The organism is Desulfobacula sp., from assembly GCF_030145145.1.
In the GTDB taxonomy this organism is placed as follows: Bacteria; Desulfobacterota; Desulfobacteria; order Desulfobacterales; family Desulfobacteraceae; genus Desulfobacula.
Genome location: NZ_JAQYWD010000005.1, coordinates 1 through 115,343 on the forward strand (window position 1 = coordinate 1; position 115,343 = coordinate 115,343).

Sequence of the window (115,343 nt, forward strand, 5' to 3'; positions counted from 1 at the left end):
GAGTCTTTGGGGGAGCTTTGTGACATAGTAAACAAGGAAAATTTTTTATACCCCGGGACAGAGCTGAAACTGATATTTAAGGCTGCATAAGCTGCATTTAAATTTGGCTAATGTCAGGAGCTCTGAATTTAACAACACGATGGTTGCCCGTATCCGCCACATAGACGTTTCCCAGATCATCCACCGCCACCCCTTGCGGCCGGATCAGTCGGTGGTCTTCCCGCCCATAGCCCCCGATCTCTTTCAAAAAGACTCCTTCCGGGTCAAAAACGCAGATCCGGTGATTGCCTGTGTCGGCCACGTAAAGGATTTCCTGGTCGTCTATACTAAGACCGCGCGGGGCCAGCAATTGGCCCGTGGAATTCCCGGGCGCTCCTATGACAGACAGGAGACTCCCCATCGCGTCAAAGACCTGAATTCTGTGATTGCCTGTGTCTGCCACATACACTTTTCCAGATGAGGAAACCGCAATGCCGTGTGGATTTTTGAAGGCCTTTTTTTGGGTGCCGGAGCCGCCGAATCTAAAGTCGATTTGCCGCACAAAAAAATCAGAATCGGTTGAAACCCCAATCGCTTCGTGGTAGGAATCGATCACATAGATCGCATTGCTGTTGCTGGCAGCAACACCCGCGGTGTGATAAAAATCGTAACCTTTGCTAGTGAGCTGGCGCGCGTTATACACAATCCAATCCGATGAAGGATCCTCAAGCGCCAAAGGATACTTCAGGGCAACCCACTCAGCAAACACCTCGTCAATGGTTTCTTGCCAGTTCTTGAGCTGATTGATCCCTGTATAGCCCATGTCCTTGCAGGCGCGTGCGACAAACTCATTGAAAAATTCCGTTCCCTCTGCAAATCCCTCAAGGTATTGCAGCAAGTCAAGCAAACTCTGAAGATCGACGAAGCTCACACCAAGTTTCAGCAATTGCTCATCGCTCAGAAGGGGACGCAGGGTGTAGAAGACTTCAAAGCCGTAAAAGTGTTGGAGCGTTGCCAGGAAACGGCCGAATAACTCGGGGTCATTTACCACGGCCTGGACGAGAGAATCTCTCATGGATTTCAACTGATGTATATCCGGTCTGCCGAATCCGGACACCTCGTGGACGAGCATTCGCATTTGAATCTCCATCAACTCCCCGATGGCGGTCTGGTCGATCAGGTATAGCAACCGATTCTTATCAGCTTCATCCATATTCAAGGCTGCTCTGCCAGGTATTTGAATCGAGTCTTGTGCATTTCGAAGGGCATTGGTAGCCGCTTTGACCCATTTAAGCATATCGCGGATATACGATGAAAATGTAAGGGCCAAATCCGCGGCGATAATAATCCCTCCGAGTAAGGGAGAATTTACAAAAACAAAAGCTCCGATGATAGCAAGGGCGCTGAAGCCCATAGTTGACAACAACAGGTTGATTAGCGCACCTCGCTGAGCATCGAATACCGATTTACCTCCCCCGAGCAGATGGGTGATCAAAAAATCGGACTTCCCGGTTTTCGGATCGATGATTGCAAATCCCGTTGCCCATTGAAGGTCGCCGATTGTAATGTCGGATTGCGGAATCACGACGATCTTGCCCTGGCTGACGGCCTCGGTGATCTGGTCTATATCAGAGGGGTGATGATTCAGACGCATTAGCTTATCAGTGAGGTTCGTGACGTCTACCACGTGTATTTTCATACCGGATTGGTTGGCTTGCTGAAAATAGTGAATGGTGGAAACCGCTGGAAGGCCGAAGAACTGCTCTATAATGTTGCCCTCCATAAAGGAGCTCACCACACCACAAAACATGTTGTAACTCCATTCTCCCTGGGGATCTCCGACGGCAGAGACGGCATAACTCTTATGGACTTTTAGATCGATAGACGGGCCGCCGAATCCCTCTACATCCCAAACTTCGCCAAACAGGTAAAAGGGCTTTATCTGCCAGGAAAACAGACCCTGTTGAAATTCATTGAACCGGATAATGCCCGCGGTTGCTGCCTGGTGTGAAGATAACATGGATGTTTCCAGGAAATACCCGTCGGCCAACAACGCCATGGCAGTTCCCAGTATCCGTGGCGAATAGATATCCCGGTAATACGGACCTATGCTTACAGCGCCAATCCCACTTGACTGCTGAAGCTTTTTTTGATTTTCCATCAAGGATCGGGACGGCTCAACCGAATTACTTTTATTCTCGGAAATCTGAATACCATAGAGCCATTTTTGGAGATCGTTGATGCGATTCTGCATCCGGTTCACAGGAATCTGTCCGAAGCTGAACCCGAAGACGTATATGCTGCCGGCATTTATCTCGTACTTGTTGCTTGACTGGGTACCGTCAGCAAAATCATAAGTGACCCCCAGTCTTTCTTTGGACCCCATTTCATTTCCGGCGACACCGGTACCGGGAAAATCAAAATCCCGGTATCCAAGACGCAGACGCGGGACAGTCTCTATATGGCCATAATTGGTGCCGTCCCAACGGCTCAGCTTTTCTTCGTGGGATTCGTCTAAACCCAAATAGTAGAGGCACAATATGTCTCCTCCGATCTGGTCGAGGTAAAGGGAATAGCTTGCAGCGGGAGAGTCGTCTGCAGCGCTCTTGTACCAGTCGATATTCATCCTGTCCCGGTAGGCGGCCGGAATGCTGTTTTCACGCCAGAGTACCGAGACGACCTCGTAGGGAAGAGCTGCCGGGAGAACCTGGGAATTGTCCTGGATAATCTCTCGATACCCGAGCAAATCTCTCATGGTGGGGTCAGTCTTGACCTGAGTCTGAAGATAGGACTCCAGCGCTTCGGCGTGTCTCTTGATTTCCGCGGCAAAGATCGTGGTATTCAGTCTTGATCCATAGTCCTCCAGAAGATTCAAATCCATGGCTTCCGGAATGACGAAAGCATCCATGGGATGTGCCTGATTGAAATTCCCCCAATTGATCCCGGAGTGATCTTCATAAAGCTTGAAGCCCGGATCCAGCGGATGCCACTCACATTCGAAGACTTCATTTCTAATGCATACCTCCAGCCACAGGTGCTCCATACGGATGTGGGTGTAGGGTCCGCCTTCGGGAAGCCCCTCTGCAGGTATACCGCTCTTTTCCAGGATGGAAATAGCAATTTCAGGGGTATCCGCCCCGCCCACCCAATTCATGACCGCTTCGACCGGGATTAGTACGGTTCCGTATACATACCGGGTGGGAATATTGGGGTCGCTTAGAGTTTCGCCCTTCAAACGCTGGGCAAGCGCCGAGGCGATGTCGAAGTCATTGCCTCCGCCTTCAGCCAGTGTCTCCTCGCCCCCCTTGCGTGATCCGTAATAGGGCTCGTAGCGCAGGCTGTTGCGAACCTCCTGGTATAAAGATAGTACGTACTGGCGGTCATCCCCCATATCGGATGGAACCCTTTGATCCGATGGAAAACGACTGCCGGGAGAAGCCCTGTGGGCATCCTCTACTCCCGGAACGGTATCATCCGGAATGATATTCATTCTCGGTTTCCGCGGAGTCGGCAGGGTTTCTTTGGTTGTGGGAGGCAGGGGGGCTGGGGAATCCACTGTGGATGTCAGCTCATTGCGTAAATCGTTCAGAAGCTGGGAGGCCATTGCAGGATTCTGCTCTTTGAGAATCTTTGAGATCAAACTTTGCACGGTGGCATACCAACGTAAAGCCTTCTGCTGAATGTCCCTTTTTAAAGCTGTTTTATCGAGGCCACCTGCCTCTTGCCACGTCCAGTTGTTCAAGAAAGCCTGCATCTGGGCATATAGGGCCGCGATCTCCTGCTGCAGGCCGCTCAATTGAGGCATTACAGGGGCAGGCATGGAGGATACGCCATTACTGACTCTCGAAAGAGCGTCCCTGTATTCGGTTACCTTCTTGGCTATCCTATACACGGATGATTTAAGACGGCTAAAGGGTAACGCCGTTGAGGCACTCGGTTTGGCCGTCTCTTGAGCATATGCTATTTTCGGTTTCGGATAACCCAAAAAAGAAGGAAGTCCTGAAAAGCAAAAGGTATAGGAAAAAAGGGTAATTAGAGCAACCAACCGAAAGCGAAAAGTGATCATGACCTGCCTCCCTCTCGGGTACATAGACTCGATTTACTTGTTCACATTCCGGTTCTGGAATAAGTACTTATAATTATTCCACGGAAAACTACTATTTAATCTAAACCATACTATTTTTTAAGAAGAAAAGTCAAGAAAAGTCGTGTCAGAATTCATGTCAGAGTCATAGATATCAGTTGTGAATTTTAATGGCAATGCTCAGGTATCCTGAAAAACCATGGTGACCAAGAACAGGGATGAGAACAGTCCGTCCAAGGAGCATACTCAACTTTGATGATCGGAATGATTTGTTTGAAAAAGGAGATAATACTTGGCCCTTGTTTGTTGGGCACATAGTTCTTGAAACGTTGTTAAAAGCATGGTTCGTCAAAGTCAACTCAAACACCCCGCCTTTTATCCATGATCTTGTTCGTTTGGCCGAAAATGGATCCTCCGATATAGGTTGAAATAAGCGGATCAATAATTATTTTTTTTGTATGGCCCTGAATCAAATGATATACCAGTTCACCATTTTTTGTAACTTTCCCACATGTCTGCCAGGGCCTTAATGGAAACAGCAAGATTGGATTTGTATAAGCGTTCAAATTGTTATGCGGTCACCGGCCGCGTAAATAACCAGGGTCCCTTTTCAGGGACGTCCGTCGCTGGAGTCCACCCCAGTGCATTAAATTCCAGCAGGTCCCGGGGCGTTCGAGCCTTATGCACCAGGGCGTATCGCACCAGTTCACCCCGGGCCTTCTTTGCATGCACGGCAACAGTCTTGAGCGTGCCGTCAGTGGCTCGTTCTTTGAAAACAGGTGAAATGACCGGACCGTTCAGTTTTTTAAGATCCAGTGCCTTCATATATTCCTGGGCAGCCAGGCTGATAATCGGTTCGCCGACGGTTAACCCCGCATTCAGTGTGGCGGTTAACCGGTCTTTCCAAAATACGGTACAGTTTTTTGCCTTGCCCATCACCAATTTATGGCCCATTTCCAGGCGATAGGCTTCAATTTGGTCGAAGGGGCGCAAGAGACCGTAAAGTCCGGATAAAATGCGAATCCTTTTTTGGGCATCACCGCACTGGGTTGCATCAAGGTTGGGCGCATCAAGGCTTTTATAGACAAGGCCTGTGAAACCGAACAAGGCGGGGATTTTCGGTCGGCCTTCCCGTCCCCAGCGCACGGCATTGGCCCTGGTTTCGTCAGCCAGTTTTTCGCTCAAAGACATCAGGTGCATCAGCTGGGCGCGGCTCATTTTGGCCAGTTTGTCGGCCAGGCGGCAGGCCTGGTCCATCAGAAGCGGTTCTGTCACCTCCAGGCGGTGTGGCACTGGCGCGCTCAAGTTCATGGTCTTGGTTGTATTCAACAGCAGAAGCATGACCCCTCTTTAATTTCTTCCCGTCAGATGATGGGGAAAAACAGACAAGGCAACGGGTTTCCTTGAAAATTATGTTTCGATATGGTTTAGTCTTATAATGAATTAACAAAAAATGGAATTTATTTTATGAAAACATATCGAAAAGAACTATGGTTTGAGGTTGCGACCAGACGGGCGTTCATCAATATTACGCCTGATGTTCAGGTCTGCATTGATGAAAGTGGCATAAGGGAAGGGCTTGTCCTTATAAACGCCATGCACATCACGGCCTCTGTATTTATCAATGATGACGAATCAGGGTTGCACCGGGATTATGACGTGTGGCTTGAAAAGTTAGCCCCCCATGAGCCGGTTTCCCAATACCGGCATAATAGGGGTGAAGACAATGCCGATGCCCATATGAAACGGCAGATCATGGGAAGGGAGAGTGTGATCGCCATTACCGGGGGAAAACTTGATTTCGGCACATGGGAACAGATTTTTTATGGTGAATTTGACGGTCGACGGAAAAAACGGGTTCTGGTCAAAATCATTGGAGAATGAAATTAATCTCGAACAATTGAGTATGATTTTCTAGCGCGGGCATCAAACGATACAACGCCCAGGGGTTAACCTGGGCGTTGTATGGGAAACGTCAGTATTTAATGATTAATGATCACAACAGGGTGTCAAGAGCGGTATGGTCCATGTTGCACGCATCTGCGACCGGTTTGCAGACCAGGGTGTTGCCCACATAGTTAACGCCCTTTGCAAAGCCATTGTCCTTACAAACGGCTTTCCAACCATTATTGGCAATTTTCAATGCATAGGGCAGGGTGGCATTGGTCAACGCCATGGTAGAAGTTAATGGAACCGCCCCGGGCATATTGGCAACGCTGTAGTGGATAACCCCATCGACCTCATAAACGGGATCATCATGGGTGGTGGGTCGGGAAGTCTCAAAACACCCGCCCTGATCAATGGCCACATCCACAATGACCGATCCTTTTTTCATGGTGGACAGCATGTCTCTTGTGATCAGTTTGGGGGCCTTGGCGCCGGCAACAAGAACCGCACCCACTACCAGGTCAGAGGTTTTTACAAGATCCCGGATCAGTGCCGGGGAAGACATCAGGGGTTGGCAATTGGCTGGCATGATTTCAGACAGATAGCGCAGCCGATCAATATTCATATCCAGGATGGTCACTTGGGCCCCCATACCACAGGCCACCTGGGCTGCATGAACCCCCACCACCCCGCCGCCAATGACCAGTACGTTTGCCGAGGGCGTTCCTGTCACACCCCCCAGGAGCAATCCGCGTCCGCCAAAGGTTCTTTCAAGATATTTGGCGCCCTGCTGGGTGGCCAGCAGTCCGGCAACCTCACTCATCGGTGCCAGCAAGGGCAGTCCACCGGTTCGATCCTCAATGGTTTCATAGGCAATGCCAATTGAACCTGTTTTTAACAGCGCCTGGGTCAGATCTTTATCTGCGGCAAGATGTAAATAGGTAAAAACGATCTGTCCTTCTCGGATGAACCCGAATTCTGATGGCTGAGGTTCTTTCACATGCATGACCATATCAGCAATGCCATAAACTTCCCCCGGCGTGTCAAGGATCGTTGCACCGGCTTTGATATACTGGTTGTCCTCAAAGCCTGACCCTAACCCGGCATTTTTTTCAACATGGACGGTGTGGCCGTGGGCTTTCATCATGTCAACACCGGCAGGGGTCATGCACACCCGGTTTTCCTGGGGTTTGATTTCCTTTAAAATTCCTATAATCATAACGCGATCTCCTCGATGTAAATGGGATTAAATTTTGTTTTACCTTCAGTATTAGTAACGGGTATTGTGATGCTCATCCGTAAAATTGTATCCTGCAGCAAAAGGTCAAAACATCAATTCCGGCAGAAACAGGGCAATTTTTGGAAAAATCATGGTTAAGAGCAAGACAAACAACTGGATGCAGACAAATGGCGGAACAGATCTCCAGATCTGTTCTGTCCGGATATCTGCGGGCGCCACACCCTTCATCATAATCAGGGCCCACCCAAAAGGCGGTGTCAGATAGGCCACCTGCATATTTAAAATAAAGATAATGGAAAACCAGATCGGATCAAACCCGATACTGTTTGCAATGGGCACGAAAATTGGTGCACAAATGGTCACCACCGCATAGTCATCCATAAACATACCGAAAATCAGCAAAATAATCTGCATCCCCAGCAGGATAACCCATTTGTTGACATCCAGCCCGCCAATAATTTCCGTCACCATGGACTGGGCACCAGCACTGGTGTAAAACACGCTGAACAAGGTGGCCCCGACCAGAATCCAAAGCACCATGCCACTGACAGAAAGGGTATACTGACTGGACTCTTTGATGACATTAAGGCTGAGCTTTCGATAAAAGATACAGATCACCAATGCGCCAAAGGCACCGATTGCAGCCGCTTCTGCCGGGGTAGCCATTCCTAAAAAGATGGATCCCAGCACCAGAAATATAAGGAAAAAAGGCGGAAGTATATCCTTTAACCCCAGCAGTCTTTTTTCCCAGGTCACTTTTTCTTTTAAAACCGGTGCGGTTTCTGGGTGAATGCGGCATTTGACAGTGATATACAGGATGTATAAAAATGCCGTCAAAACACCCGGGATAATGCCTGCAAAAAAGAGTTTTCCAATGGACACCCGGGAAATATAGGCAAAAATAATCATGATAATGGAGGGGGGGATGATTTCTCCCAGTACACCGCCTGCCATGACGCTTCCCAGGGCCAGGGCACTGTCATATTTTTGTTTTAACATGGCCGGAACCGCGATGAGCCCCATGGTTAAAATTCCCGGCCCGAACCCGCCGCACATTGCAAGGGCCACGCACACGCCTATGGAAACGATGGCAAGCCCGCCCCTGATTCTGGAAAGCCAGTATCCCAATGCCTTGAAAATCCTGTCGGAAATACCTGAATGGACCAGAAAATTACCCATCAGTATAAACAAAGGGATCGTAATCAAATTCGGATCTGTTATCTGCCGATAGGTGGTGGTAACGACGATATATAACCCGTTTGCACCGTCGAGCATAAATGTCAGGACTATGGTGACGGCACTCAGGGCAAAGGCCACTGGAACCCCAAGCATTAACAGTACCAGAAGCCCGCCGAACAATAATGTAGTGATCAATCCGATTTCCATGATTCCCTCTAATCCTCTTTGTCTTTGTCGGTTTTTATCAAAAGGATATATATCCCTTCCAGCATGAAGATCACCGCCGCCACCGGAATAAACATTTTCAGGGGATATAGGGGAAGCCTGAATGCACCGCTGGCCTTCTCCTTTACCATCCAGGCATTGTATCCCATCCGATAGCCCTGCCAGATCAGGACGCCGGCAAAACAGACAAATGCCATCAACGCAATAATCTTTGCGATCTGTTTCATCTTTTTGGGGAAAAGATCAAACAGGACCTCAATCCTGATATGGGCTTCCTGGGACATGGCATAAATACCTGCAAACAGGATAAAAACACCAAAAATCTGACGATTTAGCGGCCATACCCAAAGGGTGGGTGCATTAAAGGCATACCTTGCCGTTACTTCATAGGTGGTCATCAACATGATGACCAGGATCAGCAAGCCCGCACTCCACCCCAGATTCCGGCTGAACGTGTCTATTGTCTTAAACATTGAATATACTATTTTTTTCATTTTCCCGTCCAAGTTAAGGCAAACAATGGATGATTAATGATCCCAGGCTCTTAACAGCTCTATGGCCTTTTTACTGGCAGCGTCTCTCTTTGAGACTTCTTCCCAGAGGATGTCAGCGGCTTTCTTGTGTTGGGCAATGCTCTCCGCATCCAGAACGTTCTTGATTAATGTTCCCTCTTTAACCATTCTTTCGGCGACTTCCAACTCTTTTTGATACCCGGATACAGTGGTATGCCAATAATTTTTTGCCGCCGTTTTCAACACCTGTTTCAGATTGTCGGGAAGCTTATCATAGGATGTTTGATTTACAAGCATGTGACCGATGGCATGATCATTCTCTTCGCCCACAATCCAGTGTTTGGCCACTTCCTGGAGCCGGAGCCCGGAAATGGCGCTGACATCCCATTGACAGGCGTCTATGACACCTGTTTTTAACCCGAGATAGGCTTCACTGCCGGAGACATACACTCCTCTTGCCCCCAGCATATTGTGCCAGGTGGTGTAGATGCCCTCATCCCTGATTTTAACGCCCTTGAGATCTGCGCTGGTTTCAATGGCTTTGGTTGACAGAATAAAGGGTACCGGGCCATAGGTGTGCATATCAAGCCAGTACAGGCCCTGTTTTCCATATTCTTCTCTTAACAGATCGGCAAATCCTTTTTCAAAAAAGAAGGATCTGACCTTCTCTGCTTTTTTAACAAAATCGGTTTCACTTTCAATTCGATACGCATAGGGGATGCCGAATTCAACTTCCCCCACCGGTACAATGCCTCCCCAAAAGGCGCCGGCAGCATGCAGCATATCAATCACCCCCATTTTGGTGGAATCGAATAATTGTTCCAGAGGGACGATTTCCGGATCAGCAAAAACAGAGATCTTAAACTTGCCATTGCTCAATTTTTCCAAATCCTTGGCAAAATCCTTGAGCAGTTCAAAGGACAGATCACCATGGGGATATCCGGATTGAATTTTCCATCTATACACTTTGCCTTTGGCCGGCGCCTGTGTCACAAACATAAACGATAAACACACGAGACTTAAGACGATCAAACCTGTCAGTTTTCTGTAATATTTTTTCATGGACATCATTTTTCTCCTGTTAAATGGTTAATTGGGATCCACCCCTGGAGCCCCCCCCCGGCCGGCATAGCCGGGGGTGACGCCAGGATACGTGTTGTAAATCGCATATGGGTTTGATTCTAGCACATCTATTTTGATACTTCGTTGACCGTATCCAGAAGGATATCCACCGCTTTTCGGGCATAATTTTCTGTGATCACCAGGGGCGGCATGAACCTGAAAACATTACCGAACCGGCCGCAGGGCACCATGATCATTCCCCGGCCCAGCATCCCGCCGATAATATTCCCCACCGCTTCCTGGTTGAGGGGGGCACGGGTCTCTTTGTCTTCCACCATTTCAATGCCGATCATCAATCCCCGGCCCCGGACATCTCCGATAACCCTTGAATCTTTGCTGCCGTCTCGAATCCAGGTCTTGATCTGTTCGCCCAGATCCCCGGCCCGTTTGATCAGGGCATTGTCATTTTCAGTGAGAATATCGATATTGGTCATACAGGCCACACTGGATACCCCGTTTCCTGCAAATGTGTTGGGCTGGGAGTGATCTTCAATTGTTTCGGCAAGATCCTTTCGGATGGACAAGCCGCCCATGGGCACATCACCGCCCATGCCTTTACCCCAGGTAATCATGTCGGGTTCAACCTCGGAATGTTCGATGCACCACATCTTGCCGGTACGGCCGGCACCGGCCTGGACTTCATCGGAAATATACAATGCCCCATGTTTCTCACAGGCTTTTTTCACGATTTCAAGATAGCCTGGCGGTGGGGCAACATATCCGCCTTCCCCCTGCTGGGCTTCGATGATCAGGGCACCGACATCATCCGCACCCGTATACGGTGAGTTCAGAACATGGTCCACATATTTGGCGCACTGCAGGTTACAGGTGGGGTAGGTCAGCCCAAAACAGCACCGGTAACAATAGGGATAGGGCAAATGAATAACGCCCGGAATAAACGGACCATATCCTTTCCGGTATTGCTCACCGGTGGTAAGGGAATTGCATCCGAGCCATACCCCATGGTATGCCCCGTGGAAGGCGGCTACCTGGGTGCGACCCGTTATCTTTCTTGTAAATTTCAAGGCGGTTTCAACGGCCCCGCTGCCGGACTGGGTCAGATAGGTGATACAATTGTCTTTCAGTCCTTTGGGCATGATGCCCGCGACCTTTTCGGTCAGTTCGGTCCGGCGCACGCTTGAAAAGTCAATGGCATGCGTCATGGTCCCCATTTGGTCTTTCATGGCTTTAACGACCCTGGGATGGCATCGCCCCACGGCATTCACAGCCACACCCGCAGTAATATCAATCATTAAATTACCGTCGGCATCTTTTATGGTGGCCCCTTTTCCTTCCGCCATGACAAGGGGGAACCGGCCGCCGCCTCTGGCCATGGATTCATTGTCAAAGGCCGTGTCAAGATACGCCTGGGTTTTTTCCCCTGGAAATCCATTGCTCACAATTTTGGGTGCGCCGCTGTAAGATAATTTGGCCAGATCTTTTTCATCAATCATTTGTCCGTCCTCCTGTATTGTTATGTCTGTCAAATAAAAACCATTTCCAAGGGGTATTACAACAAGTGTGCCATGGGAATTTTAATGGGGTTTAAAATATTTTTTCTTTATATTTTAATAGGTTACTTTTTTTTAAGTTTTTTGTTTCTGGAAAGAACATCTGATACCTGTCTAACTTGAATGGTCAAAATCCTGTGAAACTGGACACATGGGATACGACAGGCAAGCTTGACCGGTCAGGTCTGATAGGCAGTTGACCTGACACCCTATTGATTTGTTCAGCATAAAGTATTATGGAATAACCATGGGAAACCCATAGCGATAATTTTTCTTTGCCAGGGACAAAACAAATAATGACCAATATTTTAATCGTTGATGATGACAGCATCTTCAGTCAGCAACTATCCCTTTATATCGATCGGATCGGGTATGACTATAAAATTGCCGGTAATATGAAAACCGGTTTTCAAATGGCAGAGCAATTTTGTTTTGATATTATCTTTCTTGATGTCATACTTCCCGATGCCAACGGTCTTTCCGGCATCAACCGTTTAAAGGCCGTACGGTCCAGTCCTGAAGTGGTTATCATTACCGGTGACGGCGATATTGACGGGGCGGAAATGGCCCTGAATAACGGGGCATGGGATTATCTTGTCAAGCCGCCGGCATATCATAAAATTAAATTGGTGATCCAGAGAATCATCCAGTTCAGGAATGAAAAAACAAAAGAGAGACTGCCCTTGGTTTTTAAGAGGGATCAGATCATTGGCAACAGTTCTCCTTTAAATAAAATTTTAAAAACAGTGGCAAAGGCGTCGTTGAGCAATGGAAACGTATTTATTACCGGCGAAACCGGCACGGGTAAAGAGCTGGTTGCCAAAGTGCTTCATGACAACAGCCATCGACGTGATCAGCCGTTTATTATCGTAGACTGTACCAATCTGCCTAAAACCCTTGCCGGGAATATTCTTTTCGGACACCGCAAAGGCACTTACACCGGCGCGGAACAGGACAGATCCGGCCTGATAAGTCAATCTGACGGTGGGACGCTCTTCCTTGATGAAGTGGGAGATCTTGATCCCAGTGTCCAAAAATCCCTGCTCAGGGTGCTCCAGGAAAAAAAATTCAGACCCATTGGTGCCAAAACGGAAATTTCATGTGATTTCCGGGTCATCTCCGCCAGCAACAAAGACCTGGCAAAACTCGTGGATCAGGGGCGTTTCCGTAAAGACCTGTATTACAGGCTTGTGGTGTTTCATATTGACCTTCCGCCATTAAGGCAGCGACAGGGGGATATCCGGTTAATCTTGAATCATTATATCCCCCACATATGTGAGCAGATGAACATTAATGTGAAAGGCATTTCCCATGATTTTGTTGAAACCCTTGAAATGTATGACTGGCCGGGCAATATCCGGGAGCTGATCAATCTGCTGCACATTGCCTGTGCCAATGCCTTTGACGAACCCATGCTCTATCCACATTTTTTGCCCAAGGCATTTCGAATTAAAATCCTTAAAAAAAACATAGGAATACCCCAGGATACCGACGATATCCGGTCAAGGGTATTTCTAAATATCAGCCAGACGAGTTCAAAACAGATCCTCCCGTATAAAGCGTTTCGCGAATATGTCAATCATTTGATGGAGTCCAGATATATCGATTATCTGGCAGGCCTGCCCATTAAAAATGTCAGTGAAATCTGCCGGATGTCCGGGCTTTCAAGATCCAGGATGTATCAACTGTTCAAAAAACATAACAAAAAAATTGTATAACACCAGGAAGCTTAAATTTGTGATGAAAAGAAACCTAACGATTCGGATGCGGCTGTTTATTTTGTTTTCAATTATCTTTATTGCCTCGATGATATTCTTGACCTATGCGGCCACCCAAATTGTTACCCAGTTCGGGGCGTATTCTGCCGTTGAAAATGAAGTCAGCATTAAAAGTCAGGCCAGCTTTTTTCTGTCCCAGGTCACCCGGGAAAAAGCCCTGCGATATGAAAATATTTTTAAAAGAATTGCTGTCTCTTCCGCCTATCTTGCCCAGCAGTCATCAATGGCCCTTGGCATGGAAGATATCCTGGGAGAGGTTCCCCGCAATACGTCTGACCGGTTGATAAAATCACCCCGGAGCCGTCTGTATTCAAATCATCCCACCGACCCTGTGATGGTATTATACTGGGGGGAAAAAAAACCGGATGCCGGTATTGTCAGACAGCTGAATACCTTATCCCATATGGATCCGCTGTTAAAAACCATCAGTGGTGAAAATTCCGAGGCAGCAGCCTGTTTTATCACCCTTGAAACAGCCATCACCCGGTATTATCCGAATTTTACATCCATCATCCGCAACCTGTCTGAATCGGCCTATGAAATAAGGGACACTGCCTGGTACAGGGCGGTAAAACCGAAGAACAACCCGGACCGCAAGACCCGCTGGTCAGAGGTCTACCAGGACCCGGCCGGCCGGGGGTTGATGACAACCGCCGTGACGCCGGTGTACAGCCGTGGGCAGGACTTTATCGGTGCCACCGGTGTGGATGTGACCTTGACCGATATTACGGACAAGATACTTGCCGACACCAAAAACAAAGATTTGATGCAGACAAAGGGCCTGTTTTCCTTTATTGTCGACGATGGTGGCAGAATCATCGCCTTTCCCAGAGCATATCTTGCCATGTTCGGATTTGAACGTGTTACAAAACTGAAGAACATCCAATACAATGCCCTGTTTAATTTAAGATTATCTGACTCGGAAAGCCCTTCTGTCAGGCAGTTGTGGACGGATTCATCCGCCACTACGGCGCCCCGGCAACACCGTATATTGATCGATGATCAGCAACTATTGATTTCCTCTTTTATCATGCCGTCCACGGGCTGGCGGCTGGGGGTTGCGGTGCCGGAATCCAACCTGCTTGAATCGGTCCAAGAGACCCGGCATGCGCTGAAATCAATGGTGAACACCATGATGTTTAAATTTGCTTTTTTTGCCTTGATGGTCATGGTGATCTCCATTGTTGGATTTACACTGCTTTCGTTTAAATATTTTATCCGTCCCCTTGATACGCTGATCAAAGCGGCCGTATCGGTTAAAGAAGGGGATCTTACCCAGCAGGTGCCTGTTGAGCGGGAAGATGAAATCGGCATTTTGGCCCATACCTTCAATGGGATGGTGGCAGAGCTTAAAAAATTGAACATCAAAGAAAAAGACCATTCCAGACAATTACAGCGCAAGGTCAGGGAACGAACCGTTGAACTGGAAGAAAAGAGCCGTCAGCAGGACAACACATTAACACAATTGCAGCTGGAAATAAGAGAACGAAAACAAATCCAGCACCAATTGATCAAATCCGAAGAAAAGTACAGGGATATTTTTAATAATTCCGTACAGGGAATCTTTCAGTCTTCCCGGGACAATCGATTGCTGAGCGTCAATCCTTCCCTGGTCAGGATGATGGGATATACGTCCATTGAAGACTTTTTATCCAAGATCCAAAATCTTTCAGAACAGGTGTATGTTGACCCGACACAACGGGAACGGTTTTTAGAACTGCTCCGGGAAAATGATTTTGTCTCCGGGTTTGAAACCCAATTGAGGAAAAAAGACGGTTCCCGGTTATGGGTTTCCATCTGTGGGAGAGGCATCAAGGATACGGATGGCAATCTGGTCCAAATCCAGGGATCGTTTGAGGATATATCAGCAAGAAAACAGGCGGAAGAAATTTTCAAGCAGGCAAAAAAAATGGCTGAAGATGCCAGTCTGGCCAAGAGTGAATTTTTGACCATCATGAGCCATGAATTACGGACCCCGCTGAATGCCATTATCGGTATGACGCGCCTGACCCTTTCCACCCATCTTGATGATGCCCAAAAAGATTACCTTGATGCGGTTTTGATCTCTTCGGACCACCTGTTGACCTTGTTGAACAGCATCCTTGATTTTTCTAAAATAGAAGCCGGGAAATTTGTTCTGGATCAGAAACCGTTTGACATGGATGCGCTTTTAAATGATCTGATGGTCATGTTTTCTTTTCAAGCAGAAAAAAAGCAGCTGGACCTGACCTATTCAACCGGTGGCATCCCCGGATATGTAAAGGGGGACAGTCACAGGTTGCGACAGATCCTTGTCAATATTGTGGGCAATGCCATCAAGTTTACCAATGAAGGGTCCATCAACATCACAGTTGATGTCGAAGACGAGGATTGCAGGAGATCTTCCCCGGATGAGGTTGTGCTGCTGTTTTCCATAACAGACACCGGTATCGGCATACCGGCTGACAAATTTACAGCTGTTTTTAATGATTTTACACAGTTGAGCAGTGCCCATGGCACGGCATCCGGTGGTACCGGGCTGGGTCTGGCCATTACAAAGCAGTTGATTCATTTGATGGGGGGGGATATCTGGGTCGAAAGCCAGGAGGGGAAAGGCAGTACTTTTTATTTTAAAATCCGGCTGATAAAGGCATCGTCAGAAGAGGGTGATACCCTGTCGAAGCGGGCATTGCCCCCCCCGGCACTGCCAAAGGGCAACGCGGTATACACCCCGTTAAAAATTCTCCTGGCCGAAGACTTTGAAGTTAACCGGAAATTAATCATTCCCTTTCTTGAACAGCATGGCCATACCGTTGTCATAGCAGAAAACGGTCAAGCGGTTCTGGATCTTCTGTCCGGGCAGGCCTTTGACCTTATTCTCATGGATATAAAAATGCCGGTCATGGACGGTATTGAAACCACCCGGCATATCAGGGCCCATCAACAGCCTGAGATATCAATGATCCCCATTATAGCCCTTACCGCCCATGCCATCAAAGGCGACCGGGAAATATTTTTAGCTGCCGGTATGGATGATTATGTTTCAAAACCCATCAATGGCGATGACCTGTTAATCAAGCTGGAGCAGCTGTCAAACGGTAGAAGGCCCATAACGAAAATGCCTGAGAAACCCAGGAGCTGCAACCTTGAGTATGCCCTTAAACTGATGGGCAACAACCAAGACATTGTCATGGAGATCTGTAAAACCATTATTTTGAAATTTCCCGAAGAGATTGAAAAAATAAAGAAAGCCATCCTTAATAAAGATTTTGATACCATTGTCATGACATCCCATTCTCTTAAATCCGGGGCCAAAAGCATTGATGCAAACCGGTTTTTACACCAGATTGAATCAATGGAGGCTGCGGGTAAGGCCAAAGATTTACAAAGCGCCCAGGCGCTTTGTACGGGACTTATAAGTGTAACGGATGAAGTGATCAGGGATCTTAAACAGATGATGGCGTAAAATTTCGTAACGACTAATCCATGTAACGATCCCGGCCTGGCGAACCGAAATTTCAGCGGAGGAACAATGTCAGATAAAAAAGAAAAAGCATTTAACCAAAAAATGATGGATATCCTAAACTATGGCGCCCTGAACCTGGCCATGGGAATTGGCTATAAAACAGGCCTGTTTGATGTGATGGCACAAATGGCGGGTCCGGCATCTGCAACGGAAATCGCGGTCCGGGCAAATCTGAACCAGCGATATGTTTCAGAATGGCTGGGCGTGATGGTGACCGGACAGATTATAGAGATTGTTCCAGGAGAATCCAAAGAGAATGCCTATTATTTGCCCCGGGAACATGCGGCCTGTTTAACCCGGGGTTCCGGTGATGCAAACTTGGGGGTGTATGCCCAGGAAATTCCCTTGCTGACCCGCTGTGCCCTGGTGGAAGTTGAAAACGGTTTTTCGTCCGGGCAGGGCGTGCCGTTTTCATGTTATCCGGAATTCCAGGGGTTTATGGCAGAGCTTTCCAATGCAAAACATGAACAGGTGCTGGTCAACAAATTTTTGCCCGGGGTTGATAAGGGAGGGCTTGTGTGTCGTCTCGAAAATGGGATGGACGTGTGTGATCTGGGGTGTGGTGAAGGGGTTGCCTTAAACCTGATGGCCCGGCATTTTCCCCGATCAAATTTTGTCGGCATGGACACCCATGTTGCGGCCATCAGAATGGCCCGGGCAGCTGCGGTTGAGCAGGGACTGGAAAATGTGGTCTACCAGATACAGGATGCCGCTCAAATTGAGGGCAGCACAGAATTTCAAGGACGATTTGATTATATCATGGCGTTTGATGCCATCCATGATCAAACCAGACCATTGGATGCATTGAAGGGGGTCCGGTACATGCTTTCCCCCCACGGCATGTTTTCCATGGTGGATATTGATGCGGGCAGTGACCATTCCCAGAATTTAAATCATCCCATGGGACCTTTTTTGTATACGGTCAGCCTGATGCATTGCATGCCGGTGGGTCTTGTTGATGGCGGTATGGGCCTGGGGATGATGTGGGGAAGGCAAAAAGCCGTTGAACTGCTGGGCAAGGCCGGGTTTAAATCCATTGATGTCATTGAAATGGAAAATGATCCGTTTAATGTGCATTATTTTTGCACCCGATGAGGTTTAGCAGGGGTTATTTTTTTTGAAAAAATAAACGCATAAAAAAATTCACCATAACCACATAAGTATATTATAATTTTTTTAAAAAAATTAAGTTGACATTAAATCGAATACAAGATAGTTCTTATGTTTAATTCGATTTATTTCTACAATGGCGTATAAATAAATTTTCACATGACAAAGGTGTCTGTTCTTGGTCTGACCAGGAAGGCGCCTTTTTTTATTTTCAGGAGATCATTTCAACGGGGAAATGAACAACCATAAAATTTAAATATGTATCATAATTTAAATAAGGAGATCGAACGATGGAAATGAGATTTTCAAAAGGAAATGATGCCCTGGGAACTAAAAACAGGGGGAATGCCTGCGAATCAAGTCTTTGTACGTTATGCCGGGCCGATTGCCAGGGGAAATGTGAAACATGGCTGTCCAGCATGGTTGGCAGAAAATTATTATATCCGAGAAGCTTTGGCCTGGTAACGGCCGGTGCCAACAATACCACCCATGTGGGCGTGTCCTATAATTCTTTGAGAATTCAAGGGTATGCCTATGGTTCCAGCGGCCTCACCGGAGACATGACCCATGATGCGGATGATTGTATTTTTCCCAATGTCAGCCTTGAAACAGAGTTCGGTAAAAAAAAGAAAACAAAGATCCGTATGCCCATGATGACCGGTGCCATGGGGTCAACTTTTATTGCAGAAAAATACTGGGATTCTTTTGCCATTGGTGGTTCGTTGATCGGTATTCCCGTGGTGATCGGTGAAAACGTGGTGGGGGTGGACCAAAATTCTGAAATCGGTCCCCAGAAAGACAAAAAGGGTAAAATCGTTAAAGCGCCTGAGCTTGACCGGAGAATAGAAACCTATTTGCGGTATTTTGACGGATATGGGGCCATCATTGTCCAGCTCAATGTAGAGGATACGCGCAATGGTGTGGCAGAGTACGTCGTGGATAAGTATGGGGACAAGTGCATCATTGAATTAAAATGGGGCCAGGGAGCAAAGAATATTGGTGGGGAAATACAGGTCAGGAGCATTGAATATGCCATTTTCCTGAAAGAACGGGGCTATGTGGTTGACCCTGATCCGACGCTACCTGAAGTTCAGCAGGGATTTGAGCTGGGCGCGATCAAGTCTTTTGCCCGACACAGCCGCCTGGGCGGTACCAACCTGGATACGGTCAGCAAGGTTCAGGAAGATTTCATGAACAGTGTGGCATATCTCCGGGAAATCGGGTTTGAAAGAATTACTTTAAAAACAGGTTCTTATGGGATGGAAGAGCTGGCAATGGCCATTAAGTTTGCCACCGATGCCGAGTTGGATCTGTTGACCATTGACGGGTCCGGTGGCGGGACAGGGATGAGTCCCTGGAATATGATGCAAAGCTGGGGCGTTCCTTCCATTAATCTTCATTCAAAAGCCCATGAATATGCCAGTATTCTATCTGCCAAGGGCAGAAGCGTCGTGGACATGTCTTTTGCCGGTGGGTTCGCCCTTGAAGATCATATTTTCAAGGCATTGGCCTTGGGCGCGCCATATACGAAATTGATCTGTATGGGCAGAGCGGTTATGATTCCGGGATTTTTAGGGGCCAATATAGAGGGTGCCATCTATCCTGAACGACGGGCTGCAGTGAACGGTAACTGGAACGAATTGCCGAAAACGGTTCTGGAAGTTGGCAAGACCGCAGATGAAATTTTTGCCGGTTATCATGATCTTGAGAAAAAAGTGGGGAAAGATGAAATGAAAAATATTCCCTATGGTGCCATCGGGTTCTTTACCCAGGCGGATAAACTGGCTTGCGGCCTGCAGCAGCTCATGGCCGGTGCAAGAAAGTTTTCATTGAATACCATTACCCGGCAGGAGATTTTTTCCGGTAACCGGGAAACGGCTATTGAAACCGGCATTCCCCACGTATCGGACGTGAATAATGAAAGTGCAAAAAAGATATTGAACTCTTAACAAAGCCGTTCATTTGACAGCAAAGGGCCTTTTTTTAGAAAGGCCCTTTTATTTGACCTTGATCCATAAAATCTTTGTCATCTCTTTATGGCGATTGTGCCATTGGGTGGGGGGGGTGGTTTTCAGGTAAACGGTATCATTGGGTTTAAGGTGGTGGGTCTGATCCTGGAAAACCATATCGACCTCACCGGACAGGATATGTCCGATTTCCTCTCCTTTATGCTGAAAAAAATGGGTGGACAGTTTTCCACCGGGAAAAATGGTTACCAGAAAAAGGTCAGCCTTGCCGCCCAGGTCAAAGGGGTTGAGCTGGGTGATATCCATACTTTTTTTATCCCAGTTCGGGTCATGGATTTTGATGGCATCTGAACCGCGAAAAATGGTTTTTTCCAGGGGTGTTTTTTCCTGGAAAAACGATCCCACAGCAACGGAAAGATGGTTGGAAATTTTATAAAGTGCCGGTATGGAAGGGAACACCTGGTTGCTTTCAATCTGGGAGATATTGCTGGGGGTCACCCCCACAAGCCGGGACAACTCCTTTTGTGACATCCCCTGGGTTTTCCGGAAAGCTTTAATGGCAGATCCCAGATCATAAAGGGGGGAGGGCTGTTGATTGCCCTCAAGCATAAAATTGTCCCCTTGAAACGTATAGTATAAGGATTTTCCCAGGGCTTTGGGGGATCGGTTTTCTGCCTTGAGGAGTTTTATTCTGGTTTTTCCCTCTTGGATGGAAAGATCAATCGCCACCTGGGCCACCTGATTGATATGGGCTTTTAATTTATGGGAATGCGCGCCTTTTTCAATGATCCAGTAAGCAATGGTATCCAGTTCATACAATTGGGGGCAGGTATGGGAATAAAATTTTAAAATATGGTCTTCGCCGTCCCATAAATCAGCCATACCTGTGAGACTCTCAACGACAAACCGGACATCTCCTGACAGGGTTTTATGCAGTCCGTAGATGGCATCGGATACGGCCTGGGGAAGTTCCGGCCGGGTGACTTTGATGACCTGGTAAGGCCATTGGGCCCCATCTTTTTCATAAAATTTATTAAAAATCCGGGCCTTATCGCCTTTGCCGTTTGTAAAACAATCCAGGATGGTCAGTTGCTGATTCTCAGCTAAAGGCCCCAGTTTTTCAATTAAATTTTTCGGGGACCGGTCAAAGGAGACATAGACAATGGGTTTGTTTTGTTGCTGGGATTCCTGGATGAACCTGGTACAGAATTCCGAGGCAAGGCTGCCGGCATCATCATACCAGACGACATTGTCCCCGATAAACAAGCTGTTGATCATCCGGTTCAGCCCGCTTATTCCTGATGATACTTTTTTTTTGGGGGTCATTTAACCGCCTTATTGCCTTTCATAAATGAAATCGCTCTATCTTTTTTTACCCCTCCTCTTTTGTCTCATACAGCAGGAACGGCACCGGATATTCCTTTCATGATCCGTTAAATTCGAGCCATTCAAACCAGATGGGATAATTATTTTTATACCATGCCAGAATGTCTTTCAGCTTTTCCTGGTCCCCTTGGGAAATGGTGGCTTCCGGTATTTTTGCAAAGTGGAGAATGACTTTATTTCCAAAATGTTCCAACGCATCGGTACACAGGGTTTGAAGCTCGTTTCTGATCCTCCCTGAATCTGAGATCTTCACTGCCCGGGTTTTGAAATCCTCTCCTTTTAAAAATCGATTGAGCAGCGGACTGAAAACCAGTTTGCTTTCCCCAAAGGTTTCCAGCAATCGCAGGGCAAAGGTGATTCTTTTATCGGCGGTTTCCGAGGTCATCCGAACCGTGACCGCGTAAGTGTCATCTGATATCTGTTTGACACCGGGGGATCCGGAATAGGGATCCGGGAGCATGTATCCGGATATGGCCAGTGCCTGCCATTTTTTTTCAGCAATCAGGTCATCGGCTTTAATGATTCTTTTTTTCAATGGAATCCCGGCATTGCGGGCCAGCCGAATGCTTTCCCGATAGGTTTCAATCAAGGCATCATCCACTGTTTCTCTGGCAAGTTCATTTTTAAAGTGCTGTGCAAAATTATCAGTATCCGGGTTCAGTTTCATGCAGGCGGCATCTCTATCAAATCTCAGTGCAAATTTGGAGGACAATACCGCCAGAGAGACATCAATATTAAGTATTGAGGAGAGGCTTGCCGCCTGTATGGCCTCAGCCGATGCCGCATAGCCGTCAACCAGGAACAGATGCGTATCATTGTTTTCATCTTCCCATGTCTTCACGGCAAAGGTCGGTGCATAGGTACCGGAATCTGTAAACGGGTGAAACCCTGTGGGCAGGGTCCAGTTTTCATCCACCAGATGGGCCCCCTGGTCATGCCATTCTTTCCATATTTTCCCGATACGGGGTTCCCGGCGTTTGCCCTGAAGCGTCCATACATGAATAAAACCGGGTTTTATACCGGGATAGGTCATTTTTATGGCCTCAACCACTTTTTCCCTGGGGGTGAAATAATTGATCAGCAAAGAGTCGTCAGCCGCGGTTTCAACGACAGCTTTGGGCAAAACAAGGGTCCCGATATAGCCTTCATATTGATCGGTAATGGCCAGGGGTTGATCAAACAGGTGAAAGACGGTTAACGGGCCGGTTTTTTCTCCTTTGGCAAACCGGGACGTATTTTCCAGCGTATCAATGGCCGCACCCCACACCGTGATGTCTCGATGGGCCAGGGCGCGCCTGAAGTCTTCCCAGGCATACCCTTTGTCATTGATCAGTTTGAGGATACAGACGTCCAGGTACTTGGCCACTTCCGGTCTCGCATAGACCCTGCCGAAACCCAAAAGAGGATTGGCACCCATTTCAGGGGTTTCGCCGGCTTTCGGCATGAGTCCCTCCCCTAAACAGACCATGATGGCATGGTTTTCAGGTAATGTCCGGGAGAGATACCAGAGACTTTCACTCATGGCATAGGCAGAAATGGCATCTGCATCTTTTTTCACAAGGTTTAATTGTGTTTTTTCCAATCCCGCGCCCTGGCCAAATCGGCCAAACAGCTTTGTCCCAAGCGCAGTGACAGCCGACGTCATTGCCAGCATTTTTTCGGTCCGGTTGTCCACAAAAGAGATTGAATTTGTTAAGTCATCTTCGGTTTGACCCTTTATCCACTCAATGTTAACATCTTCAAGCCATAAATGCAGTCTGCCGAGAATCGGGCGGGTATCAAAAGCCCATTGTGCAATAAGGTTTTTTTTCTTTATGCCTTTGGTGTCCATTGTTTGTATCCATTCAGTTTGAGTTTTTAAAAGACCTTTATCATTTACCATCCAAATTCAAAAGAAAATTTTAAAGAAAAAAATTGATGTTTAATCATCAAACCCATTATATTCGATGACCAGAAGGGTAATATCATCTTCCGCTTCGGTCCTTTTCCGATGCTTCCATTGTTCTGCCATGACCTGCTCAACAATCTGGTTCGCTGGTTTGTCCGTCAATTGCCTTAAGGTGGCGTAAAAATTTTCCTTGTTCAAATAGGCCCCTCTTGGGCCAAAATAGTCTATCAACCCATCCGTATAAAGGACGATTTTATCTCCCGGATTTAAACGGGTTGTATATTGAGATGGCGGCGGGTCCTGACCAAGGCCGATAATTGTGCTGTGCTGATGCAGAATTTCGAATTTTTTGGATGTGCCGATCACAAGGGGAGGAACATGGCCTGCACATCCATAAATCAGCTCTCCGGTTTCTACATTGAGCAATATATAGACAATCGTAAAATAACAATCAAATCGTTCAAACGGGAATTCTTTTTCAAGGGAAGTTAAGACCTCCCGGGGGGTAAACGGGGTCTTGTTTGCTAATCCCTGGGCGTGCAGCTGGTCCAGAAACTGTTTTACCGTAACGGCGATCAAGGCAGCTGAAACACCGTGACCGCAGACATCAAGCATATAGGCACTGATATGCGTTTGCCCCTCTTTATAGATATGAAAAATATCCCCCCCAATGGTCAGGCAGGGTTCAAAAAACCAGTCTACCCGGATGTGCGGCATATCCGGCAGATTTTTCGGCAGTAAATTTTTTTGAATTTCACCGGCTTTTTCAAGGTCTATATCGATCTGTTTCTGCTTTAGTTCCAATTCTATTTTTGACAATTCTATTTTGGTGACATCATAGACAAACACTAAAATCATTTTTTGGTCTCGAAACGTGATGGGCCGGGATGTAAATTCAAAATATTTTTTTACCGGAAGCCCTTTGATATAAAAAATTCGTTCCAGAAATTTTTTTTCATTCATTTTCTGGTCTATCAGCGTATTGAGCAGTGACCGTTTTAATATACAGGTCTTGCAGGCCGATGTTTCACCACAGGGTTTATTCTCATTAACAGCGTTGATGCATCCGGTAGCAGAGCCAAACGAAATATCGACAAGGTTTGAACCGGTGGGGTTGAACAGTGTCATAAAGCTGTCATTGAATTGGCGGATTTGAAGGTTCTCATCTGCAATAAAAACGGCGGCATCAATATTCTGCAGCAATATATTTAAAAATTCATTGGAATCTTTAAGTTCTTTTATGTCAATATCCATTTGTGTCCCTTTGATATCCTGACATCATAATTTTTTACCCTGTCTGCTTTTATCACAGTCCAGGCAGAATAACATTGATATGGATCAAAAAAAAGTGGGTTGATTTGCCTTTATTTTTTCAAATATCCCTCATCCACCAGCAGGGATTTTCCCCCCTGGGAAGCAGCGCTATTGGCAAGGACATCCGCGCGTTCATTGAGGACATTTCCTGCGTGTCCCTTGACCCATTTAAAGGTCAATTTTGGGAATTGTTCAACCAGATCCAGCATGATTGCCCACAGGTCAGGATTGAGAGCAGGGTTTCCATCTGATTTTTTCCAGTTCCGCTTCCGCCATCCTTTGGCCCACCCCTTGACAATCCCATTGATTGTGTACTGGGAGTCGCTGTGGATTGTTACGGGACTGTCGTGGTCTTCTATGTTTTCCAGGGCAGTGATGACAGCCATCATTTCCATCCGGTTATTGGTGGTATGCGTGTATCCTTGGGCGATTTCCACGGTTCTGCCGTTGGTCATCTGCATGACGACACCATATCCGCCAGGCCCGGGATTGTTGAGCGCGGATCCATCTGTGTAGACAATGATCTCATCTGATGTTGCTTTGGGGCTCCTTGCGGAAGGAACAGGTTCAGTGGTCTTCATTCCAATAGCCGGTATTTTTAATGGTATGGCATCAAATACCTGATAAACACTTCCAGGATGGTCGGACTGGTATTCCTTTGCTTCTTTGGCATTTGTGAAGATGGCCCCATGTCCGGTTTTTGAAGTAGAGATGGTATGGTATTTCATGAAACTCCTTTTCAAATTTAATAGGTGGTCACTATACTACAATAAAATTCGATTAAATGGCAGTACCAAATAGTGTGTTAGATGTGAACGGATGCAGCAATTGTTCAGCAGCCGTTGGGTGTTATCATAAGAATTGCGGGGATGTATGATTTTTAGCTTGTGTTTGTTGAAATGTGTGATATACTATTTTTTTTGGTACCATCCGGTCGGTACCTGAAGTGTTGCGGTCGATTCCTTCCTTAGTTTGACTCAATCCTTACGAATTTATCATCTCCGCCTGGATCGGCCCCTTTGACAGGGGCGGGCTATAATCAGGAGTACTATAATATATGTCATTTGAAAAATTAGGTCTTCGGACCGATCTGCTCCGTGCTGTGAAGGCACAGGGGTATACTATTCCCACCCCCATTCAGGCCCGGGCTATTCCCGTGGTTCTGGAAGGCAAGGATGTCCTTGCCGGTGCCCGTACCGGTACCGGGAAAACAGCCGCTTTTGCCCTGCCGATTCTCCAGCGCTTGAGTGAAACCCAGAATAAAGGGCGCCATCCGCGTGCCCTGGTCCTGACACCCACCCGGGAGTTGGCGGCTCAGGTGGGCGAAAGCTTTGAAACATACGGAAAGCATCTGTCTCTTCGTACTACGGTGATCTTTGGTGGGGTAAATATCAATCCCCAGATTTCAAAACTGAGACACGGCGTGGATATTGTGGTGGCCACACCCGGAAGACTTCTGGACCATGCCGCCAGGCGAACCCTTGATCTGTCCCGGATCGAAGTCCTGGTTCTGGATGAGGGCGATCGAATGCTGGACATGGGGTTTATCCATGATATCCGTAAGGTGATCAAGCTTGTGCCTGTAAAACGCCAGAACATGCTTTTTTCAGCCACATATTCTGATGAGATCAAGCGGCTGGCAGACGGACTGTTGATAAAACCGGTCCTGATTGAAGTCTCCCAGAGAAATACAGCCGCCGAAGGCGTGACCCAGATGGTTTACCAGGTGCCCCAGGCGGGTAAACGGGGCTTGCTTTCCAGCCTCATCCGTGAAGGCAATTGGCATAAGGTTCTGGTGTTTACCCGGACCAAGCATGGTGCCAATAAGCTGACAAAGCAATTGTTAAGCGACGGTGTCAGTGCTGCCGCCATCCATGGCAACAAAAGCCAATCCACCCGGACAAAGGCACTGGCTGATTTCAAGAGTGGCGCCGTTCAAACCCTTGTGGCGACGGATATTGCTGCCCGGGGTCTGGATATTCAGCAACTTCCCCATGTGGTCAATTTCGATCTTCCCCATGTTCCGGAAGATTATATCCATCGGATTGGCCGTACCGGTCGTGCCGGTGCTGATGGTATTGCCCTGTCCCTGGTCAGTCAGGATGAGCAGAAGCTTCTGATGGGGATTCAGCGCCTGTTGAAGCTGCAGATTCCTGTAAAGGAATCCGGGATACGGATGCCCCCAGCGGTTTCAAAACCAAAATCAAGACCAGTGGTTGCTCGGAAAAAAACGCAGAATGCCCGGGGAAGAAAGGCGATATCCGGTTGGCTTTCTTCCGGTCACCAGCGGATGAAAGAAGCCGGCGCAAGGGCATGATAAGCGCTATTTTTATTGTCTTGAAAAAAGAATGTTGATGTTCAGGTAAAAAAAAGTATACACTCTTTGGGGTGAAAAATGAACGTTTGGACGAAAGGAGTCCCAATGAAAATAACAGCATTACAGGGCAGTGCCAGAAAAAAAGGAAATACTGCCAGAATCCTGGGCTGGGTTGAGGAAGAACTGGTATCCCTGGGACATAGTGTTGAAACCATCTACTTGAATGCTCAAACCCTGAACGGATGCCTGGGATGTGCCAAGTGCAAAGAAACACCCGATTCGGTGGGGTGTGTTCAAAAGGATGATGTCCCTGAGATTTTGGGCAAAATGGTCAGTTCACAACTGGTTATCTTTGCCACGCCATTGTATTTCTGGGGGTATACCGCCCAGATCAAGGCGGTGGTGGACAGGACTTACAGCCTGTACACAAATTATCACCAACCAGATCATGTATCCCTTGTGGCAGGACAGCGGCAGGCGCTTCTATCGACGGGGGCCGGACCCTATGAAAACAATGCAGAAGGCCTGTTCACGGCTTTCAGGCGAATGCAGGAACCGCACAAGACCGTCAATGCCGGTGAATTGTATATTGGTTCGTGCACAACCCCGGATATGTTAACCGATTTAGCGCGTCGGCAGGCCATTGAATTTGCGCAAAAGATTGTTGCCTGATCTACTATGGTCTTTTGTTAAGATTATTTCGGTCAGTTTAATTTTATTTGAATCTCATATGGTTGGGGGGAGAAATCATGAAATCCATCCTTGCGGAATTTGACGATACGACAAAAAAAATTTCCATTAAAAAGGATGCCGTTGTGGAAGACTGGGTTGCGGTGTGTCGAAAATTCAATGATGACGTATCCCGGATTTGTGACGTCACGGACCAGGAGGACTATACCACCCTGTTTGAGTGTTTTGATGATGCAAATCAGCGGTTTTTTTATCTGGTAAAGGAAGACAAAACCGTATATCGGATGAAACACAAACATTTTTTTGATAATCTTGGGTTAAAATAAACCATCGGGAGTTAAACCATTCCACACCCAATGATTTGATGGTTTAGGAAAAATAGAAAAGACAGGGAATGCCAATATCCTTTTGGAGTGCAAATGATTAAATCCATGAATATTGCCTGGTGGGTTCAGCGCTGGTCTGAGTTGACACCGGATAAGACCGCGATCATCTTTGAAGACCAGACCATTTCTTATAAGGCGCTTTGCACAAGGGCAGACCGGACAAGCTGCTGGCTTCAATCCATTGGGATTGAAAAAGGTGACCGTGTGGCTGTGATGCTGAATAATTGTCCTGAGTTTATTGATCTGTTCCTTGCCTGTTCCAGGCTTGGAGCGATTTTTGTCCCCATAAATTTTCGAATTACATCGGTTGAACTGGATTATTTTATTAAGAATTGCCGGCCAAGGCTTTTTGTCCATGGGGAGGATGTGGCTGGGGTCGTGAATGCCCTTGTACTGGAAAGTTACCTGCCTCCCATGATGGTCTCGGTGGTGGGAACCACCCGGCTTAAGGGCCGGGTATTTGATTTCGTTGAAGAATCAAAAATATTTGACGGAAAACGGCCGTTTTTGACCCGGTCCCTTGGGCCTGCCAATCCAGAAGAACCCCAGGTGATTATGTATACGTCGGGCACCACCGGAAAACCCAAAGGTGCGGTATTGACCCATCGAAAAACATTTTTTAATTGTTTGAATGCCGATATTTTTTTCAAGCTTCATTCCAGTGATATCATGCTGATTTTTCTTCCCCTGTTTCATTCTGGGGGGCTTTTTATCCAGGCAGCCCCGATTTTTTACAAGGGTGCCACCATTGTGCTTCACAGAAAATTTGATTCTCTCAAGGTTTACAGGGATATTGAAACATACCAGGTGACCAAATTTTTAGGTGTTCCCACGGTATACAAGGAATTGTTAAAGGTTGAGCCGGAAATGAGGGGCGATACGTCTTCTCTCCGGGTCTGTGCCGGGGGCGGGGAAAAGCTCACCGACGATTTGATTAAAAAATGTGCCCAGGCCGGTCTTGCGTTCCGCCAGATTTTGGGTCAGACAGAAACCTCCATCCTTTTATGGGCATCAGAAGATGATCCCTTGAAAAAGCCGGGAACGGTGGGGCGGCCGGTTTTTCATGCAGAGGTTTCTATTATAGATGACCGGGGAAGGGTGGCAAAACCGGGTGAGGTTGGTGAGATCGTTGTCCGGGGGTCAATTATGATGAAAGAGTATTGGCAGGACCCTGTGAAAACAGAAGAGACCATTAAAAACGGATATCTTCATACAGGGGATCTGGCCCGCATGGATGAGGACGGGTTTTTCTACCTGGTGGGAAGGGCAGGGGATATGTATATCTCAGGAGGGGAAAACGTCTATCCCGCAGAAGTGGAAAAGATTCTCAAGCTTCATTCAGACATTGAGGATGTGGCTGTCAAGGGAATGCCCGATGAGACATGGGGTGAAACCGGGCATGCCTTTGTCATCCTGTCACCGGGCGCATCCCTTTCCCAGGAGGATGTCATTGCCCTGTGCCATGGTAAACTTGCAAAATATAAATGGCCTAAAAAGGTGACGTTTAAATCGGAATTCCCCCGGACCTCTCTTGGCAAAATCAGAAAAGGGGCGCTTTCTTAATTTTTCAAAGCGAAGCGCCATTTACAGAACAGGTCATCCGGGTGGGGATCCGGCGGCGCAAACACGCACTCAACCATGATACGCGCATCAACCACCTGGGCAAAGCTTTGAAATTCTTTTTGATGCATGTATTTGCAGACATATTCCCCCTGGCCACGTTTGAGACGGGCTTCCTGGGCAGGGCATGATGGTACGGTAAGGATCACCGCATCTTTTTTTTCTTCAAATTTGTAGTCCACCAGGATACACCAGGGAAATAATTTTAACGCCTGGACAAACCCTGCAAGCCCTTTTTCAAGAGGATTAAATTTTTCTTTAAGGTCTTTGGCAGCAAAACCAGCCACTCGGTCCCAGACCTGTTCATTGATCTTTTCTGCAGTGGGTTGATCAAATTTTTCAGCAACTTTGATAAACCAGAACGCATCCATGACCCTGTAGCTCTGTAAAAGAAATTCAATATAGGTCTGAAGTTCTTTTTTGCTCATGGTTTCAAAAATGTCTAAATTCATACGCCTCCTTGCTTGAATGAAAATGGTTAAAATGCATTAATCCAGATGGTTTCCGTTTGACCTTATGTGTATGGGCATTGTTTGTTATACAATATTTTTATGGTTTTTCTATACTGGGTTGAAAAAAAAATCAATTTTAGAAAATTTATTTGAACCCATGGTAAAAAAATGGAATCTGTAGTATTTCCATGATGAGACGGCAGTCCCCGGGGGTATGGACAGACAGGAAACAGGGTTTGGATTTTTGGCTGGGAAAAATATGGTTTCACTACATGCACGGATTTTGGTGGTTGACGATGATGAAGCCATAAGGGATGCCTTAAGGGTGATCCTTGAAGATGATTATGATGTTGTCTGTGTCGACAGCGGATTCAAAGCCGTTGAAACGGTAAAAAAACAAGTGTTTGATCTGGTTTTCCTGGATGTTGTGATGCCTGAAATGGATGGTATCGAAACGTTGAAGCGGATCAGATCCCTTGACAAAAACCTGGACATCATCATGGTTTCTGCTGTGGATCGTGCCCAGGAAGCCAGCGAGTCCATAAGGCATGGCGCTTATGATTATATTACCAAACCCTTTGATCATGAAATTATATTAAACCGGTTGGAAAAAGTTCTTTTGAAGCGGAACCTTGCAAAGGAAGTCAAGTTTCATAGAACTGAAGCCGCTTCCGGCACTCAGCAGACCCAAATTATCAGTCGATCAAAAAACATGGCTGCTGTGTTTGATATCGTGGCAAAGGTTGCCCGAACATCCAGTAATGTTTTGATCACAGGAGAAAGTGGAACCGGAAAAGAACTGGTCGCCCGGGCAGTTCACCATGGGAGCCTGCGCAGTGACAAACCCTTTGTTGCCATCAATTGTGCGGCCATACCGGCAGAACTCATGGAAGCTGAATTTTTCGGCCATGAAAAAGGGGCGTTCACCGGTGCCCATAAACAGACCATGGGTAAATTTGAATTTGCTCACCAGGGAACGCTTTTCCTGGATGAGGTTTCCAGCTTGAAACCTGAATTCCAGGCAAAGCTGTTACGATTTATCCAGGAACGTGAATTTTCACGGGTGGGCAGTCATCGTACCATTAAAGTGGACGTCCGAATTGTTGTTGCCACCAATACCAGTCTGGATGAGATGGTGAAAGACGGGTCGTTCAGGGAGGATCTCTATTTCAGGCTTAATGTGGTGCCGGTATTGTTGCCGCCCCTTCGCAATCGAAAAGGGGATGTCCCGTTGCTGGTAGATTTTTTCCTGGACAGGTTCAACCGCCAGATGAATAAACGCATCAAAGGCTTTACTCCGGATGCCATTGCCCTGATGGATGCCTATCCCTGGCCGGGAAATATCCGGGAGCTGGAAAATCTTATCGAACGGATGGTGGTATTGGGATCAGACAATAGGTTCCTGGATGAAAAAGATCTTCCCTTTGACCTGTTGTTCAGCACTGAGACGACAACAGGGGCGGATAGATGCGCCGGTGAAAATAAGGGGTTGATCCAGGCCCGACAGTCTTTTGAACGGCTCTATATTTTGAGGGCGCTTCAGAATTGCCGATGGAACCAGACCTCGGCTGCCCATCTGCTTGGGATTCATAGAAATACCCTGATCCAGAAAATGAAAACACTGAACCTTAACCGGGATCAGAATACGTTTTGATGCTGCTGCTGTATGGGCAGGGTAACTGAAAAGCAGCTGCCTTTCCCTGTTTGACTTTTTGCTCGTATCTGACCCTTGTGTTCTGAGATCACCTTATGGGTAATGGCAAGACCCAGACCGGTCCCCTTGGATTTGGTAGTAAAAAATGGATTGAAAATATTTTGAGCCAGTTCCGGGGAAAATCCATGGCCGGAATCCTTGAAATCCATTACCAGATGATTGTCTTGCGCTGATACACAAATGGCGATAACGCCCCCGTCCGGCATTGCCTGGGCCCCGTTCTGCAGGAGATTGATAAATACTTTTTCAAGCTGGGCCGCATCTGCCATGATCCTGGGCAGATCATCCGGCACATCCCATTGACAGTCTATGCCCCGGGCTTTAAAATCCGCTTCCAGCCGTTCAATACTCTGCCTCAGCAACGCTTGGATATCTGTCTGTTTGAAATTATATTTTGGCAACCTTGACAACTCCAGGAGTTCTTCTATTAGGGCGTTGAGGCGGTTGATTTCCCTGGGAACCGTTCGCTGAAACTTCTCCAGGAACCCGGGTTGTTGTATTTTCCCCGGCAGCAGGGCCACATAGGTTTTAATGGCAGAAAGGGGATTTCGAATTTCATGGGCCATGCCGGCAGCCAGGGTTCCCAGGTCGGCAAGCCGCTGGTTTTGACGGATTTCAGCCTCAAGCTGCTTAAGGGCGGTAATATCATTGAGGGTGAAGATCATCTGCCGGGGGGTTTTTTTATCCGATTCAAGAACACCTGCACCGACCAGGATCACCCGGGGGGCGCCATCCCTTTGGAGATGGACCTCCCGCTGGTTCCCGGTAGACGGGTTTTCAAAGGCGTGCTGTATATACGCTGCAAATGGACTGGTTTTGTCAAAAAGTGCTAACGCATGTCCGCCTTTGACGGTGTGGTCCCGGGGGATTCCCAGAATATCATGGGCTGCCGGATTGACAGTGGTAACAATCCCGTCCATGTCAACGGCCAATAGGCCGTCATTCATTGTGGCCAGTATTTTTTCAGCATATTGCTGCAAGTGTTTGATTTGTTTGAGTTGGTTTTCCAATTGCTGTTTTTGGACAAGAATTTCCCGGATCATGGCGGAAAAATTGGATGCCAGGATCTCCACTTCATCCCGGGTGTGAATGGAAATTTCTTGTTTTAAATTGCCCCGGGCAGCTTCAAGCGTGGCCTTAACCAGGGTTTCCAGGGGGCTTGTGACCCGTTGGGCCGCCCAGTTCGAGACCAGGATACCCATGGCAAGGGCGACAGATCCCAGGATCAGAATACTCCAGAGGGTCTGGCGGATCTGCAGATACATCAGTTCAAGGGATAAGCAGACCCGGATGGTTCCCCACCGATCCCGGGTACCGGGAAGGTATACGGGTACGGCCACATCCATGACCGGTATTGTGCTGAATTCAGTTGCATGGACGGTAATTTCGGGGTCTGTTACCTCAACGGCATTCAGGCTGGTAGTGTCTGTCAGTAGCTGGTTCTGGAGATCAGGTCGTCGGCTGTAACCCGCCACTCTTCCTTCCTTGTCATGGACAATTACATAAAGGATGTCAGGATTATGGACAGCTTGATTGGCCAGTTTTTCCAGGGCAACATAGTTATATGTAATCAAGTGATCAACGGATATGATCCCCAGATTTTTTGCAATGGTCAGTCCCTGTTGTTCAATCCTGCCCCGGATGGTCCGGGTTTGAAGTATTCCCAGAACCAGGGCAAGCGTGGTCAGCAACAGCAGGAGCATGATCGAGGTGATAAAGATAAATCGGTAGCGCAGGGAAACAAAACCGGGTTGTTTGACTATCTTTTCCCTGCCCTGGAACACACCATCATGTTTTTTCTCCTGGCGCATACCGTTCCTTTGTAAATGTTTAGTTGCCTGGGGGGGCATTCTCCAGCCAGATTCGATTGAGCGGCATGGTATGGGCTCCCAGGGCATTCACGGTAATGGATTTAACATAGGGTTGATACACCCGGTCCACGTTCATATAAAAAAGCGGGATCAGCGGGGTTGTCGTCATGATCTTTTTTTCGATCTCCTGGTACATCTTTGCCCGGCGGACCGGTTCCACAATTCCCCTGGCCGTCAACAGCATCTGGTCCACACGTTCATCCTGAAATCCCATGAAATTGGTAGGGGATTCAGATGCAAAAAGAGAGTGTAAAAAACTGTCCGCATCCGGCATATCAGCAAACCAGGCATACCGGTAAATCTGGACATCCCTTGATCCCAGATAGGCTTCAAATTCTTTCCAGTCAGAGATATATTTGACCCTGAGCTTTATACCGATTTTGGCCCAGAAGCCCTTGATCATATCCATTTCCTGCTCAACGAGAGGGGTTTGGATGGCGGATACAATCTCAAGTTCCGGTAGATTTTTCACGCGCTTTCCAATGGATTGTTCCAACTGCTGAAGGGCAAATTCCGGGGTATCATCCGCCATCCGGTTCAAGGGACTGTATCCCGGCATTCCAGGGGGTAAAATGGTCCGTGCAATTTCAAACTGCGCTTTATAGATTTTATTAACAAATGCTTCACGGTCAACGGCAATGGAAAGGGCTTTTCGAAGTTCAGGATTTGCAAGGTTGGGATGCTGCATGTTCATGCCGTAAAAAAAAAGGCTCAGAGAAGGCCTGTGAAACCATTGAAGCCCTTTGATTTCAGAGAGTTTTTCTCTGCGGTTTCCGTAGACGGCCATTTCTTCAAGTGCACCCGCTTGAAAATCCGATAGCACCAATGGGTCTTGTCCTCCCGGATAGATTTTATAGTGGATTTCATCAAGAAAGGCCGGCCCGGCATAATAGTCGTCAAACCGTTTAAGTCGGACAGTTTTTCCCTCTTCCCAGGACATAAACCTGAAGGGGCCGGTTCCCATGGGATACGATCCAAATTCATTGCCAAGCCGAAGCACTTCTTTTTGGGGAACAATGGCAGCCTGGTACATACCCAGGGCTGTCAGAAAGGGCGCATGGGATTCTTCAAGACGCACAGTGAAAATCTTTTCATTTTCAATGGCCAACCCTTGAACCCTTTCTATGGTTCCGGCCCGGTATTCCTTTGCCCCGACAATTTTGAGCAGATGGGGCAGGACAGCAGGCGCAGGTAAGGCCCGCAAAAGCCTGCTGATGGAAAACACCACATCCTTTGACGTGACGGTTTCCAGATTATGAAAATGCGCATTTTCCCTCAGGGTAAACCGGTATACCTTGCCCTCTTCTTTTACCTGCCATGTTTCAGCTAAATCCGGTAAAACAGAAAGATAGGGGTCAAACCGAACCAGGCCGTTAAAAAGCTGATGAACAAGGGCAATGCCATAAATATCCTGAACATAAGCTGGGTCAAGGGTGGTTGGGTTACTCCTCAACGGTACCCGGTAAATGCCGCCCCGGAAGGGTACTGGCGCGGATACTGTCTGGTTTATTGTCACTTGCTCTTCCTGGTTTGTGCAGCTGGGCAGGACAACCACATTGAGGAAAAGAAAGAAAGTGAAAAAGAGGTAGGGTAAAATTGGCAAGTTCATTTTTCTCCTTAACCGACAAATGTTCAAAGAAAAAAGAAACTATCATATGAAGGGGGGGGATTGCAAGTATCCAAATGATAATTCAGTGATACCTGGGCTATTGATGACCTGAAATGGAATAAAAAAACACGGTAGAGATGATACCGTGTTTTTTTTATCTGCTTGAGCGTAAACAAGCACATTCTGTGTGTATCACTAGCCGGGACCGCCTCCGCCACCAGCCAGAACAGGCATTGCATATCCGGCAACCAACACACCAATTACAAATAATTTTACCATTAAATCTTTCATTGTTTTCTCCTTTTTCTGAGTGTCACGTTTCTGCTTGATTCAATATCAATCCAGTCATCATCTTGTTGACCATTGATATAGCAAAGCAGGGACCATTGATTTTTTTTTGACTATTTATTTTTTTAACTAACCGAAATTATATAATAATATTATTTTTTGGGATAAATTTTTCAAACAAGTGGCCATGGGAAATGCACATTCCCATGTGCAGGTAGAATTTTAATAAGTGGAAATCAGAATCGTTTTTTTTTCTTGGGTTGATGTTAAGATCGCCAGTCTTTGCTTGGGACAATCTGCCCATGTTTATGTGCAGATTGTCTCTATTTGTATGCAGTGGTTTTTCTTCTACATTTCAAGTGGTTGTATGATCTAAGGCGGTTCGGTATGATATCCGCCCATAAATCAGTGCATTTTTTGTATATCAAGGATTTTACATCAAGGTAAAAAATATTATTTTATGTTTTAAATTCAGTAAGTTATATTTATTGTGACCTTGGTTATGACCTGGCACAATCCTTGCTCATTGACTCAATGGAAGATTTGGTTTTAACGATTTAGATATACAACAAAATAAAATATTATCGGAGGATTCGCTTGATACGGTTTCATACTCAAAGATTTGAATCCTCCAAAGCATCAGTTGATTTGCGGATTTCTCTTTAATGAACACTTTAGTAGCGGATACACATCTATTGAATGATTCCTCATCAGGGCCAGAGATTGATATCAATTATTTGAAGAATCTCGAACAGGAAAATACACGCCTGAAACATAAGCTTCAGCAGACACAGAAAATGGAAGCCATTGGTGAGCTTTCAAGTGGGATTGCTCATGATTTCAATAATATTCTTCAGCCCATCATTGGCAACCTGGAGCTACTGATAGAGGATACACATGATGACAGGAAGCTTCAAAATACCCTTAAAAATGTACTTACAGGTGCCAACAGAGCCGGCAGTCTGGTGAAACAGATTCTCAGCTTCAGTCATCAGTCAGACTTTGAGGTCAGTTCTGTAAAAATTCAGACGATTATCAGGGAAGTATTAAAATTAAGCCGGTCAACGCTGCCAGTCACAATTAATATAATGCAGACCATTGACAATGCGTGTGGACCGGTAAAGGCAGATCCCACACACATTTATCAGATTGCCATGAACCTGATTACCAATGCATTTCATGCAATGGGTCAGGAAGGCGGAACCCTGGATGTCACACTCGAAGAAATCGACGTCACAGGAAAGGCCCCGGGAGAACTGATCTTGAATCCGGGGCCGTATGTCTGTTTAAGCGTTTCTGATACGGGTGAGGGTATAGATGCGGCTATCAGAAACAAGATTTTTGAGCCCTATTTTACAACTAAAAAAAAGGGGGAGGGGACAGGGCTCGGGCTTTCCGTTATTTCCGGTATCATAAAAGGCTATGGCGGAGAAATTTGCTGCTCCAGTGAGCCGGGAAAGGGAAGTCTTTTTCAGGTATACTTTCCCAGAGATCATGGCTCGTTTAACATCCGCTCGCTTGAAGAGGATAAAAAAAAAGATCTGTACGGGTGTGAATCCATTCTTTTTGTTGATGATGATCCGTTTATTGTGGATGTCCAGAAACAGACCCTTGAGCGTTATGGGTATGTTGTCACGCCGTTTGAGAGCAGTCTTGGTGCACTGAATGAATTTAAAGCCAGGCCCGGAGTTTTTGACATTGTCATCTGCGACATGACAATGCCCACGCTGACCGGTCTGGGCCTGGCAATTAAAATCAAAGAGATCCGTCCTGATATCCCGGTTATTATATGCACGGGTTTCAGTGAACAGATCAACAAAAACAATTACCAGGACATGGGGATTGACGGGTTTTTAATGAAACCGGTTAACAAGGAAGAATCGCTTAAGCTGATCCGGGACCTTTTGAACCCCAGGTGACATTTATCCTAGGATCATGATTTCAGGACCTCGGGATTGACCATATGCGGCACCCGGCCGTTCCTGTAAAATTCAATAATATTCATGGCTGCCATTACTGACATCTGATCCCGGGCTTCTTTTGTACCGGAGCCCACGTGGGGCAGAACACAGACATTTTCCATGAACAGGAGCGGATTATCCGGTTGCATGGGTTCCGGGTTTGTCACATCCAGGCCGGCTCCCCAGATATCACCCGTCTGGATAGCCAGGGTCAGATCTTTTTCATGATGCACAGGCCCCCTGGCCGTATTGATAAAAATGGCCGAAGGTTTCATCCGTTTAAAGGCGGACCGGTTAAAGCGTTCTCTTGTTTCGGCAGTTAAGGCGCAATGAACTGACAGCACGTCGCTTTGAGCCAGCAGATCTTCATAATCGACATGGACAGCATCCAGCAGTTTTTCTGCAGCCCTGTTCCGGTTCCGGTTATGATAAATGATGTTCATGTCATAGGCATGTTTACACCGCAGGGCCATTTTAACGCCAATCCGCCCAAGCCCGAAAATGCCCAGGGTCTTATTCTTTAATTCACACCCAAGGTTTCCGGTGGGCTTGAAATGTCCCCATTGTCCGTTGATAATGGTTTTATGCAGAAAAAACATTTTCCTTGCAACGGCTATCATCAACCCAAAGGCAATGTCTGCTGTGGCTTCGCTCATGGCATCCGGGGTAAATCCCACGGGAATGCCCAGGCTCGTGGCTGCGGCAACATCAATGTTGTCGTACCCCACAGCAAACTGGGAGATGATTTCCAAGTGACGACACTGGGTTAAAAAATGTTGATCAATCCGGTCGGTCAGGGTGCATAGCAGGGCATGGTGCTGGATTGCACTTTCAATTAATTCCATGGATGTCATGGGCCTTTCGTTTTTCCACAGGGTCAGATGAAAATTTTCTTTTTCCAGAAGCCTGATCCCTGCCCTGGGGTATAGCCGTGTCACCAGTATTTTTTTTTCCATTCCGATTGGGTCCTTTGTCTGGTTTTCCCGCTGTTATTTTCCATACATGTAATGAACAGGTACTATTAATGTATAGAAGTAGTTGAATTGACAACGATCGTCAAGTTAAAGACAAAGTCAACTTGTGATTTTTTTTATTTTGTGTACACTGGTTTTCGTAAACTATTTTTTACATCAACAAAAGGAGAAAACAGGTGCCATTATCGTTCAGATCTGAGAGCCATGGAAATATTGCCTTTGGCTTTTTCAATATTGAGTCGGATATGCTGCTGTTGGAAAATTATTTCTTTTTTGCCAGTGACTTTTGTCAGTGGATAGGGGAGATGGCAAAAGAAAAAGATAACGGACAAAATGGTTTTCAATATTCCGTGCATTATATTGCCGATCCCGATGATATCGGAGATTTGATGGGGGCCATTTCCGGGGTTCGGTTTCAAGGGTTTATCGGCAGGGTGTATACCCTTTTTCCCTTTCCCGACGATCCCAGCGCCTTCAAGCAGAACCCTGAAGGATATCAAACCCGGAAGCGGGTCATTGCAGAAATTGAAGACTTGTCTGAAAAAACCAGGATCGTCATGGAATTTTTAACGGATGAACAGGTTCGTATCGGCCCCTATCTGTTTGATAAAAAGATCTTCCATGAGTTGATCCTTTATGTGTGGCGGGGCGGTTATCCCCTTTGGAAAAACGAGATACGGCCCTTGTATGTAACAGAAATGAAGAACAGGGTTCAAAAAAGTGGTAACCCCTTTTTTAAAGGCGTGTTCCCATTGTAAAAAAAATGATATATGGTAAAAATTTAATTTAATTTCGGAGGAAAATCACATGCCTATAGCAGATAAAATGGTTAAAATGGTTGAATCAGCGTCCATGATCCGGAAGATGTTTGAAGAAGGGATACGGATGAGAGAAAAGTTTGGTGCCGATAATGTATACGACTTCTCCCTTGGAAATCCGGACGTCCCCCCCCCGGCGGCTGTCAAGGAGGTCCTGCTGAATCTGATTAACAATGAAACGACATCCCACGGGTATATGCCCAATCCGGGATATCCCCATGTCCGCCAGGCTGTGGCAGACCATCTGAACAAAGAATACAATGTGGGGCTCACGTCTGATCTGATTGTGATGACCGTGGGTGCGGCAGGGGCATTAAATGATATATTGCGGGCCCTGATGAACCCGGGTGAGGATATCCTTACACCGGCCCCCTATTTTGTCGGGTATAACCAGTATGCGTATGTTGCTGGTGCAAATTTAAAAACGGTTGCCTCATTCCCTGATTTCCACCTGGACCTGGATGCCATTGAAAAGGCCATTACAGCAGATACACGGGTCCTGTTGATTAACTCTCCCAATAATCCGACTGGTGTCGTTTATACCAGAGAGGAACTGCTGGCATTGGGAAAAATACTGGATGGGGCAAGTGAAAAATTTGGAAAACGGATTTATCTGATTTCCGATGAACCCTACAGAAAAATTGTCTATGGCGTGGAAGTACCCGCCATGTTTGATGTGTATCCCCATACCATTGTATTGTCCTCCTACTCTAAAGAACTCTCCCTGGCAGGCGAGAGAATCGGGTATCTGGCCGTTCATCCTAAAGCCGAAGATGCGGCCATTATTGCAGCCGCTGCAGGCGTAACCAATACCATGATGTACGTCAATGCCCCGGCCCTTTTCCAGCAGGTAGTGGGTCAGCTCCAGGGTGTTACCGTGGATATTGAAATTTACAGAAAACGACGGGATATCTTCAGTGACGGACTTCATGCCGCAGGGTATGAATTTGATATCCCCGATGGGGCATTTTACCTGTTTCCCAAAAGTCCCATCGCTGACGACATAAAATTTGTGGGTATTTTAAAAGACAATCATATCCTTGCTGTTCCGGGAATCGCATTTGGCGGTCCCGGTCATTTCAGGCTGTCCTATGCCGTGCCGGACAAAACCATTTCCGACTCTCTGGAAGGATTTAAACGCGCCATTGACAGTGTGAAATAATTTTTTTTACCCTGCCGCAGCCGTATTCAGCGCGGCAGGGTCATTCCCTATCCGGATGTCTGTTCAAATTGTTTCATAAATGAGATCAGGTCATTGACAGCGGCTATGCCTGTGGCATTATAAATGGATGCCCGGCATCCGCCCACACTCCTGTGACCTTTCAGGCCCCCCAGGTGGTTTTCAATGGCCTTGGCCACAAAGGTTTTTTCAAGACCGTCATCCGGCAGGCGGAAGGTGACATTCATTAAAGATCGGGACCCTTTTTCCGCAGTGGCCCTGTAAAAGCTTGAGCCATCCAGGAAATCATATAGCAGACCGGCTTTTTGACGATTTATCGCATCCATTTTTTCCAGCCCGCCAATGGTTTCTTCCAGCCATTTTAAGACCAGTTGAATCGTATAAATGGAAAAACAGGGCGGGGTGTTATACATGGAATTTTTGTTGGCAAAGGTGGCATAGCTGAGCAGGGACGGGATGTTTTCCGGTACCCGGTCCAGCAGATCCTGCCGGATGATAACCATGCACACCCCGGCAGGTCCGATATTTTTCTGGGCACCGGCATAGATCATGCCGATATGGCTCATGTCCATCGGCCGGGACATGATGTCCGAAGACATGTCGATCACCATGGGGATTTTACCGGTGTCAGGAAGGGACGCAAACTGGGTGCCTTTAATGGTATTGTTGGAGGTCAGATGCACATACGCTGCATCCTGGCTGAAGGCGATATCCCGGGGGATATAGCAGAACTTTTTATCTTCAGAAGAGGCCACAATTGTTATGGGTTTGTTTTGAATCTGTGCTTCCTTAATGGCCTTTGTTGACCAGGTCCCCGTGTTGATATAGTCTGCGCTTTCGCCATTGGACAGGAAATTTAACGGCACCATGCAAAATTGCATGCTGGCACCTCCCTGGACAAAGAGCACCTTATACTGGTCATCTAACTTTAACAGTCGTTTCGTCCGTTCAACAGCATCGTTAATCACATCATCAAACCATTTGGACCGGTGGCTGATTTCGGTAATGGACATACCACTGCCTGCGAAATTTAAAAACGAGTCCTTGATTTCTTCAAGAACGGTCAGGGGCAGGGCGGCAGGTCCGGCATTAAAATTATGGATTCTATCTTGCATGGCATGGGATCCTTATCGGTTGTTTTAATGGACAAAAGGCAAACCCGGATCCTGAATGATGAAACAGGGTCCGGGTTTGCAAACTAAGGAGTTAATCAGGTGGCTTGTCTGGGTTTGGGTAAGGGCTCAAGATCTTTTAATGCCGCATCAATCTGTTCCTGGGGAAGATCATGGTCGGCAAGCTTGCCTCTAAAGTAGTTTTCATAGGCTGCAAGATCCACAAGGCCATGGCCGCTCCAGTTGAACAGGATGGTTTTTTCCTTGCCCTCTTCTTTGGCCTTAAGGGCTTCTCGAATGGTCATTGCAATGGCATGGTTACATTCGGGTGCAGAAATATACCCTTCAGACCGGGCAAAGGTCATACCGGCCTTGAAGGTTTCCATCTGGTGAATGGATTCGGCTCTGATGATGCCATCCAGGACCAGCTGGCTGACAATGGGTGCCATGCCATGATACCGTAAACCACCGGCATGGATGGGTGCCGGTACAAAATTATGACCCAGTGTATGCATGGGCAGCAAGGGTGTCATCTGGACGGTATCTCCGAAATCATAGGCAAAGGGCCCCCTTGTCAGGGTGGGACAGGAGGTGGGCTCCACGGCAATAATGTCGATATCCTTGCCATTGATTTTGTCCAGGGCAAACGGGAAGGAAAGGCCTGCAAAATTACTGCCCCCGCCGGCACTGCCGATGATGACATCAGGATAGTCTCCTGCCATCTCCATCTGTTTCTGGGCTTCAAGGCCAATGATGCTCTGATGGATCATGACATGGTTGAGCACACTGCCCAGGGCATATTTGGTGTTTTCATCGGAAACAGCTTCTTCAACGGCTTCACTGATGGCCATACCCAGACTGCCCGGAGAATCCGGATTTTTTTCCAGGATTGAACGGCCGGCCGCTGTTTCAGTGCTGGGGCTGGCCGTGCAATTGGCGCCCCAGGTCTCCATCATGAGTCGGCGATAGGGTTTTTGATTGTAGGAAATCTTTACCATGAACACCTTACATTCAATGCCAAAGAAGGAACAGCACATGGAAAGGGCACTGCCCCATTGTCCGGCACCGGTTTCCGTGGTGATCTTTTTGGTACCGGCCATCTTGTTATAATAGGCCTGGGCAATGGCTGTGTTGGGTTTGTGACTGCCGGCAGGAGAAACCCCTTCATTTTTAAAATAGATTTTTGCAGGGGTATCCAGGGCTTTCTCAAGGTTGTAGGCCCGGAACAGAGGAGAGGGCCGCCAAATAGCATATTTGTCCAGGATTTCTTCGGGGATATCAATCCAGCGCTCGGTGCTCATTTCCTGTTCAATAAGGTTCATGGGAAAAATCGGGGCAAGATCATCCGGTCCGCAGGGCTGGCCGGTGCCGGGATGAAGAGGGGGTTCCATGGGAGTTGGCATGTCTGCCATGATGTTGTACCATTTTCTGGGCATGTCCTGATCAGATAGCATATACTTTTTGGTCCTCATAACTCCTCCTTTTATTGGGTGAAAAAAAATAGCGGCTCCAAAAGAGCCGTTATTACTTTTGATTAACGATATTGGGGGCATTGCCGGTTAGCAGATAATCCACCATCTGGGTGGCCACATCCCGGGCCACATTGTCCTGGGCCTCATGGGTGGACGCCCCCAGATGAGACGTGCAGATGAAATTGTCCAGATCCATCAGACAAATCTTTCCCGGGGGTTCGGTGACAAATACATCAAGGGCGGCTCCGCCAAGGTGGTTTGATACCAAAGCCTCATGCAGGTCGTCTTCATTGATAATGCCACCCCTGGCACAATTGATCAGCATGGCACCCTGTTTCATTTTATAAAGGGTTTCCCTGTTGAACAGATTGGTGGTTTCAGGTGTTTTGGGTGTATGAATGGAGATATAGTCTGATTCTGCCAGTATTTCATCAAAAGAGACATGGCGGATGCCGAGGCGTTCGATGCTGTCATGATCCTGATACGGATCACACCCGATGACTTTCATTTTAAGCCCCATGGCCCGCTCGGCCACCAGACTGCCGATGTTGCCGATACCCACAAGCCCCAGGGTCTTGTTGTATATTTCCCGGCCCCGAAGATTTTTTTTCTCCCATTTACCGTCTTTCAGGGTGGCGGTTGCCCGGGGGATATTGCGCGAAAGGGCCATGATCATGGCAATGGTGTGTTCTGCCGTTGTAATGGCATTGCCCAGCGGTGTGTTCATCACGGCAATGTCGGCCCGGGTGGCGGCGGGGATGTCGACATTGTCCAGTCCAATGCCGGCCCTGCCGATGACCTTGAGGTTTTTTGCCTTGGCAAGCATCTCCTCCGTTACTTTTGTTTTGCTTCGAATGGATAAACCATGGTAGACCCCGATGATGTCTTCAAGCTGGGATGGGCTTAAATCGGTTTTTACATCAACTTCAATGCCCGGGGTGTTTTTGAAAATTTCAATGCCCACGGTGGAGAGGGGGTCACTGACAAGTACTCGCATGATAGTCCTCCTTTATTAATGGAAATTAATAAAAAAATACTGTTCATTTTGTATATGAGGATTAAAAAAGGACGTCAAGGCTGTAAAAATGGTGATAAAATAGTGGTAAAAAATAACTATTCTTCCAGGGAAAGCAGGTAGGAGCGCAGGTTTTTGGGTTTGTTTTTTAACCCCAGTTTTGTCCGTATTTTATACCGATGCGATGTAATGGTATTGAAAGATACATTCAGGCTTTGGGCAATTTCCTTATTGGTGACCCCCTCTTTTACAAGTGTTGCCACTTTGATCTCCATGGGTGTCAGGTTCAGGTATGTGGATGACAGTTTGCTGATCAAAGGGGAGGTGATGTCATGGATGTTTTTTTCAAGCCGGTCCAGAAGAACTTGCTGTTCATGGCTTATGCTTGTTTCTCCAAGTTGTTTAAGATAGGGCAGAATAGAGTGTTTGATGTTGATTAAAAAACTTTCTTTATCTGCTTTCTCTTTTTGTTCCATCTGTTTTAACATCACTTTTAAGGCGATATTGGCTTCCTCAAGTCCTTGATTGGCCTTTTTCAGTTTGTCGGTTCGTCGTTGAATAACCTGTTCAAGATGGGCCTTGTGATTCCTTAAGTCGTCTTGAACGCGTTTTCGCTTGAAGAATTCAGGAATATCTATTTTTTTATAATGTTCGTATTTGATATAGGCTTTTTTACTGTAGTTGTTGATATACTGCTTTATTTTTGATGGGGGCGCCATAATAAACCGGCAGTGCCGGTCGCCTTTTGCCCGGCATTCGATTTCTGCCGTGACAAGGGAGACACCAAAGCTTTCTTCACACCAGCCGGATGAATATCCGGCATTCATAACACAAACCGGAAACTTTGTTTTCTTGCCCTGGTCCAGCCATGACTGGGCTTCAAAAGAATACGGATGATCATAAATCAGATAAAAATTTTCGTCCGGTGTGGGTTTGGACAGGGGATGTATTTTTACGGAAGCCCACCCGGTATAGGCAAAATGGACCGGTCCTGCTGACAGCTTTTCAATGGGGTCCGTCACCTTCATTTTGGAGAAAAAGCTTTTAGCATCGGCCTTTCCAATGGAATGGGCAATATCAAAAAGAAAATTGAACGACAGGTTTCTGGCTTCTTCCTCCCCCCGGTCTTTATACAAAAGCGCCATCATGTCAAAGAATTCGTTTGACAAGGATGCCGCCCGGATAAGGATATACCGCTCACCTGAAAATTCGATGAGCCCTTTTTCAGGGTCTGACTGGGCCACGGAAAAGTAATGTCTTACATAATTCTGGGCGGTGAGAAATACCTGATGGAAATTATCGGGCACACTCACCGTATTCAAGGCCGTGTCGGAAGGAATCGTCATTCTAATTCCATCAGTCAGGGTCGGGTTCTATGAATTTTTCAGGATGATTCATAAAATTTTTATAAAGTTGATAATATTCGGTATCTTTATACGTTATGGGTTCAATTCTGGGGGTGTCAAAGCTGTAAATCCGAGAGTGTGGACAGGCCAGCAAAAAAGGGGAGTGGGTGGCAATGATAAATTGCGCATGACCCTGTCGCTGAATTTTGATTAAAAGGTTTAACAATTCAATCAAAGAAGAGGGACTCAGAGCCGTTTCCGGTTCATCCAGAAAGTATATTCCCTTGATGGTGTATCTGGATTGGAAATAGGACATGAGCGACTGACCATGGGATTGGGTGATCAAAGATTTCCCGCCGAAATAATTGAGCATGGCCGCATCATTAAGTGCCCATTCTTCAAGGTTTTTTGCGAAATGGGAAAAAATCTGGGACCCGAAGAACGATCCGGGTACCGGCGCCGTTTCCCATTGAACGGAAATGGTTTTGTACAGGTCCTCTTCATAGGGATTGTTCTCATATCTTAAGTTGAATTCACTTTGCCAGATATGGATACCGCATCGAATGGCCAGGGCTTTAAGCAAGGTTGATTTGCCTGTACCATTTTCACCGATAAAAAAGGTAATGGGCGTGTCAAAGGAAAGGGTGTCCGTGTCTTGGAAGATCTTCAGATGAAAGGGATAAAAATCCAAAACAGGAAATTTATCCGAATGGATATTTACCTGTTTTAAATAGATCATTTTTCTTGTCCTTTTCTTTGTTTGGCTTGTTCAATCAAATCAAACAATGACAGTATTTTGGGTTTCCCTTGGTTCAAGAAGGCCTTTTTAAAGTCTTCTTCTGTCAATTTGCGCATGAGATAGTCATGGACATTAAAGCGGGTATGCCAGCAGTCCAGGGTTTTAAAACAGGGAAGCCCATTGTTTTCAGAGCGGCAATAGGGAAAATTGATTTCATGTCCAAGCCGTGGACATCGGATGGTGACCTCATCTTTCGGGGGGTCTGACGGAAGTGCATCGGGATTTTTGTTTGTGTCTGTATCCATTTTATATGTGCCCCTTATAATTGGCCGCAGCCGTTAGTGTCAGATCCAAAGACGGGTGCGGCTGGTTAAATTTATTTTCAGGTTGCCTGCCTGGGTTTGGGTAAGAATTCAAGGTCTTTTAAGGCTGCATCAATTTGTGCCTGGGGCAGCTCATGATCAGACAATTTACCCCTGAAATAAGATTCATAAGCAGCCAGATCCACAAGTCCGTGACCGCTCCAGTTGAACAGGATGGTTTTTTCCTTTCCCTCTTTTTTGGCCTTAAGGGCTTCTTTGATGGTCATGGCAATGGCATGGTTGCATTCAGGTGCAGAGATATAGCCCTCGGACCGGGCAAAGGTGAGCCCTGCCTTAAAGGTTTCCAGCTGCTGAACAGATTCGGCCCGGACAATACCATCCAGGACCAGTTGGCTCACAATGGGTGCCATGCCGTGATATCTCAACCCCCCGGCATGGATGGGTGCCGGGACAAAATTATGCCCCAGTGTGTGCATGGGCAACAAGGGTGTCATCTGGACGGTGTCTCCGAAATCATAGGCAAAGGGTCCCCGGGTCAAGGTGGGACAGGATGTCGGTTCCACGGCAATAATGTCAATATCCCTGCCGTTTATTTTATCCTGGGCAAAGGGCATGGCAAGACCGGCAAAATTACTGCCGCCACCGGCGCTGCCAATAATAATATCGGGATAATCGCCGGCCAGTTTCATCTGTTTTATGGCCTCAAGGCCGATAATACTTTGATGGATCATGACATGATTTAACACACTGCCCAACGCATATTTGGCGGTATCATCGGCGACGGCTTCTTCCACTGCCTCACTGATGGCCATGCCAAGACTTCCCGGAGAATCGGGGTCTTTTTCAAGAATGCTTCGGCCGGCCCTTGTTTCCGTGCTGGGGCTGGCCGTACAATTCGCTCCCCAGGTTTCCATCATCAATCGGCGATACGGTTTCTGATTGTAAGAAATTTTAACCATGAACACCTTACATTCAATCCCGAAAAATGAACAACACATGGAAAGCGCGCTGCCCCACTGGCCGGCCCCGGTTTCAGTGGTGATTTTTTTTGTACCGGCGACTTTATTATAATAGGCCTGGGCAATGGCCGTGTTGGGCTTATGACTGCCGGCAGGGCTGACGCCTTCGTTTTTAAAATAAATTTTAGCCGGTGTATCCAGGGCTCTCTCAAGGTTATAGGCACGATACAGGGGGGATGGCCGCCAGATGGCATATTTGTCTAAAACTTCTTCCGGGATGTCAATCCAGCGTTCGGTGCTCATTTCCTGTTCAATCAGGTTCATGGGAAAAATCGGGGCAAGATCATCCGGCCCGCAGGGCTGTCCGGTTCCGGGGTGAAGCGGCGGTTCCATGGCCGTTGGCATATCCGCCATGATGTTATACCATTGTCGCGGCATGTCTTGATCCGGCAATACATATTTTTTGGATTTCATAAGCCCTCCTTGCTCGAGGTTAACGTAATGCGTTAAAAACAATAGCGTGTATATCTAAAGTACAGTCATTGAATATGTCATGCCTACAAATGGAACAGGTTTGACTTTATGTCAATTTATTTATGGGAATAAACCGGTCAAGTCAAGCACTAAATAATGGGTTATGGCATCCCTCCGGACCGGAATCAATGCGGGTTATGTCGACGATTATCGCAAGTGAATGAAACACGGCATACGGGTTTTCAGATCATCCCCTTTTTTCGGTAGGCCTGAACCAAAATCGTATCAATGACCAGGAACAGCACAATGGGCAGACATAAAAAAATTAATGTCAAGATGGCGGCCAGGGATCGATTGGATGAATTGAGCAGGGGAAACAGGGTGCCGGTGAAGGAGTCTACACTGCCGCCGCCGATGAGAAAGACCAGGAAATATTCGGAAAATGCCACCAGGAAGACCACGCTGCCTCCGGCAATCACTGCCGGCATGAGCAGCGGCAGTTCTACCTGCAGCAGTATGGACATCGTTCCGGCACCCAGGTTTTCAGCGCAGAGCCGATAGTCTTTTCCCATGGTTTGAAATCCCGCCACCAGGGACCTGAACATATAGGGGTAGCTGAACATGGCCAGGATGAGAACAACTCCGGCCAGGGTGTCTGCCAGGGAAAATTTGATAAACAAAAAATGGAGGCCCATGGCAAAGGTCATGGGGGGAACCAGGGCTGGTGCCAGGAGCAATCCTTCCAACAGGGCTTTGCCCGAAAAGTTGCTCCTGGCAAAGACTGCGGCCGGAAGCAGGCACATCAGCAGGGTGGTCAGGACTGTGAGCAGGGAAAAGAGGCAGGAGGATCCCAGGGACATCAGGATTTGGCGTTGATGCTGGGCCAGATAGATCAGGCCCTTGATGCTGAAATCGGCCGGCCAGACATCCGGGAACCGCCACCCCGGGGCCAGGCTGACCAGGGCCAGTACAACCACGGGCAGAGCAAACAGCAGTATCAGGACCAGAAATGTGGCAGCATGTTTCATAGTTTTCGGACCCCGGATTCCAGGCGGTTGACGATTTTGGAATAGGCGATAATGAAAAGCACGGCAAAGCAGAACATGATGACCAGAATTGCCATGGCTTCGGGGCGCCGGGCAAGGTCATGTTTGAAATACAGATTGTAGACATGGATGCTCAGCATGCCGGGTCGGCTTTCGCTTAAAACGTAAGGGATGTCAAAGGCCCCGAAACTGTAAAGGAATAGAATGATAAAGCCGGTGTGCAATGCCGGGGCCAGGCGGGGCAGAACAATGGTAAAAAAAATCCGCAGACCCGATGCCCCGAGCATGGTCGCGGTTTGAATCTGGCGAACATCAAATCTGAACAGCAACGCCATGACCAGCAGCATGGAAAAGGGCGTGCCTTTGAGGGTGTAGGCCAGGATCATTCCGATTCCCCAGCCGGAATACAGCAGGTTGGGAAAGTCGTGAAGGGTCTGGATAACCCCCAGCCAATGGGCCACCGAAGCCACGATGCCCGACGGACTCCAGAAAATCAGGATCACAAAGGCCACAGAAATATGGGGCAGGATCAGGGGGATTTTGTAAACCAGTGAAGCCGTGGCCAGTTGTCTGGGTAGCTGCCAGACCCGGTAGGCCAGGATTGTCCCGGTTATCACGGCCAGCAGGGCTGATACGGCCGCTACCCCCAGAGAAAAGAAGAATGAGGCAAAAAAGGCTGGATCGGCCAGCAGCTTGGCATAGGCATCCAGTGCCCCGCCCTCATGGGGCAGCGGGGTCAGGATGCCGAAAGACTGGCAGACCGTCAGGAATACCCCGCCGCAGAAAAGGACCAGGTAGGGCAGTATCAAAGGGCTGAGCCTGAGGCAGTGCTTAATTGTCCAGGACATGTTCCTTCCAGCCCTGCTCCAAAGCCTCCAGGTAATCGGATGGTATTTCCGGCACGGCCACGGGATTCAGCGTATCTGATCCCAGCGTGGCCGGGCCAAGGTCCACGGATTGAAATTGTTTGCGTTCTTTCGGGTTCAGCCGCTTGAGATCCAGGGCGGGAAAATCGCCCCATTTGTCCGGATGGTATTTGGACAGCTGGGCATCCATGGAAATGAGGAAGTCGGCTAACACCATGGCACCTGCTTTATTGGGCGCATTAAACGGAATGGCAGTAAAATGGGTGTTGTAGATGGAACCGTCTTTCATCACAAAGGTTCGGACGCTTTTGGGATAGCTGCCTTCCAGGATTTTGTTCTGGGCGTGGGACGGATGATAGGACATGCCAAAAGCCACTTCTCCCCGGGAGAAAAGGGTATCCAGAAAAGCGCTGTCCTTGGGATAAGTCTGCCCTTTTTGCCATAAAAAGGGTTCGATTGCGTTGAGCCAGTTCCAGAGCAGGGGTGCTTTTCGTGCAAACAGGTCCGGGTCCCAGCCGGACAAATATTGTTCATGGCCGCCGGTGACAGCGTAAAACAGTTGTCTGATAAAGGCGGAACCCGTGAAATCCGGGGGTTGGGGATAGGTGAAACTGCCGGGGTTGGCCCGGATCCATTCGTTTAATCCGGTGATGGTCTGGGGGGGGGCGCTGACAGCTGCCGTGTCATATTCAAAGACAAACTGGGCCCTGCCGTAGGGCGCTTCATATCCCTCCACGGGATAGCCGAAATCATGGGCCATGCTTTCGGGATCCACATACTTTCGGATGTTGGGCAATTGTTGAGCAAAGGGCCCGAACAGCAGTCCGGCTTCCTTGGCATTTTTAAAATTTTCCCCGTTGATCCAGAGCAGGTCGATGTTGCCGGTTTTTTTCCCGGCAGCCTTTTCATTGAGCAGTTTATTGATAAAGATCCCGGCGTCCATGGGGACCCTTACCAGATCAATATCGTATCGTTTTTTCATCTCTCCTGCCACATAGGTATCCACCCAGGCATTGACATGGGCCCATCCCCCGAACATGTACCATCTGACCTGATGGTTCCGGGCCTGTTCGGCAATTTGTTGGAAAGGGATCTGTAATAATGAATCCTCCGTGTTCTTGGCCGCTGCCGGACCCGGCAGCATGAAAAGAATCCAGAAGGCGATGAGGGCAATGTGTTTTTTTAGCATGTTGGCTCCTTTAAAGGGAAGTAAGTTTCAGCGTTACCTGCTGGCCGGTCTGGTACCGGTCATCATGGCTGTACGCTGTGTAGGTGTGGTTTCCAATACTTATGGTATAGGCGGTGTAGTGACCGGCAAAGGCTTTTTCCCGGATGCGGCCGGGGCCGTCCCGGCCAGGGTGTATGGCAAGATTCTCGGGCCGGGCCAGAATCTGTTCGGAGCCCTTGCCGGCGATCTGGAACAGGGCGAACTGGTGTTCCGGAATGATGTTCACCGGGCCTAAAAATTTTGCCACATCCAGGGATGCGGAATTGAAATAGACCTTTCTGGGGGTATCAAACTGCTGGAGGCGTTTGTCCAGTAGAATACCAATGCGGTCGGACATGGCAAAGGCTTCTTCCAGGTCGTGGGTGACACTGATGGTGGGAATACCGAATTCCTGCTGGGTTTTCCGGATAAACCGGGCCGTTTCCATTTTCAGATTCCGGTCCAGGTTGGCAAACGGCTCGTCCAGGAGAAGCACTGCCGGGCTGACGATCATGGCCCGGGCAATGGCCACCCGCTGGCTTTGCCCGGCAGACAGCTGGGCTGGATATTGATCCCCCTGTTCGGTCAGCTGAAAATAGACGAGCATTTGCTCCACTTGTTTTCGGATCTCGTTTTTTCCCAGGTGTCGGGCGTTTAAGCCAAACCCGATATTGTCTCTCACCGTCATGGACGGGAACAGCACATAGTCCTGGAAGACAATAATGACCGGGTGCGCCCGGGTGGGCGGACGGGAAAAAACCACCTCTCCATGGTCGGGTTTGTCCAGTTGGGCAATGATCTTGAGCAGGGTGGTTTTCCCCACCCCGGAAGGTCCGACAATGGACACCAGCTCCCGGGGGCCGACATCAAAGTTGATATCCTTAAGAACGGTCCTTTTCCGGAACCGTTTGGTTATATGACAGAGTTTAAGATCCATGGGATATCGGAAAGATATTGATTTATTTTGGCAAAGGTATCCGTGTTCTGCAGGGGGCGGTCAGTATGGGTATATTCATACCAGGCCATGAAACACCAGGACAGGGCTCTCAGCAGGATGGTTTTCTCCATTACCCGGGTCTTTTGAATCATGACATCCGGGTCCATGTCCGGGCAGGCCTCCCGGTGGTAGGCCGTAAGAAAATATTTTTTTTCATCCAGGGTCAGGCGAAAATCACTTTTCCAGAGGGTGGTGGTGGGGACCATGAAATGGCCCAGATCCTGGTAACGATAAGATTCCACTGCTTTTTCCCAGTCCACGAGATATGCCCCGGCATCGCTGACAAGAAAATTACCGGAATTGACCTCGGTATTGACCAGACAGCGGGGTTCGTCGGCAAACAGGGTCCGGGTCTCGTCGGCCAGGGACAGGATGGTATCATAATAGGTCCGGATGAGATCCCGTTCTTTTACCAGGGGATGATCGGGAAAACGGTTGAGCAGGTCTTTGCTCTCCCGGGCAATATCCATCACCGGATCAGCCTGGACCACCAGGCCCCGGGGTAGGGGGGTCGTATGAACCCGGGCGAAGATATAGGCGGCTTTGTCCAGATCCCGACCATAGTCCAGGGCCTTGCCGGGCAGGTAGGTCATGAGCAGGGCGCCCCCGCCCAGGGGCTCCGGGTGGGGATGGCAGGCAATGGGCTGTGGGGTAACCCCGGAACTGGACAGGGCCTTGAGTACCCTGTATTCGTAAGTAATCTGGTCCGTTCCCAGGCCGAGTTGACTGCCGTGGTTGATACGCAGGACAGTGGAACCGGTACCGCTTTTGACGAGATAGTTGGCATTGTACTCCCCGGCTGCCAGGAAGGACACGGAAAAAGGCCCTTTGACCCAGCCTGAGGTTATAAGGAAATCGGTTATTTTTTCCAGTTTGTCTGGGCCTGTCATGATGTCGCCGGGCTCCGGGTCAGTTTACCTGTTTCATGTGTTGAACCATGCCAGTTGCCGATTCTATACCATTTTGTCCGGTATTTGTATTTTTTTTGGGGTGCCGGGTTAAATGCTGCAAGCAAGTATATGGTCCCTGACCACTTTGTAAAGGTCTTCAAATCGAAGCATGCCGGTCACCTGGTCTTCTTTTTTGACAATCAATGGCTGGTGAACGCCCATAACATATTCATGGAGTGCCTTTTCCAGAGAATCGGTTTCCTGGACATATTCATAGCTTTCCGGTATATGCATTAATTCGGAAATTTTTATGCCGCTGCCCCTTTCACACAAAGTCTTCACCGGCTCCAACCAGAGGTCAAAATCTTTAATGGCTTTTAGCACATAGTCTTTTGTCAAGGTCCCGTTGGTATAGTTAATATTGAGTTTTTTATAATTGGGTTCCAGGGATCTGAAAATATCAATCATCGTGACCTTTCCCTTGAACTCACCCGTATCATTCACTACAATCAGATCCTGATGAACCGGTTTTGATGAGGTCTTACCCGTTTCGAGTATTTGGAAAACATCATATAACGTCTGATCCTCTTTTATCGTTGCATAGTCAGAGATGGACGTCATAATGTCCTTTATAAGAATATTTCGCATAGATCCTCCATAATATTTTAGGGTTACGCCATTGTGGTCATGCGGTAGAAATAAGACGATAATCATATTCTGTTTATGCCTTAACGATACGTCAGCTTAGTCTTCTTGTCAAAGCAAAAATAATGAAGGATGAATGGATGAGTCATTTGTCAGAACCCCTTCGAGCAACTTTGATTCTTTCATCTTCAGCAGTTTTTACTTGAATATCACTCTGAGAATAGATAAAAGATATAAAGTCAAAACGATACCGGTTTGGACCAAGGACAACAGAAAACAGATGCCGACCCCGTCCTTTAAAGCTGAAGACCGAAAGCGTTAAATGATAATGTTGCTTTTGAAATATGAACAACCGAATTAGGAGATGGTATCAATGATTCCCCGCATTATTTTTATGGTTCTTTTTTTTTATTTTTCCAGTTCTGTCCTTGCCGATGATACCAAAATGGATGCCCCTGCTTTAAGCCTGGAACAAGAAGCTGCTGAACCAAAAAAAGAGATGAACAAAAATGAAACGTCTCTGAAAATGCTTCATTCTATTGCCGAACTGAAAAAAACGCTGAATAAAAGAATCAGCGAGAAACATCAGACGTTGAAGAAAAGTAGTTCCAGTGCGGAAAAGGAAGCGTTAAATATTGAATTGAAAAAACTGGACAAGCAGCTCAATGATTATCGTATGGATTTTGAGCGCATTGCCACGGGCATCGATGTGGGGCTGTTTGCTGAAAAAAAAGCTGAAAAATTTGATTGGAAAAATGAACTGGTTCGTTTGATTGAGCCCGGCATCAAAGAAATAAAGCGGATGACGGTCAGGGCAAGATACAAAACAAAATTAAAAGATGAGCAGTCTTATTACCAGGATCTGGTGCCGGTTGCCAAACAGGCAGTGGACAATATTACCCTGCTCATGTCACAGTCAACAGACAGGGAATTGAAAACAAAATTAAAAGCACTTTTGCCGGAATGGCAAAATGTTGAAAAACAGATTCAAAGCAAATTGGAAATCGTGAGCATGCAGCTGGTGGAAATGGAAAACGAAGAAAAATCCATCATTGAAACTTCCCAGACCTCCATAAAGAATTTTTTTCGTACCCGGGGATTGTTTCTCTTTATTGCCATGATGTCGTGTCTGGGCGTTTTCCTTTTTTTACGGGTTTTCTCCAGGGCCCTTGTTCGGTTTATCCCTGGCTACACGTCAAAATACAGGCCGTTTCATGTCAGGGTGATCAACCTCCTTTTCAGAATTCTTGCGGTATTGTTAACCCTGTTTGTCCTTGTTTTTGTGTTTTATGTGGTGGAAGACTGGGTATTGCTCAGCTTGACCATTATTTTTATTATGGGGATGGGGTGGGCTGCCAAGCATACCCTTCCCCAATACTGGCACCAGAGCCGGCTGATGCTGAATATTGGCGCTGTCAGGGAAGGGGAACGCATACTTCTTCATGGCGTACCCTGGCTTGTGAAGAATATCAATTTTTTCAGCGAACTTGAAAATCCTTATCTGGGTGTCAAGTTACGGCTGCCCATTGAGGAATTGCTGAATAAGACATCCCGGCCGTTCCACAAACAAGAACCCTGGTTCCCCTGTAAGCGAAACGATTGGGTCATCCTTGCCGACGGTACCCGGGGGGTTGTCACAAACCTCTCCCACGAGATGGTGGAGCTGGTTCAGCGTGGTGGTTCTCATAAAACCTATCAGACAAGTGATTTTCTGGCCTTGTCCCCCTTGAATATTTCCGTCAGTTTTCGTCTGAAAATTCCTTTTGGCATCAGCTATGATCTTCAGAAAGACTCCACCGGCAGCATCCTTGAGATATTGCACACCTACATTGACGACCAGATTGAAAAAGAGGGCTATAAAAAGAGCCTGTCAAATCTCAGGGTGGAGTTTAGTCAGGCAGGCGGATCATCCCTTGATATGGTGGTGATTGCCGATTTTAAAGGGGATATGGCACCCCTGCACCAGCGGTTGTCCCGGGCCATTCAACGGTGGTGCGTGGATGCCTGTACCCTCAACAACTGGGAAATTCCCTTTCCCCAGCTGACCATTCACAAATAAAAGCAGGACAGGGTTTGGCAAAATCTACAGTTGATAAAAAAAAGCAAAAGCGCAAAGCAAAGCAGAAACAGGTTAAAACCCTCAACGTCCAAAAGACCACCAGGGAAAAGGGGTGGCTTTTTCTCGAAGATGCCCGTTATTTTTGTGATACCGGTGATATGGACAGGGCTGTCAAATTCATTAAGCGAGCAAGCAGTGCCCTGCCCAGGGAAGAGCAGGTGTTTCATCTCATGGGATATATCGGGTCCTGCACAGGGAACACCGCCCTGGAACTTGACGCCTTCTCCGGCTTGGACCGGATTGGAAAAATAACCGATGAGATGCAAATTGATCGGCTTTTCAAGCTTTTTCCCCTGGAAAGATACAAGGAATGCTGTGAACAGGCAGAACAGGTGCTTGAAACGTTTCCCCAGCTCAGGATAAGAAACAAAAAGAAAATCAAGGCAAAAATACAGGCGCTAAGAGAATCCTGCCGGGTGTTGATTGCCCATGAAGAAATGATCAAAAACAAAAAAACAAAGGCCGTTGTTTCCAAGCCACCGCATCAGCGAACACAGAAATTAGAAAAAACCCGTCCTTTAAAAAAAAGGGACAGGAAAGATAAACCCGAAATTCCTGCTGAATCTCACCAATCTGTTGTTCCCGATGTTCCCATCACCTGGAAAATAGAGGATCATTGTTTCTTTCAGGCATTGTCAGACCCTTTACCGGCAGGCCCTGAAACGTATGAAATGGCCCTGCAAAGCCATGGCATCCGATTTGTCGAGTCGTTTGAAACCCTCATCTGTCTTTCTTCTCTAACTGCGGTAAAATCCTATTGGTACCAGGAGGAGACGGCTAAAAAAGTATTGAAGCAGTTCCGGGGAAGGGCCCTGCTATCGGACGAAGTGGGTCTTGGTAAAACCATTGAAGCATTGATGATACTTGCGGAATATATTAAGCGGGGCATGGTGAAGACCTGTCTTATTCTTACGCCCAATCCACTTGTGAGCCAATGGCAGCAGGAGATGAAATCAAAGTTCCATATGGATGTTTCCTCAACAGATGATCCGGAATTTAAATCAGGTTCCCAAAATTTCTGGAAAGCCCCCTTTATCATTGCCTCCATTAATCAGGCCAAATCAAAAAAGAATGTGGATCTGATTACTGCCCGGGAGTATGATCTGATCATTGTGGACGAGGCCCATCATTTAAAGAATCGGTCAACCCTGAACTGGAAACTGGTTAATTCCCTGAAAAAAAGGTTTATTCTCCTGTTAACGGCCACGCCGGTGGAAAACAACCTCATGGAGCTTTATAATCTCATTACCCTGCTTAAACCCGGTCAGCTTGAAACGGCAACCGCGTTCAGGGAAAAATTCATGAAGCGGGGAGACCCTACAGATCCCAGGAACCGGGTACTTCTCAAGGAATTGCTCGGCCAGGTCATGATCCGTAACACCCGGGCAGTGGCGGGGATTAACATCCCGCCAAGATTTGCCCAGACCATCCGTATTGCGCCCACAAAAACGGAAAAAGAATTTTATGCAAGACTGGAAGATCTGATCATGTCTTTGAACGAAAAAAAGGCGGGGAGGGCAAAATTGATTGTTAAAAACCTGCTGGCCCAGGCAGGGTCGTCACCAAAGGCTGTGGAACTTACCCTGGTCCGGATGCTGGAAAAAGAAGATTATCTGCTGGCGCATGAACAAGAGCTTCGGGCTGTGAAGAATCTGTGCCGAACCCTTTTGGACACCCCCAAGAACAAAGCCCTGTTGAAGATTATCACGGTAGACCGTGAAAAAATAATTGTGTTTGCGAAATATAAGGGAACCATTGAACATCTTGTGGATTTTCTGGACTGGAACGGGATATCCTTTTCTGTTTTCCACGGATCATTGAACAACCAGCAGAAAGATGATGCCATTCAGGCGTTTAAAGACAAGGCCCAGGTTCTTGTGACAACGGAAATCGGAGGGGAGGGACGAAACCTCCAGTTTTGTTCGAGGATGGTCAACTACGACCTGCCCTGGAACCCCATGAAGATAGAACAGCGGATTGGCCGAATTCACAGGATAGGTCAGGAAAAAGAAGTGCAGATTTTCAATTTTTGTGCCACAGGTTCCATAGAGGATTATATCCTTGATATCCTTGACCGTAAGATCAATATGTTTGAGATGGTGATTGGGGAAATAGACATGATCATCGGCCGAATCAGGGGTGAAGCGGAATTCAGCGACCGGGTCCTGGATATCTGGATGAATTCAACGACAGAACAGGATCGCAAAAAATCTTTTGCCAACCTTGGGGCAAGTTTGAAGCGGGCCAAAACAGGGTATGACAAAACCCGGGAACTGGATGAGAAACTTTTTGGAGACGGTTATGAACTCTGAACCGTTAGTTACCGGAAAAAATATAGATCTTACACAATTTGTATGTCGTTTTCTAAGGGACAGGGGGGCTGTCCTGGAAACTGCGGGGGAGATGATCAATATCCTTTTGCCAAAAGACCTTTCCCAGGCCCTGGATGTGGAAGAATTAATTTCAGTGGCAAAGGATACGGACGCAGTAAGCACTTTTGGAGGGCACAAACTGTATTCCATAGCGCTTCAAAGCATTCTCCTTGAAAGGATTACATCCCTGGCGGCGTCAACCTTCCCTGTTCTTCAGACGGAGTTGAAATTTCATTACATCAAATCCCAGGGATTTGATACTCTGATTAAAGAACAATTTGGATTTCATGGCATTAAAATAAAGATCAAGGGCACAGCTGAAACCATGACCCGGTATGTTCTTTTGACCTGTCGATTCCTTGCCCAGAGTGACGAACAGAAACAAGGACTGCTGGATTTTTCCTTTAATCTTGACACCGGGGCCAGTGTTCCGGAAATGTCCCGGATGATGCCCTATGCAGAAAAGCAGTACCAGACAAAAAATGCCCAGGCCTTTACAAAAAAAGACATCAGACATATCCATGAATGGGTCAGTTTCCATGGCCCTGGTGCCGTGGAACCCGATCTTCTGGACTTTGTCCGGAGCATGAATCGTCGATTAAAAAGAGACGCTTTAAGCCTTGAAGCATATTACCGGGCCCTGGAAGAAGAGATGAGAGAAAGTCTTTCAAGAACCGGGATTTCGGATAAACTGATCCGGGAACGGCAGGAAAAGATTGATCTGATTCCGGAAGAGCTTGCCGTGAAAAAAAAAGATTTATTGAAAAAATACAGCATTAGAATCGGCTTTTTTCCTGTTGCCGCCATGCGTGTAACAACCCCCTGCATCACTGTCTTTGTCACGCTGATGTCGGGTCGTCAAAAAACAGATATCAGCCTGCACTATAATCCTGTGACAAAGAAGATGGACCCCATGGTCTGCCCATCCTGTGGTAAAAGTATGTACTCGCTGGGCCTGTGCAGGCACCTGCACCCGAACTGTAACACCTGCCTTGAGGTGGGGTGTAACTGTTGCTGACGTCGTGGGTATGATTCATGCCTTCCGCCAGGGGGATTTTATCTGTTGGAGATCAGGCGTTCATAATCCGCCATGGTGTCCACATCAACCAGGATGGCATCATCTTGAAACAGCACCTTTCGTATGGATGTTTTGAACGCTTCAAAAAGGACCCTGGCGCCGGTATCAGCGGATAAGGATGCCAGGTGAGAAAACAAAGGTCTGGCAATAATGACCGGATTGCCCCGAATGCCATTGCAGTAGGGGATGACAATCGGGGCCACAGATGTTTCAAAGGCATCCACCAGCCGGTTGATGATGGTGGCGGTGACAAGAGGCTGATCCCCCAGAAGGAACATGGCGGCATCACAAACAGGGGAGACGATTTCAAGTCCTTTGATAAGGGAGGTGCTCTGTCCTTTTGCGTAGGCTGTGTTCCGGATGACCCTTGTGCCGGACAGATCAAGGGTTTGGCATATCTTATCTGCATCATGTCCCAAAACAACAATGATGTCATGTAACCGGGACGCTTTTGCATGTTGAATCACCTGGCCCAGAAGGGTTGTCTTTCCAAACGGCAGCAGCTGTTTGGTTCTTCCCATTCGGGATCCTGATCCGGCAGCAAGGATGATGCCGGCAATTTTTTTTGGGGCCGCAGTCATGAAATCAGGTTTTTGGTCTTTTTGACCGGTGCCCGTTTTTTAATGAGTTCTCCCACAATACTGACGGCTATCTCTTCAGGGGTTTCAGCATTGATTTCAAGGCCGACGGGCGAATATACCTTTTCAAGGTCGTCTTTGGAAAAGCCTTCATCCATAAGGGCCCGGTAGATGAGGTTTCTTTTTCTTGTACTGCCGATCATGCCGATATAGGCAGCCGGGGTAGAAAGCGCCTGCTGCAGGACAATCTTATCATGAATATGGCCCCGGGTGATGATCAGGATATATGAATTCGGGAAAATTTTCAATTGTTCAAAGGCGTGTTCAAGATCCGTGACAAGGATTTCATCCGCATCCGGGAACCTTTCCCGGTTGGCAAACTCGGACCTGTCGTCAATGATGGTGATACTGAACCCCACCATTTTTGCCAGTTGTGCCACAAACAATGAGACATGACCTGCTCCGAACAGGAAGACCCGGGGCTGGAGGCTGATTTTTTCCACAAACAGAGCCGCGCTTTTGTCACCAAAATCGATCAGATCATAGGGACTGTTCTTGTTAAGATCCACTTCCTTTGGATTAAAACCGGGAATGGTGCCAAGGGCGCGCCCATTCTCTTTTAAAAACACCCTTGCTTCAGTATCCATGGCAGGTATACCGTCTTCAATCCGGGTCACCAGTATTCCCGGGCGTTTGTCCAAAATGTGTTGTTTTATGGTCTTATACATGGATACCATGGCGGTATTTTCCGGAAAAAGAGGTTCCAGAAAAAGGTCCACATCTCCACCGCAGATCATGCCGGCACCGGCCAGGTCCTCACTGGTCAGACGGAACCGATAAATGAAGGATTCTTGTTGTTTTAAAAGTGCCATGGCCTGCTGTTGAACCTTGTATTCCAGAAGACCGCCCCCCACCGTTCCGATGAGGTTACCCTCTTGTGTGATGATGCACATGGATCCCACATCCCTGGGAGTTGATCCTGACCGTCGAATGGTTCTTGCAAGGACAATTTTTTTTCCTGATAAAAGCAGATCATACGCCTCAATATATAGGTTTTTCCCCATTAATCCGTGTTCCTTTTTTGTTTGTTTTGATGAAGGGTTAAACAGTTTTTTACCGGTATTTTATCCTTTAGGGCACCTGTAATGACTTTATTAAGATTTGATTTTTGCTGCAAAAGTGTTCCGATTTTCAGACCGGACCGTATTCTTTCCCGGGTGTCTGCTTTGTTTAAAAAGACAAGGGTCTTCAACGGATGACCCAAAGCGCCGGCTTTTTTTATCTCAATGGCAATGGCAGTTGCGATGGCATGTTCATCAATGATGTCTCCCAGGCCAACCCCGGTGTTTTGTGAGAACAGGTCTGCCCTGTGAACATGGGTGTCATCAAGGGGAAGACCGACGGCATCAAGCCCGGTGACAAGAACCAGATGGCTTGTGACCTCGGGAACCACGGGCTCATGTGAATTCGTCGCTTTAAGGGGTTTTCGTTTGGCACCGTCCGCCTCCACAATGATCCAGTCAAAAAGGGCGGTCCGCCATAATTGATCAATTGTATCCCGATTAAATCCGTTCAATTTTTTCAAGACCGGGTCATAGCCATGCCCTGCTGAAAAATGGGGATAACGGGTAAGACAGGCGGTTGATTTTGTCACCAGTTCTTCAATAGAGCCGGCAAGAATCGTCTCGGGTGACTGGTCCGGGGCCGGCATGAGGATTTTGGTGGTGGTGGTGGTCAAAACGGTGTTGCCTGAATTCGCGAGTTCCTTTGCCAGCCGGAACATTAAACTGGTCTTTCCGCCGGCACCAATAATGCTGATAACACCCTTACCGGTTAACCCTAAATTGTCAATTAATGAAGGTTTCATTTGAATGAAATAGCCGTACTCCTTAAATGAATTATTCAGTGTATCTGAAGGTATTATAGTCATGTTAACCTGTGTTGGATTATTTCACAATTTTTTAATAATTCAAGCATTAAAATCTTTAAAGGACGATCACCAATGGCGTATCGTGCGGCATTTTTTGTTTAAAAAGGTTAATTTTCTTGACTTGTTTCACCCTTAACCGTATTTATTGGGGAAAAAATCATCAAGACATTAAAATCAAATCAAAGGTGATCACATGACAGAAATTATTTTTGAGTTTCTAAACAAAATTGGCTTCACGCATCCCTTGCATCCTGCGTTTACTCATATCCCCATGGGAATGGTCATTGGGGCGGTTACGTTCCGCCTGGTATCTTTTTTGCCCAAATTAAAAGGACTCGCCAGAACAGGATATCATTGTATTATTTTAGGGCTTTTGGGCATGTTCCCTACGGCCTATGCCGGTTACCTGGACTGGCAGCATACGTATGAGGGTGTCTGGGGTGGATTGATTATCATAAAAATAGCTCTGGCGGTTGCTCTGACGGTTATTCTGGCAGCAATAGCCATCATGGATGATCCTGAAAATCGAAGATTTGATAAAAAGACATTTTTTTATGTTTTGACCTTCCTTTTGGTGATCGGATTGGGATTTTCAGGTGGTGAACTTACCCAAAAGCTTTTGCATGCTGCTGTGAACGGATAAAACAGCATCGTAAAATAAAAAAAGGATGTCTGATTGATGGTGTTTTCTTACAGTACCAATGCGTTTGTTAAATACACCCTTTCCCAGGCGGTGGAACTGGTGGCCCAGACAGGGTTCAGGGGAGTGGAAATTATGTGTGACAGACCGCATCTGTATCCCCCTGATGCGGATTCTCAAGTGCTTGAAACGTTCAGACAACGGCTTGAAACGCTGAAGTTGACCATTACGAATCTCAATTGTTTCACGCTTTTTGCCGTGGGCAATACCTGGCTTCCGTCCTGGATAGAGCCGGATGAATCAAGGCGGCAGGAAAGGATTGACCATACATTGAACTGTCTGGAGATAGCTCACGTTTTAGGCAGCCCGTGTATTTCAGTCCCGCCGGGCGGGCCGCCGGTTGCAATGGATCGAAAGGCATCATTGACGCTATTCCGACAGGGACTTGAACACGTCCTCCCCAAAGCCGAGGCCCTGGGGGTCTCTATCTTGATTGAGCCGGAACCCGATCTTTTAATAGAAAACAGCCGACAGATGAATTCGTTTATCCGGGAAATGGCATCCCCTCACCTGGGGGTTAATTTTGATGTAGGGCATTTCTTCTGTGTGGGCGAGGCTCCGGAAGAGGCCCTTGACTGCCTGTTTGAAAAAATTGGTCATATCCACATTGAAGATATTGCATCAACAAGAGTGCATCACCATCTCATACCGGGCCTCGGTGCCATAGACTATGATGCGTTTTTTAAACGGCTTGGGCAACTTGAATATCAAAAAGATATTTGTCTTGAACTTTACACCTATACGGAAAGTCCTTGTGAAGCAGGCCTGAAAAGTATTGAAACCCTGAAACCTGTGATGGAAAAATATGGTTTTTCTGTTTAAACGATGAATAACATGATGCGTTCTCTGACAGATAATTACACCCAGAAAATAATTCCACTGGAATTTGATCAGTCGTATGGCTACCCGGTCTGTTTTACCCATGATGTGTTCAGCATCGACAACCCTATCCTGTTAAACGTGATGGGTAAAACAAACCGTGGCGAGGCAAAAAAAACAGTGGTGTTCGTGGATCAAGGGGTTGTCAGTGAAACTCCCCGGCTCCTAAAGGAAATTGTCCTGTGGTTTGAACACCACCAGGATTATTTTTGTCTGGCGTGCGATCCAGTGGTGTTTCCCGGCGGTGAAAGCGTAAAAAATTCCTGGGACCATGTGCACCGGGCAACACGGGTTATGGACGATTCAGAACTGGACAGACATGGCATGGTTGTTGCCGTGGGCGGCGGGGCATTGCTTGATATGGTCGGGTTTGCCGCTGCCATATTCCACAGGGGCATACAGCTGATCCGGATCCCCACGACAACCCTGGCGCAGAATGATGCCGGCATTGGCGTTAAGAACGGGATAAATCAGTATGGCCGAAAAAATTGTCTTGGCACATTTTATCTGCCGACAGCTGTGATCAATGACGCTGGTTTTTTAAAAACCCTGCCCTTTGACCACTTCATCGGGGGGGTGGCAGAAGCGTTTAAAATTGCTTTGATACGGGATGGTTCCTTTTTTTCCTTTCTTGAAAACAACAGCGCTTTATTGAAACAAAGAGATCAAACGGCCATCGAAGAGTCCATTGAGAGATGTGCCCAGCTTCACCTCGACCATATCTCCCACAGCGGCGATGCATTTGAAACCGGCTCTTCAAGACCGCTTGATTATGGTCACTGGTCAGCCCATAAGATTGAAATGCTGTCCGGGTTCACCATGGGCCATGGCCAGGCAGTTTCCATTGGAATTGCCCTGGATTCTTTTTATGCATGGCAGTGCTGCCTGATTTCCCGAATCGAACTGGACCGTATTATTACAGCGATGATGAACTGCGGTCTTCCGGTCTGGAGTCACTATCTTGAAATCAAGGACAGTGGGGGCCGGCTGGAAATAGAAAATGGGCTTGAAGAGTTCCGGCAGCATCTGGGGGGCAGGTTGACCTTTACCATGCCCCATGGCATCGGGCATACCTGTGAACGCCATGAAATGGACTTTGATATTGTCCGGGAAGGCCTTATTTTCCTCAAAAAGATCCCAGGGGTCAAACAGACGTGAAGCTTGCCATATAGTTGACCATGGCGTTTTTACAAAAATAGTATGTCCGGGTAACCGGGTTGTATGAAAACCCGGTCATATCAACTCTTTTCAATCCTGCTGCTGAACATGCCCGGTTCAGTTCATCCGGCTTGATCAATGATCGATAGTCATGGGTCCCTCGGGGCAGAAATCCCAGGATATATTCTGCACCGACAATGGCCAGCAAAAAGGACAGCAGGTTGCGGTTAATGGTGGCAAAAATGATAATTCCTCCGGGATTCAGAACCGGTTTGCACGCCCGGATGACCGATTCATAGCTGGGCACATGTTCAAGCAGTTCCATGCAGAGAATCACATCAAAACCGGCAGGGATGAACTGGGTAACATGCTCAATGTCCGTGTTGATATACCGGATGTCAAGATTTGATTTTTCCGCGTGGGTCCGGGCAATGGCCGTCATATGGTCTGATGCGTCAATCCCGACGGTGACAGCACCCTGCCGGGCAATGCTTTCGGTAAGTATCCCGCCTCCGCAGCCCACATCCAGCACCCGTTTTCCCTTAAGAGGGGTTTCCTTGAGGATGTAAGCAAGCCTTAAGGGATTGATATCATGAAGGGATTTCATCCTGCCGGTCTCATCCCACCAGTCTGTTGAAAACCGGTTGAATTTTTCAATTTCTTTCGAAGAGATATTGTGTTTAATCTGTTGCATTGATAATCCCTGTCCATTGCCTTATTTCAGGCGATTTGCTGAATAATTTCTTGAAGTTTCCATTTGATCGGTTTATAGTTTTTTCCATGATTGATAATTGTACTGTATTCATCGGTTCCTTGATATAGATAATATATATTCTTTGTTTTTACTAAAAGATCCGGTTATCTACAACAATAATGTTAAGGATTTAAGGCAGAAGGCTGCGGCTGCTCGACAGGATGCAGACCTGGCCTTAAGACGGTGACTGATGCTCTGTTTTTCTTTTGGGGGGTGACGATTGAAATATGTAATGTCCATTTATGACACAGTGGTTCCAGAGAAACTCCAATTCTTTTTTGCACTTTCAAGGACCCATCATGGCGTACTCGACATGATGGCACCGGTATTTGCCGCATTGGTTTATCTTGGGCGGTTTCCGGATCAGGGGATCGTTATGGCAGGGGTTATAACGGTTTTTGCCGGGTATACGGCTGTATATGCGCTGAATGATATTGCCGGCTATACAGATGATAAAAAAAATATTCGACAAACCGTGAAAAGAGGCACCGACCTGGATTCGATTCTTATCCGGCATCCCCTTGCCCAGGGCGTTATCAGCCTGAAATCCGCTGTTTTATGGGCGGGTTTCTGGTCGGTTGTGGCTTTACTAGGGGCATATTATCTCAATCCTGCCTGTGTCCTGGTCTTTCTATGCGGCGCCCTGCTGGAAATCGTTTACTGCTTTCTGTTGAAAATCAGTTATCTCAGGGTCATCATCAACGGATTTGTAAAAGCTGCAGGTCCTGTTGCAGCCGTTTTTGCCGTGGACAGGACCCCCGATGTCCTGTTTTTGTCTCTGGTATTTGTTTTCTTTTTCCTATGGGAGGCCGGAGGACAGAATATTCCAAATGATTATACAGATATAGAGGAAGATCGCCAGTTAAATGCCAAAACACTTCCGCTGGTGCTCGGTCGAGACATTGCCTGTTCCCTGATCATGGTCTCCCTTGTGGCCGCTTGTTCAATCATGGCCGTCCTGTTGGCTATATCACCGGTTGATTTTGGTTGGGTGTCATATCTGCTTTTTGTGGCAGGCTCTCTTTTCCTGTTGATCCTGCCCGCGCACAGGCTTCGAAAAACCGGTGTAAATCAAGCCGCAATGGTCCTTTTCAACAAGGCAAGTTATTACCCGTTTTTTCTTTTGTGTGTGGTGCTGGTGAATTTGTTTTTATAAATACGTCAACGATCAATAAAAAAGACTTTGATTGAATCCGTGCGTTAAAACATGAAAGTTATGAGAGGTGAGTCATGAGTATTGAGGGAGCATAACTTCTCACTACTCAAAACTCATAACGCACTACTTTCATATAAATCTACATGTCGGCCTGCCGACACAACGAATAACGAAAACGGTATTATGGCGCCCCCGACGCGCCGATCCGATCGCCCGTCGGGGGATCTGCTGTTGCATTTTTATATAAAAAAAGAAAACTGATGACTGGTATTCTGGAAATTCAAGTATTATTAAAAAAAATGAGGCCTGTTCTTGATAGGACAGAGTATGTTTTTTCCACCAAAAAATGTTTTCAGATGGATGAAGAAATTATTGTTTTAAATCCCATAGCGACATTTCTGGAGTCAGAAGGAATGACGATTGTCGTGTCCAAAACCAAAGCAGATAGACATGAGATTTCTTACGATACAATATTTAACAAAATCACACTTGAAGTGCACTCGAGTCTGGCGGCGGTTGGGCTTACGGCTGCCGTATCGACCGCTCTGGCATCTCGTAATATATCAGCAAATGTAGTCGCAGGTTATTACCACGACCATATTTTTATCCCAAAAGATAAAGCGGATATCGCTTTGGAAACACTTGAGGGGCTCACAGAATAATGTTATGAACTATAATTTTTTTCAAAGCCCATAAAACAAAGGATTAAGAGAGAACCAGATGCTTAAAAACAGTGAAGTGCTGTATGACAGTTTAAAACAGGGCAAAGCCGTGGTCATGGCCACCATACTTAGCAAACAGGGATCTGCCCCCAGATCTGCCGGAACCAAAATGATCGTCCATGCAGAGGGTGATATCAGTGGCACCATTGGTGGGGGGTGGGTGGAAGCCCAGGTGCAAAAACAAGCCACAGACCTGTTTGAACGCAAGGAAGGTGCCCTTATCCGGGAATTCACCCTGGATTCCAATAGATATGCGGACATGGACATGGTCTGCGGCGGCAATGTCACCCTGCTCATTGAGTACCTGCCTGCAAATAATGACAATATCAAGGTTTTTTCAAAGCTCCTGGAGATCCTCTCCAACAATCAGAACGGTTTTATGGTCAGCAGGCTCCAAAGGGACAAGCGTGGTAATTATACACTGGAGCGCTCTATTATTTCAGACCGGCAGCAGACCGGGGTGTTTCCTCTGGGCGAACAGACAGTGGGCCAGCTGTCAAAGCAGGCAGAACTCATGCGCTCTCCTGGTCTGATCACCATTGATGACGGGACATTTTTTGTGGAACCTGCCCGATTCAATGGGGTTCTTTATCTCCTGGGGGCAGGACATCTTGCCGTGGAAACTGCAAAACTTGCCCTTCATACAGGATTTAAAACCGTGGTCATGGATGACCGTGGTACCTTTGCCAATGAGGAGCGGTTCCCCGGATCCAGGGTGCATGTGGTGGAAGGCTTTGAACATTGTTTTGCGCCATTCTCCATTGGTCATGGCTCGTATATTGTCATCATGACCCGGGGACATCTCTATGATCAAATTCTGCTGGAGCAGGCCCTTCATACCCCTGCCACCTATATCGGCATGATCGGCAGCCGGTCCAAGAGAAAAATTATTTACGATTATCTCCTCTCCCAGGGTGTTTCCCAGGAACAGCTTGACCGGGTTCACGCCCCCATTGGACTTTCCATTGGCGCCCAGACCCCGGAAGAGATAGCGGTGAGCATTGTTGCCGAACTTATTCAGGTGAGGTTCCAGACCATATGAAGATCGCGGCATTTATTCTTTCTAACCTTACGCCGCCTGCAGGGGAATTTAAAAAAAATGACTAACAAACGAAACAGTGAAAATTTTAAGGGATGCATTGTCGGAGGGGCTGTTGGAGATGCCTTGGGGGCGCCGATTGAATTTATCTCCATGGATCAGATTAGATCCACCTTCGGGTATCAGGGATTAACCGACTATTCAGAAGCATATGGTCGAAACGGGGCGTTTACGGATGATACCCAGATGAGTTTATTTACAGCCGAAGGCTTGATTCTATCAAAGGTCAGACAAGACTATCAGGGGGATGAAGGTGTTATCACAGCGGGTTACCATGCCCTTTTACGGTGGTTATCTACCCAGGAAACACATCTCCAGGAACCGCTTATTCAACATCATGGCACCTGTTCAATCGTGGATGGCGTATTAACGGGATATAAAGAATTGTTTTCATTAAGGGCGCCGGAGAACACTTGTTTATCCGCTTTGAAGTCCGGACAATTGGGTACAATGGCCAATCCGGTAAATAACAGCAAAGGCTGTGGCGGTGTTATGCGTATGGCACCGGTAGGACTTGCGTATGATGATGCTGAAAAAGCGTTTCGTTTTGGTTGTAAATTAACGGCACTTACCCATGGACATGCAACCGGGTATTTAACTGCCGGAACGTTTGCGGCACTGATTTCCTTGATAATTTCCGGCAATTCTCTGGCTGAAGCAATCGAGAATTCTATGTTAATTTTAAAATCCAGTAAAAACCATGAAGAATCATTAAGAGCGATTGATGAGGCATTAAACAGGGTTGGCAAGCATACCCCGGAACCGGATGTGATAGAAGCGATGGGTGCCGGATGGATCGCTGAAGAAGCTTTGGGCATAAGCATGTATTGTGCTTTAGTTGCCAGTGATGATTTCAGGAAAGGGGTCTTGTTGTCCGTTAATCATTCAGGCGATAGTGATTCAACCGGTTCTATTACAGGGAATATTTTAGGGGCTTTAAATGGCCTGGACTCCATTCCGGAGAGCTGGGTGACAGATCTCGAGTTAACGGATTTGATTGAAGAAATCGCCGTGGACCTGTTTGATCAGTTCGGGAGCCAATAGACCCTTTCATTCCTCCTGGCCATACACCCGGTTCGATATCTGTTCTTGTTGAATCAATAAGGGTGAGCCATGGGCTGAAACCAGCTCACGGTATACCTTACCGGTATTAAGGGGAGAACTTTTTATGGTATTCATTGTCTCTCTTTTCAATGGCCTCCAGAACATATTGGGGTAATGCAAATGCCCCGTAATGGACTTCCGGGTTATAATATCGGGTCTTGATTCCCCATGCCTCAAACCGGTTTCCCAGTGTACCCAGGTCCGTCCGGCGAAGCTCTGGGTTGTCGGTGGCCCAGGCAAAGGTCATGATCCCGCCAACGTAGGTGGGTACTGCAGCAGCAAAAAAGTGCCAATCGTCAAAAAGGGTTTTAAGATATCCGGCCGTGGTGGTGACCTCATCTTGTTGCATATACGCTACGCCGTTCTGGGTCACCAAAATCCCGCCTGGAGACAGGCATCGTTTGCAACCGGCATAAAATTCATGACGAAACAATGCCTCCCCCGGACCGATCGAATCGGTGCTGTCGGAAATGATGACATCATATTGATCATCGGCCAGTTTAACGAATTCACACCCATCTTCAATGACAATATTCACCCGAGGATCATCAAATGCCCCCTGGGAGTGATTCGGTAAATATTGTTTACACATCTCGATTACCTGTTGATCGATCTCCACTTGGGTGATGTGCGTAATCTGTTCATATTTAGTCACCTCCCGTAGCATGCCGCCGTCGCCCCCCCCTATGATCAGCACCTTTGCCACATGGCCATGGGCTATCATGGGGACGTGGGTGAGCATTTCATGATAGACGAACTCATCTTTTTCCGTGGTCTGGACGATACCGTCCAGCGACATCACCCGGCCGAATTTGGCATTGCAAAAGATGAGCAGATGTTGATGGTCAGTTTTATTTTCGAACAGCACCTCGTCAATATGAAACGCTTGGCCATAGCTGTCGTATAGTGTCTCAACAAATTTAGTCATTCCCGATAATCCCTCTCAAGTTTTCCGATATTTTCATGGTTCTGGGTGTAAATGCCCTTTTTAATACAGAAATAGATTCTTCGGGTTTCGCCTTCCCGCACATAAAAATATCAAAGGCGGCAAATTCCCGCTCAGGCCAGGTATGAACGCTGATGTGCGATTCAGCAAGGACTGCCACACCGGAGATTCCCCCGTTGGGCGTAAAATGGTGCAAATGGATATGTAACAAGGTCGCCAAAGATTTTCGGACGCATTCCCGCAAGGCGTCTTCCATGAGTTGCAAATTATCCAGCCGTTTGGCACCCCAAAAATCAAGAATTAGATGGGAACCTGCGAAAACGACCCCGTCTCTTTCAATAAAATGGTCTTCAGTCTGGTCGGCTGGGGTGTGATGATGTGTTGGCCAAGGTTCTTGTCGGATAGGTTTAACGACCGGTTGTAAAACCTCAGGTGTTGGGTATGATACTGTTTTCATCCATATAGGCCCCCCTATTCATATGGTTCATCAATTGAAACTTTCATCTGTGGCACCTGGAGAAAAATCCGGGATTTCATGTAAAGTTTCACAACAAAACTGGCGAGAATTAATTTAAAAATCAAATTTTTGCAAGACTTTTTTTGTGCTGGGAGAATAATTTTAATGTCTGTATAGCTCGTGTTCGACAGTCGTAGAGATACAAAAATGGAAAAGCCCCGCCAGTCAAGGGAGATAGCTATCCGCCCAAAATGGTGTAGTGCCTGCAAAATTAGGCGGTGGATTTGATGGATTTTATCTTTTAGTGAATCTCCAGTACGCGCCTCACCTTTCCCGGACAGATCAACATGGACTCTTTGACCATGGAAAGATCACGCAAGAGGATACGGATCGAACAAGGTAAAGGCAGAAAAGACCGGTATACCGTGTTGTCAGATACTCTTTTGAAGACCCTTGACGCGTATTGGTGCGCTTAGACCCTTGGCAAACAATTCGAGTAGCGTGATAAACTCAGCGATTCTTTTTTTGACCATAGGTCTTGAATTTTTCAAGCACTGTTTCCATCTCTTCTTCCGGCAGAATCACTGGCTTGCCGATGCTTCGGGTTTGGTAATAAATTCGGGCGACAAATTCGATCTCTTCGGCGGCAGCAAAGGCGGCGTCCATATTCTGCCCCACAGCCAGCAGGCCATGGTTGGCAAGGAGCAGGACGTTGTACTCCCCGATATTTTCAGCCACATTCCGGGCCAGTTCCAGGGTTCCGAAGGTAGCATAGGGTGCTATGGGAACTTTTTTTCCTGCAAAGCCCACCAGGTAATGAACCGCCGGGATTTCCCATCCCAGGCAGGCTATTGTGGTGGCATAGGGAGAATGGGTGTGCACCATGGCTTGAACATCCGGCCGCTGACGGTATACGGACAGGTGGAATCCCAGCTCGCTTGATGGGTTGCAGTCTCCATCCAAAATATTCCCGCCCAGATCGGTGAGGACGACATCCTCAGGCTGTAAAGCCGCATATTCAATACCGCTGGGGCTGACAGCCACCCGTCCGGAATTCCGGTCAATTATGCTGAGATTGCCGCCGGTGCCGGTGGTCAGACCGGATTCAACCATTTTAAGCCCAAAACGCACAACTGTTTCTCTTTGTGTTTCCAACTGCATAAATGCCTCCATTAAAAAAGATGATGCATCTTTCGAATAACCCCCATGCCCTGGAGGGCACAACGAATAACGAAAATGGTATTATACCGCCCCCGACGGGCCGATCCCATCGCCCGTCGGGGGCTCTGCTGTCATATTTTCATATAAAAATCATCCAAATTAGAAAATTGGTTTGAATCATGGGGATACCCCGGCTTTTGTATGCGCTCTATAGAAATTCAGCAATATCTTGCAGGCCTTTTTTTTCTATTACCGGTACAAGCGTATTTTCAGACGGATATCCAACCACAAGAATCATAAAGGGCTTTTCGTTTGACGGCCGTTTAAGGATTTTATTTAAAAATCTCATATTCGCAGGCGTATACGTCAGTGTCGCTAAGCCGGCATGATGCAAACCGGTAATCAGCATTCCCGTGGCAATGCCCACGGATTCCAATACATAATAGTGCTTCTTTTTTTCCCCTGCCAAAGAATAGCCGTGAAGCTGTGAGAAAATGGTTATCAAAAATGGGGCCTTTTCCAGGAATGGTTTATTGGGAACTGTTCCCAGATGCGCCAAATCCTTTACCCAGTTTTTAGTCGAGGCCTGGCTGTAGAATTTTGTTTCAACTTCCTCAGCAGCTTTTCGGATTTGTCGTTTGACAGTCCCGTCAGAGACAACAACAAAATGCCATGGTTGTTGATTGGCACCACTGGGGGCTGTAGCGGCAGCTCGCAGGCAGTTTTCTATAATGCGTTTGTCAACGGGATGATCTGAAAATTCTCTCACTGTTCGACGTTGCTTCATTTTTTTATAAAATTGCAATGACCGTTCCTTCATTTCAGGTTCCGGATAGTTACAATAGTCACTTAACGGCTGCATCTGCTTTGTTGTCATGAAAACCCTTCTCATACACTCTGATTTTAATTATAAAGACCTATTTTCCTTCCCATTAAACCATTTTTAAAAGACGGTTGAGATCCTGGGGATGAATGGGCTTTTTTTGCATTTTTTTTCCACTGTATCTGTATATGAAAGCGTGATGATTTGTCAATAAACGGGTTTATTCCTTGAGCGACATTGCTTGGGTTTTGATTTTCGACTCCCGTTTGACCAGCAGCAAGGTATTGAATGTCACGGAAAGACTGCTCATCAGCATGGCCGTGGCAGCGATGATGGGATTCAACAGTCCGCTGGCGGCCACCGGGATGCTGATGAGGTTGTACACAAGTGCAAACAAAAGGTTTTGTTTGACTTTTCCGTTCACCCGCTTTGCCAGCCGTATAAACTCAAGCAGCTGGACCGGGGTCTCCTGCATGAGGGTGATGGCGGCAACGCCTTCACCGGGATTAAGGCCGGAATGAACAGCGATGGCAATGTCCGATTGGGCCATTGCCGGGGCATCGTTTACGCCGTCGCCCACCATGGCGATCTTTTTACCGGATTGCCGGAGTCCCCGGATAAAATCGGCTTTTTCATGGGGCAGCAATCCGCCATGGATACATTGCGCCGGGATGTGGACAAAGGCGCCGGCCGCCAGAGTGGTTGCCGGGGCATCTCCTGAAATCAGGAAACTGGTGAATCCCATTTTGCCGAGACGGGCGACAAGCGATTTCACGTCTTTTTTCATGGAGTCCCCCAGATGGACAGCCGCCACAATGGTCCCGTCCGCAGACAGAAAAACTGTGGATATGATCTGGGCGCCTTTCCTGGAAGGGGATATAAAGGAAGGTGCCGGGCTGCCGTCTGTTTGAACAAAGGCCATGCTGCCGAACCGATAGGGTTTATCCTGAAAACGGCAGGAGACACCGTTGGCATGATACACCACATTTTCCAGTTCAAGGGGTGCCAGGTCCTGTTGGATCCCATATGCCTTTATGGTATGGGCAATGTAATGGTCCGACCCTTGCTCCATGGCAAGGACAATCTGCCAGGCCTTTTTATCCGGAAAATCCATGGCCGTATCCATGTCCAGCACGTCAAGTTTGCCGGTTGTCAGTGTGCCTGTTTTGTCAAAGGCAATGGTATCCAGTCCTTCAACTTTTTCAAAGGCTTCAAAATTCCTTACCAGGATTCCTTTTTTTCCGGCGGCAGAGACACCGGCCACCAGTGCCAGGGGAATGGCAATACCCAGGGCGCAGGGACAGGAGATGACCAGGACTGAAATTCCCCGGTTAAAGGCCTCATAGGCGGACAAATCGTTTATCATCCAGAAAAAAAATGTCAGCACGGAAAGCCCCATCACCCCTGGAACAAAAAATTTTAAAAGGTTTTCAAGCCGCTGGGTCTGGGCAGTTTTTTCGGAAAGGCTGTTTTCCATGATGGCCAGCATTCTGCCGAGAATTGAGTCTTCCCCCACTCGCACGGCTTTTACTTGAATTTTTCCGGAAATAATCCGGGTGCCGCTTTTGACCGCATCCTCAAGACTTACACTGACCGGTTTTGCCTCTCCGGTGATCGAAGACTCGTCAATGACGGCAGCACCCTTGGTGACAATGCCGTCTGCAGCCAGGATCTCTCCCTGCTCCGCCATGAACGAGTCCCCCTGGGACAATTGTTTTATGGAAACATACCGCCCCTTTGGAAACTGCGCGGCACAGATTCTGACTTTCTGGGGAACCAGGGAAAAAAATCCCGCCAATCCTTCGGAGATTTTGTTTTTTGCAGACTGTTCGAGCATTTTACCAGTCAGTATCAGCAGGATCAACATGGATGCGGCATCAAAATAAAGATGGATGCTTCCCTTGTAGAAATGAAACAGGCTGTAACTATAGGTAGAAAATGACCCTGTTGAGATCAGGGTTTCCATGCCCGGCCATCCGGAGGTGATATTGCCAAGAGCCCGTTTGTGTATGGGATATCCGCCGTAGAAAACGACAACGGTGGCCATCAGGAAAACAGGCCAGGCCAGAAGCTGCACGGAATGACGTGACAGTTCAATGAAAAATCCTGAATAAATGGCCCAGCTGAGCATCATGACATTCATGGTTAAAAACAGGGTCACACACAGCCGGATAAATTCTTTTTTGTTTTTTTGAGGGGCTTGATCAAGATCCGCACAAGGGTATCCCAGTTTTTTAATGGCGGTATAAACTTTTTCCGGAGATGTTTTTACGGGATCATACAGCACGCTTCCCCGGTCGCTGGAAAAATTGCACGAGGCGTTTATAACTCCCTTGGACCGGGTGAGCGTGTTTTCAACAACCCATGCACAGGCAGGGCACCACATATTTTGAATCTGGAAATTGAGGGTCAGAAGATTGTCGGAATCAATGGGAAGCTTACCAACTGTCCCGGACGAATCTTTGGGCCTGGATGAATCTTGGGTAACGGCCCCAGGGTCTTGTTCCCCTGATGTTGGATTTTTTTCAGATGTGTCCGGGATAATGCCTGCGGCAACACATTGTTTGTAAAGGTCGGTATCCTTGAAATCTTGTGTGTCTTTGTATTGATCCGATTCCATGAGCATGGTATGGACCATTTTACAGCCATTGCAGCAAAAAAAATCTTTTGACGGATCCTGGCAAGTTTTAACCGGCAGACCGCAGAGTTTGCAAGGAACTCGTGTTTTCATTGTCTGCCTTTTTTATGAGGGACACGATATTTCTGCACGATAGAACCGGATAGGCTCAAAGGGTTGTTTTCTGTTTGGACCGGATATACTGGATAACCGCCTCCCGGCTTTCAACGGACATGGAGCTTGCCAGGGCAGGCGCTTTCTTGCCGCCGTAACTGATGAAGGCAAACAGCTCCGCATCACTCATGCCGGCGGTTCGTTTGTTGGTCAGGTTCGTGGGCAGGGGGAAAAAACTCTGGCCGACCGTTCCGAGCCCGTCCAGATTAGGCCCATGACAGTGAAAGCAAAAGGCTCTGTAGTCTTTTTCCCCTTTTACCAGCATGACCTGGGCCGATAGCGTCGGGGCAAAGGTAAAATCGGTTTTCAGATTTGCCCGTATTAGGGCTTCACTTTTTGTGTCGGCAATGGTCCGTTTGTCCATTACAAGCTGGGGTTCTTCATGGGGCCGGATCACAGGCGTTTGATACATTCTCCCTGCTTTCAAATTTGAATCATACAGGGTAATGACCGTATAGGCCCCTGTTAAAACCAGCGACACAAAAACGGCAAGAAACAGCACCTTTTTCATTTAATTTGCCTCCTTGCCGCTGACATGCTGGCCCAGGGGATTTTTCTCATACACCGCATAGGGGGATTCAGACGGAAGGCTTTTCACGGGCCGGTAATCCCAGGTGGGAACGCCTTTGTCCGCCACCACGACAAAAGAGAAATATCCAACACCCAGGATGATGGCCACCATGGTGGTGATCCACAGGCAGGTTCGCACGAGGGACTCTTTGGGCTTGAGTGTGTCCATAATTTTATAAAATTACCTCCGAAAGGCCGTAAAACAGTATATAATAGATCGCCCATAAAACCGTACCACCGATAATCAGGGCCATGATCATGGGGAACGGGCCGTCTGCCTTTTCGATGCCGTCCGCAAACTTCTGGACGGTTTTAAGGTTGGAGACCCGGGATTTGGGCCCGAACATGGGTAGAACCCACAGGGTCACGCCAAACAGGATCGCAAAGATAAGGGTCAGAAGGGTCAGAGCCAGTACCTGCTGGGTATTTAAAAGTTCGAAAAATCTCATTTAAAAGTCCTTTTGTTTCAGGTTTTGTATCTGTCTTCCGGCCAAATCCCGGAAAAATTGCTGCCTAACGGAAAAAAAGGGCATATCCCACCAGGACAAAACTTGCCGCAACGGCTGCAAAGCCCAGATAAAGGACACAATACAGATCACGCCCGACCTTTGCTGAGGGTGCTTGGGGCGTGGTCTCCTCCAGAGCCAGAAACCTTGCCCGCTGCTGGTCCGAAAACTGTCCGGTTTTCAGCGCCCATACAAACACGGTAATGCCGATAATAAGTCCGGTCAAGATATATGCCAGAAAAAATGGATAATACATGGCGCTGCCTTTATAGGTGTCCAAATGGGTTAAGGTTAAGGTTCATAGGATGCATCAATTCCTTTGGGTTCCTCATTGGCGTCGATTTCATCAATAAAATATTTGGCAATATAGTTTCCCACATCCCATATTTTTTCAGATTCCAGTTCTCGTTTAAAATAGGGCATGGCCGTTCCGGTAATACCGTTCATGATCTGGTAGTAGATAATCCCCCCGCTGATCCCCCGACCTTTGAGGATGGTAAAGTTCAGCGGCGGCGGATACAGATAGGGCTGGGCCGGACCCATGCCGTCTCCCACGGGTCCGTGGCAGCCAAAACAAAAATCCTGGTATATTTTTTCACCTCTTGCAAGGCCCGCCTCGGTTGCCGGATAGGGGGTGGGAATATCCCGCCAGCCTTGGGGGACATTGTCGTGAATCCATGCCACGTTTTCGTTAACCCCCGCTTCATAGGCGTTAACAGATCTCTTTTTCCAAAGCGTTTGTCTCTCCATTCGCAGGTCTGCATTCTTGAGCCCAAGACTCTGGGTATAGTGGATCAACAGGTCCAGATTGGCCTGTTTTAAAAATTCAAACGGGGGCATGATGGAGAGGGGCCGGGTATATCTGGGGTTGGTAAAATGGGCCTGGTGCCAGTCATCCGGGTGCTCTCCGCCTTGCTGGGACAGGTCAGGACCGGTTCTCTGGGAGCCCAGGAGTATGGGGTAATCCTTTAGATAATCCCCGGCCTGGGCCAGTCTTTCAGCGCCCAATCCCCAGTCAATCGATCGGATTGACTGGGTGTGGCAATAAACGCATCCGTTGCTGACATACAGGGCCCGGCCTTTTTCCTCCATAGCTGTCCGACTTCTGAACAGATCTGAAGGGAGGGTTTTACTCGTGTTGGCATAGGGAAGAACGATGACGACCAATACCACTGAAATGAGGATAAGAAGGCTGCCGGCGACAATGGCTGCAGGTGTCATTTTCATGATGTTTCTCCGGGGTTTGAAATGAGTGATCTGAAAATATTATAAAACCCTGAAACAGCAGCCAGAAAAATTAACAATCCTAATGATGCACGGACAATGTTGTATATGTGGATTTGGGGGAGTACCCGGTACACGGTTTCTCCGTTCAGCCAGGCATTTCCCTGGATGAGCCCGGAAATGGTCAGCACGATGGTAAACCCGACCACGCCGATCAATATCATCCAGTATTGAAAATTGGCCAGAAATTGGCTGTAAAGTGGTTTGCCGGTTATTCTCGGAAGGATGAAATAAACGCCTCCCAGGGCAATCATCCCGGCAAACCCGAGGACACCGACATGGGCATGGCCCACCACCCAGTGGCTGAAGTGGGTCACCCGCTGGACATCGGGCAGTGCCATCATGGACCCCCGGATACTGACGATAAAATACATGATGGTCCCGGTAAACACAAATTTACCCCCAATGTCTTCACTTATTAATCCAAGCTTTCCCCTGGCCGTGTACCAGATATTGATGAGAAAGGCCATCACCGGAATCACCATGGCAATGCTGTCAACAATGGCAACCACCTTGAGCCAGGTGGGAACCGGCACCTGTAAAAGATGGTGGGTTCCGATATGGGTGTAAATAACAATCAGGGCCCAGAATCCCAGGAGGGACAGGGTGTGACTGTACAGGGGTGTCCGGCAGACTTGGGGGATGATATAATAGGCAATGGCAGCTGAAAATGGTGTCAGCAGGAGCCCGAACACATTGTGTCCGTAAAACCAGAGGAGAATGGCATCGGGAATGCCGACAAGGGCGCCCGAATCGGGCTGCCAGATGACGTTTCCCAGGCTGTAGGTACAGGCAGTGAGAATGGTTCCTGCCAGCACATACCAGACAGAGACATACAAAATCTTTTCCTTCCTGTTTTTTACCGTCATCATGAAATTAAAGAAAATCAGGCTGAACGCAACGACGATGCCGACATCAATGGGCCAGATCATTTCTGCATATTCACGGCCTTGGGTAACCCCCAGAGCAAGGGTGATCACCAGGGCCACAAGGGCAATGTTCCACAAGACAACGGTGATAACGCCCAGCCGTTCACTGTAGAGCCCGGTGCGCAGCAGCCGGGGAACCATATAAAACGCGCAGGCCAGAAGGGCCGGGGTCGCAAATCCAAACAAGACCAGGTTGACATGCATGGGGCGAAGTCTTGAAAAAAGGAGCCAGGAAATATTGCCGGTTAAATCAGGGGCCACAAGCTCTATGGCTGCAGTAAATCCTACCAGGGTGGCCAACATCATCCAGGCGGCGGAGGTCAGGCAAAAACCCCTGGCTGTAAGGTAAGTGGCTGTATCGGGTCGGGTCGGGTTCTCGGGCAAAGCAAACACTCCTCTATTAGTTGTGACAGGAAAGCCAGCAATCCAGATTGGCTTTTTCTTTCCTGTGACATTGGATACAAAACCCCATTTTAAATTCATGATACTTGAGCCGGTCAATTCCGGCGACATCTCCGTGACAGGCTTCACACTGGAACTCTCGTTTTATGTGGCGCTCATGGTTGAACATGACATGCTCGGGCACATAAAAAACTTTTTTCCACGGTGTGGGCGTCTGGGTATCAAAGTAATTGTGTTCTTTTCTGATTTCCGGGTGCTTGGGAATAATATAGTTGTGGCAGTACAGGCATTTCTCCACCGGCGGGATCCCGGGATGAACCGCCCGGTCCACATATGGATGGCAAAACCGGCAGTCAATCTTTTTGTCTCCAGCATGCAGCCTGTGGCTGAAAGCGATGGGTTGAACCGGACCTGCATTCACATGGGGCATGATATAAAACGAATAGACAAACAGGGCCAGAGAAATGATCAAAGCGCTTAAAACAAACAATTGAATTTTATTCACCCGCAACTGAGCGACAAACGACTGAAAGTGAGAAACAAGGGTCAGGGGCTTACCGCCTGTTCCCACCAGTATCACCAGAAGGATAAGGGTTAAAAGGGTCAGGGATACCAGTATTATTTCCATTGAACCGCCTCCCCTGAATCTTCGTTCAGGACATCAGGAAATTCTTTGAAATACGCTAAAAGGCAAATAACGATGAGACCCAAAAATCCAAGGCTAATGATGATTTCATTGATGCCGATGGGAAACACACCCGGATCTTGATGCAAAAAGCTGGGTCCCAGAAGCAAAAAATGTTCGATCCACAGTCCTGACAGAACGCAGGCGCTGATAACGATCATGCACCAGGGGGTTTTTTTGATATTTCTGCTTAAAAGGATAATAAAGGGCAGGATAAAACAGCCGATAAAGACGGTCCACGCCAGGGTACTCCATGGCTGGGTCATGGTTCGTTCAATGATATAGGCGGTTTCTTCGGGAATGTTCCCGTACCAGATCACCACAAACTGGGAATAGAAAAAATCTCCCCATACAATGCTGAAGCCAAAAAATAGCGTGCTCATGTCGCCCAGCTGGGCCGGGGTAAGGGTAAAGGGAACCCGGGGGATCGAGTGAAGAATCGCTACCAACAGGATAATGGCACCGAAACCAGCGTAGATGGCTTTGATGAAGGTGTAGGCACCAAACAGAGTCGAATACCAGTGGGGGTCTGTGCTCATGACAAGATCAAACCCGATCAGGGCCAGACACATGGCAAAGGCAAACATATACCAGCCCGCAAAAACCGTCATCCGGTGTTTGATGGTTTCAGGATCCTGGGGGGGGTGGTCTAAATGGCGGAATAAAAAAGTTTTCATTCGCGTATTTTTGGGGGCTGCCTTTAACCTGAATTTGAGCGAATAGTACAGGTACGCAAACCCAAGGCTGTAGAGAATCAGAAAGGCCACACAGTCCCGGAAGAATAAAAAGGGAACATTCAGCCAGACTTCTTTTCCGTGCAGATCTTGTCCCAGCCATGTGAACACATGGTCCTGTCCGATAAAAAGCAGGAGGAACAGGACAAATGAGACGGGGAAAAAAGCGGAAAACGCCTCTGCAATTGCCGCAAAAGAGTGGCTCCATTTGGCTTTGACAAAGTGCATGAGGGTTGAAAATAAAAGCCCTCCGCAGGACAAGACGGTAAAGAACAAAAAATTTGTCAGGTAAACAAGCCAGGCTTTTTCCGGATGAGCACCTGCTGCCAGAACGGTGAAAAACAAAAATCCCAAACCGGCAATGAGGGCCGGAATGATAAACATACTTTTTTTCAAGGATGCGAAAGGTTCGGTTAATGCCGTACCTTCTGCTAATGCCGGATCCTCTGGTAATGCTGTATCGGACGTCATTTGTCTTCCCTCAATTCTTTTAAAGACCCTGTATGGTGAAGCAGATCTTTCAGACTGTCAAGATTCTCAGGTGCTGAAGCCACTTCGATCCCATACAGGGAACCTGAGCATTCCGGGTCATAATTTATTTCATAGTCCGGGTCAGGCAGCCCCACCTGGGTGACGATGCCCAGCACATTGCCCAGCACGGCAAACAGGATGGTAAACTCAAAGGCGATCACAAAAAACGGTATCCAGGAAAGAATGGGTTTTCCGCCGACAATGAGGCTCCATCGGGTCGCCGTGAAAACGGCAAGGGAAAATCCGGAAACAAATCCTGTAATACCACCGCACAGTGTAAACCAGCCAATTTTGCTTTTTTTCCTGCCCAGGGCACGGGCAAGGGCATTGCTGGGGATGGGACTGTGTACTTCCGTTACCTCGAAGCCTTGTTTCTGTATTTTTTCTACAGCAGCCAGGGTGTCTTCCTGGGTGTTAAAAAGACCTGTGACAATGATGGCATCCGTGCTCATGAATTACTCCGTTTTATGTATCATTTCTTTCATTTCAGTCATGGAAACAGACGGCAGGTGACGGATAAACAGCAGAAACAAAAAAAAGAAGAAGCAGAAGGCCCCCACCATGATGCCGCCCTCGACCCATGTGGGACGGTAATGCCCCCAGGCATTGGGAAGAAAGTCATGGGCAACACTGCCCGCGATGATCACAAACCGTTCAAACCACATGCCGATATTGACAAAAATCGAGATGACGAACAACGGGATGACATGGGTTCTGATTCGTTTAGATAAATACAGCAAGGGAATCACGGTATTGCAGACCACCATGATCCAGTATTCCGGTGCATAATGACCAAATGCTCTCCACCAGAAGGTTTCCATTTCAATGCTGTTCCGGCTGTACCAGGCAATAAACAATTCCGTGGCATAGGAAAAGCCCACGATGATGCCGGTAAAAACAATGGTTTTTGCTATTGCTTCCAGCACCTCCATGGTGATAAGCGCCTCGTACTTGAGAATTTTTCTCAAGGGAATGCTCAAGGTCAATACCATGGCAAGGCCGGAGTGAATGGCCCCGGCAACAAAATAGGGGGCAAAAATGGTGGTGTGCCAGCCGGGTGTCACGCTCAGGGCAAAGTCCCAGGACACCACGCTGTGAACCGAGATGACAAGGGGGGTGGCAAGACCTGCAAACAGCATATAGGCCCGTGAATAGTTCAGCCATTGCCCGGTTTTACCGGACCATCCAAGGGACAGGACCGCAAAAATCTTTTTGCGTACCCCTTTGGACCGGTCCCTGATAATGGCCAGATCCGGAACCAGCCCGGTATACCAGAAAAGGCTGCTCACGGTCAGATAGGTGCTGATGGCAATGACATCAAACATCAGGGGGGACTGAAAGTTGGGCCACAAGGTCCGCTGGTTGGGAAGGGGCAGCATGTAAAAGACCAGCCAGGCCCGGCCCAGGTGGATGAAAGGGAAGAGGCCTGCTACACAGACGGCAAAGACGGTCATGGTCTCGGCAGCCCTGGCAATGGGATTTCTCCAATTTGCACGGAAAAGAAACAATATGGCCGAGATCAGGGTGCCGGAATGGGCAATCCCCACCCAGAAAACAAAATTGATCAAATAGGTACCCCAGTGGACGGGCGTGTTCATGCCGGCCACGCCCACGCCGACAAAGATCTGGTATGCCCAGCAGGAGGCACCCAGGGCTGCCCCGCAAAACAGCAGCGCAATGATGCTCCAGTAACCCTTGCCCGGACGGGACAGCGTGTTCAGGACAGTGGTGTTGATTGTTTCAAACGTCAATTGAGACATATGTTTAAAATCCCCGGTTGAAGTTTCATAACGCCTGCACCATTTTTTTCAGATAAATAACGGCAGGTTTGGTATTCAGATAGCCCAGCACCTGGTATGCCCTTGGATCCCGGGCAAGGATGGAAACCGCACTGTTCTTGTCGAGAAAGTTGCCAAAGGTCAGTGCACCCGCAGGACAGGTCTGTACACATGCCGGTTGGACCTCCCCGTCCCGGATATCCCGGTTTTCATTTTTTGCCTGATTGTGGGCCTTTTTTATTCTCTGTACGCAAAACGAACATTTTTCCATGACGCCTTTATTTCTGGCGGTGACATCGGGGTTGAACTGAAGGTTGAGGGGTTTGGGCAGATCCCATTCAAACCAGTTGAACTTTCTCACTTTGTACGGGCAGTTCTGGGCACAGAACCGGGTGCCGATACACCGGTTATACACCTGGTTGTTGAGGCCCTCTTTGGAGTGGTGGGGGGCATACACAGGACACACGGATTCACAGGGCGCATTATCACAGTGCTGGCACATCATGGGAAGAAATATCAGCCGGTCTTCACTGTTCTGATCCTGGTAGCGTTCGATTCTCAGCCAGGCCATCTCCCGGCCCTTGGTAAGCTGGGTTTTCCCTGCGACACCGATATTGTTTTCCGCGTAACAGGCCGCCACACAGGCGCTGCATCCCACACATTTGTCCAGGTCCACGATCATTCCCCATCGGTAGCCTTCATGGGCGTGGGCCGGGTAAAAATCCCGTTTTTTATCGTATCCTTCCTCGGTGGGAAGAGTCAGTGGGAACTGGTTCATATCCAGGCCTCCGACTTGTTTCTCCCCATGCCCGGCAGCGTCGCCATGCCCGGCAGCGTCGCCGTGGCCACCTTCCTGGCTGTGACCGTGGCCAATGGTCATGGACAGGGCAATTTTTCTTTTATACTGGGACCGGCTGCCGTCTGTCTGGGGAAGTGCATCAATTTTGCCTGTCCGTTTAACCGAAGTGGGGGTGATAAGATAGGCGAGAAAATCAGCGGTTGCAGGATTGCCGGACAACAGATCATTTCCGGATAAAAGATCAATGGGGCTGCTGCCGAATCCTGCGGCATAACGGCCGTAGGCGTTGTGTCCCTGACCGATCTGCATGACCATCAGTCCGGGAGCAACCCCCTGGTAGGAATAGACCGGCGCTTGAATGGTTTTATTATTGGATTCGATGTTCAGGATGTCTGCGTGTGCGAATCCATTTTCTTCAAGGGTTGCCGGATGAACCATGACCATGGTTTCCCAGGCGATACTGGTAACCGGATCGGGGATTTCATTGAGCCAGGATTTGTTGGCCCCCCGGCCGTCATACAGCCGAAGGGAGGGAACCGCCAGAAAGGTTAATTCTTGTTTTTCAGTGGGTTGAATGGCGTCCAGTGTTTTTTTGAACACCTGAATCGATCCTGTATTAAGGGGCGGTCTCTGGGTACTTGCGTTGCTGTCGGGATGAAATATTCCGCCTGTTTGAATTGTTTGAAGAAAATGGACTTTGCTCTTTTCCACCATATTCGTATACAGGTAGTCGGCCAGGTATTGATAGTAGTTATCAAACTGCCGGTCCCGACTTGACAGGTCAAGGAAGACATCAGCGATGGAAGGGGCCTGGGTGAGCCGACCCATGGCAGGCTGAAGCGTTGAAATACATGCCGTGTTGCTTTCAAAACTGTCCCAGGTCTCCAGAGACAGCTGGACCGGGAAGACGAGGTCTGCTTTTTGGGAGGTTTCATCCATGAAATTTGAAAAACTGACTTTGAAGATATCCTTGCGGTTGAAAATCTCTGTCAAATTTTTGTTTTCAGGAAACGTAAACAGGGGATTGGTATTATACGACAAAAAAAGATCTGTGGGGTTCGTGACAGCCGTTTCAAAGACATCTGCTGTTTCTTTTGCGGTCATGACCTTTTCAAGGGCATGCCTTCGTTCAAAATCATACAGGGAAAGATCCTTGTCCAGCAAAAGATTCATCAGGGTCACGGCCATTTCCAGGGCAAAGGAGTTGTCTGCCATTGTCGCGCCTGTTGACCCCAGAACCAGGGGGCTGTGGGATGCGAGCAAGGATTCGGCCAGAAGCGTTTGATCCGCTGCCAAAAACCCGGTGTTTCGTTCAACAAACTCAGCATCATATGCTGCGGCAACAGCCGCAAGTTCCCTTAAAAACGGGTCGGGCAGATGATCAATTGTTCTGGTTTCCAGAATCCTGCGGATCAACCCCAGGGCCACCATATATTCCGTTCCCGCAGTGATGGGGAGAAACTTGTCTGCATTGGTGGCGGTCAGGGACATGTAAGGCCCGGCATGGACAAACATCCCTTTTGTACCATCTTTAACACTATGCATGGATTTGAATTTGCGGATATATTCAACCGGTGACAGCCAGGTTTCTATGAAATCTGCCCCAAAGCCCAGAATAAAATCTGATTTTTCCATATGAAAAGAGGGAAGCGCACGCCTTGAAAATACAGCCCGGTGAGCTGCTCTCAACGCATCATGGGCGTAGGGTTCGTACATGGCGGCAGGGCTTGCACCGAATTCTTCCAAAGTGCTTGCAAACAGGGCAGAAAGCGGTGCAGATGTGATGCCGGTCAACAATTTAATGCGGTTGCTTCCTTTTTTAGATGACGCGGTCATCCGTTCTTTAAGGATGTCAAAGGCTTGATCAAAAGAAATGGGTTTGAATGTCTGGTTCGTTTTCAACTGTGGCATTAACAGCCGGTCTGGATCATAAACAGACTGCAGGGCCGCCTGTCCCCGGATACACAGTTTCCCCTGGTTCACCGGGTGGGCGGGGTTACCCTCCAGCTTGATGACGCGGCCTTCACGGTTTTTTGCAAGAACGCCGCATCCGGCCGGGCATTCCATGCAGGTGGAGGCATACCAGACCCCTTGTCCGGTCACAAAATCTTCAGGTGCTGTCACCAGGGAAAAAATATTTTTATCATAGTCTGAGCTGCAACCATAGGCAACAGTAAGGCTTCCAAGTCCAGCGGCTTTGAGAAATGTTCGCCTATCCATTCTGCGTCCTTTTATCGTCATGGTGCGGATAAATTATCATACATTTTTCCAGTTAAAAGGGTTGTTTGAATAAACCCGGATTTGTATTGAATGGTCGTCCTGCCTTTAAAAACCGCATAAAATATCGGTCAAAATAGATATTTCAAATTTATAGAAACGGGTTTTAATTGTCAAATGGTTTTACTTATTTTTTTGCAGAATGAATCACTGCGATGCCATTGGTTAATTTTTTGATGTTGATCTCCTTAAAACCGATCTTTTTTAAGATCAGGCATAACTCTTCGGGTAGCGGAAATGCCCTGATAGTTTCCGGAAATGCTGTATAGGCTTCTTTTGAGCCGGTGATGAGGCCCCCCAGTACCGGCATTATCCTGAACGAATACCAATCGTAAAGAGATCTGAACAAGGGGTTGTCCGGTTTTGAAAATTCCAGGCAGCACATGGTACCGCCTTTTTTTAATACCCGGAAGATTTCCTTGAAACCGGTTTCAAGATGGGTGACGTTTCGAATGCCGAATCCAATGGAAACAGCGTCGAAGGTGTTGTCCGGAAACGATATGCTTTCCGCATCCCCTTGGACAAAAGTGACCCCTTTCATGGCTTTTTTTTTGCCTTGTTCCATCATTTTACGGTTGATATCGTACACGATGGAGACCCCTTTTTCCCCGACCCTGGATGCCGATAAACAGGCAATGTCTCCGGTCCCTCCGCATACGTCGAGAATCTTTTTGCCCGGTTTAATCATCAGCGTTTCAACCGCTCTTCGTTTCCATGCGTAATGGATTCCACCACTCAGGATAGTGTTCATTAAGTCATATCGAGTGGCAATGGTATTGAAGTGTCGATTGACCCGGTGAATTTTGTCGGATTCAGCATAGGCGGTAAACCCGAATGTTGCGGTCCGGGTCTGGCGTGTATGCGTTTCAAGCTGTTCGAGTCGTTTTGCTTTATTATACCATTTATTCGTGTTAAAGATCATTTTTTTACCCGATTCCATTTGTTAGTCATGTGAAATGCCCTGTTTTTATAGCACCTGCGATAGAAAATGAAAATATTATTTTAAATAGCACACCTTTCGGAATTGGCAAAGCAGAGTTAAACCGTTCGGCTATCCTGACATCCAGACACCATAGTGCAGTCGCCAGACAATGGCCGGCAGGATGGCGATGATCAAAAAAAGAAGCTGTGCAAATGTGATTCGGTTAGCGGCCCGGCGGCAGCGATCCAGGGCTTTTTTATAAACGGTGATGTCCTGGTTGGCTAACCGGGGCAGCATGAAGAGTGTAAATCCTTCCATTCCGATCACGTACAAGGCGCCATAAAGTGGATACCCCACCAGGCGATGTTCAGGAAGAAATAAACACCAGGGGCAGTGATGGTGAAGCACTTCATAGTGATAGGCTGAAAAAATATTTACCAGTGTCAGTGATGCCACCGGTAGCCACAGGCAGCTGATGATGGCATGTAACCCCCTTATCCCGGGGCGGTCAACCATTGACGTGCGCAGGGCAACCGACAGGCTGAAAAGGGCCAGGCTTAAAACAATGAAGGCACTGATCCAAAAAGCATCTCCCAGCCCGAGAATGCTTTTTGCGTGTTTCAGGGTTGTGAATTGATCGTAGACAACAGCGCAGCAATCCACGGGCTGGTGGGGACGGATACCGGCAAATGATGCATAGGTTTGCTTTAATGTTAATACTGCCACCGCTGGAATGACCAGGAACAGGCGGGCGGTTATGTCTGTCAACGGCATTTCAACAAGCATTCGATTTAGTTTGTCCATTTCATGCCACAGCTGCATCAGCAATAACAGCAGCCCGGTATATAACAGCAATTGGGTACTGCCTCTTGGGGACATTGCCTGGCAGACGCCGGTACCGCACATGGCTCCGGGAATGTCTTCGGCAAAGATATTGGTAATACCGAATACAAGGAGAACGGCTGAAAATACAGATAGCCAGAACGCGGCTCTTCCCTGGATAGAGACCCCTTCCGCCCGTGCTTCCAATGACAGCTGCCGGCTGTCCGCTGAAAGCGGCTGCCAGTGAAGTGCTGTATTTAATGATGTCAGGGAACCCGCAAGCAATAGGAGCAGGGCCACAATCTGTGCTGAAATGATGGCCAGCAATAGGGGATGCCAAAACATGATCGCCTCAGTCGGTTAAATGATTCAGGGCACCGTTTTCCAGTCGATAACACAGGGCGGGACCCGGCAGCCTGTTCAGGATTGATTCGTGGGTGGCAACGATCACAACCGCATTCCTGCCGGTGCAGTGATACAGCAGTTCCATCATTTGCCGGCTATTTTCAGCATCCATGTGGGCGGTGGGTTCATCCGCGAAAATAAAGTGCGGTTGAGTAACAAGGGCCCGGGCAATGGCCGTTTTCTGCCGTTCTCCGCCTGAAAGTGAGTTGGCTAAACGGCCGGCATGGTGGAAAAGGGCCACTTGTTTCAGTGCCGCTATACTTTGACTGCGGCAGTGGGACACGGTATGACCTAACGGGATCAACGGCAGCATGATATTCTCGAGCACCGTTAACTCATGCAGGAGATGACAATGTTGAAAGATGATGCCTGCCTGTCGCCGCCATTGGTCTCTGTGTGCACCGGACCACCGGGAAACCGCTTGATCGTTTACGACCACCTCCCCTGATGTTGGCCGGGTAAGTCCTGCCATTGTATGGAGCAAGGTACTCTTGCCGGCACCGATGGGGCCGGTGATAATGTTCATTTTTCCGGCGGGAAAGGTGACATTGATGTTATCCAGAACACTGCGGGTTCTGCTGTTTTCCCCGGAAAAGGCAACGCTTAGATTTCGACAGGTGATTTTGGAATTCATCGACGGCCAGCTCCTTCGATCAACTCATGAACATCGGCTGTTGCCGCCTTTAATGCCGGTAAAAGTGCGGATGCCATTACCGGTGCCACCATAACACCCGCTACTTCCAACAGGACAGTGACGGCACCTTTCGTTTCCAGGTAGAGCCGGGGTGGAAGGGTGTCCCAGCCAAGAAAAAAACCGGCTAACCCATCGGCACCCGGCCCATAAACCAGAAAAAAGCACAGGCAGGAGCCCAGGGCGACCGATGGCAGACAAACGAACAGGTCTCGATACAGGTGGAGCCGGATAATATCACCGGTTGTCCAGCCCATTGCTTTCATAATACCCAGGTCTGATTGCCGTCCCATTGATTTCCGGGTGTTCACCGCAACCAGCAGGCACATTGCCAGCACCGCAGGGATCATGGTTATGGCACCCAGGGCTCTGCCGCGATTAAAACCGCCGGCATAAATTCCGGCACTTTGCCGTCGGGTGACACACCGTACCGGCCAGGGAAAGGCCGCTGTCAAATCTGATAAAATCGCGTCCTGTTCATCTTCGTGAAAAACGTCTATGGCCAGATCACTGGCATACCCCTGGGGAAGGCCAATCAGCTGTTGGGCATCCAGGGGGTTCAACAGGACCAGGTCGTGGGTGAACATACTTGTTTGTTCCGGCAGACGGTGGATGACCTGATAGGTTTGGCGAATCGCGCCTTCCAATGGCAGGGTGCCGGCGGGGTCATGGGAGGCTATGCCCCATCCAACGATGGCCTGTCCCTTGGCCGGCAGCCGGGTCAGCGGGTCAGCAAGAATTTCAGGCAGCCCCTCCTGCTGTACCCCCATGACGGTCAATGGCCCGTCCGGGCCATTGACCATTCCCCAGATTCTGGGTCTGACAGAAACAACCCCGATAACGCTGGTTGCGGCCTGGACGGATTCCCGGATAGGTAACGGACGCCAGCCTGTGGGATCAACCTGTCGCAGGATAATGGAAGGTGTTGCTTTTAAGACGACAGTGAGCGTGTCATACACCGCCCTTGGAAACAGCAGCAGGGTCCCGACGGTGGCAATGGCGAAGGTTAAGGTGACTGCAAGGAGAAGCGATTCAAAAGGCCGCCGCAAAATATCCCTGAAAGCCCATATCTGAAGGGTATTAAACATTAATCGTTTGATCGGATGTCTCCTGTTTCAGGTTTAAGGCTGCTGATCACCAGGTCTTCCGGGGAGAAGTGGATCAATGGCAGGTGCGGACTGTGACGCAGGTCAATGGCCGGTTTGACAGTATCGGCATTGCGTAACGCACGTCCGGAAGGAATAATTGTCGGTGTGGTGAGCGCCAGGGTTTGGATGGCTCTTTGTGTTATCTGCCGAGCATCACGACACGTATCCAGGCTGAGCAGTGTGATAACAACACATGCCAGAACAGTTACCAGGGTTATTGCCCAAAGGCCATATCCGGCCTTGTCTAATCGGTCATAAGTTACCTGCATCATTTGCTTATGATTTAAAGGGATTGTGACGTATCAATAACACTTACTTCACCATTTTTCTGCCGGTCATTTCATACCATTTGACATCGGTCAGGTTCTTGAGCAAAAATTGGGTTTTTCCGCCGTGCCGTTTTTTAAACACTGTCAGGTAATTCTCATCATTAACCGGTACAAGCGCGGGTCCCATGGGGCCAATAACGTCCGAACCATACACAAAAATGATGTCACGGGCGTCGACTTGCCGGCCGGAAAAGTATTCTTTAACCACGGGCAGGTGAAGCCTGTCCGCTGCAGTGCCCAGATAGATTTCAGGATGCATCCATGACCGAATCATACAACCGGTACTGCAAAAATAATAGGTGACGGTATTTTTCAACTGAATGGCGCAGTTAAATTTTGGATACCGGATAACGGTCATTCCGCAAACCGGACAACGGTCCCCGGGGCTGACCTGCATTTGTTTGTGTTCATCCAGAGGAAGAATGCCGCTTTGCGGACGGCTGCCGTCTGATGCACAGGTCAATCCCGTTGGCAGCAAAAGAACCGCAAATGAGTATGCAATCATATTGAGGGCGTTTCTTCTGGATATCGCTGACATATCCCCTCCTTTTTTATTCGACTTCCGGTCATCTTGAATCGGTCAAACGCAATAGACCCCGGAAGCCCGACTTGACGTAATATCAAACAGTCTGTAGTATACCCACAAGTAATAGTCAACGCAATTTATTGAAGATTGATTCATGGAACCCGCTGATGATGGAAGCATCCTCCCTATTGACCTTATTCTTGTTGGGATTTTCAGGTACGGGCCACTGCATCGGTATGTGTGGTCCCCTTGTGCTGGCGTTTCCCGGTAAATCCGGAAGAATCGATGCCCACCTGTGTTATCATGCCGGTCGAATACTGACCTACACGGGTATCGGTATCCTGATGGGGAGTCTGGGGCTGGTCCTGGCAAAAGTCGCATCCGTAACCGGGCTCAACTATCTGGTAACCCTGGCCCGCATACAATTGCTGTTCTCTTTGCTGGCGGGAATTTTTCTGCTCGTGTTTGGTTTTGGCCAGCTGGGGATCATCCGACAGCCGGAATTCCTCATCATATCTAACCCTGGGATAATTCCCGGCTATCGCTTTATTGTCCGATCCGCCTTTAAAAAATCGGATCGAGGCTTGATGGTCATCACCGGTATGTTTATGGGGTTTATCCCCTGTGGTCTGTCTTTTGCCGCCTTTTCAAGGGCCATGGCCGCCAGTCGCCCATTGGAGGGCGGCTTGTTTCTGGTTGCATTTGGCCTGGGGACCTTGCCGGGGTTGCTGTTGCTGGGGACAGGGGCCTCCGTTATCGCCCGCAGATATCAGCAGCACTTTGAACTTTTTTCTGGAATGCTCATGATTGGCATGGCCGCATCCCTTCTTGTAGAAGGGATTGCAGCTGTATTTTAGTCCCTAGGGGGTTCTGACGGTTTGCCCTGATATCGCCACTTCGGTACAATTTTTTCGATGGCGACAGCCTTGTAATCCACCGCATTGCCACCGTTTTCAGCAGCAAATTGAACAGCGTCCTTCATTGAATTGAATGGAAACGCTTCATAGCCCATGGGACCGAATACCTTTGAAGAGCCAATAACATAAAACGCGGCAGGTCCACTGATCCACATACCGGAATTTTGATCCACGACCCAGATTAAAAAGGGGATCACCGGCGTATCAATATATAGGGACTGCTTTCCCATAAACGCAAACAAACACTGGGTTGAGCAGAAGTGAATTGCTTTCCCTTTTTGGGTTTGTATCTGACACTTACCATAGGGATAGCGGGCCGGAAACATATTGCAGACCGGGCATTCGTCTGTTTTTGCCGGTTCAACGATTTTTCCCTTTTTAAGCCGGCGGGACGTTATCATCTTGTTCTCTTTTACCAGGCTCAGTTTGGCTGTCTCCAGGGCTTTGGGAAAATCAATGAGGTCACCACCGCAGTGCTCAGCAAATTCAATCGCCTTAACCCGCTCATCAAATACAATTTTGGAAATTGGACTCATGGTCCCGGCAGCAGCTGACCCTAAAACGATGACGGCCTTGTCAGCCGGTATCATCCGTTCCGGCGAATGATAGACAGTGAGCAGAATATTTGTCGGGGATTGACCTGTTTTCATAATCCAGTCGGCCAGACAATGGAAGGAGCAGACCTGCCCGACCCCCTGGCAGGGGTCAAACCTAATCCAGGTTCGTGCCCACATGGGCCGGACCATACCGCAAACCGGACATTGTCCATGGTATTGTTTTTGTGGCGGCATGAATGGGTGCTCAATTTTGCAATCCATTGCATTCACACTGCCGGGAAATAGAGACAAGGAGATGGGGGTTAAGGTGATGGTTTTTAAAAAACGGCGGCGGTTGAGTGGTGTCATTTTCTATCCTTTCAAGCAATTGTATATTCTGTCATGTTTTACTAGATTACGCTTTGAAAATCGGGTTGTACATAAAAAATGATGGCATAAATGAAAAAACAGCCGCGGTTTTAAGGATTCCACCCGCCTGCCAATTCAGGAAAACCTTTTGGGAAGTGTCTGTTGACAGGCTGTTTACCCGTTTGCTTTTGATGTGATATCAGGGTAGTATTAATGTCGAAAGCGTCACCCCTTTATTGGATCGTCTCGGTTATTTCTTTGATTCTGTCCGAGATATCCCTGACAGTTGTTTTCCGGTTGTCTATCCACCATTTGGCGTCTGTTTGTTTCTGCCACTCGAGTAAAAACAGGCTAAATGCCAGGTCTGATGTTTCCTTTTCCTTTTCCTCGCTAAATCTAAGGCTGTCTTTGAGGAAGTCCACTTTGTGAATCAGTTCTGCTCTGATTTTTTCTGCCCAGGAAATTCTTTTCGGCGTGCCTTCCAGGGCTGTAAAACCGATTTCAGCATGGGATTTTGTCAGTTTTTCTGTCTGTTGTTTGAAATATGCTCGTTTACATGAATCACAATACCAGTCTTTTTTATCCACGAGAAATAGATTCTTTTCATGGCTTTCAAAAAGTTGAACAATAAATTTTTTAAAGCAGGTATGACACCTGACATCATAATTGTAATTTTCTTCAGTCACGCTATATATGGGCTTTGAATTCAGCCCCCTCCCTTTATACCGCCGTTATCTGTTGATATCCAACCCGATTTCAAAAATTGATTGTTTATCTTTTGATGAACCCCCTTTTCTTATGAATCCGGGGCGTGGCATTCATACCATACCCGGCCTGGATAATCAAAAGATTGCAAAAATTATCATTCAAATAACCCCAACAGATTTTTCATCCCTTCTTTTTCAAGGGTTTCTTTTGGAATGAATCTTAATGATGCCGAGTTGATACAATATCGTAACCCTGTGGGGCCAGGTCCATCGTTAAATACATGACCCAGGTGAGCATCCGATTCTTTACTTCGAACTTCAATCCGTTTCATAAACAGACGATTGTCTTCTATTTCCCGAATAGCGTCCTTGCGTATGGGCTTTGTAAAGCTTGGCCATCCGGTGCCTGAGTCAAATTTGTCCCGGGACGAAAACAAGGGGTCGTTGGACAGGATATCCACGTATATCCCGTCTTGTTTATTATCCCAGTAGGCATTGTCAAACGGTGGTTCTGTCCCGTTTTTCCGGGTGACTTGATACTGCAGCGGTGTTAGCTTTTCTTCGGGTATTTCCTCCGGCGGCAGATCTGAATCAAATATCGGGCCTTTGGCCTTCCAGTTTTTTTCAATAAACGTATCCCGCCCGGTGCCGGCCCGATACAAGTTGTATTGCAGGGTATTTTTTTTATGGTAATCCTGATGATACAATTCTGCCTCATGGAAGGTTTTAAATTCAAGGAGTTTCGTTACCACAGCGGTGCTAAAAATCTTTGAATGATTTATCTGGTCTATGATTTTTTGGGCAGCTTTTTTTTGGGTGTCTGTATGATAAAAAACAGCAGACCGGTACTGGCTTCCCCTGTCAACAAATGATCCTTCAGCATCGGTGGGATCGATCTGTTGGAAAAAAAATTTAAGCAGTTCCGGGTAAGAGATGATCTTTGGATCAAAGGTTACCTGGACAGCCTCATAATGCCCTGTTCTCCCTGATGTGACCTGTCCATAGGTGGGGTGATCCACCTGTCCCCCGGTATATCCGGAAATGACGTCTAAAACACCATTAAGCCTTTCCAAGGCTGCCTCTATGCACCAGAAACAACCGCCGGCAAGGGTTGCCATGTCAACTTTTTTATTATCCATATTATGTCTCCTTTGGGATCGCTGTAATCCCTGATTGGATATACCCCAACGTTCCCATCTCCGCCGTTGGAACATTGATTTCATCCACCATTTCCATGGTGTTCCTGCAAGTCTTCGGGAAAAATGGGTGATGGCCTGAAATCCAATTGTTCATTATCTTTTAATGAGATTCTATGCATTTTTTATGCCATCGAAAAGGCATGCAACAGGCTAAAGATTTTTTTCAGCGGCTATGATGGCCAAAAGTCCCTTATAAAGATTCTGGATGATCCCGAACTCTGAAATCCCGAGTCTTTGCCGGTTGCTGATATCAAATATGGCATTTTCAACCCTTGTTTTCTCTCCCCGGGTTCCCCGGATTTGGAGATTCCAGCGCCTGGCCAGCACCTGGAGCAGATTTTTTTTTGATGCCAGTCGTTCAAGTCGGATATGGACCCCGGCCCTCATGGCAGTACCGATGTTTGTGGGGCAGGATGTCAGGTATCCATAGGTTTTATCCCATGCAAAATCAAGGCGGCTGTTTAATGCGGGGAGGGCACGGCAAAGTCGATTGTAGACAGTTGAAATGTCCGATGTTTTTTCCAGGCTGATAATTCTCAAGTGATCTTCTTCATTGACCCAGGCCAACAGCTGGTTGTTATCAGAATGAAATACGCCCCTGCATTTGGGGAAATCCGCATTCATGCCGGCAGCTTCCTGGAACCGGTCCCCTTTTTCAAACGTTAATCCCTCTTTTTTGAGTCGTTGAAACGCTGTATCATCCATCTGTTCAAAAGAGACATATTTTCCCTTAAGATCATCTTTCAGACCCCTTAAAGCCACCAGGATATTTTGTTCAAGTTCTTTTCGTTGGGACAAGGTCATGTGACAAGGAAAGCTGAATCCCTTAAGATTCCTGGCAACCCTTATCCGGGTTGACCGGATATAGGACCCTTCCGGATCAATCAGGGGAAGGGCAATTGGGGTGATATCTGATGTGTGTGGGCAGGTTTTTGAAAATCCATGGTATTCAGAAATGATGGGATCCAAAAGGGGAGACAGGGTATGATAAGATTGGGCATCCCCGGCATAAATACCAATGGAACTGTCTGGATTTTTTATCCCTGAGCGGATCGCTTTTGCCAGGGTAAAACCGGAATCGGTTTTCCGATGTTCAAGCCTGGTGAGAATTTTTCGGGACAGATGCTTTTTTACAAGAGAATTAGAGCCTTCAGGAAGGGCAAGCGCAGTCAACTGCGGTTAGCTTTCATAGGTGGAAGACTGGGAGGAGATTCCCCTTGCAAGCAGTGTCTGGATTTCTTCCAGGATAGGGCAGTCTGCATGACATTTTGGCAGGGCTGTATTGTTTTCACAAGTGGTGCACGGGCTTTTGGTCAAGTACCCAATTTCAAAATCAAATACATCTCTGTTAACGGTGTTTTTCATAAGGTGTTTTTTTTAAAAATGGTTAAATCAAACATCATTCATATCAATTATCCGGAGAATCGTCAATATCTGCATTCATGCCGGATAGAAGAATCGTCTTTTGCCTTGTCAGATGATGAAACAAGTGCTAAGTCAAAAAGATTATTGAATGAACAAAAGACACAGTGCGCAGGAAAGGGTTGGATCGTTTTGGCAGAGTCAAGATTTGCAGAGCTGAAAGAAAAAGAAAAGGAAGCAAGAAAACAGATTGTGGTTGAATCTGCATTGGCTCTTTTTGCAAAAAAACCGTTTTATGAAGTGGGCATGCGGGAAGTGGCAGATGAAGCAGGGATTTCACCTGCCACCATCTATCGGTATTTCCCCAGCCAGGAAGAATTGTTTCATGAGGCGTTTCTCCAGGAAATTGCTTCTGCCAGCACAGCATTTAAATCAATGATGATAAAAGACAAGCCGGCAAGTATTGAAGAGTTCGGCATCACCTTTGTTGACCATTTGATTGAAAATGAGTCAACCTTTCAGATGATGACATATCTGATGTTGAAAAATGATCTGGCAAATCCTGTTATGGGTAAGTTTGATTCGGTTACCAAGATCTTTTTTGATCTGTTTGAACAGCTCCTGGTCAGACACGGTGTAAAAAAGGAGAATGCAAGATTATATGCCCACTCGTTTATTGCATCCCTTGCGGGTATTTTAATGACATTTCGAAATTATCCGTTAAAGAATAAAAAAGCCATTAAAGATCACATTATTAAAATAATCAAAATCACGTCATCACTTTACTCTCAGCAGCTGATAAACAAATAGGTAATTTATACATATTCTGCAGTTATTTCAATCCTTGACACTTTTTTAACCAACATTATAATAGTAAAAAATTGGCCTGCTGAAAACAGGCATTGGTATGGTTTGGGATGGATAAATTTAAATGATACGGGCATAAAGGATTATGGAACAGATCAAAGAATCAATAGAAAAAAGTCATCTGCTAATCAGCAGTATCCGCAAAGAGATCTCAAAGGAACTTGTCGGCCAGGAAAAACTGGTGGACAGTCTGTTGACAGGGCTCTTGACCGGAGGTCATGTGCTGATCGAAGGCGTCCCCGGACTGGCTAAAACACGGGCGGTAAAGGCCCTGGCATCTGTTGTACAGGCACAGTTCAAACGGATCCAATTTACACCGGATCTGCTGCCGGCAGATTTGACCGGAACGGAGATTTATCGTCCCAAAACAGCTGATTTTATCACGAGAAAAGGGCCTTTGTTTAACCATATTATCCTGGCCGATGAGATTAACCGGGCGCCGTCCAAGGTTCAGTCCGCACTGTTGGAGGCCATGGAGGAAAAACAGGTGACCATTGGCGACCAGACGTATCCTTTGCCGTCTCCTTTCCTGGTGCTGGCCACCCAGAATCCCATTGAACAGGAAGGGACATATCCGCTGCCGGAAGCCCAGGTGGACCGGTTCATGCTCAAGGTCTGTGTTGACTACCCGGACAGGGCCCAGGAATTGGAGATTCTCAAAAAGAACAGTTTTCAAACGCCCGAGGCCATCACCCCGGTGATCAGTTGCGATCAGCTGGCTGCCATGGGCGAATTGATGGAACAGATCTATGTGGATGAAAAACTCAAAGAATATATCGTCGATCTGGTGTTTGCCACACGGCAACCGGAAAAATACGGGATGAACATGGCCGAGTATATCGAGTTCGGGGCATCTCCCCGGGCCAGTATCTTTCTTGCCAAGGCCGCCCGGGTGAATGCCTTTTTATCGGGCAGAGCCTATGTGACGCCCCAGGATATCAAACTTGTGGGTCCGGATGTACTGAGACACAGAATCCTTTTAACCTTTGAAGCCGAAGCCGAAGATATTTCTTGTGACCAAATCATCCAGGCCCTTTTTGATTCGGTTGAGGTGCCCTAAAAGGAGCTGCATCCGATGATTCCTGCACATATTATTAAAAAGATAAAGCGAATTCACATTAAATCCAGCCGTACGGTTAACAGTATCATGGCCGGGCAGTATAAATCCGTGTTCAGGGGTTCGGGTATTGAATTTGAAGAAGTCAGGGAGTATTGTCCGGGGGATGATGTCAAAACATTGGACTGGAAAGTTTCGGCAAGGCTTGGCAAGCCCTTTGTCAAGCTTTACAAGGAAGAACGGGAAAGCATTGTCATGTTGCTCATTGACATGAGTGCCTCTTTGAAGTTTGGGACGTTTTCAGGACCCAAACTCGAAAGGGCCGCGGAGGTCGCATCGGTCCTTGCTTTTAATGCCATTAAAAACAATGACAAGGTCGGCGTGATCTTTTTTACGGACCGGGTTGAAAAATATATTCCCCCTAAAAAAGGTTCCAGTCATATCTGGCGGGTGATCAAGGAGATCTTTACCTTTTCTCCCCAGGGAAAAGGAACCCATATCGCGGCAGCCCTGGATTTTCTGGCAAAAATATCCAAGAAACGATCTTTTGTGTTTGTTTTGTCGGACTTTCTGGACGACGGGTATTTGAAAAGTCTGAGAACCGTTCGGCAAAAGCATGAGATCATCGGGGTGAAGATCTATGATAAAGGCGCATTTGAACTGCCTTTGTCCGGCATTGTTACCTTGTCTGATTTTGAAACCAATAGAGAACTGGTGTTTGATGCGTTCAATCAAAAAACACGGAAAAAATTTACCGCCATAAAACAGGCAGAACACCAGAAAACCCTGGGCCTTTTTTCCCAGGCCAGAAGTGATGTGATTGAACTTGAAACATCCGCTTCCGTTTCAGATACTTTGTCACAATACTTTAGATTAAGGGAAAGGCGATTCCGGTAAATGCAGGATATCCATGACATAAGACCCCCGGTACCCGTCGGTTTGGATCCGATGATTTTCAAGATTGTCCTGATGGTAATGGGGGGGATCCTTTTTTTAAGCCTGGTGTTTTTCCTGGTCAAAAAATACTTGAAAAAGAAACATCAGCCAAAGGGGTTGAAATATCTTCCTGCCCCCCTGGCACCCTATGCAGCGGCTTTAAAACAACTGAAACTTCTGTTTCAAAGAGAGCTTACGGATCCCAGACTGTTCTATTTTGATTTGACGGCTGTCCTGCGACACTATATGGGCGGCTCCTTTGGTGTCAATGCCATTGAAATGACATCCCAGGAGTTTGTTCGATGTGTCAACACCCTTGATCTGGGTCGAGAGATAAAGCAAGATATGGCCGTGTTTCATAAACGGTCTGATCCCTTTAAATATGCCGGGATTATGCCGGAAAAAGACCAGGTGAAAAAAGATCTGTTGTTGATCGAAACCATCATCCATCAAATCGAAAAAGACCTGACAAAAAAAGCTGAATCAAAAGAGGGGGATGCATAATGTTCAGGTTTGCCTCGCCGCTTTTTTTATGCTTATTGTTAGCGGTCGCGCTGGTCCTTTTTTTGAAATTCAGGAAGAAAACGGGTCACCCGATCAAGGTCTCTTCCCTGGAGGGGGTGGATCTTGTATCCCCGTCCTTTATGGTCAAGCTGTCAAGGGTTGTCCCGTTGTTGAAGACAGCCGCGTTGATTCTGCTGATCCTTGCCCTTGCCAGGCCCCAGTGGGGGGATAAAAAAATAAACGTGACCACTGAAGGGGTGAATATAATTCTGGCCCTGGATCTGTCAGAATCCATGCGGGCCCTTGATTTTAAAAAAGATAAGCAGATTGTGACACGGCTTGAAGCGGTGAAAACCGTTGTGCGGGAGTTTATCATGAAGCGGGAAGGAGACCGCATCGGCATGGTGGTGTTTGGATCCAATGCCTTTACCCAGTTGCCCCTGACCCGGGATTATAATACCATTGCCTTTATTCTTGACCGGCTGATGATCGGTGCGGCCGGTCCTAAAACAGCCATTGGGGATGCCATAGGCATCTCCCTGAAACGGCTGGAAGATATTAAGAGCAAATCCAATATTATTATTCTGTTAACCGATGGAAAAAGCAACTCGGGAGAGCTTTCCTGGGAGGATGCAACCCGGATTGCCGTCCAGAGGCGAGTGAAAATCTATACCATCGGGGTCGGCACAAAAGGGGAAGCCCCGTTTCTTGTGGATGGATTGTTCGGCAAACGGTATGTGTATCAGCAGGTGGATGTGGATCTGGATGCGTTAAAAACCATTGCCCATCAGACATCGGGCAGTTTTTTTGAGGCCCAGGATATCAAATCCCTTGAGCAGATTTATGAGATGATCAACAACCTTGAACGAACAAAGGTGGATGTTGAAAAATGGGTGGAATATAAGGAATTGTATGCCGGATTGCTGGTGACCGGGTTGCTTTTTTTCCTTCTTTACATTGTGTTGTCTAATACAAGATTTTTAAGGATACCCTGAATGAAATTTGCCCATCCCTATCTGTTGAATTTATTGTGGACATTAATCCCCGTGCTCGGCATCATGATATACGGCATGTTGAAACGAAAAAAAATCGTGTCCGGATTTGCCGGGGACAGCATGTTTTCTTTGATTATTCCCGGATTTGATCCCCGGCGGCGATGGATAAAGACAGGGTTGATTATCCTGGCCTCCGGGTTTGCCATGGTGGCCCTGGCAGGGCCGCAATGGGGATATCGATGGGAAAAAACAACCCAGAAAGGGGTGGATATCATGATCGCCCTGGACTGCTCCAAAAGTATGCTGGCCCAGGACATCAAACCCAATCGCCTTGAGCGGGCCAAACGTGAGATTATTGATCTGTTGCGGATGATGAAATCCGACAGGGCCGGTCTGGTGGCCTTCTCCGGAAGAGCCCTTCTCCAGTGCCCGTTAACCCTTGACCATGAAGCCTTTAATATTTTTTTAAAGGTGCTGGAGCCCGGGTTTTTGCCGGTGGGGGGAACCAACCTTGATGCAGCCATCAAGACAAGTTATGACGGATTTGAAAAGATGTCTGATACCCAGAAAGCCATCATTATTATTACGGACGGGGAAAGCACGGCCGGGGATGTGGAAGAAACAGCCAAAGACATGGTTAAGCTGGGGATTAAAATTTTCTGTATTGGCGTGGGAGATCTCCAGGGAGCCCCCATACCCGATGAAAATGGCGGGTTTAAAAAGGATGTCTCGGGTAATATTATTTTATCCAGGGTGGATGAAGCGGGCCTGAAAAAACTGGCCACCATCACCGGCGGAGCCTATGTCAGGTCTGTGGCAGGGGATATGGACCTTGATGTGATTTATACGGATAAAATCCTGGGGACCATGGAACGAAAAACCTTGACCTCGGGCAAGAAAAAAGTATGGGAGAACCGGTATCAATGGTTTCTTTTTCCCTGCCTGGTATTATTGCTCATAGAATTCATCTTTTCTTCAAAAAAGAAATACTCCCGGTTGTCTGTCTTTGTCTTTGTTTTTGGCATGAGTTTTTTTGGGGCCCAGAATTTTCCAGTGTATGCCCAAACGGTTTCTTCCAGCGTTAAACAGGGCATAAAGGCCTTTGACGAGCAAAATTATGAACAGGCCCAAAAGCATTTTATTGATGCCCAGCTTGCGGACCCTGAAAAGGCAGCGCTTTATTATAATATTGGTGCGGCCGCCTATATGAGCCAGGATTATGAACAGGCCAAAAAAAATTTCATGCAGGCCGCCACCTCGGACGATATTCAATTGCGGCAGGATGCCCTGTATAACCTTGCCAACACGCATTATCGTTTGGGAGAACTGGATGAGGCCATCAAGGGATATGAAAAAGTTTTAAAAGAGTTCCCCGGGGACATCCAGGCAAAAGAAAATCTGGAACTGGCCAGACAAAAAAAACAGGAGCAGGAACAGCAGACGTCTGACCCGGATAAAGCAAAAGACGATAAAGAAAAGAAAGACGACCAGAAAAAAGACGACCAGAAAAAGAAAGACGGGCAGGATCAGGATAAACATCAGGAGCAGCAGGAAAAAAAATCGGAAGACCAGGATCAACAGCAGGGTAAACAGGCCCCTGAAAATCAACCCAGGGATAACCCGGAAAAATCTCCCCCTCAATCCCAGGAGCAGACAGCCCAGCCGGCCAGAGAAAAAGACAGTACGTCCCTTGAAGAGACACCACAGGAACAGGCAAACCAAACCATAGAGAACAAGCTCAACCGGCTTGAAGACCAGCCGGGTCGAGCGATGATGCCTGGGTTACAGAAACAATATATTGAAAAAGACTGGTAAGGATATGAACTTAAAAAGAATTTTTTTCATCTCACTGGTGTCACTGTTTACCCTGCCGGTAATTGGTTTTTGTTTCGATGTCACTGCCCATGTGGATAAAACCCGCATTTCCCGGGAAGACTCGGTGTTTTTAAAAGTCGAGGTCAACGGGGGAAAAGCCGACCTGGATCTTTCCATGATAACGGATTTCAAGGTGGTATCCCGGGGGACAGCTTCAAGTTATAACTATATTAATGGCAAATCAGAAAGAAAATCAACTTATCAATATGCGTTGATTCCTTTGAGAAACGGCGGCTTGAAAATTCCGCCCATAAAGGCCATCATGAACGGTCAAACCGCTTTTACCCGGGAGATTACGATCCATGTGTCAGATCAGGCGACAGCACCCGATGACGTCAGGGCCCTGTTTGCCAAATCCGATGTGGTAGAGCCCGCTCTTTTTGTGGGCCAGCAAACGGTTTATTCCCTGACATTTTTTACGTCAAAACAATTGTCCGGGTTAGGGTTTGAAACTGCCCCTGAATTTAAAGGGTTTTCGGCAAGATCCTTTGAAAAGGAAAAAAGCTATACCCGGAACATCAATGGTATCCTTTACCACGTGACCCAGGTCAATTATATTATCATTCCCACACGTCCGGGATCATTCACCATCGATCCCGCGGTGCTGATTGCCAATGTGATCGTAAAATCAAAGCGGACTTCCGGGTTTGATTCGTTTTTTAATGATTCCTTTTTTTCGTCAAATAGTTACAAACCCATGCGCGTTGTTTCAAACCCGGTTAATATGGTTGTCTCTCCCATGCCCCCTTATAACGGGAAAGAGAAGTTTTCAGGACTTGTGGGTCGTTTTGAGATCAACGGAAACGCAGACAAAACAAGTCTTAAGGCAGGTGAATCCGTTACCTTTACCATCAAGATTTCAGGGTCAGGAAATATCATGGACGCAAGCCTTCCTGAAATTGATCTGGATACGGATGCCTTTAAAGTCTATGACGATAATCCGGTTGAAACCATTCACTTGACCGAAACCGGTTATGAAGGCGTTAAGATATTCAAGCGAGCCATTGTTCCGGTTCATCCGGGTCAATATGAGATCAAACCGGTGTTGCTGACGTATTTTGATGTGGACCAAAAGGCCTATCAGACCATCGCAACAGATGCGATCCAATTGGATGTCGCGCCATCTGAAGCGGTTCACCTGGCGGTCACGCCAGTGAACCCAACAACCGATAAATCAGTTGTGAAGCAAGAGGTGTCCCTTGTCAATAAGGATATCCTGGAAGTAAAAGAAGGCCTGGCAGCATTGAAGGATTACAGGGAAATAGACCCATTTCTTTTTGTCCTGTTGTTGTCCATCCCGGCTGTTTTGTTTTCAGGGGTCAAGCTGTTTACCCATGTCACGAAAAGAGATGTCTCCGTTGAAAAAATAATGGAAGAAAAGGCCAGGCATCACTTAAAACAGGCCGGGAAAATACAGACGGAGGATCACCGTTTCCTGGGACATCTCTATTCCGGGCTGGTGGCGTTTATTCTGGCCAAAGGGAAGAAAAGAGGCGAAACCGTAACAATACAGGAAGCCCGGACCATCCTAACCGATGCCAATATGGAAACCGATGGAATAGTCCAGATCACGGATCTGCTGGACACCATTGAATCTGTAAGGTTTGGGGGAAAACAAATGGATGAAAATAAAGCCGCAACATTGTTGTTGAAAACAAAACAGATCATGAAATTGTTTTGCCTTACCCTGGTCTGCCTGGGACTCTTTTCTTTTGCCCCGCAAAAGGCAGTGGCCGATTCCACTGCCACATTCCTAGAGGGAGTTAAGAATTATAAGGCCGGCCATTTCCATGAAGCGGCCCGGCAGTTTGAAACCATTGCAAACAATAACATCAGGAATCCCTACCTTTTTTATAATATTGCCAATGCGTATCTGAAAGCCAATGATATTGGTCGCGCCATTTTATGGTATGAACGGGCAAAGGTTTTAGCGCCCCATGATCCGGACTTGAGGTTCAACCTTGAGTATGCCAACACCCGTGTGAAAGATAAAAAGGATGACGCTGTGACGATCATGGAGGTTCTCTTTTTCTGGGATAAGCTGATTTCCGTAAAAACAATTCAGGTCACGGCTATTTTCTTTTCTTTTGTTTTCTTCGCATGGGCGGCTTTCCGACTGGTGAAAAAACGATCTGTTTTTTCCGGAACCGGTATTTTTCTATGTTCCCTGCTGATTCTGGTGACCGCCATCACCTGCGTGAATTATTATAAGCGGTCTGCAAGGCTGAGCGCGGTCATTGTCCAGGAAGAGGTGGCGGTAAGGTCAGGCATGACAGATACGGCTACGCGATTGTTCAGCCTCCATGCCGGTACCAAGGTCAGTGTTGAAGAACAAAGAGATGGGTATGTGAAAATAGTGTTTTCAAAGGGCAAGGTCGGCTGGGTGAAGATAGACGAAGCGATTATCATTTAGTTTTCCTGATTTGTAAAATAAATCTCAACTTATTTCATTTGCGGTCATAAACAGGCGATGGATATCATTTTGAATGCAAAATCGTATATAAAACCGCTATGGAACCAAAATTTCTTGATTCCACGTACGATGAAAAACTGTATTCAGAAACGCTTTCTTCACAGATCAGATTCTTTCTTGAAAACAAGAGGGGGTGACAAACACGTTCACTCAGCGCTGAAATACCAATTAAAACACATAAGGTACCAATATAATAGATTGATCATTGATTTTTGTCAAAGGCGGGTTTAAAAATAATCTGATACTTCCAAGGAGACACGCTATATGAGAAAACGCCAGAAGGAAGCGATTTTAATCTCGTTTCTTAAAGAAAAGCAAAAATATGAAAAACTTGCAGATTATATGATCCATCTGATCAAAGATGATCCTGCGTCCCCCAAAGAAAGCCTTCACACCATCATCTATCGCATTAAAGACAAGGTCAGGCTCATAGAGAAGATTGATGAAGAAAACAAACAGATCAAGGGTGATGGGACGCTGATTACCCTGAAGAATTTTAAAGATAGAATCGGAGACCTTCTGGGAATCAGGCTGATCTGTCTTCGCCTTTCCGATATTGAAGCCCTTAAAGCCTATCTTGATCTTCTGGTTGATGAAAAAATCCTGCGGTTCATCCGAAAACCGGATCACAAGAGATCTTTTATCCTGCCGGTGGACCCGGGAGAGACGATTCCGGACGGACTTAATCTACGGTACAGCGGGTATTCATCCATTCATTACCAGGTAGAGCTGGGTCAAAATGCCGATGTCCCGGATGAGTTAAAAGGGATTCAGATAGAGCTTCAATTGCGGACCATCCTGGAAGAAGCCTGGGGTGAAATCGATCACAAATACAGGTATGTATTCAGCAGGAGCGGGGATATCCTTCCGGATCATATCCATACCGGGTTCTATAATCTGAGCGCCTACCTCCAGGCCGCGGCTCTCCAGGCAGAACACCTGTGCCGGCAGACAGAGGCACACAGGCTTTTAAAATCACCCAAAACAAAACCGCCTGCCATGACAAAACCTGTTCAACCCGCCATACCGGATGCCTTTTCAGCAATACTGGAAAAATCTTTTGGGTTTAAACCGACGGTTAGAACGCTTTTCTATATCCTTAAGCGTCTGGATGAATCAGGCCATGAGCAGCCGCCGCAAATTGCATTTAAAAAAATTTTTACGAAAAACAGGCTCAAGGAATTTAAAACGATTTTCCGTGAAATCCTCAACCGGGAAGCGTTTGAAAATGATACCAAAAGAAACCTTGATGCCATAAATGCCGTTAATTTCGCGTTATCCAATGAAGCCCAGGGCAGAAGAGTGGCCAAAGAAGGGTTAAGATCAATTTTAAAATGGAAAAAAGAGCGTTCCGGGTAGGGCTGTCTTTTTTTTAAGTTTTCTCTTTGCTTGCTTAATCAGACACATAAGACTATCATACACGATAAATGTGACGGTAACCCATCGGTTTTGGATAAAATTTTCACGATACAAATTTTCTACAAAAAAAGGAAGACAATCCAGAGCTGGTTCAATTGACAGGAAAAACAAGTCCTTTCATTTCATAAACATCATGCAGATACTTGAGTTGTATCATTAAAATTCGGAGGTCATACGTGCAAAAATTTCAACGGGCCATTTTAACCCATGGTGGTTCCGCCTCGGACCCCCAAAATTCCGACGGGCCACAATCGGCGGCAAAAATCGGGATGGCTTTAATGGAAAATGGCCAATCTGCTTTATCTGCAGTGGTTCGTGCAGTAAGATATTTGGAAGATGATCCCCGGTTTAATGCCGGGCTTGGCTCACAACTCAGGGCGGACGGCTGCACCATCCAGCAGGATGCATCCTGCATGACAAGCAATGGTCAATTTGGCGCGGTTGCAGGCATTGAAGGCATCCTAAACCCTGTTGATCTGGCCCAGGGTGTATTGCTTTTTTCTCCCCATATCCTCCTTGTGGGTGATGGTGCCATGTTTTTTGCAAAAGAACAGAAGATACCGGTAATGTTGTTAAATGGCCCTGATGGTAAAAAACCATGCGCCGCTTCCTGCGATACTGTGGGTTCAGTGGCCTTTGATGGAACAACCTTTGCTGCGGCCTTAAGTTCCGGTGGGCTTGAAAAAACGGCCATAGGAAGGGTGGGTGATGTCCCCCTCCCCGGATGCGGCCTGTTCTGCGGTCCTTCAGGGGCGGTTGCCTGCACAGGAGATGGTGAATTTATCGCTTTAAAACTGTTGGCAAGAGAAGTCTATGGCTGGCTTGAAAGAAAGATGAGTGCGGATAAGGCAGCACAAAAGGCCATGACCCTGTTTGATAGTTCTGTTGATGTCGGACTCATCATTTTAACCCGGGATGAATTTGAATCAACTGCCCGTAACGGCATGGCATGGTCATCGCTTACGGAGATGAAATAATGATGGAAACAAATCCATTTTTTCTGGGACGTCTCATTGCCATTGGCGGAAATGAAGACAAAGAAAATGAATTGCTTGTACTCAAACGGGTTATCAGAGAAATCGGAAAGCCTGATTACAAGGTCGGCGTCATTGCCACTGCAAGCGAAGACCCTGAACAGCGGGGCCAGGACTATCAACAGGTCTTTACGACCCTTGGCGCATCCGAAATAAAGATCTTAACCATTAAAACAAGGGCCCAGGCAAATGATAAAACACTGGCCAAAACCCTTGAAGACGTTGATTTGATTTTTTTTACCGGTGGTGATCAGTTGCGATTAACAACGATTCTGGGCGGGTCAAAAACACTTGCTGTGATTCAAGACCGGCTTGAAGCAGGGGCCCTCATCGCCGGCACCAGTGCCGGGGCTGCTGTATTTTCAGATACCATGATTTATGAAGGAGAAAGTGAAGACGGACTGTTTAAAGGCAGCGTCCTCACGACATCCGGATTTGGTTTTGTAAAAAATATTGTTTTTGATACCCATTTTATGGCAAGGGGCCGTATCGGTCGTCTCGTTCAGATTGTTACAACGAATCCGACCTGTATCGGCTTTGGTATTGGCGAAGACTCAGGTGTTGTCCTCAAGGGAGACGGAACGGTCGAGGTCATTGGTACGGGCCAGGTCATTATTGTTGACGGCAGCGATATTGCCCATTCCAACATAATGGATATTAAACCGGGCGGGCCCATTGCCGTGGAAAATGTGCGAATCCATTCACTGGTTGACGGATATGGGTACGATTTCAAAAAAAGGCGGTTTTTAATACCATCATCACAACCCATCGGAGAGGACAGATGATTGAAATAAAAGAGTTAAGAGCATTGCGTGGCCCCAATCGATATACCCGGCATTCGGCCATATTCATGGTTTTAGATATCAAGGACTACGAGAGCCGCCCTTCAGATGAAATCAACGGCTTTTCAGATCGGCTGGTGGCACTACTGCCGACCCTCCGGGAACACGAATGCTCCATTGGTCAACCCGGCGGATTTGTCCAGAGGCTTGAGAGGGGAACCTGGGCCGGTCATATCATTGAACATATTGCCATTGAACTTCAATGCCTGGCTGGAATGGCGGTTGGATATGGGAAAACGCTGGGCACGATGCAAAAGGGAGTTTATATTGTTGTCTTCAGGTATCTTGTAGAATCTGCAGGATTAAAAGCAGCTCAAGAGGCCGTATCCATATTCGAAGCAATGGCCGAAGAAGAGAGATTTGATGTCAGCCGGGTTATTTCTGATCTCAAAATTTTGCGCGAAGATCATATGCTGGGACCCACAACCTGGAGTATTGTTAAGGAAGCCCATTCAAGAGGCATTCCCTTTATCCGGCTGAATGAGGAAAGTTATGTCCAGTTGGGGTATGGCGCCCATCAAAAACGGATTCAGGCCTCTATAACCGGCAATACGTCGGCCATTGCCGTGGAAATTGCCGATGAAAAGACACGGGTGAAGACCCATTTGAAAAAAGCCGGGATACCGGTTCCAAAGGGCCAGGTGGTGACAACCCTGGAAGAGGCCATGACTGTTTTTAACGAAATCAATGCTGCTGTCGTGGTCAAGCCGGATGTGGGGAATCACGGCAATGGATCTACCATCAATGTGATTGATACGGATCAGTTAAAAATGGCTTTTTACGTTGCCAAAGCCTTTTATCCGGATGTCATTGTTGAAGCGTATGTTCATGGGGGTGATTTTCGCCTTCTGGTCATAGATGGAAAAATGGTGGCTGCGGCCAGGCGAGAGCCTGCTCATATCATTGGTGACGGAACGTCCTCCATAAAAGAGCTCATTGGAATTGTCAATTCAGGTCCGCTTCGCGGGTTTGGGCATGAAAAAGTCCTGACACAAATTGAAATTGATGAAATGACTGAACGGCTACTGGCCCTGAGGGGATTTTCCCTGGATTCCCGGCCGGAGGCGGGGGAGAAAGTTTACCTCAAAGCCACGGCCAACTTAAGTCAGGGGGGAACTGCCACCGATGTGACCGATGAGGTAAACCCGGAGATCCGCAGGATGGCTGAACGTGCTGCACGGATTATTGGGCTGGATTGTGTGGGCGTCGATGCCCTGGCCCAGGACATATCGCTACCTCTTGACTCCTCCGGCATAAAAGTCGTTGAAGTCAATGCCGCACCCGGATTCAGGATGCATCTGGAGCCGACCAACGGCCAACCCAGGAACGTTGCAGTACAGATGGTGGATATGCTTTTCCCGGGCGGATATGACCGGATTCCGGTTGTGGCTGTGACCGGAACAAATGGCAAGACAACGACCTGTAAACTGCTTGCCCATTCATTAAAGTATTCGGGAAAAATAGTGGGTCTGGCCTGCACCACCGGTGTTGCCATTGACGGGAACTCTATTTTGACCGGAGACTACAGCGGTCCGGAAGGTGCCGGGATTGTCTTAAGGGAACCCTCTGTGGACCATATTGTACTGGAAGTCGCCCGGGGGGGAATCGCAAGAAGAGGTCTTGGTGTTGATGCGGTGGATGTGGGTGTGCTGTTGAATATTGGAAAGGACCACCTGGGGTGTGACTGGATTGAATCCCAGGAAGAGTTATCCCTGGTAAAATCCACGGTAATAGAAGTTGTTAAAAAAACGGGTACTTCGGTTTTAAACGCAGATGACAGTGTGACCATGAGCGTTCTGGACCGTGCCCGGGGAGCGATTATTCTGTTTTCCCTGGACCCGGACAATGAAACGGTTGTCACCCATGTGAAAAACGGGGGAACCGTTGTTACGGTAATCGACCGGAATGCCGTCATCAGAAAAAGCGAATTGGACATCATTGTCTGCACGCTTGAAGAAATCCCCATTACCTTTGGCGGAATTATCGACTTTAACATTTCCAATGCCCTGGCAGCCATTGCCGCCCTCCACGCTTTGAACCTGCCCATTGAACAGATTCGAAACGGAATCATGACCTTTTATCCTTCTGTAAACCAGAATCCGGGTCGTATGAATTTATTTGATTTTCAACACTACAAGGTCCTTTTGGATTATGGTCATAATCCGGAATCGGCCATTGCCCTGGCCCAATTGCTGCCACGGCTCTCGCCCGGAAGAAAGGTTGGATTATGTCATGGAACCGGCAGCCGGACCGATGAACAACTCATTGACTTTGGCAAAGCCCTGGCTTTGGTATACGATTATATTATTTTGACCGATTTTGATCCCCGTCAAAGGCCTGTAGGAGAAACTCAGAAGATCGTTCATGAGGGACTCATTCAAGGCGGGTTCCAGGAAAACCATATTGAAATCATTTCAGAGCCTGAAAAAGCCGTGGATCACATTTTTTCAAAGGCCCGAAAAGGGGATTTGCTGGTCATTCAACCAGATGAGCTTGAACCTGTCATGGGTCAGATAATGAAACGGTATCGGCAGCTGGTCACTCATTTGTAGACAGGGATAAAATATGCTTATTAATATCCCAAAAACAGTTTGAATGTCTCAGAATAGTGATACAAAATGACCGTTACATCAAAAAAATACAATGCACAAAAACCTCAGGTTTAAACAGTGGGATGGACTTGTATGAGAAAACAGATGGTTTCTTAAAAACAAAAAGACCCTGAACGATAGCTTGTCCAGGGTCTTTTATTTTTCAAGTCATCAAGATGACTTTTTTTGCTGCAAATAAAACGGTTTACTAAACCACGGTTACATTTGCTGCTGCAGGACCTTTCTGGCCTTCTTCAATGTCGAATGTAACACTATCCCCTTCATTGAGGGATTTAAAACCAGTGGTATTAATGCCTGAATGATGCACAAACACATCTTTTCCACCGTCTTGTTGTTCAATAAATCCGAAACCTTTTGAGTCGTTAAACCATTTTACGATACCGTTCGCCATGTTGGCAATCTCCTAAAAAAAATAAAAAAATATACGTTTCTAACTTTGGGGGCAACGCCGCTTTTATTGTCGGGAATATACTCCTTGGGAGGGAAACTTATGTGCTAATACAACATAACACAATTCAACTAATATAGAAGAATGTCGATTGGAAGTCAAGCATTAAAAAATATTGTTCTCTGACAGTTTCCCGTTCTTTTAAAAAGTGAACTTGAACAGATTGACTTCATTAAAATCACCTGTTATCTCTATTACGAGTTTTTTTTTGTGATTTTAAAAGAAAAAAGGAGACTGTCATGGGAAAAAAAGTGCTTGTTCCGGTGGCCCAGGGGACAGAGGAAATGGAAGCCATTACCATCATTGATGTTCTTCGACGGGCAGGCGCAACGGTGATCGTGGCATCTGTGGATGAGATCACCATCAAGGCATCAAAGGGCATTGAATTTAAAGCCGACAGACTTATCAAAGACTGTATGTCGGAAGAATTTGATTTGATTGTCCTGCCGGGCGGGATACCGGGCGCCCAGAATCTTCGGGATTCCGCAGAACTTGAGCGTCTTCTTAAAAAACAGGCAGAACTGAAAAAATTTTATGCTGCCATCTGTGCATCTCCTGCCGTTGTTCTGCATCATCACGGGCTTATCACTCCCGGTCGCGTGACCTGTCATCCCGGGTTTGCGGATCAGATTGATAATGGGAACATTGCCCAAGGAACGGTTGTGGTGGATGGGAATTGTATCACCAGCAGGGGCGCTGGAACTGCCTGTGATTTTGCACTAAAGCTTGTTGAACTGCTCTATTCAAAGGCAAAGCGAGCAGAAGTGATGCAGGGTCTTGCACTGGAAGTGGATTGATTGATCTGCAGGGGCTGCCATGACATTTAGTTGGGAAAATTTCCTGAGTCGGCATCGAGATGAGATTGTCCTTGCGTGGAAAAAAAGACTCAAAAATGATGTGTCCGAGGATTATGCTCAACGGTCCCTGGAAGAGTTGCAGGTTACCACGGAAACGGCATATGATGCGAACAGCAGCATGATTGCTTATAATGATTATGCCCCTATTAATGCCTTTATCAATGAAATCAGCAATGTCCGTCTGGAAGAGGGCTTTTCTTTGGAGGATGTTCAAAAAGCCTTTGAGCTTTACCGGAAGATTATCGTCCCTGTCCTGATAAGAGAGTCACCTGTGCAAGCGTTGTGTGAAAATATTGAAGCGGTGAATAACGCTCTTGCTTATACCATTTACCGGTTCAGTTACGATTTTCAAAAGAAACATGAAAAATATTTAAAACAGTATGCCCAGCAGCTTGAAAAAGATGTGGCAGAAAGAACAGCTGAATTAGGGGAGTCAGAGCATAAGTATAGAACCCTGGTGGAAGATATCAGTGATGGATATCTGGCATTGGATAAAGACAGAATTGCCTTTGTGAATCCGGCTTTTTGCCGGATGCATGGATGCCGGGTCAACGATGCAATGGATATGTCTTTTTTATTGTTTGTTGCAAAAGAGAGTCATGAACAAGTCAGTGCCATTATTTCCCGGGAAATAAAGACGGGAACAGAACCGGAAACCTTTGAGTACCTGAGATTAACAAAGGACGGGGAATCTCTTCCAACGGAAGTTAATTTCAGGCCATCCCGGTTTGGCGGCCAGGACTATAACCTTTGCATTGTAAGGGATATTACCAAACGGGTTGAGATGGAAAAAAGAAGCCGGGAAATAGAACGGATGACCTATATCGGCAAACTCATCACATCCCTTTCCCATGAGATCAGAAATCCGTTATCCTCGGTAAAAATGAATCTCCAGATTTTGAGTAAAAACATGATCTTAAAAGGGAATGATAGAAAACGGCTCCAAATATCAGAACGGGAGATTAACCGGCTTGAAGCCATTTTACAAGAACTTCTCAATTTTGCAAAACCAGTGTCATTGCAGCTTACCCGGACAGATATAAACGAGATTGTACGGTCTTGTGTTGAATTGTTAGAAATGAAATTCCATAGAAAAAGTATTGATTGTCAGATCCATGTTGACCCAACCGTAAAAGAAGTTCCTGCCGATAAAGGGAAAATAGAGCAAATGATGATCAATTTTCTTTTGAATGCCCTGGATTCTGTGGATGATTTTGGGAACATCAGGATATCCACCTGCCGGGTAGAACAAAAGGATAGGCCATATGTCATGATACGGATTGAAGATGATGGCAAAGGGATTTCAAAAGAACTGCTGCCCCATATTTTTGAACCGTTTTATACAACAAAGACAACCGGAACCGGTTTGGGCCTTGCCAATGTGAAACAGATTGTGACCGCCCATCACGGCAGGATAGAAGTGATGGCTTTGAAAAATTCAGGGACCGCCTTTGAGGTCTTCCTGCCCATGGGAGAAACAAATGGTTAACCTTTTGGTCGTGGATGATGAACATCCCATACGGGAATCCATCGACATGTTCATGTCTGAAAAAGGACACCGGGTTTACACGGCATCCACGGTTGAAGAATCCGTCACTGTGTTTAAAAAATTGTCCCCGGAAGTGGTTATTCTCGATATCCGGCTTCCCGATGGCAGCGGTCTGGATGCGTTAAGCCGGATGCACGCATTTTACCCATTATCCAAAATTATCATGATTACCGCATTCCAGGATATGGAAACCACCATTGAGGCCATGAAAAGAGGGGCATACGATTATATTCACAAACCGCTGGATGCTGATGAGCTCGAAAAAACGGTGGCGGATGCCATTGTAAGCTTTTACGAAGATGCCAAGCCTGCCGCAAAAGGTCCAGACAAAGACACCTACCATGAAAGCGAGATTGTGGGTAAAAGCCGTGTCATGAAAGACGTGTATAAAATGATCGGTATGCTGTGTCAGAACAGGGCAACCGCATTGATTACAGGTGAGACCGGTACGGGAAAGGAACTGGTGGCAAGGCGGATACATTTGAGCAGTGCTTATAGCCAAAAACCTTTTGTTACTTTTGATTGTTCTGCCGTGGTGGACACCCTTTTGGAAAGTGAATTGTTCGGCCACGAGAAAGGCGCTTTTACAGGGGCCGTGGACGCGAGGCCGGGTAAGATTGAACTGGCAGGGGAGGGCACCCTTTTCCTCGATGAGCTCGGGGAATTACCGTTAAATCTCCAGGGAAAACTTCTGGGGTTTCTTGAAAGAAAGCAATATATGCGTGTGGGTGGGAAAATTCCCCTCAAGTCTCGGTGCAGGATCATCGCCGCCACCAACAAAGACCTTGCCGAAATGGTCCGGGAAAAACGGTTCAGGACGGACCTGTATTACCGGCTCAGGGTGGTGACGGTGGCCCTTCCGCCGTTGCGGCAGCGGTTGTCGGATATCCGGGCGCTTGTGGCCCATTTTGTCCAGAAAAGCACCCATCAACTGGGGATTCAACAGATGACCCTGCAGGACGGCTGTATTGAAAGATTGAAGCGTCATCCCTGGACAGGAAATGTCCGGGAGCTTGAAAATATTATTGTGTCGGCCTCTATACAGTCCCGGGGAAGTGTGATTCTCCTGGACGTCATTGAAAACCTCTTGTCCCAGCATCCGGTTTCCCTGGAAGACGTCAGCGACTCACAGTCCCTTTCACAAGTTGAAAACCAGCATATTTTCAATACCCTGGAATCGGTCAAATGGAATAAAACCAGGGCCGCCCAAATCCTTAAGATTTCTTTGCCCACCTTGAGAAAAAAAATTCAAAAATATCACCTGACACCTCCGGATTAGGGGGTTACTTTCCTTTGAATTTCATCAGCAATGTGCCGCATGAATTTTCCCCAGGAATGGAGTCGTTTTTCAGACAGCATCCTTTTGAGTCCCACCACATAGATGGCAGTGGGAACCGACTTGCGGACAAACAGGGGAACGGCCAATGCGCGAATACCTTCGGTGTATTCCTCCCTGTCAAAGGCGATGCCTTCTCTTTGAACCGTTTGAATCATTTGTTTAAAATCGGCTTTATCCACACAGGTAAACGGGGTAAAGGCCACCAGGTCGTTGGTGGTCAGAAGAGCATCGAGTTCCGGGTCGGTGAGTTGACACAGGAGTGCTTTTCCACCTGCACCCGCGAACAGTGAGTGGCTGTTTCCCACTTCAGTGGATATTTTAAACCCTGTGATGGAATCTGCTTTTTCCACCACAACTGCGTTTAAGGCCGAGCGGACCACCAGAAAAGCCGTCAGGCCGGTTTCAGCATTGATTTCTTCAAGATACGGCCGAGCGGTTTGCACCAGACCGGCCGCCTGACCCGCGGGCTTACCCAGTTGATAGAAGCGGGCACCAGGATGAAAGCACCCTTCATCATCCCGCTCTAGGATTCCCAAATCCACTAGAGAATGCACCAGATTGAATACGGTACTGCGGTGATACCCTAAGGCAGAAGAAATAGCGCTGACCCCCAGGGGTTTTCG

The 115,343-nt window shown here is 47.4% G+C and carries 100 protein-coding genes (1 of these 100 running past the window's edge); 38 read left to right on the forward strand and 62 right to left on the reverse strand.

The window, feature by feature from the left end; genetic code table 11:
• Positions 1 to 97: 97 nt before the first annotated feature.
• On the reverse strand, positions 98 to 4,045 hold the full coding sequence (locus Q1Q15_RS03470; protein ID WP_300456691.1) for a 6-bladed beta-propeller: 3,948 nt from the start codon (positions 4,043 to 4,045) through the stop codon (positions 98 to 100).
• A 588-nt stretch (positions 4,046 to 4,633) separates the two neighbouring features.
• On the reverse strand, positions 4,634 to 5,404 hold the full coding sequence (locus Q1Q15_RS03475) for a YaaA family protein (protein WP_300456694.1): 771 nt from the start codon (positions 5,402 to 5,404) through the stop codon (positions 4,634 to 4,636).
• A 126-nt stretch (positions 5,405 to 5,530) separates the two neighbouring features.
• Here Q1Q15_RS03475 and Q1Q15_RS03480 point away from each other — a divergent pair, with 126 nt between their 5' ends.
• On the forward strand, positions 5,531 to 5,947 hold the full coding sequence (locus tag Q1Q15_RS03480) for a secondary thiamine-phosphate synthase enzyme YjbQ (protein ID WP_300456697.1): 417 nt from the start codon (positions 5,531 to 5,533) through the stop codon (positions 5,945 to 5,947).
• Positions 5,948 to 6,059: 112 nt separating this feature from the next.
• Here Q1Q15_RS03480 and ald read toward each other — a convergent pair whose 3' ends face one another.
• The 5 genes from ald to Q1Q15_RS03505 form a co-directional block, all read right to left on the reverse strand.
• Positions 6,060 to 7,169 carry an alanine dehydrogenase gene (gene ald / locus Q1Q15_RS03485; RefSeq protein ID WP_300456699.1) on the reverse strand — a complete coding sequence of 370 codons (1,110 nt, stop codon included), beginning with the start codon at positions 7,167 to 7,169 and terminating at the stop codon, positions 6,060 to 6,062.
• Between the two features lie 105 nt (positions 7,170 to 7,274).
• A complete protein-coding gene (locus Q1Q15_RS03490) occupies positions 7,275 to 8,576 on the reverse strand; it encodes a TRAP transporter large permease subunit (RefSeq protein ID WP_300456702.1) in 1,302 nt (433 codons plus the stop codon).
• Between the two features lie 8 nt (positions 8,577 to 8,584).
• The gene (locus tag Q1Q15_RS03495; RefSeq protein ID WP_300456703.1) at positions 8,585 to 9,088 is read right to left on the reverse strand and encodes a TRAP transporter small permease; all 504 of its coding nucleotides are present in this window, start codon (positions 9,086 to 9,088) and stop codon (positions 8,585 to 8,587) included.
• 33 nt (positions 9,089 to 9,121) lie between these two features.
• Positions 9,122 to 10,168, reverse strand: a complete 1,047-nt coding sequence (gene dctP, locus Q1Q15_RS03500) for a TRAP transporter substrate-binding protein DctP (RefSeq protein WP_300456704.1) — start codon at positions 10,166 to 10,168, stop codon at positions 9,122 to 9,124.
• Positions 10,169 to 10,296: 128 nt separating this feature from the next.
• Positions 10,297 to 11,682: an aspartate aminotransferase family protein gene (locus tag Q1Q15_RS03505; RefSeq protein ID WP_300456706.1), complete on the reverse strand. Its 1,386-nt coding sequence runs from the start codon at positions 11,680 to 11,682 to the stop codon at positions 10,297 to 10,299.
• A 353-nt stretch (positions 11,683 to 12,035) separates the two neighbouring features.
• On the opposite strand from Q1Q15_RS03505, the gene Q1Q15_RS03510 reads away from it, so the two are divergent.
• The 4 genes from Q1Q15_RS03510 (at position 12,036) to Q1Q15_RS03525 (ending at position 20,081) form a co-directional block, all read left to right on the forward strand.
• Entirely contained in the window at positions 12,036 to 13,457 is a 1,422-nt protein-coding gene (locus tag Q1Q15_RS03510) for a sigma-54 dependent transcriptional regulator (protein ID WP_300456709.1), read from the forward strand.
• A gap of 22 nt (positions 13,458 to 13,479) precedes the next feature.
• A complete protein-coding gene (locus Q1Q15_RS03515; protein ID WP_300456713.1) occupies positions 13,480 to 16,962 on the forward strand; it encodes an ATP-binding protein in 3,483 nt (1,160 codons plus the stop codon).
• A gap of 66 nt (positions 16,963 to 17,028) precedes the next feature.
• Positions 17,029 to 18,117 carry a methyltransferase domain-containing protein gene (locus Q1Q15_RS03520; RefSeq protein ID WP_300456716.1) on the forward strand — a complete coding sequence of 363 codons (1,089 nt, stop codon included), beginning with the start codon at positions 17,029 to 17,031 and terminating at the stop codon, positions 18,115 to 18,117.
• Between the two features lie 305 nt (positions 18,118 to 18,422).
• Positions 18,423 to 20,081: a glutamate synthase-related protein gene (locus Q1Q15_RS03525; protein ID WP_300456719.1), complete on the forward strand. Its 1,659-nt coding sequence runs from the start codon at positions 18,423 to 18,425 to the stop codon at positions 20,079 to 20,081.
• 48 nt (positions 20,082 to 20,129) lie between these two features.
• Here the strand turns inward: Q1Q15_RS03525 and Q1Q15_RS03530 are convergent, their stop codons facing one another.
• The 4 genes from Q1Q15_RS03530 to rnhA form a co-directional block, all read right to left on the reverse strand.
• Positions 20,130 to 21,425 (reverse strand): helix-turn-helix domain-containing protein, encoded by a 1,296-nt coding sequence (locus tag Q1Q15_RS03530; protein WP_300456722.1) that lies wholly within the window; start codon positions 21,423 to 21,425, stop codon positions 20,130 to 20,132.
• 97 nt (positions 21,426 to 21,522) lie between these two features.
• A complete protein-coding gene (locus tag Q1Q15_RS03535) occupies positions 21,523 to 23,316 on the reverse strand; it encodes a hypothetical protein (protein ID WP_300456725.1) in 1,794 nt (597 codons plus the stop codon).
• A 90-nt stretch (positions 23,317 to 23,406) separates the two neighbouring features.
• Positions 23,407 to 24,627, reverse strand: a complete 1,221-nt coding sequence (locus tag Q1Q15_RS03540; protein ID WP_300456728.1) for a SpoIIE family protein phosphatase — start codon at positions 24,625 to 24,627, stop codon at positions 23,407 to 23,409.
• Between the two features lie 110 nt (positions 24,628 to 24,737).
• Positions 24,738 to 25,415 (reverse strand): ribonuclease HI, encoded by a 678-nt coding sequence (rnhA, locus tag Q1Q15_RS03545; protein ID WP_300456731.1) that lies wholly within the window; start codon positions 25,413 to 25,415, stop codon positions 24,738 to 24,740.
• Positions 25,416 to 25,744: 329 nt separating this feature from the next.
• On the opposite strand from rnhA, the gene Q1Q15_RS03550 reads away from it, so the two are divergent.
• The 4 genes from Q1Q15_RS03550 to Q1Q15_RS03565 all read left to right on the forward strand — a co-directional run bounded on the left by Q1Q15_RS03550 (position 25,745) and on the right by Q1Q15_RS03565 (position 29,643).
• Positions 25,745 to 27,004, forward strand: coding sequence for a DEAD/DEAH box helicase (locus Q1Q15_RS03550; protein ID WP_300456733.1), 1,260 nt, complete (start codon positions 25,745 to 25,747; stop codon positions 27,002 to 27,004).
• A 105-nt stretch (positions 27,005 to 27,109) separates the two neighbouring features.
• Entirely contained in the window at positions 27,110 to 27,676 is a 567-nt protein-coding gene (locus tag Q1Q15_RS03555; protein WP_300456735.1) for a flavodoxin family protein, read from the forward strand.
• A gap of 77 nt (positions 27,677 to 27,753) precedes the next feature.
• Positions 27,754 to 28,020 (forward strand): hypothetical protein, encoded by a 267-nt coding sequence (locus Q1Q15_RS03560; protein ID WP_300456738.1) that lies wholly within the window; start codon positions 27,754 to 27,756, stop codon positions 28,018 to 28,020.
• A gap of 93 nt (positions 28,021 to 28,113) precedes the next feature.
• Positions 28,114 to 29,643 carry an AMP-binding protein gene (locus Q1Q15_RS03565; RefSeq protein ID WP_300456741.1) on the forward strand — a complete coding sequence of 510 codons (1,530 nt, stop codon included), beginning with the start codon at positions 28,114 to 28,116 and terminating at the stop codon, positions 29,641 to 29,643.
• Here the strand turns inward: Q1Q15_RS03565 and Q1Q15_RS03570 are convergent.
• Complete coding sequence (locus Q1Q15_RS03570; RefSeq protein WP_300456744.1) at positions 29,640 to 30,152, reverse strand: DUF6125 family protein; 513 nt, start codon at positions 30,150 to 30,152, stop codon at positions 29,640 to 29,642. The two genes, Q1Q15_RS03565 and Q1Q15_RS03570, sit on opposite strands and share 4 nt — an antisense overlap.
• A gap of 259 nt (positions 30,153 to 30,411) precedes the next feature.
• Here Q1Q15_RS03570 and Q1Q15_RS03575 point away from each other — a divergent pair, with 259 nt between their 5' ends.
• The gene (locus Q1Q15_RS03575) at positions 30,412 to 31,806 is read left to right on the forward strand and encodes a sigma-54 dependent transcriptional regulator (RefSeq protein WP_300456747.1); all 1,395 of its coding nucleotides are present in this window, start codon (positions 30,412 to 30,414) and stop codon (positions 31,804 to 31,806) included.
• On the opposite strand, the gene Q1Q15_RS03580 is transcribed toward Q1Q15_RS03575, so the two are convergent.
• Together Q1Q15_RS03580 and Q1Q15_RS03585 are read right to left on the reverse strand one after the other, a co-directional pair.
• Positions 31,791 to 33,677, reverse strand: a complete 1,887-nt coding sequence (locus tag Q1Q15_RS03580; protein ID WP_300456750.1) for an ATP-binding protein — start codon at positions 33,675 to 33,677, stop codon at positions 31,791 to 31,793. The two genes, Q1Q15_RS03575 and Q1Q15_RS03580, sit on opposite strands and share 16 nt — an antisense overlap.
• Positions 33,678 to 33,696: 19 nt before the next feature.
• The gene (locus Q1Q15_RS03585; RefSeq protein ID WP_300456753.1) at positions 33,697 to 35,346 is read right to left on the reverse strand and encodes an ABC transporter substrate-binding protein; all 1,650 of its coding nucleotides are present in this window, start codon (positions 35,344 to 35,346) and stop codon (positions 33,697 to 33,699) included.
• Positions 35,347 to 36,299: 953 nt separating this feature from the next.
• Between Q1Q15_RS03585 and Q1Q15_RS03590 the strand changes: the two genes are divergently transcribed.
• Positions 36,300 to 37,553, forward strand: a complete 1,254-nt coding sequence (locus Q1Q15_RS03590; protein WP_300456756.1) for an ATP-binding protein — start codon at positions 36,300 to 36,302, stop codon at positions 37,551 to 37,553.
• A 14-nt stretch (positions 37,554 to 37,567) separates the two neighbouring features.
• On the opposite strand, the gene Q1Q15_RS03595 is transcribed toward Q1Q15_RS03590, so the two are convergent.
• Positions 37,568 to 38,551, reverse strand: a complete 984-nt coding sequence (locus Q1Q15_RS03595) for a D-glycerate dehydrogenase (RefSeq protein ID WP_300456758.1) — start codon at positions 38,549 to 38,551, stop codon at positions 37,568 to 37,570.
• A 194-nt stretch (positions 38,552 to 38,745) separates the two neighbouring features.
• On the opposite strand from Q1Q15_RS03595, the gene Q1Q15_RS03600 reads away from it, so the two are divergent.
• Together Q1Q15_RS03600 and Q1Q15_RS03605 are read left to right on the forward strand one after the other, a co-directional pair.
• Positions 38,746 to 39,327 carry a hypothetical protein gene (locus tag Q1Q15_RS03600; protein ID WP_300456761.1) on the forward strand — a complete coding sequence of 194 codons (582 nt, stop codon included), beginning with the start codon at positions 38,746 to 38,748 and terminating at the stop codon, positions 39,325 to 39,327.
• Positions 39,328 to 39,376: 49 nt separating this feature from the next.
• A complete protein-coding gene (locus tag Q1Q15_RS03605; protein WP_300456763.1) occupies positions 39,377 to 40,549 on the forward strand; it encodes a pyridoxal phosphate-dependent aminotransferase in 1,173 nt (390 codons plus the stop codon).
• Positions 40,550 to 40,596: 47 nt separating this feature from the next.
• Here the strand turns inward: Q1Q15_RS03605 and serC are convergent, their stop codons facing one another.
• From serC to Q1Q15_RS03670, 13 genes are all read right to left on the reverse strand, one after another.
• The gene (gene serC / locus Q1Q15_RS03610) at positions 40,597 to 41,682 is read right to left on the reverse strand and encodes a 3-phosphoserine/phosphohydroxythreonine transaminase (protein WP_300456765.1); all 1,086 of its coding nucleotides are present in this window, start codon (positions 41,680 to 41,682) and stop codon (positions 40,597 to 40,599) included.
• A gap of 95 nt (positions 41,683 to 41,777) precedes the next feature.
• Positions 41,778 to 43,151 (reverse strand): TrpB-like pyridoxal phosphate-dependent enzyme, encoded by a 1,374-nt coding sequence (locus tag Q1Q15_RS03615; RefSeq protein WP_300456767.1) that lies wholly within the window; start codon positions 43,149 to 43,151, stop codon positions 41,778 to 41,780.
• A gap of 52 nt (positions 43,152 to 43,203) precedes the next feature.
• Complete coding sequence (locus tag Q1Q15_RS03620; RefSeq protein WP_300456769.1) at positions 43,204 to 44,148, reverse strand: hydroxyacid dehydrogenase; 945 nt, start codon at positions 44,146 to 44,148, stop codon at positions 43,204 to 43,206.
• A 116-nt stretch (positions 44,149 to 44,264) separates the two neighbouring features.
• Entirely contained in the window at positions 44,265 to 45,512 is a 1,248-nt protein-coding gene (locus tag Q1Q15_RS03625; RefSeq protein WP_300456772.1) for a LuxR C-terminal-related transcriptional regulator, read from the reverse strand.
• A 10-nt stretch (positions 45,513 to 45,522) separates the two neighbouring features.
• Positions 45,523 to 46,251: an AAA family ATPase gene (locus tag Q1Q15_RS03630; RefSeq protein ID WP_300456774.1), complete on the reverse strand. Its 729-nt coding sequence runs from the start codon at positions 46,249 to 46,251 to the stop codon at positions 45,523 to 45,525.
• Positions 46,248 to 46,556 carry a hypothetical protein gene (locus Q1Q15_RS03635; RefSeq protein WP_300456777.1) on the reverse strand — a complete coding sequence of 103 codons (309 nt, stop codon included), beginning with the start codon at positions 46,554 to 46,556 and terminating at the stop codon, positions 46,248 to 46,250. The genes Q1Q15_RS03630 and Q1Q15_RS03635 overlap by 4 nt, the downstream gene beginning before the upstream one ends.
• A 77-nt stretch (positions 46,557 to 46,633) precedes the next feature.
• The gene (locus Q1Q15_RS03640; RefSeq protein ID WP_300456780.1) at positions 46,634 to 48,007 is read right to left on the reverse strand and encodes a TrpB-like pyridoxal phosphate-dependent enzyme; all 1,374 of its coding nucleotides are present in this window, start codon (positions 48,005 to 48,007) and stop codon (positions 46,634 to 46,636) included.
• Between the two features lie 242 nt (positions 48,008 to 48,249).
• Entirely contained in the window at positions 48,250 to 49,035 is a 786-nt protein-coding gene (locus tag Q1Q15_RS03645; RefSeq protein ID WP_300456783.1) for an ABC transporter permease subunit, read from the reverse strand.
• Entirely contained in the window at positions 49,032 to 49,901 is an 870-nt protein-coding gene (locus Q1Q15_RS03650; RefSeq protein WP_300456786.1) for a sugar ABC transporter permease, read from the reverse strand. The genes Q1Q15_RS03645 and Q1Q15_RS03650 overlap by 4 nt, the downstream gene beginning before the upstream one ends.
• The gene (locus Q1Q15_RS03655) at positions 49,885 to 51,108 is read right to left on the reverse strand and encodes an ABC transporter substrate-binding protein (RefSeq protein WP_300456789.1); all 1,224 of its coding nucleotides are present in this window, start codon (positions 51,106 to 51,108) and stop codon (positions 49,885 to 49,887) included. Before Q1Q15_RS03655 ends, Q1Q15_RS03650 begins: the two co-directional genes overlap by 17 nt.
• Before the next feature lie 10 nt (positions 51,109 to 51,118).
• Positions 51,119 to 52,063, reverse strand: a complete 945-nt coding sequence (locus Q1Q15_RS03660; protein WP_300456792.1) for an ABC transporter ATP-binding protein — start codon at positions 52,061 to 52,063, stop codon at positions 51,119 to 51,121.
• Entirely contained in the window at positions 52,039 to 53,013 is a 975-nt protein-coding gene (locus Q1Q15_RS03665; RefSeq protein WP_300456795.1) for an aminoglycoside phosphotransferase family protein, read from the reverse strand. The genes Q1Q15_RS03660 and Q1Q15_RS03665 overlap by 25 nt, the downstream gene beginning before the upstream one ends.
• 108 nt (positions 53,014 to 53,121) lie before the next feature.
• Entirely contained in the window at positions 53,122 to 53,661 is a 540-nt protein-coding gene (locus tag Q1Q15_RS03670; protein WP_300456798.1) for a CBS domain-containing protein, read from the reverse strand.
• 370 nt (positions 53,662 to 54,031) lie between these two features.
• On the opposite strand from Q1Q15_RS03670, the gene Q1Q15_RS03675 reads away from it, so the two are divergent.
• Genes Q1Q15_RS03675 through Q1Q15_RS03685 form a run of 3 tightly spaced genes read left to right on the forward strand, consistent with a single transcriptional unit; the run spans position 54,032 to position 59,167 of the window.
• Positions 54,032 to 55,717, forward strand: a complete 1,686-nt coding sequence (locus tag Q1Q15_RS03675; RefSeq protein ID WP_300456800.1) for a hypothetical protein — start codon at positions 54,032 to 54,034, stop codon at positions 55,715 to 55,717.
• A 14-nt stretch (positions 55,718 to 55,731) separates the two neighbouring features.
• Positions 55,732 to 58,089 carry an SNF2-related protein gene (locus Q1Q15_RS03680; RefSeq protein WP_300456802.1) on the forward strand — a complete coding sequence of 786 codons (2,358 nt, stop codon included), beginning with the start codon at positions 55,732 to 55,734 and terminating at the stop codon, positions 58,087 to 58,089.
• Complete coding sequence (locus Q1Q15_RS03685) at positions 58,079 to 59,167, forward strand: hypothetical protein (RefSeq protein ID WP_300456804.1); 1,089 nt, start codon at positions 58,079 to 58,081, stop codon at positions 59,165 to 59,167. The genes Q1Q15_RS03680 and Q1Q15_RS03685 overlap by 11 nt, the downstream gene beginning before the upstream one ends.
• A 38-nt stretch (positions 59,168 to 59,205) precedes the next feature.
• Here Q1Q15_RS03685 and Q1Q15_RS03690 read toward each other — a convergent pair whose 3' ends face one another.
• From Q1Q15_RS03690 to yqeC, 3 genes are read right to left on the reverse strand one after another with little or no spacing between them, the layout of a single operon-like run.
• Positions 59,206 to 59,808, reverse strand: coding sequence for a nucleotidyltransferase family protein (locus Q1Q15_RS03690; RefSeq protein ID WP_300456806.1), 603 nt, complete (start codon positions 59,806 to 59,808; stop codon positions 59,206 to 59,208).
• Positions 59,805 to 60,869, reverse strand: coding sequence for an XdhC family aldehyde oxidoreductase maturation factor (locus Q1Q15_RS03695; protein ID WP_300456808.1), 1,065 nt, complete (start codon positions 60,867 to 60,869; stop codon positions 59,805 to 59,807). The genes Q1Q15_RS03690 and Q1Q15_RS03695 overlap by 4 nt, the downstream gene beginning before the upstream one ends.
• Complete coding sequence (gene yqeC / locus Q1Q15_RS03700; RefSeq protein WP_300456810.1) at positions 60,869 to 61,672, reverse strand: selenium cofactor biosynthesis protein YqeC; 804 nt, start codon at positions 61,670 to 61,672, stop codon at positions 60,869 to 60,871. The genes Q1Q15_RS03695 and yqeC overlap by 1 nt, the downstream gene beginning before the upstream one ends.
• Before the next feature lie 256 nt (positions 61,673 to 61,928).
• Between yqeC and Q1Q15_RS03705 the strand changes: the two genes are divergently transcribed.
• The 3 genes from Q1Q15_RS03705 to Q1Q15_RS03715 are packed head-to-tail and all read left to right on the forward strand — an operon-like array spanning position 61,929 to position 64,472.
• Positions 61,929 to 62,378: a DUF2231 domain-containing protein gene (locus Q1Q15_RS03705; protein ID WP_300456812.1), complete on the forward strand. Its 450-nt coding sequence runs from the start codon at positions 61,929 to 61,931 to the stop codon at positions 62,376 to 62,378.
• Between the two features lie 36 nt (positions 62,379 to 62,414).
• A complete protein-coding gene (locus Q1Q15_RS03710) occupies positions 62,415 to 63,257 on the forward strand; it encodes a sugar phosphate isomerase/epimerase family protein (protein ID WP_300456813.1) in 843 nt (280 codons plus the stop codon).
• A 12-nt stretch (positions 63,258 to 63,269) separates the two neighbouring features.
• Complete coding sequence (locus Q1Q15_RS03715; RefSeq protein ID WP_300456815.1) at positions 63,270 to 64,472, forward strand: 3-dehydroquinate synthase; 1,203 nt, start codon at positions 63,270 to 63,272, stop codon at positions 64,470 to 64,472.
• Here Q1Q15_RS03715 and ubiG read toward each other — a convergent pair.
• On the reverse strand, positions 64,459 to 65,166 hold the full coding sequence (gene ubiG, locus Q1Q15_RS03720) for a bifunctional 2-polyprenyl-6-hydroxyphenol methylase/3-demethylubiquinol 3-O-methyltransferase UbiG (RefSeq protein ID WP_300456817.1): 708 nt from the start codon (positions 65,164 to 65,166) through the stop codon (positions 64,459 to 64,461). The two genes, Q1Q15_RS03715 and ubiG, sit on opposite strands and share 14 nt — an antisense overlap.
• Before the next feature lie 280 nt (positions 65,167 to 65,446).
• Here ubiG and Q1Q15_RS03725 point away from each other — a divergent pair, with 280 nt between their 5' ends.
• The 4 genes from Q1Q15_RS03725 (at position 65,447) to Q1Q15_RS03740 (ending at position 69,247) form a co-directional block, all read left to right on the forward strand.
• Positions 65,447 to 66,382: a UbiA family prenyltransferase gene (locus Q1Q15_RS03725; protein ID WP_300456819.1), complete on the forward strand. Its 936-nt coding sequence runs from the start codon at positions 65,447 to 65,449 to the stop codon at positions 66,380 to 66,382.
• Between the two features lie 260 nt (positions 66,383 to 66,642).
• Positions 66,643 to 67,044, forward strand: coding sequence for an ACT domain-containing protein (locus tag Q1Q15_RS03730; RefSeq protein WP_300456821.1), 402 nt, complete (start codon positions 66,643 to 66,645; stop codon positions 67,042 to 67,044).
• A gap of 58 nt (positions 67,045 to 67,102) precedes the next feature.
• A complete protein-coding gene (locus Q1Q15_RS03735; protein ID WP_300456823.1) occupies positions 67,103 to 68,146 on the forward strand; it encodes an XdhC family aldehyde oxidoreductase maturation factor in 1,044 nt (347 codons plus the stop codon).
• 57 nt (positions 68,147 to 68,203) lie between these two features.
• Positions 68,204 to 69,247, forward strand: coding sequence for an ADP-ribosylglycohydrolase family protein (locus Q1Q15_RS03740; RefSeq protein WP_300456825.1), 1,044 nt, complete (start codon positions 68,204 to 68,206; stop codon positions 69,245 to 69,247).
• 6 nt (positions 69,248 to 69,253) lie between these two features.
• Here the strand turns inward: Q1Q15_RS03740 and Q1Q15_RS03745 are convergent, their stop codons facing one another.
• The 23 genes from Q1Q15_RS03745 to Q1Q15_RS03855 form a co-directional block, all read right to left on the reverse strand.
• Positions 69,254 to 69,382 (reverse strand): hypothetical protein, encoded by a 129-nt coding sequence (locus Q1Q15_RS03745; RefSeq protein ID WP_300456827.1) that lies wholly within the window; start codon positions 69,380 to 69,382, stop codon positions 69,254 to 69,256.
• The gene (gene speE, locus Q1Q15_RS03750; RefSeq protein ID WP_300456829.1) at positions 69,354 to 70,235 is read right to left on the reverse strand and encodes a polyamine aminopropyltransferase; all 882 of its coding nucleotides are present in this window, start codon (positions 70,233 to 70,235) and stop codon (positions 69,354 to 69,356) included. The genes Q1Q15_RS03745 and speE overlap by 29 nt, the downstream gene beginning before the upstream one ends.
• On the reverse strand, positions 70,228 to 70,710 hold the full coding sequence (speD, locus tag Q1Q15_RS03755) for an adenosylmethionine decarboxylase (RefSeq protein ID WP_300456831.1): 483 nt from the start codon (positions 70,708 to 70,710) through the stop codon (positions 70,228 to 70,230). The genes speE and speD overlap by 8 nt, the downstream gene beginning before the upstream one ends.
• Positions 70,711 to 71,220: 510 nt before the next feature.
• Positions 71,221 to 71,871, reverse strand: coding sequence for an L-fuculose-phosphate aldolase (locus Q1Q15_RS03760; protein ID WP_300456833.1), 651 nt, complete (start codon positions 71,869 to 71,871; stop codon positions 71,221 to 71,223).
• 208 nt (positions 71,872 to 72,079) lie between these two features.
• Positions 72,080 to 72,748: a nitroreductase family protein gene (locus Q1Q15_RS03765; RefSeq protein WP_300456835.1), complete on the reverse strand. Its 669-nt coding sequence runs from the start codon at positions 72,746 to 72,748 to the stop codon at positions 72,080 to 72,082.
• Positions 72,749 to 72,914: 166 nt separating this feature from the next.
• Positions 72,915 to 75,425 carry a cation-translocating P-type ATPase gene (locus Q1Q15_RS03770; RefSeq protein WP_300456837.1) on the reverse strand — a complete coding sequence of 837 codons (2,511 nt, stop codon included), beginning with the start codon at positions 75,423 to 75,425 and terminating at the stop codon, positions 72,915 to 72,917.
• Between the two features lie 55 nt (positions 75,426 to 75,480).
• Positions 75,481 to 75,996, reverse strand: a complete 516-nt coding sequence (locus tag Q1Q15_RS03775) for a cytochrome c (protein ID WP_300456839.1) — start codon at positions 75,994 to 75,996, stop codon at positions 75,481 to 75,483.
• Positions 75,997 to 76,224 (reverse strand): hypothetical protein, encoded by a 228-nt coding sequence (locus Q1Q15_RS03780; RefSeq protein WP_300456841.1) that lies wholly within the window; start codon positions 76,222 to 76,224, stop codon positions 75,997 to 75,999.
• 4 nt (positions 76,225 to 76,228) lie between these two features.
• Positions 76,229 to 76,504, reverse strand: a complete 276-nt coding sequence (locus tag Q1Q15_RS03785) for a hypothetical protein (RefSeq protein WP_300456843.1) — start codon at positions 76,502 to 76,504, stop codon at positions 76,229 to 76,231.
• A 64-nt stretch (positions 76,505 to 76,568) separates the two neighbouring features.
• A complete protein-coding gene (ccoS, locus tag Q1Q15_RS03790; protein WP_300456845.1) occupies positions 76,569 to 76,817 on the reverse strand; it encodes a cbb3-type cytochrome oxidase assembly protein CcoS in 249 nt (82 codons plus the stop codon).
• Positions 76,818 to 76,852: 35 nt separating this feature from the next.
• Complete coding sequence (locus tag Q1Q15_RS03795; RefSeq protein WP_300456847.1) at positions 76,853 to 77,788, reverse strand: cbb3-type cytochrome c oxidase subunit II; 936 nt, start codon at positions 77,786 to 77,788, stop codon at positions 76,853 to 76,855.
• Positions 77,785 to 79,158 carry a cbb3-type cytochrome c oxidase subunit I gene (locus Q1Q15_RS03800; protein ID WP_300456849.1) on the reverse strand — a complete coding sequence of 458 codons (1,374 nt, stop codon included), beginning with the start codon at positions 79,156 to 79,158 and terminating at the stop codon, positions 77,785 to 77,787. Before Q1Q15_RS03800 ends, Q1Q15_RS03795 begins: the two co-directional genes overlap by 4 nt.
• 16 nt (positions 79,159 to 79,174) lie before the next feature.
• Positions 79,175 to 79,804 (reverse strand): cytochrome c3 family protein, encoded by a 630-nt coding sequence (locus tag Q1Q15_RS03805; protein ID WP_300456851.1) that lies wholly within the window; start codon positions 79,802 to 79,804, stop codon positions 79,175 to 79,177.
• The gene (locus Q1Q15_RS03810; protein WP_300456853.1) at positions 79,795 to 81,066 is read right to left on the reverse strand and encodes a hypothetical protein; all 1,272 of its coding nucleotides are present in this window, start codon (positions 81,064 to 81,066) and stop codon (positions 79,795 to 79,797) included. The genes Q1Q15_RS03805 and Q1Q15_RS03810 overlap by 10 nt, the downstream gene beginning before the upstream one ends.
• Positions 81,063 to 81,578, reverse strand: a complete 516-nt coding sequence (locus Q1Q15_RS03815; protein WP_300456854.1) for a DUF3341 domain-containing protein — start codon at positions 81,576 to 81,578, stop codon at positions 81,063 to 81,065. Before Q1Q15_RS03815 ends, Q1Q15_RS03810 begins: the two co-directional genes overlap by 4 nt.
• A gap of 3 nt (positions 81,579 to 81,581) precedes the next feature.
• Positions 81,582 to 82,886 (reverse strand): NrfD/PsrC family molybdoenzyme membrane anchor subunit, encoded by a 1,305-nt coding sequence (nrfD, locus tag Q1Q15_RS03820; protein WP_300456856.1) that lies wholly within the window; start codon positions 82,884 to 82,886, stop codon positions 81,582 to 81,584.
• Between the two features lie 25 nt (positions 82,887 to 82,911).
• Positions 82,912 to 85,923: a 4Fe-4S dicluster domain-containing protein gene (locus tag Q1Q15_RS03825; protein ID WP_300456858.1), complete on the reverse strand. Its 3,012-nt coding sequence runs from the start codon at positions 85,921 to 85,923 to the stop codon at positions 82,912 to 82,914.
• A 184-nt stretch (positions 85,924 to 86,107) separates the two neighbouring features.
• Positions 86,108 to 86,902 (reverse strand): bifunctional demethylmenaquinone methyltransferase/2-methoxy-6-polyprenyl-1,4-benzoquinol methylase UbiE, encoded by a 795-nt coding sequence (gene ubiE, locus Q1Q15_RS03830; protein WP_300456860.1) that lies wholly within the window; start codon positions 86,900 to 86,902, stop codon positions 86,108 to 86,110.
• A gap of 129 nt (positions 86,903 to 87,031) precedes the next feature.
• Positions 87,032 to 88,069: a hypothetical protein gene (locus tag Q1Q15_RS03835; protein ID WP_300456862.1), complete on the reverse strand. Its 1,038-nt coding sequence runs from the start codon at positions 88,067 to 88,069 to the stop codon at positions 87,032 to 87,034.
• 7 nt (positions 88,070 to 88,076) lie between these two features.
• On the reverse strand, positions 88,077 to 88,763 hold the full coding sequence (locus tag Q1Q15_RS03840; protein WP_300456864.1) for an ATP-binding cassette domain-containing protein: 687 nt from the start codon (positions 88,761 to 88,763) through the stop codon (positions 88,077 to 88,079).
• Complete coding sequence (locus tag Q1Q15_RS03845; protein WP_300456866.1) at positions 88,760 to 89,908, reverse strand: FtsX-like permease family protein; 1,149 nt, start codon at positions 89,906 to 89,908, stop codon at positions 88,760 to 88,762. Before Q1Q15_RS03845 ends, Q1Q15_RS03840 begins: the two co-directional genes overlap by 4 nt.
• Positions 89,908 to 90,240: a hypothetical protein gene (locus Q1Q15_RS03850; protein WP_300456868.1), complete on the reverse strand. Its 333-nt coding sequence runs from the start codon at positions 90,238 to 90,240 to the stop codon at positions 89,908 to 89,910. Before Q1Q15_RS03850 ends, Q1Q15_RS03845 begins: the two co-directional genes overlap by 1 nt.
• A gap of 40 nt (positions 90,241 to 90,280) precedes the next feature.
• Positions 90,281 to 90,835 (reverse strand): nitrous oxide reductase accessory protein NosL, encoded by a 555-nt coding sequence (locus tag Q1Q15_RS03855; protein WP_300456870.1) that lies wholly within the window; start codon positions 90,833 to 90,835, stop codon positions 90,281 to 90,283.
• Positions 90,836 to 90,990: 155 nt separating this feature from the next.
• On the opposite strand from Q1Q15_RS03855, the gene Q1Q15_RS03860 reads away from it, so the two are divergent.
• Positions 90,991 to 91,680, forward strand: a complete 690-nt coding sequence (locus tag Q1Q15_RS03860) for a sulfite exporter TauE/SafE family protein (RefSeq protein WP_300456872.1) — start codon at positions 90,991 to 90,993, stop codon at positions 91,678 to 91,680.
• Here Q1Q15_RS03860 and Q1Q15_RS03865 read toward each other — a convergent pair.
• The 5 genes from Q1Q15_RS03865 to Q1Q15_RS03885 form a co-directional block, all read right to left on the reverse strand.
• Positions 91,677 to 92,645: a nitrous oxide reductase accessory protein NosL gene (locus Q1Q15_RS03865; RefSeq protein WP_300456874.1), complete on the reverse strand. Its 969-nt coding sequence runs from the start codon at positions 92,643 to 92,645 to the stop codon at positions 91,677 to 91,679. The genes Q1Q15_RS03860 and Q1Q15_RS03865 overlap by 4 nt on opposite strands.
• Before the next feature lie 233 nt (positions 92,646 to 92,878).
• The gene (locus tag Q1Q15_RS03870) at positions 92,879 to 93,331 is read right to left on the reverse strand and encodes a hypothetical protein (protein ID WP_300456876.1); all 453 of its coding nucleotides are present in this window, start codon (positions 93,329 to 93,331) and stop codon (positions 92,879 to 92,881) included.
• A gap of 176 nt (positions 93,332 to 93,507) precedes the next feature.
• Positions 93,508 to 94,491, reverse strand: a complete 984-nt coding sequence (msrB, locus tag Q1Q15_RS03875; protein WP_300456878.1) for a peptide-methionine (R)-S-oxide reductase MsrB — start codon at positions 94,489 to 94,491, stop codon at positions 93,508 to 93,510.
• Positions 94,492 to 94,701: 210 nt separating this feature from the next.
• Positions 94,702 to 95,724 (reverse strand): phosphagen kinase, encoded by a 1,023-nt coding sequence (locus tag Q1Q15_RS03880; protein WP_300456879.1) that lies wholly within the window; start codon positions 95,722 to 95,724, stop codon positions 94,702 to 94,704.
• 6 nt (positions 95,725 to 95,730) lie between these two features.
• Positions 95,731 to 95,916: a hypothetical protein gene (locus tag Q1Q15_RS03885; protein WP_300456881.1), complete on the reverse strand. Its 186-nt coding sequence runs from the start codon at positions 95,914 to 95,916 to the stop codon at positions 95,731 to 95,733.
• Positions 95,917 to 95,934: 18 nt separating this feature from the next.
• Between Q1Q15_RS03885 and Q1Q15_RS03890 the strand changes: the two genes are divergently transcribed.
• The 11 genes from Q1Q15_RS03890 (at position 95,935) to cphA (ending at position 110,467) form a co-directional block, all read left to right on the forward strand.
• Positions 95,935 to 96,723 (forward strand): TetR/AcrR family transcriptional regulator, encoded by a 789-nt coding sequence (locus Q1Q15_RS03890; protein WP_300456883.1) that lies wholly within the window; start codon positions 95,935 to 95,937, stop codon positions 96,721 to 96,723.
• Positions 96,724 to 96,865: 142 nt separating this feature from the next.
• The gene (locus Q1Q15_RS03895) at positions 96,866 to 97,840 is read left to right on the forward strand and encodes a MoxR family ATPase (RefSeq protein WP_300456885.1); all 975 of its coding nucleotides are present in this window, start codon (positions 96,866 to 96,868) and stop codon (positions 97,838 to 97,840) included.
• A gap of 15 nt (positions 97,841 to 97,855) precedes the next feature.
• A complete protein-coding gene (locus Q1Q15_RS03900) occupies positions 97,856 to 98,734 on the forward strand; it encodes a DUF58 domain-containing protein (protein ID WP_300456887.1) in 879 nt (292 codons plus the stop codon).
• On the forward strand, positions 98,735 to 99,277 hold the full coding sequence (locus tag Q1Q15_RS03905; protein ID WP_300456889.1) for a hypothetical protein: 543 nt from the start codon (positions 98,735 to 98,737) through the stop codon (positions 99,275 to 99,277).
• The gene (locus tag Q1Q15_RS03910; RefSeq protein WP_300456891.1) at positions 99,277 to 100,272 is read left to right on the forward strand and encodes a VWA domain-containing protein; all 996 of its coding nucleotides are present in this window, start codon (positions 99,277 to 99,279) and stop codon (positions 100,270 to 100,272) included. Before Q1Q15_RS03905 ends, Q1Q15_RS03910 begins: the two co-directional genes overlap by 1 nt.
• On the forward strand, positions 100,273 to 102,087 hold the full coding sequence (locus Q1Q15_RS03915; protein WP_300456893.1) for a VWA domain-containing protein: 1,815 nt from the start codon (positions 100,273 to 100,275) through the stop codon (positions 102,085 to 102,087).
• A gap of 4 nt (positions 102,088 to 102,091) precedes the next feature.
• Positions 102,092 to 104,560 (forward strand): BatD family protein, encoded by a 2,469-nt coding sequence (locus Q1Q15_RS03920; RefSeq protein ID WP_300456895.1) that lies wholly within the window; start codon positions 102,092 to 102,094, stop codon positions 104,558 to 104,560.
• A gap of 324 nt (positions 104,561 to 104,884) precedes the next feature.
• Positions 104,885 to 105,979, forward strand: coding sequence for a RelA/SpoT domain-containing protein (locus Q1Q15_RS03925; protein ID WP_300456897.1), 1,095 nt, complete (start codon positions 104,885 to 104,887; stop codon positions 105,977 to 105,979).
• A 236-nt stretch (positions 105,980 to 106,215) separates the two neighbouring features.
• Positions 106,216 to 107,016, forward strand: coding sequence for an isoaspartyl peptidase/L-asparaginase (locus tag Q1Q15_RS03930; protein ID WP_300456899.1), 801 nt, complete (start codon positions 106,216 to 106,218; stop codon positions 107,014 to 107,016).
• A complete protein-coding gene (locus tag Q1Q15_RS03935) occupies positions 107,016 to 107,858 on the forward strand; it encodes a cyanophycinase (RefSeq protein WP_300456900.1) in 843 nt (280 codons plus the stop codon). Before Q1Q15_RS03930 ends, Q1Q15_RS03935 begins: the two co-directional genes overlap by 1 nt.
• Positions 107,855 to 110,467 carry a cyanophycin synthetase gene (cphA, locus tag Q1Q15_RS03940; protein ID WP_300456902.1) on the forward strand — a complete coding sequence of 871 codons (2,613 nt, stop codon included), beginning with the start codon at positions 107,855 to 107,857 and terminating at the stop codon, positions 110,465 to 110,467. Before Q1Q15_RS03935 ends, cphA begins: the two co-directional genes overlap by 4 nt.
• A 247-nt stretch (positions 110,468 to 110,714) precedes the next feature.
• On the opposite strand, the gene Q1Q15_RS03945 is transcribed toward cphA, so the two are convergent.
• Positions 110,715 to 110,918, reverse strand: a complete 204-nt coding sequence (locus Q1Q15_RS03945) for a cold-shock protein (protein ID WP_300456904.1) — start codon at positions 110,916 to 110,918, stop codon at positions 110,715 to 110,717.
• Positions 110,919 to 111,214: 296 nt separating this feature from the next.
• Here Q1Q15_RS03945 and Q1Q15_RS03950 point away from each other — a divergent pair, with 296 nt between their 5' ends.
• The 3 genes from Q1Q15_RS03950 to Q1Q15_RS03960 are packed head-to-tail and all read left to right on the forward strand — an operon-like array spanning position 111,215 to position 114,660.
• On the forward strand, positions 111,215 to 111,772 hold the full coding sequence (locus Q1Q15_RS03950; protein ID WP_300456906.1) for a DJ-1 family glyoxalase III: 558 nt from the start codon (positions 111,215 to 111,217) through the stop codon (positions 111,770 to 111,772).
• A 19-nt stretch (positions 111,773 to 111,791) separates the two neighbouring features.
• Positions 111,792 to 113,321 carry an ATP-binding protein gene (locus tag Q1Q15_RS03955; protein ID WP_300456907.1) on the forward strand — a complete coding sequence of 510 codons (1,530 nt, stop codon included), beginning with the start codon at positions 111,792 to 111,794 and terminating at the stop codon, positions 113,319 to 113,321.
• On the forward strand, positions 113,314 to 114,660 hold the full coding sequence (locus Q1Q15_RS03960) for a sigma-54 dependent transcriptional regulator (protein WP_300456909.1): 1,347 nt from the start codon (positions 113,314 to 113,316) through the stop codon (positions 114,658 to 114,660). The genes Q1Q15_RS03955 and Q1Q15_RS03960 overlap by 8 nt, the downstream gene beginning before the upstream one ends.
• Here the strand turns inward: Q1Q15_RS03960 and Q1Q15_RS03965 are convergent.
• Positions 114,657 to 115,343 carry the 3' portion of an IclR family transcriptional regulator gene (locus Q1Q15_RS03965; protein WP_300456911.1) on the reverse strand. The gene runs 72 nt beyond the window's last position, so the window shows 687 of its 759 coding nt (coding positions 73-759); the start codon falls outside the window, past its right edge — the gene reads right to left on this strand; it ends in the stop codon at positions 114,657 to 114,659. The two genes, Q1Q15_RS03960 and Q1Q15_RS03965, sit on opposite strands and share 4 nt — an antisense overlap.

Coding starts and splice junctions, on each gene's coding strand:
- Q1Q15_RS03470 (WP_300456691.1), bottom strand. CDS start 4,045: ATGATCACTTTTCGCTTTCGGTTGGTTGCTCTAATTACCCTTTTTTCC.
- Q1Q15_RS03475 (WP_300456694.1), bottom strand. CDS start 5,404: ATGCTTCTGCTGTTGAATACAACCAAGACCATGAACTTGAGCGCGCCA.
- Q1Q15_RS03480 (WP_300456697.1), top strand. CDS start 5,531: ATGAAAACATATCGAAAAGAACTATGGTTTGAGGTTGCGACCAGACGG.
- ald (WP_300456699.1), bottom strand. CDS start 7,169: ATGATTATAGGAATTTTAAAGGAAATCAAACCCCAGGAAAACCGGGTG.
- Q1Q15_RS03490 (WP_300456702.1), bottom strand. CDS start 8,576: ATGGAAATCGGATTGATCACTACATTATTGTTCGGCGGGCTTCTGGTA.
- Q1Q15_RS03495 (WP_300456703.1), bottom strand. CDS start 9,088: ATGAAAAAAATAGTATATTCAATGTTTAAGACAATAGACACGTTCAGC.
- dctP (WP_300456704.1), bottom strand. CDS start 10,168: ATGAAAAAATATTACAGAAAACTGACAGGTTTGATCGTCTTAAGTCTC.
- Q1Q15_RS03505 (WP_300456706.1), bottom strand. CDS start 11,682: ATGATTGATGAAAAAGATCTGGCCAAATTATCTTACAGCGGCGCACCC.
- Q1Q15_RS03510 (WP_300456709.1), top strand. CDS start 12,036: ATGACCAATATTTTAATCGTTGATGATGACAGCATCTTCAGTCAGCAA.
- Q1Q15_RS03515 (WP_300456713.1), top strand. CDS start 13,480: ATGAAAAGAAACCTAACGATTCGGATGCGGCTGTTTATTTTGTTTTCA.
- Q1Q15_RS03520 (WP_300456716.1), top strand. CDS start 17,029: ATGTCAGATAAAAAAGAAAAAGCATTTAACCAAAAAATGATGGATATC.
- Q1Q15_RS03525 (WP_300456719.1), top strand. CDS start 18,423: ATGGAAATGAGATTTTCAAAAGGAAATGATGCCCTGGGAACTAAAAAC.
- Q1Q15_RS03530 (WP_300456722.1), bottom strand. CDS start 21,425: ATGACCCCCAAAAAAAAAGTATCATCAGGAATAAGCGGGCTGAACCGG.
- Q1Q15_RS03535 (WP_300456725.1), bottom strand. CDS start 23,316: ATGGACACCAAAGGCATAAAGAAAAAAAACCTTATTGCACAATGGGCT.
- Q1Q15_RS03540 (WP_300456728.1), bottom strand. CDS start 24,627: ATGGATATTGACATAAAAGAACTTAAAGATTCCAATGAATTTTTAAAT.
- rnhA (WP_300456731.1), bottom strand. CDS start 25,415: ATGAAATACCATACCATCTCTACTTCAAAAACCGGACATGGGGCCATC.
- Q1Q15_RS03550 (WP_300456733.1), top strand. CDS start 25,745: ATGTCATTTGAAAAATTAGGTCTTCGGACCGATCTGCTCCGTGCTGTG.
- Q1Q15_RS03555 (WP_300456735.1), top strand. CDS start 27,110: ATGAAAATAACAGCATTACAGGGCAGTGCCAGAAAAAAAGGAAATACT.
- Q1Q15_RS03560 (WP_300456738.1), top strand. CDS start 27,754: ATGAAATCCATCCTTGCGGAATTTGACGATACGACAAAAAAAATTTCC.
- Q1Q15_RS03565 (WP_300456741.1), top strand. CDS start 28,114: ATGATTAAATCCATGAATATTGCCTGGTGGGTTCAGCGCTGGTCTGAG.
- Q1Q15_RS03570 (WP_300456744.1), bottom strand. CDS start 30,152: ATGAATTTAGACATTTTTGAAACCATGAGCAAAAAAGAACTTCAGACC.
- Q1Q15_RS03575 (WP_300456747.1), top strand. CDS start 30,412: ATGGTTTCACTACATGCACGGATTTTGGTGGTTGACGATGATGAAGCC.
- Q1Q15_RS03580 (WP_300456750.1), bottom strand. CDS start 33,677: ATGCGCCAGGAGAAAAAACATGATGGTGTGTTCCAGGGCAGGGAAAAG.
- Q1Q15_RS03585 (WP_300456753.1), bottom strand. CDS start 35,346: ATGAACTTGCCAATTTTACCCTACCTCTTTTTCACTTTCTTTCTTTTC.
- Q1Q15_RS03590 (WP_300456756.1), top strand. CDS start 36,300: ATGAACACTTTAGTAGCGGATACACATCTATTGAATGATTCCTCATCA.
- Q1Q15_RS03595 (WP_300456758.1), bottom strand. CDS start 38,551: ATGGAAAAAAAAATACTGGTGACACGGCTATACCCCAGGGCAGGGATC.
- Q1Q15_RS03605 (WP_300456763.1), top strand. CDS start 39,377: ATGCCTATAGCAGATAAAATGGTTAAAATGGTTGAATCAGCGTCCATG.
- serC (WP_300456765.1), bottom strand. CDS start 41,682: ATGCAAGATAGAATCCATAATTTTAATGCCGGACCTGCCGCCCTGCCC.
- Q1Q15_RS03615 (WP_300456767.1), bottom strand. CDS start 43,151: ATGAGGACCAAAAAGTATATGCTATCTGATCAGGACATGCCCAGAAAA.
- Q1Q15_RS03620 (WP_300456769.1), bottom strand. CDS start 44,148: ATGCGAGTACTTGTCAGTGACCCCCTCTCCACCGTGGGCATTGAAATT.
- Q1Q15_RS03625 (WP_300456772.1), bottom strand. CDS start 45,512: ATGACGATTCCTTCCGACACGGCCTTGAATACGGTGAGTGTGCCCGAT.
- Q1Q15_RS03630 (WP_300456774.1), bottom strand. CDS start 46,251: ATGATCTATTTAAAACAGGTAAATATCCATTCGGATAAATTTCCTGTT.
- Q1Q15_RS03635 (WP_300456777.1), bottom strand. CDS start 46,556: ATGGATACAGACACAAACAAAAATCCCGATGCACTTCCGTCAGACCCC.
- Q1Q15_RS03640 (WP_300456780.1), bottom strand. CDS start 48,007: ATGAAATCCAAAAAATATGTATTGCCGGATCAAGACATGCCGCGACAA.
- Q1Q15_RS03645 (WP_300456783.1), bottom strand. CDS start 49,035: ATGAAACATGCTGCCACATTTCTGGTCCTGATACTGCTGTTTGCTCTG.
- Q1Q15_RS03650 (WP_300456786.1), bottom strand. CDS start 49,901: ATGTCCTGGACAATTAAGCACTGCCTCAGGCTCAGCCCTTTGATACTG.
- Q1Q15_RS03655 (WP_300456789.1), bottom strand. CDS start 51,108: ATGCTAAAAAAACACATTGCCCTCATCGCCTTCTGGATTCTTTTCATG.
- Q1Q15_RS03660 (WP_300456792.1), bottom strand. CDS start 52,063: ATGGATCTTAAACTCTGTCATATAACCAAACGGTTCCGGAAAAGGACC.
- Q1Q15_RS03665 (WP_300456795.1), bottom strand. CDS start 53,013: ATGACAGGCCCAGACAAACTGGAAAAAATAACCGATTTCCTTATAACC.
- Q1Q15_RS03670 (WP_300456798.1), bottom strand. CDS start 53,661: ATGCGAAATATTCTTATAAAGGACATTATGACGTCCATCTCTGACTAT.
- Q1Q15_RS03675 (WP_300456800.1), top strand. CDS start 54,032: ATGATTCCCCGCATTATTTTTATGGTTCTTTTTTTTTATTTTTCCAGT.
- Q1Q15_RS03685 (WP_300456804.1), top strand. CDS start 58,079: ATGAACTCTGAACCGTTAGTTACCGGAAAAAATATAGATCTTACACAA.
- Q1Q15_RS03690 (WP_300456806.1), bottom strand. CDS start 59,808: ATGACTGCGGCCCCAAAAAAAATTGCCGGCATCATCCTTGCTGCCGGA.
- Q1Q15_RS03695 (WP_300456808.1), bottom strand. CDS start 60,869: ATGGGGAAAAACCTATATATTGAGGCGTATGATCTGCTTTTATCAGGA.
- yqeC (WP_300456810.1), bottom strand. CDS start 61,672: ATGAAACCTTCATTAATTGACAATTTAGGGTTAACCGGTAAGGGTGTT.
- Q1Q15_RS03705 (WP_300456812.1), top strand. CDS start 61,929: ATGACAGAAATTATTTTTGAGTTTCTAAACAAAATTGGCTTCACGCAT.
- Q1Q15_RS03710 (WP_300456813.1), top strand. CDS start 62,415: ATGGTGTTTTCTTACAGTACCAATGCGTTTGTTAAATACACCCTTTCC.
- Q1Q15_RS03715 (WP_300456815.1), top strand. CDS start 63,270: ATGATGCGTTCTCTGACAGATAATTACACCCAGAAAATAATTCCACTG.
- ubiG (WP_300456817.1), bottom strand. CDS start 65,166: ATGCAACAGATTAAACACAATATCTCTTCGAAAGAAATTGAAAAATTC.
- Q1Q15_RS03730 (WP_300456821.1), top strand. CDS start 66,643: ATGACTGGTATTCTGGAAATTCAAGTATTATTAAAAAAAATGAGGCCT.
- Q1Q15_RS03735 (WP_300456823.1), top strand. CDS start 67,103: ATGCTTAAAAACAGTGAAGTGCTGTATGACAGTTTAAAACAGGGCAAA.
- Q1Q15_RS03740 (WP_300456825.1), top strand. CDS start 68,204: ATGACTAACAAACGAAACAGTGAAAATTTTAAGGGATGCATTGTCGGA.
- Q1Q15_RS03745 (WP_300456827.1), bottom strand. CDS start 69,382: ATGAATACCATAAAAAGTTCTCCCCTTAATACCGGTAAGGTATACCGT.
- speE (WP_300456829.1), bottom strand. CDS start 70,235: ATGACTAAATTTGTTGAGACACTATACGACAGCTATGGCCAAGCGTTT.
- speD (WP_300456831.1), bottom strand. CDS start 70,710: ATGAAAACAGTATCATACCCAACACCTGAGGTTTTACAACCGGTCGTT.
- Q1Q15_RS03760 (WP_300456833.1), bottom strand. CDS start 71,871: ATGCAGTTGGAAACACAAAGAGAAACAGTTGTGCGTTTTGGGCTTAAA.
- Q1Q15_RS03765 (WP_300456835.1), bottom strand. CDS start 72,748: ATGACAACAAAGCAGATGCAGCCGTTAAGTGACTATTGTAACTATCCG.
- Q1Q15_RS03770 (WP_300456837.1), bottom strand. CDS start 75,425: ATGAAAACACGAGTTCCTTGCAAACTCTGCGGTCTGCCGGTTAAAACT.
- Q1Q15_RS03775 (WP_300456839.1), bottom strand. CDS start 75,996: ATGAAAAAGGTGCTGTTTCTTGCCGTTTTTGTGTCGCTGGTTTTAACA.
- Q1Q15_RS03780 (WP_300456841.1), bottom strand. CDS start 76,224: ATGGACACACTCAAGCCCAAAGAGTCCCTCGTGCGAACCTGCCTGTGG.
- Q1Q15_RS03785 (WP_300456843.1), bottom strand. CDS start 76,504: ATGAGATTTTTCGAACTTTTAAATACCCAGCAGGTACTGGCTCTGACC.
- ccoS (WP_300456845.1), bottom strand. CDS start 76,817: ATGTATTATCCATTTTTTCTGGCATATATCTTGACCGGACTTATTATC.
- Q1Q15_RS03795 (WP_300456847.1), bottom strand. CDS start 77,788: ATGAAAATGACACCTGCAGCCATTGTCGCCGGCAGCCTTCTTATCCTC.
- Q1Q15_RS03805 (WP_300456851.1), bottom strand. CDS start 79,804: ATGGAAATAATACTGGTATCCCTGACCCTTTTAACCCTTATCCTTCTG.
- Q1Q15_RS03810 (WP_300456853.1), bottom strand. CDS start 81,066: ATGACGTCCGATACAGCATTACCAGAGGATCCGGCATTAGCAGAAGGT.
- Q1Q15_RS03815 (WP_300456854.1), bottom strand. CDS start 81,578: ATGAGCACGGATGCCATCATTGTCACAGGTCTTTTTAACACCCAGGAA.
- nrfD (WP_300456856.1), bottom strand. CDS start 82,886: ATGTCTCAATTGACGTTTGAAACAATCAACACCACTGTCCTGAACACG.
- Q1Q15_RS03825 (WP_300456858.1), bottom strand. CDS start 85,923: ATGGATAGGCGAACATTTCTCAAAGCCGCTGGACTTGGAAGCCTTACT.
- ubiE (WP_300456860.1), bottom strand. CDS start 86,902: ATGATCTTTAACACGAATAAATGGTATAATAAAGCAAAACGACTCGAA.
- Q1Q15_RS03835 (WP_300456862.1), bottom strand. CDS start 88,069: ATGTTTTGGCATCCCCTATTGCTGGCCATCATTTCAGCACAGATTGTG.
- Q1Q15_RS03840 (WP_300456864.1), bottom strand. CDS start 88,763: ATGAATTCCAAAATCACCTGTCGAAATCTAAGCGTTGCCTTTTCCGGG.
- Q1Q15_RS03845 (WP_300456866.1), bottom strand. CDS start 89,908: ATGTTTAATACCCTTCAGATATGGGCTTTCAGGGATATTTTGCGGCGG.
- Q1Q15_RS03850 (WP_300456868.1), bottom strand. CDS start 90,240: ATGATGCAGGTAACTTATGACCGATTAGACAAGGCCGGATATGGCCTT.
- Q1Q15_RS03855 (WP_300456870.1), bottom strand. CDS start 90,835: ATGTCAGCGATATCCAGAAGAAACGCCCTCAATATGATTGCATACTCA.
- Q1Q15_RS03860 (WP_300456872.1), top strand. CDS start 90,991: ATGATGGAAGCATCCTCCCTATTGACCTTATTCTTGTTGGGATTTTCA.
- Q1Q15_RS03865 (WP_300456874.1), bottom strand. CDS start 92,645: ATGACACCACTCAACCGCCGCCGTTTTTTAAAAACCATCACCTTAACC.
- msrB (WP_300456878.1), bottom strand. CDS start 94,491: ATGGATAATAAAAAAGTTGACATGGCAACCCTTGCCGGCGGTTGTTTC.
- Q1Q15_RS03885 (WP_300456881.1), bottom strand. CDS start 95,916: ATGAAAAACACCGTTAACAGAGATGTATTTGATTTTGAAATTGGGTAC.
- Q1Q15_RS03890 (WP_300456883.1), top strand. CDS start 95,935: ATGGTTAAATCAAACATCATTCATATCAATTATCCGGAGAATCGTCAA.
- Q1Q15_RS03895 (WP_300456885.1), top strand. CDS start 96,866: ATGGAACAGATCAAAGAATCAATAGAAAAAAGTCATCTGCTAATCAGC.
- Q1Q15_RS03900 (WP_300456887.1), top strand. CDS start 97,856: ATGATTCCTGCACATATTATTAAAAAGATAAAGCGAATTCACATTAAA.
- Q1Q15_RS03905 (WP_300456889.1), top strand. CDS start 98,735: ATGCAGGATATCCATGACATAAGACCCCCGGTACCCGTCGGTTTGGAT.
- Q1Q15_RS03910 (WP_300456891.1), top strand. CDS start 99,277: ATGTTCAGGTTTGCCTCGCCGCTTTTTTTATGCTTATTGTTAGCGGTC.
- Q1Q15_RS03915 (WP_300456893.1), top strand. CDS start 100,273: ATGAAATTTGCCCATCCCTATCTGTTGAATTTATTGTGGACATTAATC.
- Q1Q15_RS03920 (WP_300456895.1), top strand. CDS start 102,092: ATGAACTTAAAAAGAATTTTTTTCATCTCACTGGTGTCACTGTTTACC.
- Q1Q15_RS03925 (WP_300456897.1), top strand. CDS start 104,885: ATGAGAAAACGCCAGAAGGAAGCGATTTTAATCTCGTTTCTTAAAGAA.
- Q1Q15_RS03935 (WP_300456900.1), top strand. CDS start 107,016: ATGATGGAAACAAATCCATTTTTTCTGGGACGTCTCATTGCCATTGGC.
- cphA (WP_300456902.1), top strand. CDS start 107,855: ATGATTGAAATAAAAGAGTTAAGAGCATTGCGTGGCCCCAATCGATAT.
- Q1Q15_RS03945 (WP_300456904.1), bottom strand. CDS start 110,918: ATGGCGAACGGTATCGTAAAATGGTTTAACGACTCAAAAGGTTTCGGA.
- Q1Q15_RS03950 (WP_300456906.1), top strand. CDS start 111,215: ATGGGAAAAAAAGTGCTTGTTCCGGTGGCCCAGGGGACAGAGGAAATG.
- Q1Q15_RS03955 (WP_300456907.1), top strand. CDS start 111,792: ATGACATTTAGTTGGGAAAATTTCCTGAGTCGGCATCGAGATGAGATT.
- Q1Q15_RS03960 (WP_300456909.1), top strand. CDS start 113,314: ATGGTTAACCTTTTGGTCGTGGATGATGAACATCCCATACGGGAATCC.